This window comes from Xanthobacter oligotrophicus (genome assembly GCF_008364685.1).
Taxonomy (GTDB): Bacteria; Pseudomonadota; Alphaproteobacteria; order Rhizobiales; family Xanthobacteraceae; genus Xanthobacter; species Xanthobacter oligotrophicus.
This window is the reverse complement of record NZ_VTTL01000015.1, coordinates 1-93,861: the sequence shown is the minus strand read 5'-3', so window position 1 is coordinate 93,861 and position 93,861 is coordinate 1. Positions and strand designations below refer to the sequence as shown.

Sequence of the window (93,861 nt, the reverse complement as noted above, 5' to 3'; positions counted from 1 at the left end):
GCAGAGAGCACGCGCCGACCAGTTTGCTCCAATCTGACGGGACCGCGCCCTGAGCCAGCGCCACCACCGACCCAAAACGCAAGGCCCCCCCGCCCCGACCTTGGTCCGGGCGGCGGCGCTGTTTTCGGGGTCAGGCCGCGTTATACCAACGGCCCCGGTCTTTGACCGGTGCCGAGAGGGTTGCGCTCAGGCGCCGCGCCGGCTTGACCAAAGGCCCGTGAGTCACGCTCACGGGCCTTTGGTATTACTGCTGGGCGAGCGCACCGGCACGGCCGACGTTGTAGATCTGCACCCGGCGGTTGATGGCGGCGTCGGGATGCTTGGGATCCTGAAGCGCCTCCTCGCCGAGGCCCACGGACTGGAGCCGGCGCGGGTCCACCCGGAAGGTGGTGGAGAGCGCCTCGACCACCGCGTCGGAGCGCTCCTGGCTGAGCTTCATGTTGTGCTCGCGGGTGCCGGTGGCATCGGTGTTGCCGACCACCAGGAACTTGTAGCCGAGCAGTACCGGATTATGCATGGCATCCGCGATGGAACCGAGGGTGCGGTAGGATTCTGGCTTGATCATCGCGGAGTTGAGGTCGAACACGATCTCCACGTTGATCTGGGCCAGCTGGTCGAGCTGGACCGCGAGCGGCGGGCGGCTTTCCGGCGGGCCGGTGTACTTCATGTGCGCCTGGGCGAGGCCGCGCAGCGCCTCGGCCGACACCTGCGGCACGTCATCCACGGAGGTTTGCAGACCCTGGACGATCTGGGCGTTGGGGGTGAACACCTGGGCCGCAGCGGGCTGCACGCCCACGAGCGCGGGGACCACAGCGGTGCCGGCGAGGAGCAGGGCCGCGCCAAGGCGGGTGGTGGCGAAACGGAACAAGGTCATGCTCAGCCCTCCCTTCACTGGCCGTAGCCGGCATTGACGAGCGAGGCCGTGCAGGTGGCGCTCACCACCTTGGACGCCTCCAGCAGGCACGAGACGATGTTGCCATCGCCGGGCACGAGGCCGGGGCAGAACTGCGCGGCATCGCGGTCACAGGCCTTGTAGACCTGCTTCTGGGCCGCGGCCCGCGCCTCGGTCATCTCGCGGATTCCGGCGTGGTTGGCAGCGCAGGCCGGCGTCAGCTGCGCGACGTTCTGGGCAAGGCAGTTGTGGATGGCATTGTTGCCGAGGTTGATGCCACGGCAGTGCTTCATGATGTCCCCGCCGCAATGCTGCGCGAGGAGGCCGGCCGCCTGCGCGTAGCTGACGGTCTGGGCCTTGGCCGGTCCCACGGTAAGCTGCCCCCCGGCAAGCGCCAGCACGGCGGCCAGAGCTAGTCCCGCAAATCTCATACGATGTCCCCCCAGCGGCCCGATGCTTCGGGCGCGCGGGAGTTGACCACCGCCGATTGGCCGGGGTCAACCTGTGACATCACTTCGGTGGCGCGAACAGTATCGCGCGGGAGCAACCTCGTGCCTCAGGAGGCCTTGTCGTAGGTTCCGGCCTCAATCTCGTCGCCGGCGGCGCCCACCACGCCGAGCGGATCGGCGGCCAGCTCCAGATCGGTGGACTCAATGGGAGCGGCCCCGGTGGAGACGACCGGCTCGCGGCGCGGCGCCAGCAGCAGGTGCGCGCTGGCCGCCGCGGCGGCAAAGGCCGGCAGCAGCGTCATCATCGCTGCCAGCGGCGAGGGAAACAGCACCGCGAGCGAGGTGCCAAGGAAGCCGTTGCCGATCTGAAGGAAGCCCATCAGCGCCGAGGCGGCCCCAGCGATGGGCGCGAACCCGGCGAGGCCGGCGGTGGTGCAGCCCGGCAGCAGCAAAGCGATGCCGCAGGCCCACAGAGAGATGGGCAGCATGACGGTCGCGGTGGTCAACGGCAGCACGAACGGGCCGAGCGCCAGCCCCACCGCGCCGACAAGCACCAGCAGCAGGCCGGGCAGGATCAGGGCGTGGGCGCTGTGTCGCTTCAGCAGCGGCCGGGCGATGAGGGTGCCGGACATGAAGGCGCCGGTCTGCAGCAGCATGGCAAGGCCGAAGCCGGTGGGCGAGAGCCCCACCCGCTCGATGAGGATGAAGGGCAGCAGCGCCGACAACGTATAGATGCCGCCGAGGCTGAGGCCGGCGGTGAGCGCCGCGCGCATGAACACGCGGTCGGTCAGGAGCCGGCGGTAGCTCGTCGCCACCCCGCGGGGGGAGGCCAGCGCACGGTCCGGCGTCCGGTTGGTCTCCGGCACCCGAAGGGCGAGGACCGCCACCAGCACGAGGCCGTAGGCCGCCATGGCGATGAAGATCACATGCCAGCCCGCCGTGCCGAGAATGAGCCCACCCAGGGTGGGCGAAACCGCCGGGCCGATGGCCAGCATGGTGCCGATGAGGTTCATCACCCGCGCCGACGCCTGGCCGGTATATTGATCGCGCACCAGCGCGCGGGACAGGGCGATGCCGGCGGCGCAGCCGATGCCCTGCAACGCGCGGCCGGCAATGAGCCAGCCGATGGTGGGCGCCAGCATGGCGACGACACTGCCGGCGAGATAGATGCCGAAGAAGCCCAGCGCCACCGGGCGCCGCCCGTAGCCATCCGAGAGCGGCCCGCAGACCAGCTGGGAAAAGGCGAAGCCCATGAAGAACACGGTGAGGGTGAGCTTCACCGTGGCGATGCTGGTGCCGAAGGCCACGACCAGCGTCGGCAGGGCCGGCGTGTACATGGCAAGGCTGATGGGCCCGAGCATCACCATGAGCCCGCCGATGACGGACACTTCCCGTTCGCTCATGAACGGCGCGGCCGAAACGCCGGCGCCCGGCGCGGGAGACGTTGAGTGCTCGACGGCGGTCATTTCTCGTCCCTCGACCGATGCTCCCGCGCGAGGTTGTCGCGCAGCCGCAGGAGAAGGTCCCGCAGCAGCGCCTGCTCGGCCTCCGAGAAGCCGCAGGTGGCCTCCCGGCGCGCGGTGGCCGCCGCCGAGAGCACCCCGGCGAGGTAAGGCGTCGCCTCGGGCGTGAGCGTCACGATCTTGGCGCGGCGGTCCCTGGGGTCGGTTTCGCGCGTGACCAGGCCGGCGGCCTCGAGCCGGTCGAGGAAGCCCACCAGGGTCATGGGCTCCACGTTCATCTTCTCGGCCAGCGCCGATTGCCTGAGGCCCGGATGGAAATCCACATAGGCCAGCGTGCGCGCCTCCCCGGCCGTGAGGCCGAGCCCGGCGCCCTCGAAGGCCCGGTCGATGCGCGCGCGATAGAGCCGCGCCGCATCCACCAGGACGAAGCCGAGGGGCGGCTCGCTCGGCGCAGGACGAGGGGAGGCGATGGGACTGGGGGCTGGAACGGTCATAATAAGGGGACAATATAGTAAGCTAACCTTATTATCAAGTGGGTGACGCCCCGATGAAGCCCTGAATTCCGGCCGCCAGGCCGGTGCACCTCGCCTCAGAGGCGTCCCTAAGAGGCATCCTTGCCGACAAAAGGCGGACGCCGCCGCTTTCCGATCCGCAGCTTTTGACGTGTCCCCGCGCCATTCCCGGTCTAGACCGAAGCGGACCGTTTCCATCCGCCCGCGACGCGGGCACTGTGCGTCGTCACGCCCAAGGAGATCCCATGCCCTGGTCCCTCACCATCGGCCGGCTCGGCGAGACTGCGATCCGCATCCACGTCACGTTCCTGTTGTTCCTGGTGTGGATCTGGGCGGCCTATTACCGCTCCGGCGGGTCTTCGGCGGCGTGGGAAGGCGTGCTGTTCGTGGCGCTGCTCTTCGCCTGCGTGCTGCTGCATGAATTGGGGCACGTCTTCGCCGCCCGCCGCTACGGGGTGAAGACCCCGGACATCACCCTGTGGCCGTTCGGCGGCATCGCCAATCTGGAGCGGATTCCGGAGAAGCCGTCGCAGGAGCTGGTGGTGGCCATCGCCGGGCCGCTGGTGAACGTGGTGATTGCGCTGGTGCTGCTGGTCATCCTGAGCGCCACCCTCGGCGGCACCGACCTGACGGCGGACAGCCTCGCCAAGATCGAGGACCCGCGCACCTCGATCCTGGTGAAGCTGGCCGGCGCCAACATCTTCCTGGTGGTGTTCAACCTCATCCCGGCCTTCCCCATGGATGGTGGGCGGGTGCTGCGGGCGCTGCTGGCCATGAAGATGGGCCACGCCAAGGCCACCGCCACCGCCGCCTCCATCGGCCAGGGCCTTGCCATCGGCATGGGCCTTCTGGGCATCTTCACCAATCCCATGCTGATGATCATCGGCGTGTTCGTGTTCCTCGCCGCGTCCGGGGAGGCCGGTCAGGTGCAGCTGAAGGAAGCCTCGCGCGGGCTCCTGGTCTCGGACGCCATGATCACCCATTTCGAGACGCTCGGGCCGCAATCCACCGTGGACGACGCGGCCGACGCCCTCATCCGCTCCACCCAGAAGGAATTCCCGGTGGTGGACGGCGCCGGTCACCTGCGCGGGGTGCTCACCCGCGACGCCATGATCCGCGCCATGAAGGACCAGGGGCCGCAGACCGCCGTGATCGAGGTGATGCAGGCCGACATTCCGGTGGTGGAGGCCCGCTCGAAGCTCGATGCGGCGCTCAAGCTCATCACCTCCGCCCAGGTCCCAGCCGTGGGCGTGGTGGATGTGTCCGGAAAGCTGGTCGGCCTGCTGACGCCGGAGAATGTGGGCGAGCTGATGATGCTGCACGCCGCCCGCCCCGAGCGCGGGGCACACCCCTTCGGCCGCGGCCGGGCGGGGTGAGGGGCGGAGGCGGCTTCAGCCTCCTCCCGCCCGGCAAAGTCTCACGCCCCCACCGCCTCCGCCGTGGGGGCCTCGACCTGGCGGACCTTGTCCATGACCGCCTTCTGCACCTTCTCGAAGGCGCGCACCTCGATCTGGCGCACCCGCTCGCGGGAGACGCCGAACTCGGAGGCGAGGTCCTCCAGGGTCATGGGGTCCTCGGAGAGGCGGCGGGCCTCGAAAATACGGCGCTCGCGGTCGTTCAGCACGGAGAGCGCGCCGGACAGCGCCGCGCGGCGGTTGTCCAGCTCCTCGCTCTCGGCGAGCTGCTCCTCCTGGTCGAGGCGCTCGTCCACCAGCCAGTCCTGCCACTCCCCGCCCTCGGAATCCTCGCGGATGGGGGAGTTCAGGGAGGCGTCGCCGGAGAGGCGGCGGTTCATGTCCACCACGTCCTGCTCGGTGACGCCGAGCTTGGTGGCGATCTGCTTCACATGCTCGGGACGCAGGTCGCCCTCTTCCAGCGCGGAAATCTGGCTCTTGGCCTTGCGCAGGTTGAAGAACAGCTTCTTCTGCGCCGCCGTGGTGCCCATCTTCACGAGGCTCCACGAGCGCAGGATATATTCCTGGATGGAGGCGCGGATCCACCACATGGCATAGGTGGCGAGGCGGAAGCCCTTCTCGGGCTCGAACCTTTTCACCGCCTGCATGAGGCCCACGTTGCCCTCGGAAATCACTTCGGAGATGGGCAGCCCATAGCCGCGGTAGCCCATGGCGATCTTCGCCACGAGGCGCAGGTGGCTCGTCACCAGCCTGTGCGCGGCATCGCGGTCCCCGTGCTCGCGCCAGCTCTTGGCGAGCATATATTCCTCCTGCGGCTCCAGCATGGGAAACCGCCGGATCTCTTCGAGATACCGGGAGAGTCCGCCTTCGGCGGACGGAATGGACATGGACTTCGGCTGGGCCATGACGAGGCCTCCTTCTCCCGCGGCCCCCGTCCGGGCGACCGCCTCAGCGGCCGCATGACGCCGACCGCGACGCATCATGATATAGATACGAGCGGAATGCGGATAGGTTTCATCCTCTCACGTCGATGCGAGAGAAATTTACGCGGATGCACGCCCGCCCAGCACCTCGGCGAGGGCGGCAAGGTCTTCCGGTAGAGGGCTTTCGAACGACAGCGTCTCCCCCGTCACCGGATGGGCGAAGCCGAGCCGGGCCGCATGCAGCGCCTGCCGGCCGAGGCGCGCGAGGTGTTCGCGGGCGGCCTCCGGCAACAGCGTCTCCTTGGTGCGGAAACCCTGGCCATAGACCTCGTCCCCCAGCAGCGGATGGCCCACATGGGCCATGTGGACGCGGATCTGGTGGGTGCGGCCGGTCTCCAGCTGGCATTCGATGAGGCTGGCCACCCCCTCCTCCATCTTCACCTCGCCCTTCACCTGCCCCTTGTTGCGCAGGCTGGTGCGGCCATGGCCGAGATAGGCGTCCTGCACCTCCCAATGGGTGATGGCATGACGACCGGAGAGGCGCACCGCCATCTTCTGGCGGTGGCTGGGATGCCGGTCGATGGGCGCATCCACGCTGCCGTGGGCCTCCGGCACGCCCCAGACGAAGGCGAGATAGGCCCGCTCCAGCGGCCCGGTGCGGCCATGGTCGGCGAACTGGGCGGCGAGGCCCTTGTGGGCCACGTCGGACTTGGCCACCACCAGCAGGCCGGAGGTATCCTTGTCGATGCGATGGACGATGCCCGGCCGGCGCACCCCGCCGATGCCGGAGAGGCTGTCGCCGCAATGGTACAGGAGTGCGTTCACCAGCGTGCCGGAGGCATGGCCCGGCGCCGGATGCACCACCAGCCCGGCCGGCTTGTCGACGACCACGAGATGGGCATCCTCGAACACGATGGTGAGCGGCAGGTTCTCCGCCACCGGCTCGGCCGCCTCCGGGGGCGGCAGGAACAGGGTATAGACATCTGCGGCATTGACCCGGCCCGCCGCGTCCCCTACCACACGCCCGCTGACGGAGACCCGGCCTTCCGTTACGAGACGCTGGATGCGGGTGCGGCTGAGTTCCGGTGCCTCAAGCGCCAGCCGGCGCGCCAGGACACGGTCCAGCCGCTCGCCGGCGTCTTCCGCCGCGATCTGGACCGTGAGGGTGAAGCCCTCGTCCAGGTCCTCTAGGCCGGTCTCGGCCTGGTTCATCTCGGCCTGGTTCACCTGGGCCTGGGTCATGGTCGCGTCCATTCTCGATCCGTCAGGAGCCACGGCCCCTTCATGTTTCATCGCCCGTCCCCCACCGAAACCCCGGAAGAGGCGCTGACCCCGGAGCAGGAGCGCATCATCCAGCGGTTTCGCCGCTTCTCCAGCCTGTCCATGCTGGTCATGGTGCTGGGGGTGGCCGCGGTCTTCGGCGTCATCGGCTATCGCATGATACGGGCAAAGCCCATGGCGACCGGCGAAATGACCGCGCTTCTGCCCAAGGGCGCGAAGATCACCGCCACCGCCGTGTCCGGCGACGTGGTGGTGCTGACCCTCGACGTGGGCGGCGCGGTCGAAATCCGCACCTTCGACGCCCGCACCCTCGCCCCCGCCGGCCGCCTGAGGTTCGCCGAGGAGCCGTGAGCGGACGCCGGGGCGCTCAGGCGCACCAGTTCATCACGTTTGTGGCGGCAACAGGTCCGCGCACGCCTTCGACATCCATGAGCGATGAGCGAAAGCGGCTTTCAGTCGGCGCCGACGCGCGGCGCCCTTCGCCCAGCCCCGCCCCTATTGCAGCGAGCCTTCGCCGTCGCCTGGCATGCGGGCCAGCATCATCTGGGTGATGGCCACCAGCATGTCGGCGCGGGCCTTCAGATTTTCCGCCTCCAGCAGCGCCTGCTTCTCCAGCGCGCCATAGGGCGACATCACCGACAGGGCGTTCACCAGCGTCTCGGTGCCGGCCTCGCGGATGCCGTCCCAGTCCGCCTCGAGCTTGTTGGCGTCGAGAAACGCGGCCAGCGCGGACAGCAGCGCGTCACGGTCCACTTCCGCCTCGCCGGCCTCAGCCTCGAAATCATGGGCGAAGGCCGTGGCGTCCACCTTGAACTGGCGGTAGGGCGTGGTGGTATCAAGCTCTTCCACGATGCGGAAGCGGCAGATGCCGGTGAGCGTGATCAGGTAGCGCCCGTCCCCGGTCTCGCTGAACTGGGTGAGACGGCCAAGGCATCCCACCTTGTACACGCCGGGACCATGCGCCGAGACCGGTGCCTGCTCGTCAGGCTGGACCATGCCGATGAGGCGCGCGCCACCGAGCGCGTCGTCCACCATGGCGAGATAGCGCGGCTCGAAGATGTTGAGCGGCAGGTCGGCCCGCGGCAGCAGCAGCGCGCCGGTGAGCGGAAAAACCGGTATCACCGGCGGAATTTCCGTCGGCGACAGATAGGTGCGATTGGCAGCCAAGACGAACAATCCTTAAAAACAACGCCCTTCAGGCGAACATGATCGCCGACAATTTCTTACGGCCTGAAATGGTGAGCGGATCGGTGGGGCCCCACGCCTCGAACAGCTGCACCAGCTGCTTGCGGGCCGCATCCTCGTTCCACACGCGGTCGCGCTTCACGATATCGAGGAGATGGATCAGCGCCTGCTCGCGCCGGCCCTTGCCGTTGAGCGCCAAGGCGAGGTCGAAGCGGGCCTGGTGATCGGCGGGGTCGAGGTCCAGCCGGGCTTCGAGCGTCGCGAGGTCGCCGAGGGCGGCGGCCTGCTCGGCCACATCCAGCGCCGCGCGGGCGGCGTTCACCAGCGGGTCGTTCTGCTTGTCGGCCGGTACCAGGGCAAGGGTGGCCCTGGCCTGCTCCAGCGCGCCGGCGGCCACCTGGGTGCGCACGAGGCCGGTGAGGGCCTTGAGATTGTCCGGCTCCTCGCCCAGCACGCCGACGAAGATCTCGGCGGCGGCGGTGAGGTCGCCCTGGGCCAGCGCCGCGTCGGCGGCGGCCAGCGCTTCCTCCAGGCCATCGTCGGCGGGGCCGATGAGGCGATCGATGAAGGCCTTCACCTGACCTTCCGGCAGCGCGCCCTGGAAGCCGTCCACCGGCTGGCCGTTCACGAAGGCATAGACCGTGGGCACGGACTGGATGCCGAGCTTGCCGGGGATGACCGGGTGGTCGTCGATGTTGAGCTTGGCGAGGCGCACCTTGCCCTTGGCGGCCTTCACCACCTTCTCGATCACCGGGGTGAGGGTCTTGCACGGCCCGCACCACGGCGCCCAGAAATCCACCAGCACCGGGCGCCGCTTGGATTCCTCCATCACCTCGGCCATGAAGGTCTGGGTGGTGGTATCGATGATGTCGCCGCCGGCCGCCCCGTTGCCAGCGCCAGCGCTCGTTCCTGCGCCCGTTCCCGCCGCGCCCTTGGCGCCCGCCTGGTTCAACAGCATGTGTCGCAATCCCCGAAAACGTCAGCCCGCCCGGCGCCTCGGCCGGGGCGGACAGCCCATAGATGGGCGTTCGCCGCGCGCTTGCAATCGGCATTTTACCAAACAGCGATGAGCCTCACTCACCGCTGTTTGGTTCAGCCCGCGCGGCGCTTGAGCGAGGCCCTCTCGGCTCCGGTTACAGACCGGAGCCGTTGGCATGAGTCCCGCCTTCTAGCGCTTTCGGCTGCCCAAGTTAAGGTGAGTCGCCAGCACAACTCTGAATCGCATAACGACCCATCCACAAGCCGCCCCGCCCGCGCCCCTCTGTGGATCGTTGCCCCACCGAGGCTTGCGCGGTTCCCCAAGGGGGGGCAGGCTGATTTGACCAAACCCTCCAAAGGCTGGCACACCCCGCGCTGATGACCCTTTCCCCCCTTTCGCCCCCCAAAATGCCCCTGAGGACGCGCGCGATCGCATGAAGTTCGACCGCCTGCGGCTCGTGGGCTTCAAGACCTTCGTCGAGCCGACCGACCTCATGATCGAGCCCGGCCTCACCGGCGTCGTGGGGCCGAACGGGTGCGGCAAGTCCAACCTCGTCGAGGCGCTGCGCTGGGTGATGGGCGAAAGCTCCTACAAGGCCATGCGCGCCAACGACATGGAGGACGTCATCTTCTCCGGCACCACGGGCCGGCCGGCGCGCAATTCCGCCGAGGTGGTGCTCAGCCTCGACAATTCCGACCGCACCGCCCCCGCCGCCTTCAACGAATGGGACCATCTGGAGATCGTCCGCCGCATCGAGCGCGGCTCCGGATCCAGCTACCGCATCAACGGCAAGGATGTGCGCGCCCGCGACGTGCAGCTCATCTTCGCCGACGCCTCCACCGGCGCGCGCTCCCCGGCTTTGGTGCGGCAGGGGCAGATCGGCGAGATCGTCGGCGCCAAGCCCAATGCGCGGCGCCGCATCCTGGAGGAAGCCGCCGGCGTCGCCGGCCTCCACGCCCGCCGCCACGAGGCCGAGACCCGCCTGAAGGCCGCCGAGCAGAACCTGCTGCGGCTGGAAGATGTCATCACCCAGCTCGGCGGGCAGGTGGAGAGCCTGCGCCGCCAATCGCGCCAGACCGTGCGCTACAAGGCGCTGGCCGCCGAGATCCGCCAGTGCGAGGCCACCCTGCTGTGGCTGCGCTGGGGCGAGGTCACCCGCGCGCTGGCCGAAGCCGAGCAGGCGGTGGAAGCTGCCCACCGCGACGGCGCCGAGCACACCCGCATGCAGGCCGAGGCGGCGCGCCTCCAGGCGCTGGCCGCCCACGCCCTCCCCGCCCTTCGGCAGAAGGAGGCGGAGGCCGCCGCCGCGCTCCAGCGCCTCACCCATGCCCGCTCGGAGCTGGATGCCGAGGAGGCCCGGCTCTCCGCCCGCAAGGACGAGCTAGAGCGCCGCCTGATCCAGCTCGCCCAGGATACCGAGCGCGAGCGGGCCCTGTCCGCCGACGCCGAAGGGGTGCTGGAGCGCCTCGCCACCGAGGCCGAGACCCTGCGCTTCGAGCAGGAGGAGGCGGCGGAGCTGGAAGCCATCGCCGCCGACCGGCTGGAAGAGGCCGCCGCCCATCTGGAAGAGGCCGAACGGGCGCTGGAGGAGAAGACCGCGCATTTTGCCGACCTTGGCGCGCGGCGCGCCAGCCTTGAACAGGCCGTGCGCGAGATCCGCGACCGGCTGGTGCGCAACGCCGCCGAGCGCGCCTCGGTGGAGGCGGAAGAGTCCCGCCTCAAGCAGCAGGCCGGCACCGAGGCGCTGGAAGGCATCCGCATGGAGGCGGAAGCCGCCCGCGACGCCCTCGCCGAGGCCGAGGAATCGAGCATCGAGGCCGAGGCCGCCCATCAGGCCGCCCGCCGCGCCATGGAGGAGTTGCGCCCGGCCCTGTCGGAGGCGCAATCGCGCTTCGGCCGCCTCGACACCGAGGCGCGCACCCTCGCCAAGCTGCTGCAATCCACTGACCATCGCTTCCCGCCGGTGGCCGACCTCGTCTCCGTCGCCAAGGGCTATGAGACCGCGTTGGGCGCGGCGCTGGGCGACGACCTCGACCTGCCGGTGGACGCCGCCGCCCCGGCCCGCTGGGCGGGCGCCCCGTCCGATCCCGCCGACCCGGCCCTGCCCGAGGGTGCCGAGCCTTTGTCCCGCTTCGTTTCCGGCGCCCCGGCGCTCAATCGCCGGCTGGCGCAGGTGGGCATCGTGCCGCGTGCCCTGGGGGCGGGGCTTGTCGCGCGGCTCAAGGCCGGGCAGCGGCTGGTCTCGGTGGAAGGCGATCTCTGGCGCTGGGACGGCGTGGTCGCGGCGGCCGATGCCCCCACCGCCGCCGCCCGCCGCCTCGCCGAGCGCAACCGCCTCGCCGACATCGAGGCGGAAGCGGCGGTGGCCGAGGCCCATCTGGACGAGATCCGCGCCGCCCTTGCCGATCGCGACAGCGCGCTGCGCCACGCCGCGGAAGCCGAAAACACATCCCGCGAGGCCCGCCGCGCCGCCCAGCGCGCCGCCGAGGCGAGCCGCAGCGCGCTGGAGGCGGCCGAACGCCGCGCCGCCCAGCACCTTGCCCGCCTCTCGGCGCTGGCCGAGGCGCGCACCCGCCTTGCCGCCGTGCGCGAGGACGGGGAGGCGCGCATGGAAGAGGCCCAGGGCCAGCTCCTCGCCCTCGACACCCCGCAGATCCTGGAAGCGGAGATGGCCCGCGCCCGCGCCGAGACCGCCGAGCGCCGCGCCGCGGTGTCCGAAGCCCGCACCCGGCTCGACGCGGTGCGCCGAGACAACAGCCAGCGCCAGCGCCGGCTGGAGGCCATCATCGGCGAAGAGCGCTCGTGGCGGCAGCGCGCCGGCGGGGCCGGCGACCGCCTCGCCGCCGTCGCCGCCCGCGAGGCCGAGGCCAGGACCGAGCTGGACGCGCTGGAGGACGCCCCTTCCGAATTCATCCGCCGCCGCCGGGCGCTCATGAATGCGCTGGAAGCGGCTGAGGGGGCCCGCCGCGACGCCGCCGACCGTCTGGCGGAAGGCGAGGCGGCCCTTGCCGCCGCCGACCGCGCCGCCCGCGATGCGCTGGAAGCCATGTCCGGCTCGCGAGCCGAGGCGGCGCGCTCCGACGCACGGCTGGAAGCCGCCCGGCAGCGCCGCGACGACCTGCTGCGCGAAATCTCGGACATTCTGGAAGGTCCGCCGGAGCTGGCCCGCGAACAGGCCGGCCTCGACCCCGACGCGCCGGCACCGAATGTCGCCGCCATCGAGGCGACGCTGGAGCGGGCCAAGCGCGACCGCGAGCGCCTCGGCGCCGTAAATCTGCGTGCTGACGTGGAGCTGGAGGAGACCGAGGGCCAGCACGTCAAGCTGGTGGGCGAGCGCGACGACCTGGTCGAGGCCATCAAGCGCCTGCGCGGCGCCATCCTCAGCCTCAACCGCGAGGCCCGCGAACGGCTTCAGGCCTCCTTCGTGGTGGTGGACGGCCATTTCAAGAAGCTGTTCGACACCCTGTTCGGCGGCGGCGAGGCCCAACTGGTGCTCACCGAGGCCGACGACCCGCTGGAAGCCGGCCTCGATATCATCGCCAAGCCGCCGGGCAAAAAGCCGCAGACCCTGTCGCTGCTGTCGGGCGGCGAGCAGGCGTTGACCGCCATGGCGCTGATCTTCGCGGTGTTCCTGACCAATCCCGCGCCCATCTGCGTGCTGGACGAGGTGGACGCGCCCCTCGACGACGCCAACGTGGAGCGCTTCTGCACCCTGCTGGAGGAGATGACGAAGCTCACCGACACGCGCTTCCTCACCATCACCCACAACCCCATCACCATGGCCCACCAGAACCGGTTGTTCGGCGTGACCATGGCGGAACGGGGCATCTCGCGCCTCGTCTCGGTGGACCTGCAACGCGCCGAGCGCCTGCTGGAAGCGGTCTGACCCTGCCCCATCCGGGCACCGGCGCGACCGGCGCAGGAGCGAACGCGGGGGCACCCAAACGGAATGCGGCGGGCGATCATGGCGAAGCACGATGTCGCAGCCACAATTTTTTCTTTTTGTTTCAATTGTTTAATATGAGCGCCGCGCGCCTTGACACTCAATTTTGACGCAACTATGGTGCGCCGCGGTTTCAAGGGGGAGGGCAGCACGCCTTTCACCGAAGCCGGGGTTTTGCGCCATGTCCGGACCTGACGATGCCTCCCGCGGGGGGAACAAAGGACCCGGCGGGGCGGACGGCTCCCGGCCCAGCGACACCGAGCTTTCCGCAAGGCTCGAGCAGCTCAACACCTCGTTGGGCCAGGTTCGCTCGAAGACCGAGGTCCCCGCACCGAAAGGCCGGGACACCTCGTCATCCTCGGGCGCCGCGCTTGCCTTCCGGTTGGGTGCGGAATTCGTGTCTGGCGTTCTGGTGGGCTCGCTCATCGGCTACGGCATCGACCGTTTCTTCTCGATCGCGCCCTGGGGCATGATCGTTTTCACGCTGTTCGGCTTCGCCGCCGGTGTGACCAATATGCTGCGGGCCTCCGGCGAAGGCCGGAACCGTGGCAAGACCGGAACCTGACGGGCGCCAGATCCTTCAAGGATTTCAAGGCGCGGCGGTTCCGGACGAGATATTCGCGGCGAAATGCCGCCTTTTGTTTGCGGCCGGATCCGTTCATGCGGCCCGTGCCGGTTGGACACTTTGGCGACCGTTCCGGTCGTCTCGTCGATTTGGCCGTCGCGGCTTCTGGCCGTGATCTTTGGTTCCAGCGGCTTGGCCGCATTGGCAGGGGGCGCGTTCGGATGACCGTCGATCCGATCCACCAGTTCGAGATCAAGCGCTACGTGGACCTGCTGAATTTCGGCGGCGTGCAGTTCTCCTTCACGAACGCCGCGCTGTTCATGTTCGGCATCGTAGCCATCATCTTCTTCTTCCTCACCTTCGCCACGCGCGGCCGCACCCTGGTGCCGGGCCGGGCCCAGTCGGCGGCGGAGATGAGCTACGAATTCATCGCCAAGATGGTGCGTGATTCGGCCGGCTCGGAAGGCATGGTGTTCTTCCCGCTGGTGTTCTCGCTCTTCACCTTCGTGCTGGTGTCGAACGTGGTGGGGCTCATTCCCTACACCTTCACCGTCACCGCCCATCTCATCGTCACCGCCGCCATGGCGCTGCTGGTGATCGGCACGGTCATCGTCTACGGCTTCGTGCGCCACGGCACCCACTTCCTGCACCTGTTCGTGCCGTCGGGCGTGCCGGCCTTCCTGCTGCCGTTCCTGGTGGTGATCGAGGTGGTGTCCTTCCTCTCGCGTCCTATCAGCCTGTCGCTGCGTCTGTTCGCCAACATGCTGGCGGGCCATATCGCCCTGAAGGTGTTCGCCTTCTTCGTGGTCGGCTTGGCCTCGGCCGGCGTGGTCGGCTGGTTCGGCGCCACCCTGCCCTTCTTCATGATCGTGGCGCTCTACGCCCTCGAACTGCTGGTCGCGATGCTGCAGGCCTACGTGTTCGCGGTGCTCACCTCGATCTACCTCAACGACGCGATCCATCCCGGTCACTGACCGGGAGGCGCATCTCAAATCCCCAAATCCAAAGCGTTCTCAAGGAGCAGTCCCATGGATCCCGCAGCTGGAAAGTTCATCGGTGCCGGTCTCGCCTGCCTCGGTATGGGTCTCGCCGCCGTCGGCGTCGGTAACATCTTCGGCAACTTCCTCTCCGGCGCCCTGCGCAACCCGTCGGCGGCCGACGGCCAGTTCGCCCGCGCCTTCATCGGCGCGGCGCTCGCGGAAGGTCTCGGCATCTTCGCGCTCGTCGTCGCCCTCGTCCTCCTGTTCGTGGCCTGATCGCCCGGACGAACGAGGTTCCCGGGCGATCAGCGCCCGGGTGCTGTGATTGCAAGGTCAGGTGCGAAGGCGGGCAAGCCATGATGAAGTCGTGGAAAATGACTGTCGCGCTGGCGATGACGGGTGCGGCCCTCTGGGGCGCCCCCCTCTCCGCAGCGAGCGACCACCCTACCGCTCCGGCGGCCGTGGTCGCGCAGGCGGCCCCGCCGGCCGGAACCGCAGGCCAGGGCACCCATGAGGCGGCCCCGGCAGCTCACGGCGCTGCCGCGGGTGCTGCGGAAGAAGGGCATGGCAAGAAGAGCCATTTCCCGCCCTTCGACGCCACCACCTTCGCCTCCCAGCTGCTCTGGCTCGTCCTGAGCTTCGGCCTCCTCTACCTCCTGATGAGCCGCGTGGCCCTGCCGCGCATCGGCCGCATCCTGGAGGAGCGCCACGACCGCATCGCCGACGACCTCGAGGAAGCGGCGAAGCACAAGGCCGAGAGCGAGGCCGCCCAGGCCTCCTATGAGAAGGCCCTCGCCGAGGCTCGCGCCAAGGCCAATGCCATCGCCGGCGAAACCCGCAACCGGCTCGCCGCCGATGCCGAAGCCAACCGCAAGTCGCTCGAAGCCGGCCTCGCCGCCAAGCTGGCGACCGCCGAGCAGAGCATCGCCTCCACCAAGACCGAGGCCCTCACCCATGTGCGGGGCATCGCGGTGGACGCCACCCACGCCATCGTCTCGACCCTCATCGGCACCAGCCCTGCGCAGGCCGACGTGGAACAGGCCGTGGACGGCGCGCTTGTCAAGAAGGACGCGGCCTGATCGGGCCGCTCCCCGGCCGCGCTCCCATCGCGCGGCCGTTCGAATTTTCCGCCGGCCTTCGCGGCTCCGGTGGACCAGCACGTAAGGGGCGTTGCCCCGCAGATGCGGCCGTGTGGCCGCCGACGGATCTGAGGACCCTGCGATGAACGAGATGAGTCTGGCCGAGCTTTGGGTCGCCGTCGCCTTTCTGCTCTTCGTCGGCATCCTGATCTATGCGGGCGCCCACCGCGCCATCGGGTCCGCCCTCGACAGCCGCGGCCAGCGCATCGCCGCCGAGCTCGAGGAAGCCCGCCGCCTCAAGGAAGAGGCCCAGAAGCTGGTGGCCGAGTTCAAGCGCAAGCAGCGCGAGGCCGAGGCCGAGGCCGAATCCATCGTCACCGCCGCCAAGGCGGAAGCCGAGCGCCTCGCCTCCGAGGCCAAGGCCAAGCTTGAGGATTTCGTCACCCGCCGCACCAAGATGGCGGAAGACAAGATCGCCCAGGCCGAGCTTCAGGCCGTGGCCGACGTGAAGGCCATCGCCGCCGAAGCCGCCGCCAAGGCCGCCGAGGCCCTGCTGGGCTCCGCCGCCCGTGGCGATGTGGGCGACCGCCTCATCTCCAACGCCATCGGCGAAGTGAAGACCAAGCTGAACTGAGCGCCTGCTGCCATCCCAGCCGACATGCGGGCCGCCTTCGGGCGGCCCTTTTCGTTTGGGGTGGGGGATCCGCAGCCGTGGTCGTCCGGCGCCTCCCGCTGGCGGCCGGAATTTCCGGCCGCCAGCGATCCCGCACATTCGCGATGGCTGAGACGCGATGGCTGAGACATGCCGCGCAATCGCCCACCTGCTGCACCGCGCCTTGAAACCGACGCCCGGCTGGTCCATTGCTAGGCCATGTGCCGTCAGGTTCAGATCGCATCCATTGACCGCCCGGCGTTGCGTCCGGCGCCCAAGTCCTGCCGCCGAGAGGCGCTGACGGCGACCCGTGCGCCCGCGCGATCGGGGGCGCTGCGCGCAGGCCTCGGCGTTCTGCTCGCGCTCCTCACCCTGGGCCTTGCCCTCGCCACCGACGCCAGACGGCCAGCCCTGGCGCAGGCCGATTTCTTTTCCTTCCTGCGCCCCCCCGCCACGGTCCCGCGCGCCGCCCCCAAGCCGCAGCGGCCGGCCCAGAATTCCGGCTGGTGGCCGTTCCAGCCCCAGCCCCAGTACGAACAGCCCCAACAGCTGCCGCAGCAGCAGCCCAAGAAGCCAGCCGCCCCGGCCGAGCCGGAGGGCGTCGTCTACGGTTCCGCCGATGCCGCCGTGCAGGGCAAGCGCGCCGCGCCCAACCAGTTCATCCTGGTAATCGGCGACCGGCTCGCCGCCCAGCTCGCCCAGGGCCTCGCCGATTCCTACGCGCCCGACCGCGCCCGCATCGCGGTGATCGACAACACCGCCGACGACAGCGGCTATCTGCCCGCGCCGGTGGACTGGATCACCCGCGCGCCCGATGCCATCGCCGCCGCGCGCCCCTCGGTGACGGTGGTCGCCCTCGGCTCCGAGGATCTCCAGCCCATCAAGGACGGAGAGGCCTTCGTCCAGCCCCTCACCGAGCGCTGGCTGGAGCTTTACGGCAAGCGCGTGGACGAGGTGCTGACCGCGCTGCGCGACAAGGCCGGGCGGGTGATCGTCACCGGCCTCGCGCCGGTGGCAAACACGGCGCTCTCCGACGATTACGCCAAGCTCAACGAATTCCTGCGCGCCCGCGCCGCGCGGGCGGGCCTCGCCTTCGCCAATGTGTGGGACGGCTTCGTGGACGAGGACGGCAAGTATCTCGCCAACGGCCCGGCGGTGGACGGCCAGCGCCGCCGCCTGCGCTTCAATGACGGTGTCCGCTTCACCCGTGCCGGCGGGCGCAAGCTTGCCTTCTTCGTGCAGAAGGACATCAACCGCATGCTGGAGGAGCCGGGCAAGGCCCAGCCCGGGCCCGACCTCGCCACCCCCTCAAGCTCCCGGCCGGCCGCGCTCGCCGGCCCCCCGGTGCCGGCCAAGACGGCGGACCCCATGGCGGTATCGGCCAGTGCCAAGGCCGCCTCCCGGGTGTTGAAGGACGGCATCGCCCCCGCCCCCGTGCGTGGCCGGGCCGACGATTTCTCCTGGCCCCCGCCCGGCAGCGAGCCCGCCGCCGCCCCCGCACCGCGCTAGAATCGCCTGCGGGCGGGGAGGCCGGCCCGCCCCGTTGCCGTCCAAGGTCGCATGCGGCAGTGCAGCGGCACCCCTTTTCAAAGCACGGGCGTCGCTTTACCGATTCGGTGCGATAAGATCCGCATCGACGTGCGAAGGGAGTCCCCATGGGTGCCGAAGCTGGAGCCGCCATTGCCATCCGCCCGCGCCGCAGCGTGCTGTACATGCCGGGCTCCAATGCCCGCGCGCTGGAAAAGTCCCGCACCCTGCCCGCGGATGCGGTGATCCTGGATCTCGAGGACGCCGTGGCGCCCGACGCCAAGGCGGAAGCCCGCGCCCGCATCGTGGATACGGTGAAGGCTGGCGGCTTCGGCCCGCGCGAGGTGGTGATCCGCATCAACGGCCTCGACACGCCCTGGGGCTCGGACGACCTGGAGGCCGCCGCCGGCGCCGCGCCCGACGCCATCCTGGTGCCCAAGGTGCAGACCGTGGAGCAACTGGTCACGGTGGGCCGCCGGCTGGAGGCGCTGAAGGTGCCGCAGACCACGCGGGTCTGGGCCATGATCGAGACGCCGCTCGCCATCCTCGACATCAAGGCCATCGCCCAGGCGGCGCAGGACCCGCTGACCCGGCTCACGGTGTTCGTGCTCGGCACCAACGACCTCGCCAAGGAGACGCGGGCGGCCCTGGTGCCCGGCCGCGCGCCCATGGTGGGCTGGCTGAGCCTGGTGGTGGCGGCCGCGCGGGTCTATGGCGTGGACGTGCTCGACGGGGTGTGGAACCAGTTCCAGGACCTCGAAGGCTTCAAGGCCGAATCCGCGCAGGCCGTGGAATTCGGCATGGACGGCAAGACCTTGATCCATCCGAGCCAGATCGAGCCCTGCAACATCGCCTTCTCGCCCCCCGAGGCGGAAGTGGCCCGCGCCCGCGCCATCATCGCCGCGTTCGCGCTGCCGGAGAATGCGGGCAAGGGCGTCATCACCCTCGACGGGCGCATGGTGGAACTGCTCCACGCCGAGATGGCCAAGCGCACGGTGGCCCTCGCCGACGCCATCGCCGCCCGCGCCTGAGGTCGTAGCCAGCATGTCCCAGCCCGTCACGGCCCCGTTCCGCATTGTCATGTTCGCCTATCCGCGCATGACCCAGCTCGATCTCACCGGCCCGTTCGAGGTGTTCGCGCGCCTGCCCGGAGCGCGGCTGGAGATCGTGGCCGAGAGCTGCAAGCGGCCGGTGGTGGATGTGGCGGGCCTCGCCATCATGGCCAATTCCAGCTTCAACGAGGTCGCCGGCTGCGAACTGCTGTTCGTGCCCGGCGGCCCCGGCCAGCTGGAGCTGATGGATGACGGGCCGGCGCTGGATTTCTTGCGCCGCATGGCGGTCCAGGCGCGCTACGTCACCTCGGTGTGCACCGGCTCGCTGATTCTTGGCGCGGCCGGCCTGCTCACCGGCTATCGCGCCACCAGCCACTGGCTGTCGCTGGACCAGTTGGCCCTGCTCGGCGCCATTCCGGTGGAGGAGCGGGTGGTGGTGGATCGCAACCGCTTCACCGGCGCCGGGGTCTCCTCCGGCATCGACCTCGCGCTGGCGCTGGCCGCCGAGATCGCCGGGGAGGACGAGGCGCGGCGCATCGCCCTCGCCATCGAATACCAGCCGGCGCCCGCCTTTCCGCCCCGCGACCGGGAGGACCCCCGCCTCGTCGCCGAGGTGCGGGAGAAGACCCGCGCCTTCCAGGAAAAGCGCGTGGCGGCTGCCCGCCGCGCCGCCGCGCGGCTCTGACGCGACCGCTCCAAAGCGACCCGCCAGAGCGTTTTCCGCTCGCCCAGGCTCACGGAAAGCGCTCTGGATTATTGAGTTTTCGCGTTTTCTTCACGCGAACCGGTATCCACTTCGCTCGAAAACGCTCGATCGTCCCAGGACAAGACCCATGAAGCTCTACCGCTACCTCACCGGCCCCGACGATGCGGCCTTCTGCAAGCGCGTGTCCGCCGCCCTCAACAAGGGCTGGCAGTTGCACGGCGCCCCCACCCTCACCTTCGATACGGTGCAGGGCCGCGTCATCTGCGGCCAGGCCATCGTCAAGGAGGTGGAGGGCGAGTGGTCCGACGACGTGGTGCTGTCCGAGCACTGATCCCGGCGCCGGGCGCGGGCCTTCTCTATCTCTGATTGAGAGGGCGCCTCAGGCGGCCCCTCCTGCCCTGGCCTTCGACGTCAGGCAGCCTCGGCTCCATGGGCGGGAATGAGCACCACGGCCACGTCCACCTCGTCGCCCGCCTGCTTGAATTCCTGCCGCACCGCATCGGTCAGCCGGGCGACGACGGCGCGCGTCTTCGTAACCGTCCAGTCGCCCTCGAAGCCGAGGTGCAACTCCACGAACATCTTGCCGCCGAACTGCCGGGTGCGGATGTCGCCCAGTTCGTCGAAATCGTCGAAGTGACTGGTGAGCACCTTGAGGATGCGCAGCTGGCCGGCCTCGTCGATGGCCTGGTCAAGGAGCGAGGCGACCGAGCTCGAGAGCATGGCAAAGATGTTGTAGATCATGAAGCCGATGACGACGAACGACGCCACCGGATCGAGATAATACATCCAGGTCACGTTGTTGAAGATCGACAGCACCACCGTGACGATGAACACCGAGCCCGAGGAGATGGCCGACACCAGGTGCACCCGCGCCTGCGCCGCCAGCACCGGCGAGCGCGTCTCATGGGCGAGGCGCGTGGCCTTGCGGTTCAAGATCCAATTGCCGATCACCGCGGCGGCGGTGACGAACAGGCCCAGCTCCGCCCCGCTCACCCCTTCCGGATGGAAGATGCGCATGATGGCGTTGGAGCCGGCGATGAAGACCAGCACCGTCTGCAGCAGCGCAATCATCAGCTCGGCGAGGTTTTCCAGCTTGCCGAGGCCGTAGGCATATTTGCCCGAATGGGAATTGTGGGCGAGCCGCAGCACCAGCCAGCAGGCGGTGAGCGCGGTGAGGTCGAAGGAGGTCGCCAACAGGTCGGTGAGGATCGCCGCCGAATTGGTGAGCGTCGCAGCGAGAATGTAGAAGGGAAACAGGCAGGCCGTGAAGATCATGGCCTGAAACGACAATTTCTGGCTCGCCGAACCCGACACCCCTGCCCCCTTTGTCGAATGGCGGCGCCGCCCGCAGCGCCTTACCCCCATGAGGACCATCAGGCACGCCGCGTCAAGCAGCGCGGCGCCGGATCCGCACGGCTGTTGCGTCGCACCGCGCCGCTCTGCAACATGGCGGGACACGGGGGGATGAAGATGAGCAAGACCAACCGGGGCAATTTCTTCGAGGACTTCAGCGTCGGCCAGGTGATCCGCCACGCGACGCCGCGCACCGTCACGGTCGGCGACGTGAGCCTCTACAGCGCGCTCTACGGCACCCGCTTCGCCGTGCAGTCGGCCGACAGCTTCGCGCAGGCCATCGGCTATCCGCGCGCGCCCGTCGACGACCTGCTGGTCTTCCACGTGGTGTTCGGCAAGACGGTGCCGGACATCTCCCTCAATGCGGTGGCCAATCTGGGCTATGCCGGCGGGCGCTTCCTCGCCCCGGTCTATCCCGGCGACACGCTGACCGCCGTGTCGGAAGTGATCGGCCTGCGGGAAAATTCCAACGGCCAGAGCGGCGTCGTCTATGTGCGCTCGGTGGGCTTCAACCAGGACGGCACCGAGGTCCTGGACTATGTGCGCTGGGTAATGGTGCGCAAGGCCGACACCTCCCGCCCCGCCCCCGAGCCGGTGGTGCCCAAGCTGCCGGCGGCGCTGGCCCCCGACGCGCTGGGCGGCGCCGTGCCGCTGCTCGACATCGAGGGCTGGCGCAACGACCTTTCCGGCTCGCAGGCCCGCTTCGCCGATTATCAGGTGGGTGAGCGCATCGACCATGTGGACGGCATGACGGTGGAGGAGGCGGAGCACATGATCGCCACCCGCCTCTACCAAAACACCGCCAAGGTGCATTTCAACCAGTTCACCGAGGGCCAGGGCCGGTTCGGCCGGCGACTGATCTATGGCGGGCACGTCATCTCGATCGCCCGCGCGCTGTCCTTCAACGGCCTCGCCAACGTGTTCCACGTGGCCGCCATCAATGGCGGGCGCCATGTGGCGCCTTTGTTCGCGGGCCTCACCGTGCACGCCTGGACCGAGGTGCTCGACGCCCAGCCCCTGCCCGGCCGCGAGGACGTGGGCGCGCTGCGCCTGCGCACCATCGCCACCAAGGACCGCCTCACCGGCGACTTCCCCGCCAAGGTCGCCACCGAGACCGGCGAGGACTATGACCCGAGCGTGATCCTCGACCTCGACTACTGGGCGCTGATCCCGCGCTGATCGGCGGCCGCCGCCGGGCGCACCACGGCGCCCGTGCGGCTGCCCCGCAGCGGGGACGGCGGCGGCAACGGTACCGCGACCGGCCGCGACGAGGGGGTGGCTCCACCGCCGAAGGCGGACATGAAGCGCCAGATTTCCTCGCCTGAATCCACGTCGCGGCTGCGCAGGCCGAGGAAGGGGGTGGCGAGGTCCGGCTTGGTGTCCACCCGCGCCGGCGACTGGTGGCCACCGCGCTCGATGCTGATGAGTTCCACCGCCGATCCATCCCGGCAACCGTCCCAGCGGCGCAGCACCGCCGTGGTGCCGTCGGCCTGGTCGAGATCGGGCAGCTCGCGCTGGGTCGAGGCGCCGCACCCGTTGATGCGGGCGAACAGGCGCGCGCTCTCGGGCGCCGACAGGGTCGCCCCCACCGGGGTCCAGAAGCCGGCATAGGCGATGACGGAATCCGCCGTGCCGTGGATGAACTGGATGGGGACCGGCCGGTCGGGCTTACACTCTTCACGATAATTGGCCGGCGCGGTAGCCATGATCGACGAATACGCGGCGAACAGCTCCGCATGCTCGCAGGCCATGCGCTGCACCATGAAGCCGCCGTTGGAAATGCCGGTGAGATAGATGCGCGCCGGATCGGCGATGCCGTCCTGCGCCAGCCGCTGGGCGAGCGCCACCAGGAAGGCCACGTCGTCGCCGGGCCGCAGCATCATCTTGAGGCGCATGGCGGCGGGCCGCCCGTCGTTCCACACCCGCCCCTCGCCTTCCGGATAGACCGCCACGAAGCCGTGGGCCGCAGCCGCCGCATCGAGCCCGAAATAGGCGCGGAAGCTTTCGGGGGTCTGCGCCGCGCCGTGGAGCGCGATCACCACCGGCGCCGGCCCGCTCACCCCCTCGGGCGTGACCACCACGAAGCGCCGGTCCTCGCCGTTCACCGAGAGCCGCAGATCGCGCACGGTGTCCGCCCGCGCGGGGAGAATCGTGAACATCGCTTCGAACAACACGAGAACACCGGCAAGCACGAAGATCGCCTGCCATACGCGACCTGGTTGCGATTGACGCAGGCCGAAAGTCGAGCGGACGCCCGCCAAACGGGGCGGCAGAGCCGCGGCAGAACAGGACATGAGAGAGGAAGCCATTCACGAACAAGAGGAATCGGCACCCGGAGCCGGCACGGCGTACCAGCCTGAGCCATGCCCGGCAAATGCGGCGGGCGGGCGGCCGTCCTGTGGCTTCAGCGCCACAGTTTCGCCGCGACAGACCCGAAATTGACATAAATCAAACTTTCGGATGATCGGCAGCGCGATGTGTTGACCTATGGTTTTGTTGATCAAGTTCGCGGGAGCGGGGCAATGAAGAAGTTCGGTCTGGGTGCCATTGTTGCGGCGGGCTTCGCCGCCTTTTCGATGGGCGGCGCGGTGGCGGCGGACCTGTCGACGCCGGTCTACAAGGCGGCCCCGGTTGTCGAGGAGGCCCTGAGCCCCTGGCAGATCCGCGTTCGCGCGCTGTACGTGATGCCGGAGAACGGCGGGTCCGTGAACGGCGTCCTCGGCTCCAGCCTCACCTATTCCGACTCGGTGGTGCCGGAACTCGACATCACCTACTACTTCACCAAGAACATCGCGGCCGAACTCATCCTCGGCGTCACCCCCCACGACATCAACGGCTCGGGCACCATCAGCAGCCTCGGCCAGGTGGGCAAGGTGTGGCTGCTGCCCCCGACCCTCACCCTGCAGTACCACTTCACCGATTTCGGGCCGTTCAAGCCCTATATCGGGGCGGGCGTGAACTACACCGTGTTCTTCAATCAGGACGCCAAGAACCCCGCGTTCGCCAGCGTCGACGTGCACGACACCTGGGGCCTCGCCCTGCAGGCCGGCTTCGACTGGATGATCGACCGTCACTGGGGCATCAACGTGGACGTGAAGAAGCTCTTCCTGGAGCCCTCCTTCACCCTGCAGACCGTCGGCGGCAGCTACCTCACCGGCGGCGCCGACCTGAACCCCTGGATCTTCGGTACGGGCGTCACCTACCGCTTCTGATCGGTCCTTCCAGACCTGACCTCCAGAACAGCGCCGGTCTTCCGGCGCTGTTTTTTTTCGCGCGTGCAGCGCACCCACGCGCGCGCCCGAAACGTTGGCAGCGCAGCAATCCGCCGCGACGCAAAAGCGGCATGCAACGATCATCCAATTGCGGTACGCCTCGTATCCGGTTTTAAAGCCCCGCCAAGGTGCTTTGGAATCGTTGCGAAGTGTCGACGATTGAGATACCTGATCGGTCGATTTTTTGGAGGAGGCCCCATGGCCGACAGCCCTCAGCGCATTGATCGCCCCCTTTCGCCCCACCTACAGATCTACCGCCCGCTGTTTACGATGATGATGTCCATTGTGCATCGCATCACCGGCGTCGGGCTCTATTTCGGGACGGCGATCCTGGTCTGGTGGCTGCTCGCCGCCGCCACCTCCCCCTCGGCCTTCGAGAGCTTCCGCTCGGTGGCGGGCTCGCCCATCGGCCTCCTCGTGCTGTTCGGCTACACCTGGGCCCTGCTGCACCACGCCTTCGGCGGCGTGCGCCACTTCATCTGGGATTTCATCCACGGCTTCGGCCCGCAGGAGCGCGTGCTCCTCGCCAAGGCCAGCCTGGCCGCCTCCGTGGCGCTGACCGTGATCCTGTGGGTCGTCGGCCTGGCCGTGAAGGGCTGAGGAGGATCACATGAGCAACACCCCGTCCTCCGGACACGCCCCCATGCGCACGGCCCTCGGCCGCGTGCGCGGCCTCGGCTCCGCCCGCTCCGGCACCGACCACTTCTTCAAGCAGCGCGTCACCGGCCTCGCCAACCTGATCCTGATGATTGCCTTCATCGCGATCGTCATCAGCCTCGCCGGCTCCAGCTACGCGGCGACGCGCGCCACCCTCGGCCATCCGTTCGTGGCGGTGGTCATCCTGCTGACGCTGCTGTCGGTCACCACGCACATGCGCATCGGCATGCAGGTGGTGATCGAGGACTACATCCACGGCGAGGCGCTCAAGGTGCTGCTCATCGTGGCCAACACCTTCTTCAGCATCGCCATTGCCCTCGCCGGCGCCTTCGCCGTGCTCAAGATCAGCCTGGGAGGCTGACATGGCCGACACCGCAACCAACGGGGCCGCCGCGCCCGGCATCAACGGCGCTGCCTACCCCATCGAGGACCACACCTACGACGTGCTCGTGGTGGGCGCCGGCGGCGCCGGCCTGCGCGCCGTGGTGGGCTGCTCGGAAGCCGGCCTGCGCACCGCCTGCATCACCAAGGTGTTCCCCACCCGCTCCCACACCGTGGCGGCCCAGGGCGGCGTCGCCGCCTCCCTCGCCAACATGGGCGAGGACAAGTGGGAATGGCACATGTACGACACCGTGAAGGGGTCGGACTGGCTGGGCGACCAGGACGCCATCGAATACATGGTGCGCAACGCGCCGGCCGCGGTCTACGAGCTGGAGCACTGGGGCGTGCCCTTCTCCCGCACCGAGGACGGCAAGATCTACCAGCGCCCGTTCGGCGGCATGACCACCCATTACGGCAAGGGCACCGCCCAGCGCACCTGCGCCGCGGCGGACCGCACCGGCCACGCCATGCTGCACACGCTCTATGGGGCGGCGCTGAAGCACCACGCGGAATTCTTCGTCGAATACTTCGCCATCGACCTCATCATGGATGAGGATGGCCGCTGCCGCGGCGTCATCGCCATCAAGCTCGACGACGGCACCATCCACCGCTTCCGCGCCCATCTCGTGGTGCTCGCCACCGGCGGCTACGGCCGCGCCTATTTCTCCGCCACCTCCGCCCACACCTGCACCGGTGACGGCGGCGGCATGGTGCTGCGCGCCGGCCTGCCGCTGCAGGACATGGAATTCGTGCAGTTCCATCCCACCGGCATCTACGGCTCGGGCTGCCTCATCACCGAGGGCGCCCGCGGCGAGGGCGGCTACCTCACCAATTCCGCGGGCGAGCGCTTCATGGAGCGCTATGCCCCCTCGGCCAAGGACCTTGCCTCCCGCGACGTGGTCTCCCGCTCCATGACCATGGAGATCCGCGAGGGCCGCGGCGTCGGCAAGAACAAGGACCACATCTTCCTGCACCTCGACCATCTCGACCCCGCCATCCTCCACGAGCGCCTGCCCGGCATCTCGGAGAGCGCGAAGATCTTCGCCGGCGTGGACCTGACCCGCGAGCCGATCCCGGTGATCCCGACCGTGCACTACAACATGGGCGGCATCCCCACGAACTATTACGGCGAGGTGCTGGACAAGCGCTCGGGCGATCCCGACACGGTGGTGCCCGGCCTCATGGCCATCGGCGAGGCCGCCTGCGTCTCGGTGCACGGCGCCAACCGCCTTGGCTCCAACTCGCTCATCGACCTCGTGGTGTTCGGCCGCGCGGCCGGCCTGCGCGCCGCCGAGCTGGTGAAGCCCGGCGAGAAGCACCGCGAGCTGCCGGCCGGCAGCGCCGACCTCGCCCTGTCCCGCCTGGACGCGGCCCGCTACGCCTCCGGCGGCACCCCCACCGCCGAGCTGCGGCTGGCCATGCAGAAGGTGATGCAGAGCAACTGCGCCGTCTTCCGCACCGGCGAGGTGCTGGAGGAAGGCTGCAAGCTGATCCACGACGTCTACAAGGGCGCGAGCGACATCGGCGTCACCGACCGTTCGCTGGTGTGGAACTCGGACCTCATCGAGACGCTCGAGTTCGAGAACCTCATCGCCCAGGCCATCGTCACCATGGAGGGCGCCAACGCCCGCCAGGAAAGCCGCGGCGGCCACGCCCGCGAGGACTTCCCGGATCGCGACGACGTGAACTGGATGAAGCACACCCTCGCTTACTTCGATACCGCATCCGGCAACGTGCGGCTCGATGACCGGCCGGTGCACACCTACACGCTGTCCAACGACATCCAGTACATCGAGCCCAAGAAGCGCGTGTACTGATCGTGTCATCGCGACCGCGCGCGGCACGGGCGGAAACGCCCACCGCGCGCGGCCATGGCCAGAAATCCTGCGGGCGGTTACCGCTCCAGCGTTCCAGGACGTCCCATGGTTGAGCTCACCCTCCCGAAGAACTCCCAGATCACGCCCGGCAAGGTGTGGCCGAAGCCGCAGGGCGCCAAGACGCTGACCGAGTTCCGCATCTATCGCTGGAACCCGGACGATGGCCGCAACCCGCGCGTCGACACCTATTATGTCGACCGCGAGGATTGCGGCCCCATGGTCCTCGACGGCCTGATCTGGATCAAGAACACCGTCGACCCCACCCTCACCTTCCGCCGCTCCTGCCGCGAAGGCGTGTGCGGCTCGTGCGCCATGAACATCGGCGGCACCAACACGCTGGCCTGCACCAAGGGCATGGACGAGGTGCTGGTGAAGGGCGTGGTCAACGTCTACCCGCTGCCGCACATGCCGGTGGTGAAGGACCTGGTGCCGGACCTCACCCATTTCTACGCCCAGCACGCCTCCATCGAGCCGTGGCTGCAGACCGACAGCCCGCCCCCCGAGAAGGAGTGGCGCCAGGCCAAGGATGATCGCGAGAAGCTGGACGGCCTCTACGAGTGCATCCTGTGCGCCTGCTGCTCCACCTCCTGCCCGAGCTACTGGTGGAACGGCGACCGCTACCTCGGCCCGGCGGCCCTGCTCCAGGCCACCCGCTGGCTGAAGGACAGCCGCGACGAGCGCACCGGCTCCCGGCTCGATTATCTGGAAGATCCCTTCCGGCTGTATCGCTGCCACACCATCATGAACTGCGCCCAGGCGTGCCCGAAGAGCCTCAACCCGGCCAAGGCCATCGCCGAAATCAAGAAGATGATGGTCGAGCGCCAGATCTGACGGCACGCGATCGCGATCACGCCTTTTCGAAAGGCCGCCCGCCTCTGGCGTGGCGGCCTTTTGCTTGGCTGGCGCCTCGCAAGGTGGGACCGGCGGCACACCGCATCCGGCGCCAAACGGACACCGCTTCTCAACCCCGCGCATTCCGTGTTAAAAATTCCCCGTCAACCTTGAGATTGCCGGAGGAGGCGAGATGTCGGTCATTCGCGTTCTTGTGCTGGCGATCCTCGGCCTCGCGCTCCTCGCAGCTCTGATCGCCCGCCCGTCGGAGACGGTCGTGGTCCTCGGCAGCGCCGTGCTTACCCTCACCACCGCCAGCAGCATCGTCTTCTTCGGCTTCGTGGCCATCGCCGCCCTGATCGGGCTGGAGCGTCACTCCGGCCGCCATCTGGCGCCGGCCGCGCCGGTCCACATCCACCGCTCCCTGCGCGACGAAGTCTGAAGCGGCCGGGTTCTTCAGCGCCGGCAGGTGGCCGCTGGCCACGGGCTCTGGCGATAGAAGGGCCGCAGCTCCACCACCTGGATGCGCTCCCACAGGGTGCTGGACGGTTCCGGGCACAGGCGCAGCATGGCCGAGGTGGGGTTGCCCCGCCAGCTTTCGGGAATATGCACCACCACCGCGAAGACACCGGCCTCATAGGACGGGTCGCGGGCCCACCAGCCCGCCAGCAGGCGCTGCCTGAGATAGCTGCGCAGCGACAGGAACGGGTCGAACGGATAGGGGTCCACGTCCGGATCAACCGGCGGTCGCGCCGGCAGGCCCTCAAGGCTCTGCATGGGGGCCTGCTGGGCGATGGCCCCACCAGCCCCGACCAGCGCGGTCACAAGCGTCAGCATCATCAGCGCCCACGTCACGATGGCCCGCCCCACGCGCCGGCGCACCGGGCCGCGCGGACCTGCCGCGCTTCCGCTCTTGTGCCCTGTGCCGATCCCGATCCCCACGACCATTCCAGGCCCCGCTCCCCTGCTGCACCACGATCAACAATCCCGGCCCGGCCGCTTTCCTCCGCCGCCCGCGGGCATTATGGCTCCCATGAGAGAGCCGGACCCGGCGCGGGGAAATCACCGCCTGCGCCAAGCCCTGTCCGGCGCGAAGGCGTAGGCCGCAGTGTAGAGCGCCGCGCGCGCATTTTCCGTTCACGCCGGTTCGTGGGACATGCTCTATCTCTGCCTTCATCGCACGTTCGTCACCCGAGCCGGCGTGCATTTCGCGCCAACATGCTCCAGATCAAGGCCACGGACGGGGAACAGGGGTGAGCAAGGCCGGTATGATCACGAAACCATCCCAAGCCGAGCTCACCCGGAACTGCCCGCCCGACGCGCGGCGAACCATCGCCGCTGGCCGGACACAGCCGTGACCGCGACGCCGTCCCCCTCCTTCGTCACCCTTCTCCGGACCTACGGCACCTATGCCGGAGCCATGATGGCCCGCGGCCTCGAACTCGTGGGCAAGCTCGGGCTCTACATGCTCGGGGCACGGGCGCTGGGGGTGCACGATTCGGGCTATTTCTTCCTCTGCCTCACGGTGGTGGGGGTGCTGGCCACGGTGTCGCGGGGCGGGTTCGAGCGGGCGGTGGTGCGCCATCTCGCCGCCGAGCTGGCCGTGGGCAAGGGCCGGGCGGCGGGGCATGCCTTCCTCGTCGGCCTTGGCGCGGTGCTAGGGCTCGGCCTTGCCGTGACGGCGCTCACCGCCGCCTTCGCCCAGCCGCTGGCGGACTATGTGTTCCGCGATCCCGATGCCGCCCGTCCGCTGCTGCTCTCCACCCTGGTCATCCTGCCCCAGGCCGCCTGCTATTTCATCGGCAACGCGCTGCTCGGCCTCCACAAGGGCGCAGCGGGCCAATTGGTGCAGAACGGCCTGTGGCCGGTGCTGACACTGGCGGCGGTGGTCGCGGGCGTCACCTCCCTCGACGGGCTGCTGTATGCCCTGGCCGGGGCCAATGTGGCGGCCACGGTGGTGGGCGCAGTGCTGCTCTTCCGCGAGCGCCACCGCTTCGTGGACACCCACACGGATACGCCGCCGGGCACGCCCCTGCCGGCACTGTGGCGCACGGCGGCGCCGCTTTCGGTGGTGGAGATCGTGCAGATCCTGCTGCCGTCCCTGCCGGTGCTGCTGCTTGCCACCTTCGGCCTGCCGTCCCAGGTGGGCGCCTTCAGCGTGGCGAACCGCATCTCCATGCTGGTGTGGGTGGTGAGCACCTCCATCGGCAGCGTCGCCGCCCCCTCGTTTGCCGCCCGGCACCGGCAGGGGCAATGGACCGAGCTGCGCCAGCTCAACCGCCGGGTGCGGCTGGCGGTGGCGGTCTTCGGCACGCCCGTGGTGGCGGTGATGGTGTTGGCGCCGGCGCAGGTGCTGCATCTGGTGGGACCGGGATTCGAGATCGCGGCCACGGCGCTGGTCATCCTCGGCGTCGGCCAGCTGGTCTATTGCCTGCTGCCGTGCCAGGAGATCGTGCTGGCCATGGCCGGCCACGGCAGCGTGCTGCGCTGGCTCACGCTGGGGCAGACCGTGGTCTGCGGCGCGCTGTGCGTGCTGCTCATCCCGCCCTTCGGCATGATCGGGGCGGCCATTGCCACGGCGGTGTTCGCGGCTCAGCTCGCCATCGGCGCCAGCCTCATGGTGCGCAGGCTGATGCCGCAGGCGTTCTGATCCACCACGAGAGCGGTCGCGCCTCACGCCGGACGCAACCCTCTCTTAACGGTAAAGTAAGCGCGGCGTTGCACGGTGGGGAAAGCCTCCCGTCCGCGCCGCAGCAAGGGTCGGACACGGGAGCCGGGCGTGAAGCAGGGGGACGCATGTTGATGCCGCAGGCGGCCCAGACCGGCGCCACGGAACCGGCCACGGGATCCACGCCGCCCGCCTTCACCCTGCGCGATTTCCTGATCGCCGCCTTCTACCACATCCGCATCGTGCTGCTGGCGGGGCTGATCCCGCTCGTGGTGGCGCTGGCGGTGGCCGCGACCAGCCGCACCGAATACACCGCCTCCAGCCTGCTCATGGTGATCGTGAGCCGCGAGGTGTCCAACGCCCAGAACGTGACCGACACCGGCCCCGCCGTGCTCAGCATCGAGGGCCTGAAGCAGGTCGAATCGGAAGTGCAGATCATCGAGAGCGCGGACGTCGCCCGCGCCACGGTGGTCGAGATCGGCGTGGACCGGCTGTTCCCACCGGGACGGCTCGCCGCCATCACCCGCCTGTTCAGCTCCGACAAGGACCTGATGGACAAGGCCGTCGAGCGCTTCCAGGCCAGCCTGCGCGCCTCGGTGCAATCCGGCTCCAACGTGATCAAGGTGAGCTTCACCAATCCCGACCGCGACGTGGCCATCGCCGCCGCCGACGCGCTGGTGAAGAATTATCTCGCCGCCCGCCGCCGCCTGTTCGAGAACCCCACCGCCAAGATCCTGATGCTGGAGGTGAACCGCTTCCAGAGCGACCTCACCGCCGTGGACCGGGAGATCGAGCAGCTCAAGGTCAAGGCCGGCATCATCGATTTCGCCCAGGACGCCATTCTCGCCTCCAACCAGGTGGACAGCATCCTCCAGCGCCGCCGGCAGGTGGCCGAGCGCGAGGTGGCCGTCGCCGCCCAGGTGACCGAGGCCGAGAAGCAGTTCGCGGCCCTGCCTGATTCGGTGTTCGACTTCGCCGAGAAGACCGACGCCCTGCCCGGCGACGAGGACAACAACACCCTCTCCAAGCTGCTGCTGGAGCGCGACCGGGTGGCGTCCCAATATGCCCCGGGCAGCCAGCTGCTGCGCGACCTCGATCGCCAGATCGCCACCATCCGGGCGCGCATCAAGACCCGCTCGGAGCGGCGCTATTCCACCGACCGGGCAGTGCGCAACCCGCAGGTCAACTACATCCAGAACATGATCCTGAGCCTCAAGGTGGAGCAGGATTCCCTCGGCCGGCAGAAAGGCGAGCTGGTGCAGCAGCAGCGCCTCGCCGAGGAGCGCCTCGCCGCCCTGCGCGCCGCCGAGACGCCGCTGATCGAGCTGAACCGCAAGCGCGATTCGCTGGGCGAAGGCTTCCGCGAATATCAGCGCCGGGCCGTGGCCGCCGCCATCGAGGAGGCGGCGGCCCAGTCCCGCCAGTCCGCGGTGCGCGTGGTGCAGGAGGCCGGCTCGGCGGTCACCAAGCGGTCGCTGGCACTGCCGCTGGTGGCGGCGGGGCTGTTCGCCGCGATCCTGTTCGGTGGCGCGGCCGGGGCTCTCGCCTCGAGCCTGCGCACCTCATTCGTCACCCCCGCCGAGGCCGAGCGCGCGCTCGGCCTGCCGGTGCTCGCGGTGTTCGATGCCGAGGCGGAACGGCCCGGCAATGCCGGCACGGATGAAGCCATCGGCAGTTGCGCCACCCTGCTGCTCGATACCCGCATCGACGAGGAGCCGCTGCGGGTCCTGCATTTCCTCGCCCCCGATGCCGATGACGCCCTGCCCTGGCTCGCCCGGCGGCTGGCGGAGGAGTTCGCCGCCCGGCGCCAGCTGCGCACGCTGCTGATCGACCTCTCCAGCGCAGCGCCCTACCCGCTCGCCGCCGGCGGCGGCGACGTGCGCGGCGGCATCGCGGTCACCGGCACGCCGGTGCCCCTGCTGTGGGCCGCCGCCGACGCGGAGCGCTCGCCGCTGCTCGACTTCCGCCTGCCCATCGCCGAGGCGGAACTGATGATGGCCGAGCTGCGCCGCGCCTTCGACTGCGTCGTCATCTCGTCGGACCTGCCCGGCGCCTCGCTTGTCACCCAGCGTTTCTGCCAGCTGGTGGATGCCAACATCCTGGCGGTGCAGGCGGAGAAGTCGCGCCAGCCGGCGGTGCTCCGCCTGCGTGACCAGGTGGCCGAGAGCGGGGGCCTCACCATCGGCCTCGTCTTCCTCGGCCGGCGCTATTACCTGCCGAACTGGCTCTATCACCGCGCCTGACCGCACGCCTTCCCGTTGCGACGACCGCAGTGCCCGCTTCCGCCCGCCATGCGCGGATGCGGGCCGCCGTGGCGTGGGCGCATCGTCACCGCCGCATCATCCGCCATCGGTTTCGAGGCACCATCGTTAAGCATTTCGTTAACCACGCCGCTTTAGGGTCGCTTTACCACGTTCGAGGGTTTTCGCCGGAGATTTGCCATTTGCGCGCCGTCCAGAGCGGTCCGCCCATGCCGGAAAATCTCCGCATTAACCTTTTGAATACGATTAGGCGCGGGAGTTGGTCGATGGTCTTGCCAGAATGCGGCGTGGTGAACACCGCTCGCGGCCCGGCCCGGGACGACCGACTTCGGGCGCGGGGGGCAAGGCGCAGGGCAGCGCTCGCCCTGCTGGGATTGGGCCTCGCGCTCAATGGCTGCGCCGCCATCGCCAGTTCCCAGAGCACCGGCACCGAGCCTTTCACCACCGGGCACGAGCTGCGCTTCACCGAGGTGAACGCGGAGCGCTTCAAGCCCTGGAACGACCAGGTGCCGAGCTATCGGCTGGGACCGGGCGACAAGATCAAGATCAAGTATTTCATCACCCGCGAGATGGACGAGGACCTGACCGTGAGCCCTGACGGGTCCATCGCGCCCCGCGCCATCGGCCAGATCCGGGTGGAAGGCTCCACCCTCTCGGGCGTGCAGGATTATGTGCGCCGCGAATCACGCAAGGAGCTGGCCGACCAGAAGGTGGTGGTTGCGCTGGAGGAGGCCTCCTCCGCCCGCGTCTATGTGGGCGGCATGGTGGCCCATCCCGGCGCCTTCAAGCTCGCGGACATGGGCACCAGCGTGCTCCAGGGCATCCTGCTCGCCGGCGGCTTCACGGAAGATTCGCGCACCGGGCAGGTGGCGCTCATCCGCCGCGGCCCCAACAACGAGCCCATGCTGCGCCTCGTCAATGTGCGCGACGTGATCCAGACCGGGTTCGACGCCAACGACGTGCCGCTGGTGAGCGGCGACATCATCTATGTGCCGCGCTCGTCCATCGCCGAGGTCAATCTGTGGATCGACCAGTTCATCAACAAGGTGGTGCCGTTCCAGCGCCAGTTCAGCTATACGATCGGCTCCTATTCCACCACCGGCGGCGGAACCTCGATCCTGCCGTAACCTCTTAAGTTGATGTCTTTTTCACGCGAGCCGGTCGTCCCTTCGCTCGGCTCGCGCTGTAGACTGATCGGGCGCGCCTGCCCCCGCGCCGGGTTTCATGACAGTCCGGCGCCGGGAGGGCGCCGACCAGAGGCGTCGATCACGCATGCGCGCGGCATCTGAAATGGACACGCAGTTCCGCACCGAGACCTTCCTCGGCGCACCGTTCGCCTGCCTCGACGTGCCCGGCGCCGCGCGCGTCATCGGCGCGCGACCCCTGGGCGCAGCCTTCAGCTATGTGATCACCTCCAACGCCTCCCATCTGGTGCGGCTCAACGCCCGCAAGGACGAGCGCTTCGCCGCCGCGCTGGCGGATGCCGGCCTCAACGTGCTCGACGGCGCGGTGCCCCACCTGCTGGCGGAACGCCTGTTCGGCCTCGACATCCCGCTGTGTCCCGGCAGCGACCTCACCGCCGAGCTGTTCGAGCACGTCATCCAGCCCGACGACCCGGTGACGGTGATCGGCGGCAGCGAGGAGATGAAGCGCCGGCTGATGGCGCGCTACGGCATCCGCACGCTCCATCTTCACGTGCCGCCCATGGGCTTCATCGACGATCCGGCCGCGGTGGAAGCGGCCATCCAGTTCGTCATCGACCATCCCGCGCGCTACGTGTTCCTGGTGGTGGGGGCGCCGCGCTCGGAATATCTCGCCCACATGATCGCCCGGCGCGGCGGCGCCGTGGGCACGGGGCTGTGCGTGGGCAGCGCGCTCAATTTCCTCACGGGCCTGGTCCAGCGCGCCAGCCCCGCCTTCCGCCGGCTGGGCCTTGAATGGCTGTACCGGCTGGCGCAGAGCCCCAGCACCCATTTCGAGCGGGTGTTCGTGGATTCCCTGCCTATCTTCCTCATCGCCGCCAAGGCAAAGCGCGATCCCGCCGCCTACGGCATGCGGCGCGGCGGGGACGGAGAACCGTGACCGACCAGCCCGCGAGCCGGGATCCGCCCCGGGATCCACCGAGCCGCCGCGTGGTCATCCCCCTGCGCCGCAGCGCCTCGGGCATGGCGCCGGCTCTCGACACTGGCACGCACGTGCTCGCCAAGCTCGCCTTCGCGGCGACGCTGCCGCTGTTCGCGCAGGTCTTCTACTATCTCAACGAGTATCCGGCGCCCTACCTGCTGTCGAAGGCCTGGCCGTTCCTGACCCTGCCGCTGGCGCTCTACGGCATGGTCCGGCTGAAGCTCCCGGTGGGACGCATGTTCCTGGTGGTGCTGGCCTATGGGCTCGGCTTCACGCCCATGGTTTCGGTGATCCAGCTCGGCAACGGCTTCCTCGACGCGCTGACCACCACCATCAAGGCGTGGCCCTTCACCTATTATTTCAGCCTGTCGGCCGTGCTGGCGCTGCTCGCCGTGCCGCCGGAGAGCATCCGCAAGGCAGTGCTGGGTCTCGGGGCGGCGACCTTCTTCCTGATGGTGATCATCTATCTGGTCGCGCCCACATCCTGGTATGCGGACAATCCCGCCGACAGCAAGCTGCTGTTGTTCGACCTGGAGCGCGGCTACCGGGTCTACATGCCCATGTTCTTCGGCATGATCCTGGTGTTCTTCCTGTCCCGCGCCTTCGTGCTCCGGCGCAACATCCTCTACGGGCTCGGCGTCGCGTTGGCCTTCGCACCCATGCTGCTCATCTACAAGCAACGCGCCGCCATCGCCGCCGCGCTGGTGGTGGTGGCGTTCGGCATGGCCATGTCGCTGCCGCAGCGGGCGCGCCGGATCGTCATCGGGCTCGCTCTGGCGGCGACGGCGGTGGGGCTGTTCCTGGTGGGGCGCAAGCTCGGCCTGTTGCCCGGCGGCGGCTCCGGCGATGCGCAGGACGCGTTCGGCGCCTCGCTCTCGGTGCGGCAGAATTCCTCGGCGCTGGCCTTCGCCTTTCTGGGCGATGATCCGCTGCGCTGGATCTTCGGGGTCGGCGCCACCACGCGCTTCAGCACGGTGACGCTCAACGACATCTTCGGCAACGACCAGTTCTTCATCGCGGACCTGGGATGGATCGGCGTCGTCTTCGAATACGGCATCATCGGCGCCGTCCTGCTCGCGGTGCTGCACTTCTGGTGCTTCGCCACGGCGTTCCGGCTGACGCGGGGCCTCGACGACCCCTTCGCCCTCGCCCTCAGCGACTACGTGCTGTATCTGATCATAAGCTCCGCCGTGTATTCGGTGGTGTTCACGCCCGGAGAGCTTGGCGTCGTCATGGCGCTCACCATCTATCTCGACCGGCGCCGGCGCGCGCTGCCGCCCGGTCCGCCGCCGGGCGAACCCCGCCATTTCGGCCTCGGCCGACCCGTGGGAATCCGCCGCGTGACCCTCGGACGCTCGGGAGCAACCGCACGTGCCGGCTGACCGCGCCCAGCACACCGCAGGGATGCGGCATGCTTGAATCCCTGCAATATCTGCGGGCGGTGGCCAGCCTCATGGTGGTGGTGTTCCACCTCGGGGCGCCGCTGTCGCGCCTCGGGCTCACAGCGCCATGGCCGCAATCTGGCGCGGCGGGCGTCGACATCTTCTTCGTTCTCAGCGGCTTCCTGATGCTGGTCACGACCCGCGGCCGGGACAGCTACACTTTGAGCTTCTACGTCAAGCGCATCATCCGCATCGTCCCGCTCTACTGGATCGTGACCACGGCGAGCCTCGCGCTGCTGCTGGTGGCGCCGCAACTGGTGAAGAGCGGCAAGGCGGACGCCTGGCACATCCTCGCCTCCTACCTGTTCCTCCCGGCGCGCCATCCGGTGCTCGGCACCCTGGAGCCGCTGGTGGTTCCGGGATGGACGCTGAACTACGAGATGTTCTTCTATCTGCTGTGGGGCGTGGCGCTGCTGCTGCCCGGGCGCGCGCGCCTGCCGGCCATCGCCCTCTTCCTCTCGGGGCTCGCCGTCCTCGGCCGGGCAGTGCCCAGCGAGAATGCCTTCCTCGCCTTCTACACCGCGCCCATCATGCTGGAGTTCGTCTTCGGCCTCGCTTTGGGCCTCTGGTATCTGGAAGGGCCGGCGCTGGCGCGGGGGTGGGGCTTTGTCTTCATTGCCGCCGGCTTCGTGTCGCTGCTGGCGCAGGGCGATGTGGCGCTTGAAACGCGCGTGATCCAGTGGGGCATCCCCGCCGCCATGGTGGTGGCCGGCGCCCTCGTGCTGGAGCGGGCGCGGCCGGTGAAGCGCATCGGCGCGTTCGTGCTGCTGGGCGATGCCTCCTATGCGCTCTATCTGGTGCACGGCATGGTGCTTTCGGCCGTGGGACAGGTCTTCGTGCACCTTCCGCAGCCGTCGCCGCTCGCCTTCGTCGCCTGCGCCATCGCCGGCGTGGGCGCGGCCATTGTCGTCGCCATCGCGGTGCATCTGGTGGTCGAGAAGCCGCTGCTGCGGCTCATGAGCGCGCGGCCCCGGGCCAGCCGGGCCGCGACATGATGCCAACCGCCCCGGCCTTCGACCGGAGCCGAGAGGGTTTCGCTCAAGCGCTGCGCGGGCTGAACCAAAGTCCGACGGCGACAGGTACGCAAAAAAGCGGTTGCACGCGCTTGCCGAAGCGTTGCCGGGGCTGTCTATTCCCGGCGTCCGGCCGGAGCACGCGCCATGCGGGCCGTGCGATGATGAAGCCAAGGGGGCAGTGACATGTGGAGACGCGTGAAAAAGCTCGTGAACGAGCCGGCCTTCCGCGAGGCACCGCTCACTGTCACGGGCCGGGCCATCTCGCTCGCGGCCCACGTGGCCCTCGGCCGCAGCCCGGTGGCGCAGATCACCCCCGGCGGCGCCCGCTTGAAGCTGCCGGCGGACCTGCGCTTCACCACCACCAGCGTGTTCCTGCTGCGCGACAAGGTGGAGCCGGAGGTGCGCTACCTTGAGAAGTTCCTGCGCCCCGGCGACGTGTTCGTGGACGTGGGCGCCAATATCGGCCTGTTCACCCTGAAGGCGGCCAGTTTCGCCAGCCGGGTGGTGGCGGCCGAGCCGGGCGCCGTCGCCGGCCGGCAGCTCGCCGACAACCTCGCCCTCAACGGCTTCAGGAACGTCACCATCGTGCCCAAGGCCATCTCGGACACGGAGGGCAAGGCGGTGCTGTTCCACAATCCCCTCGGCGATGACCCGCAGGCCTTCTCCCTCATCAATGACGGCACCAGCAGCGAGAGCGAGGAAGTGGTGATCACCACCCTCGACCGCCTCGCCGCCGACCTCGGCCTGTCCCGCGTGGATTGCCTCAAGATCGACGTGGAGGGCGCGGAGGACCGGGTGATCAAGGGCGCCGCCGGGACGCTGGGCCGGTTCCACCCTGCCGTCATCTTCGAGATGAACTGCCCCACCCTGCTCAAGGACGGCGGCGATCCGGCGGCGGCCTGGGTGGCGCTCGGCGCGCTCGGCTACGGCTTCTTCCAGCTCCAGGACGACGGCACGCTGACCCCGCTGGCAACCCGCCCCACCCGTTTCGGGAACTATGTGGCGCTCCACCCCCAGGGCCGGCCTCTCGCTTAATACCATCGGCCTCGGTCCTTGACCGATGCCAAGTGGGTTCGCTCAAGCGCCGCGCGGGCTTGGCCAACGGCCCGTGAGTCAAGCTCACGGGCCGTTGGTATAAGCTGGAGAGCGGGGGGCTCAGCCCTGCCAGCGCTCCAGGCGTGCGATGATGTCGGGCCGCGCCGCGAAATAGAAATCGTTCACGTAAAGCGCGCCCTTGCGGGGGCGCGTGCCGTCCGGCTCCAGCGCCGCGACCGACTGGTGAACGGCCGGATCGAACTCGGCGATGGGCCGCATCTTCTGCCCCAGCCGGAAGAAGCCGCGATAGCCGAAGGGGTCCAGCACCTGCCGGACCGCCGCCACGGCGCCGGGCCGGTGGCGCTCCTCCGCCTCGATCAGGAATGTGGGGCGGCTCGCCGCGACGAGCCCCCGCGCGCCTTGGAGCACCTTCACCTCGTGGCCCTCCACGTCGAGCTTGATGAAGCTCACATCCGCCGTCACGCAGGCATCGAGCCGCGCCATGGGGACATGCACGTCCTCGGTCGGACCCGCCGCGAGGTCGCCGTCGAGGGTGGCGAGCGGCGACAGGTCGCGCGGAATGTGCAGCACCGCCGCGCCCGCGTCGGCGCTCAACGCGGTCTCGAACAGGGTCAGCGCACCGGAGCGGATCTCGCCGGGAAACCGCAGCTTCAGGATGCGCACGAGGGAGGGGTTGGGCTCGAAGGCCAGCACCCGCGCGCCGTGCCTGAGCAGCCAGTAGGTGAAGAGCCCGCGGTTGGCGCCGATGTCGCAGACGGTGTCGCCGGGCGCCACCAGCAGCGGCAGAAGCCGGACTTCGCTGTCGGGGTCATGGGCGGCGCGCGCATCCACCAGCGGGCACAGCAGTGCGAAGACCCGTGGCATGCGGCGTTCGAGGATGGCCTTCAAGGATTTCAGCATGCGCTCCCTGCGGATGCCGCCCCGCCGCGCCGGAAGGCGTTCTCGCCACTCTATCGACCTCTCATAGCAGAGGCGGGAGGGAAGACAATGGAGGCACAGGCAAGGGGCCGGCCTTGATTTCGGCCGGCGCGCGACGGCAGGCAGGCCCGGCTTCGGCGACGCTTTAACGCACGGTTTTGATCCGGGCGGGTCGGGCTTCGGCGCCCGTCATCGCCTGGCGGGAGGAAGCCTCCCCTGATGGGCTGGCGGGAGAGGACAGCTTTTTCTATGGTCGCGCCCGACAGCGCAGGAGAAGTTGCATTGAACGCCCCACGCGCGCCCCGCCCGGCGGTGTTTTTCGACCGGGACGGCGTCCTCAACGTGGATACCGGCTATGTCCACGCCCCTAAGGACTTCCGCTGGGTGGACGGGGCCCGCGAGGCGGTGCGGCACTTCAATACGCTCGGCCACCTCGTCTTCGTGGTGACCAACCAGTCGGGCGTCGCCCGGGGCTATTATGGGGAAGCGGAGGTCGCGGCCCTGCATGGCTGGATGGCGGGCGAGCTTGCGGCCGTCGGCGCCCATGTGGACGACTGGCGCTATTGCCCGTTCCATCCGGACGCGGCGGTGCCGGCCTATCGCGCGGTCCATCCCTGGCGCAAGCCGGCGCCGGGCATGATCCTCGACCTCATGGACCACTGGCCGGTGGCGCGCGACCGCAGCCTGCTCATCGGCGACCAGCCCTCCGACATGGCAGCGGCGGCGGCGGCGGGCATCGCCGGCCATCTGTTTCCCGGCGGCGATCTCCTCGCCTTCGCCCGCGGCCTGCGCTCCGCGCGGGTTTAATACCATCGGCCTTTTGTCTCCGACCGATGCCAAGTGGGTAACGCTCAGATGCCGCGCGGGCTCGGCCAATGGCCCGTGAGCCATTGGCACAAAGTGCCCCGCTCAGGGCACCGGCGCGTCGCACCCGGCAAGGCCGAGGCTGACGCAGATGGCGCGCGTGAGGCTGCGATAGTCGGGATTGTCCGGCCCCGTTGGGCCGGGCGGCACCAGGCCGAGGCCGTAGAGCATGGCGCCCGCCTTCGGATCGGACAGGACGTCCTGAAGCAGGTTCACCGTCCGCGCCACGGTGAAGCGCGGCCCGCCGGCATCCGAGGGCATGACCTGGATCCCCAGCGCCAGCGGCCCCGGCCACAGGCTGCGATAGGCGCGGAAAGCTTCAAGCGGCTGGTAGGCGGGCCCGGCGTCGTAGGACATGACCGAGACCAGATCGAGCCCCCGCGCCGCCTCCGACTTCAGCAGCGCCCGCATCATGCCCACATAGGGGCCGTAGCGCGGCTGCGAGGCAGCGAAAGCGCCCTCGCCATAGGCGCCGACGCTCCAGCCGGCGAGGCTCACCACATGGGGCCGGGGCAGCACCGCCCGAAGATCGGCCAGCACCGCGATGGCGCGGGCATCGTCGGCGCAGGCGATGCGACCGTCCGGCGTGCGGGCGCAGCCCGAATCCGCCGTCTCATAGTCGAGATCGACGCCATCGGCGCCGAGATCCGTCACCAATTGCGCCAGCGCGCGGAAATCCCGCGCATCCCAGCCGAAATAGCCCCAGCCGCCCACCGCCAGCAGCACCTTGGTGTCCGGGTGATCAGCTTTCAGCGCGGCGATGGCCGCTTTCAGGACGGCGCCGGAAAAGGGAAAGGCGAGGCCGGTGCCCGACAGGTCGAGGTCCCCGGCATAGGCGAGGTCCGGCTTCACGAAGCCCAGCGCCACGTGGGAGATGGCGCCGGGCAGCCGGGCCAGCAGGGTCTTGGCCGGGTCCTGCGTCGCGACTTCGGCCCAGGAGGCGAGATAGGCGAGGAACGGGCGTTGCTCTCCCTCCGCCGCGCCGGCACGGCCGGGCGACAGTCCCAGGACCAAAACCACCAGGACGATCAGAAGACCGCCGGCCCGGCCATGCCCTTGGTGATGGTGAGCAGCATGATTCTGATGTCGAACCATATGGACCAGTGCTCGATGTAGAAAAGGTCGAGCTCCACGCCCCGCTCGGCCTTTTCGAGGGTGTTGATGCCGCCGCGCATTCCGTTGATCTGGGCCCAGCCGGTGATGCCGGGCTTCATCCGGTAGCGCGCCACATATTGGCGGATCGCCTCGTAGCGCACGTTGGTGGCGACCTGCATGTTGGGCACATGGGGCCGCGGCCCCACCACCGACATCTCGCCCCGGAGTACATTGATCAGCTGGGGCAGCTCGTCGATGGAGGTGGAGCGCAGGAAGGCGCCGATGCGGGTGATGCGCGGATCGTCCTTGGAGGTGCCCCTGGAGCCGTCGTCCGACAGATCGACCCGCATGGTCCGCAGCTTGAAGCAGGAGAAGACGCGGTTGTTGAGGCCCACGCGCGGCTGGCGGAACAGGATGGGCCCGGGGGAATCCAGCTTGATGGCGGCGGCGGCGACCAGCAGGATGGGGGCGGTGAGGATGAGGCCGATGGTGGCCACCACGTAGTCCTCGACGCCCTTCAACAGCCCGAGCGAGCCCTTGAGCGGCTGCTGCTGCACCTGGAGCGCGGGCTCGCCGGCGATGCGCGTGAGCCGGGCGTCGTTGAGCATGAAGCGCTCGGGATCCAGCTCGACGATGACGTCGGCGGCGATCTGGTACATCTGGTTGGCAATGGTGCTGATGGATGCGGGATCGTCCCAGCTCTTGGTGACGACCACGATGTCCACCGGATTGTGCTTCACATATTCCAGCAGCTCGGCCAGCCCGCCCATCAGGGGAACGCCCTCGGGCGCGGGCGGCGGCGGGGCCATCTCGCCCGGAAGGTGCCCCTCGTCGAACATGCCTACAAAGGTGATGAGGCCGTTCGCGCCCTCCTCCTCGCGGTAGCGGCGCACGAGGTCGCGGGCCCGGGCCGGATCCCCGATGATCACCGCATTGCGCCGCAGCACCCCGCGGGTCTTCACCAGCGCCACGCCCGTACGCACCAGCACGAAGCGGCCGAAGATCAGCGTCACCGCGGTGAGGATGCCCCAGCCGAGCAGCGCAACGAGGTTGGTCGAGCCGATGGGGATGATGGCGTAGTAGCAGATCGCCAGCAGCGCGCCGGCCGGCACCCCGGCCACCGCGAGGTGACCGAGCTGGCGCAGCGGGCGCGTATAATGCTCGACCCGATAGGCGCGGCCGGTCTGCAGGATCTGGACGAAGGCGAAGACGCCGATGGCCCAGAGGATGGCCATCTGGCTCCAGGACAGGAAATCCCAGCGCCCGTGCGCGATGATGGCGGCCAACGCCGCCATGGCGACATCACACAACAGGACGAGGCGGTTGACGAGCCCGTGGGTCCAACGTGTCATCGCGCCAATCCCTGCCGGCAGAACGCGCTCGATCTCGTGGAGCCGAGCCGCGACCGGGATTCGTTCTGCTGAAGAAGCCGTTGGCAGTCAAGCTGGGGAAGGCACCACATGTGTACAAATGAAAAGAGCCGCCCGGCTCACGCCGCGCGGCTCGTTCGAGGATTACGGCCCGCAAGGCCTCAGGTCAGTGGCCGAAGGCCTTGACCACCTCTTCGGTCACCTTCTTGGCGTCGCCGAAGAGCATCATGGTATTGTCCTTGAAGAACAGCTCGTTCTCCACGCCGGCATAGCCCGCCGCCATGCCGCGCTTGATGAAGAGGACGGTCTTCGCCTTCTCCACGTCCAGGATCGGCATGCCGAAGATGGGCGACTGCGGATCGGTCTTGGCCGCCGGGTTGGTCACGTCGTTGGCGCCGATGACGAAGGCCACGTCGGCCTGGGCGAACTCGGAGTTGATGTCCTCCAGCTCGAACACCTCGTCGTAGGGCACCTGGGCCTCGGCCAGCAGCACGTTCATGTGGCCCGGCATGCGGCCCGCCACCGGATGGATGGCGTACTTCACCTCGACGCCTTCCTCCTTCAGCATGTCCGCCATTTCGCGCAGGGCGTGCTGGGCCTGGGCCACCGCCATGCCGTAGCCCGGCACGATGATGACCTTCTCGGCGTTCTTCATGATGTAGGCCGCATCGTCCGCCGAGCCCTTCTTCACCGGGCGGGCTTCCACCTGGGCGCCGCCGCCGGCCGCCGCGGCGTCACCGCCGAAGCCGCCGAGGATGACGGAGATGAAGGAGCGGTTCATGCCCTTGCACATGATGTAGGACAGGATGGCGCCCGAGGAGCCCACCAGCGCGCCGGTGATGATCAGCGCGGTGTTGCCCAGGGTGAAGCCGATGCCCGCCGCCGCCCAGCCCGAGTAGGAGTTCAGCATCGACACCACGACGGGCATGTCCGCTCCGCCGATGGGGATGATGAGCAGCCCGCCGAGGATGAGCGAGACCACAGTGATGATCCAGAACAGCGTGATCGAGCCGGTGAGCACGAAGGCGATGATCAGGACCAGCAGCAGGATGCCGAGGCCGGCGTTGATGAAGTGGCGCGACGGCAGCATGATCGGCTTGCCGCTCATGTTGCCGTTGAGCTTGGCGAAGGCGATGATGGAGCCAGTGAAGGTGATGGCGCCGATGGCGACGCCCAGCGACATCTCCACCAGGCTGGCGCCGTGGAGGTGCCCCGGATCGCCGATGCCGAAGGCGCGCGGCGCGTAGAGGGCGGCAGCCGCCACCAGCACCGCGGCCATGCCCACCAGCGAGTGGAAGGCGGCGACCAGCTGCGGCATCTGGGTCATGGCGATGCGCTTGGCCACCACCGCGCCGACACCGCCGCCGATGCCGATGCCGGCCAGCACCAGCACCCAGCCGATGAGGTCCGACGGCGGCGAGAGCGCCAGCGTGGTGAGGACGGCGATGCCCATGCCCACCATGCCGTACAGGTTGCCCTGCCGCGAGGTGGTGGGATGGCTGAGGCCACGCAGGGCCAGGACGAAGAGAATGCCTGCGACCAGGTAGAGCAGGGCAGCGAAATTCGCGTTCATGTGCTCCGCCTCACTTCTTCTTGGAGTACATGGCGAGCATGCGGCTGGTCACGAGGAACCCGCCGAAGATGTTCACCGAGGCGAAGACGAGCGCGACGAAGCCGAAGATGCGCGCGCCCCAGGCATGGCTTGAATCGCCAACCGTGGTGACGCCCACCGCCAGCAGCGCGCCCACCACGATCACCGAGGAGATGGCGTTGGTGACGCTCATGAGCGGGGTGTGCAGCGCCGGGGTCACCGACCACACCACGTAATAGCCCACGAACACCGCGAGCACGAAGATGGAGAGGCGGAACACGAAGGGGTCGATGGCCCCTCCGGTCGCGCCGTGGGCCACCGCGCCGAGGGCGGCGCCGGCCTGGTCGGCGTAGAGCTGGGCAGCTTCCGCCGCCTGGCGCGCGATCTCTGCAGCGGCGCGGGCCTGGGAGGCGGCGTCCGTCGCGGTCTGGGCTGAGGCGGGATTCATCAGGCCGCTCCCTCGATCTTGGGTGCGAAGTTAGGATGCACGACGGCGCCGTCGCGGGTGAGGAGGGTGGCCTTGACCAACTCGTCGTCCCACTTCACGGCGAGGGACTTGGTCGCCTTGTCCACCATCGTCTCGAAGAAGTTGAAGAGGTTCTTGGCGTAGAGCGGCGAGGACGACGCCGCGATGCGTCCGGGCACGTTGAGGTGGCCGACGATCTTGACGTTGCCGACCCACGCCACCTGGCCGGGCACGGCGCCTTCCACGTTGCCGCCGCGCTCCACCGCCAGGTCGACGATGACCGAGCCGGGCTTCATGGAGGCCACCATCTGGGCCGTGATCAGGCGCGGCGCGGGCCGGCCGGGGATCAGGGCGGTGGTGATGACGATGTCCTGCTTCTTGACGTGCTCGGCGACGAGGGCCGCCTGCTTGGCCTGGTACTCGGCCGACATGGGCTTGGCGTAGCCGGCGGCGGTTTCCGCCTGCTTGAACTCATCGTCCTCCACCGCGACGAACTTGGCGCCCAGCGAGGCGACCTGTTCCTTGGCGGCGGGGCGCACGTCGGTGGCGGTCACGATGGCGCCGAGGCGGCGCGCGGTGGCGATGGCCTGGAGGCCCGCCACGCCGGCGCCCATGACGAAGACGCGCGCGGCGGGCACGGTGCCGGCGGCGGTCATCATCTGCGGCAGGGCGCGGTTGAACTCGGCCGCGGCGTCGATGACGGCGCGATAGCCGGCGAGATTCGCCTGGGAGGACAGAACGTCCATCACCTGCGCGCGGGTGATGCGGGGCATCAGCTCCATGGCGAAGGCGTTGACGTTGTAGCGCGCCAGCGTGGCCAGGGCCTCGTCGTTGCCATAGGGATCGACGATGGCCAGCAGCAGCGCGCCGGGCTTGTACGACGAAAGTTCGGCTTCCGTCGGACGGCGGACTTTCAGTACCACTTCAGCGCCGTACAGGGCATCGGCGGCGGTGGGCGCGATGGTGGCGCCGGCGGCTTCGAAGTCGGCATCCAGAATGCCCGACTTGAGGCCCGCGCCCGTCTCGACCGCCACGCTGGCGCCGAGCGCGACCAGACGCTTCACCGTATCCGGGGTCGCAGCGACCCGCGGCTCGCCGAGATCAACCTCGGCGGGGACAGCGATTTTCATCAGAAATGTCTCCGGTGCTCCAACCCGTCAGGGGGTCAGAGGAGGAAGATCCACATGAGGGTGAGGAGGACGGCGACAGCGATCGCGCCCCATTTGGTCAGGGCGGTGAAGAGCACATAGGTGCTCTCGTGCTCAGCGTAGTCGTTACCGTCCGCAATGGCGTATTCGGTCGTGGCGTGTTCAGCCATCTTTTCCCCCTTTTCAGGCCTCAATTAGGGCTTTAGCGGAGATGCGAATGTCTGGCAACCGGGTTGTGGTGTACAATATGCCAAATCCAAGCCGTTGAGTCATCTGCCTCATCCGGCAACCACCTGAAGGCAATGGGAAAGGCTTCAGCGGCAACCCGAAGTTCTTGTTTTGTTCCGTTTCGGGTGCTACCTTTTTTCCCATGAGCCTCGAGCGCGATTCCCTCTTCGATCCTGCGGGCCCCACCACCCGCGCTGCCGGGCGTGCCGTACGTGGCACGCGCTCGGACGGCACCAAGGCTGCTGGACCCAAGGCCAAGGCGGCGGCCCTCGCGGTGAGCGAGCCGCGCGCCAATCGCATCCTCGGGCGCCTTGCCGAAGAAAAGGCGGCTCCGCCCCCCGTGGTGCCGCCCGCCCTCGACGGGGAGGTCGGGAGCGCCGTGGACGGGGAGCGCCGGCGCGGGAGGGGGGCGGTCTCCAACGCCGCCGGGCGCTTCGAGCCGGCCGCCCGCATCCTGTTCGACGACGGATGGCAGAGCCTGGAGGACCTGCCGCCCCTGCGCACGCAGGTGACGGAAGAGCGCGCGCGCACGGTCATCACCCGCAACCAGTCGCCGGATATCGCCTTCGATCGCTCCATCAATGCCTATCGGGGCTGCGAGCACGGCTGCGTCTATTGCTTCGCCCGGCCGACCCACGCCTATCACGGCCTTTCAGCGGGCCTCGACTTCGAGACCAAGCTGTTCGTGAAGCCGGACGCGCCTGAGCTGCTGGCGCGGGAACTGTCCCAATCCTCCTACCAGCCCCGCGTCATCGCCATGGGCACCAACACCGACCCCTACCAGCCCATCGAAAAGCGCTACGAGGTCACCCGCCGCCTGCTGGAGGTACTCTCCGAATTCGGCCATCCGGTGGGCATCGTCACCAAGTCAGGGCTGGTGGCGCGCGACATCGACATCCTCGCTCCCATGGCCGAGCGCGGCCTCGTCAAGGTGGCCATCTCCATCACCACCCTCGATCCGCACCTGGCCCGCACCATGGAGCCGCGGGCGGCGAGCCCCCACGTGCGGCTCGGCACCATCCGCCGCCTCGCCGATGCGGGCATTCCCACGGCGGTGCTCACCGCCCCGCTCATCCCGGCGCTCAACGACATGGAGGTGGAGCGCATCCTCGATGCCGCCAAAGCCGCCGGCGCCAGCGAGGCGGGCTATGTCATGCTGCGCCTGCCGCTGGAGATCGCCGACCTGTTCCGCGAATGGCTGGTGACCCACTTCCCCGACAAGGCGCGGCACGTGCTCGGCCTGATCCGCCAGATGCACGGCGGCAAGGACTACGATGCCGCGTTCGGCAAGCGGATGCGGGGGGACGGCCCCTATGCCTGGACCGTGGGCCGCCGCTTCGAGATCGCGGCGCGACGGCTCGGCCTTGCCGGGCGCGGGCTGAAGTTGACCACCGCCCATTTCCGCCGCCCCAAGCCGGCGGGCGTGCAGCTCAGCCTGTTCGATTGAAGATCCCCATGGAGACGCCCACGCCGCCGGCACCCGCGCTTCGCCTGCATCTTGTCACCTTGGGGGTCGGCGACCTTGGCCGCGCCATCGCCTTCTACACTGCGATGGGACTGGAGCGGCGCGACCTGGACACGCAGGGCGTCGCCTTCTTCCTCGCCGGGCACGTGGTGCTGAGCCTGTATCCGCGCGACCGCCTGGCCGACGACGCCATGCTGGCGGATACGCCGCCGCAACCCTTCTGCGGCCAGACCCTCGCCTGCAACGTGGCGCAGGAAGACGAAGTCGCGCTCGTGATCGCCCGCGCCGTGGCGGCCGGTGGCACACGGGTGAAGCCGGCGCAGAAGGTGTTCTGGGGCGGCACCAGCGGCTATTTCGCCGATCCCGACGGGCATCTGTGGGAAGTGGCGCACAACCCCTTCTTCCCGTTCGATGCCGAAGGCCGGCTCACGGTGCCGCAGCGGGCCGCCTCGTGACGGCACATGTTCGAACGCGGCAGCGCCTTGCTACGAGCCCTCGCGCTACGCGCCTTGCGGCCGAGGGCAACTGGCGCCATAGGCCCGCATGAAGACGCGAACCGCCCCCTTCACCGATTTCTCCACCGCCTCGGGATCGGGCGCACCGGGCGCGCCCACCAGGGCGGGAATGGTCACCCCGTCCTTGCAGAGGGTGAGGAACTGGCTCGCCGCCTGCTCCACGTCGTCGATGTCGAGCACGCCCTGCTCCACCTTGGCGGCGAGATAGACCGACAGGCGCGAGATCCCCTCGCAGGGGCCCGCCTCGAAGAAGCGGCGGCCGATGTCGGGAAACTTGGCGGAGATGGCGATCACCGTGCGCAGCAGTGCGATGCTGCTCGGCCGCAGGATGGCGTGGACGAAGGAATAGCCGAGCTTGGTGAGGACGGTTTCCACGTCCTCCTCCTCGCCATCGAGCACGAACATGCGCTCGGCGGTCTCCTCGCACTCGCTCCCCACGAGGGCGGCGAAGAGGTCCTCCTTATTCTCGAAATAGACGTAGAGCGTGCCCTTGGAGACCCCTGCCGCGCGCGCGATGTCGCCCATGCTGGCCGCATCGAAGCCGCGCTCGAAGAACACCCGGCGCGCGCCGGACAGGATCTGGCTGCGCTTTTCCGGGTCCTGGCCCGCGCCATGTGCCGTGTCCCGCACGCCCGCGTCCCGCAGCTCCGGGCTGCGCGGCTTGAGGTCGGCGCCACCGATGTCGGTCATACTCCCACGTCTCTTTCTTTCCAGCCCTACGTTCTTGCGGGATCGCAGCACCGGCGCGCAAGCACCGATCAGGCGTCGCCGCGATACGCGCGAACGAGGTGACATCGCCGCAACAGGCCGGCACCACCGAAAACCGACCGAACCGTTCAGTTCTCTCTTGCAATGCCATTCATGCTGCGCTAAACCATAAGCACCGAACCGAACCGTTCGGTCAATGCCGCGGTACCGCAACCCGCGTCTTGATCGAACCAGGGGGAGGAGAGCAACGCCCCCGCTCTCCTCCCCCAAATTTTTCGGCTTCTCCTCAGATCCCTTCGCGCCCCGTGCCGCTCCGGAATTCCGCCCGGACCGGACCGAGCGCAGCGTATTGCGACATTCCGCCACATTACCTTGGCTGTCGCGCGCTACACCTTACCTTACCGAAACCGATCCGGGCCCCTCTGGCGCAGTTCCGCTGCGCGATGTCGGATCACCGCGTGCTCAGCACTCACCGGAAACCTGGCCCATGATCGCACCCCACTGGACATGACAGTCCCGCGCCCTCCCCACCGGCGCCGCGCGCTGTTCCTGGTCAATCCCGGCGCGCGCCAGGGCACTGCATCCCTCGGCGCGGTGCGTGACCTTCTGGCGCGCGAGCTCGACCTCACCGATGTCGGCTGGCCCGGCGCCGCCGCCATCTCCGACACCATCCGCGCCCGTGCCGGCGACGCCGATCTCATCGTCCTCGGCGGCGGCGACGGCACGCTGAATGCGGCCGCCTCCGGCCTGTTCGACACCCAGCTGCCGCTCGGCGTGCTGCCGCTGGGCACCGCCAACGATTTCGCGCGCACCCTCGCCATCCCCACCGACCTTGCGGCCGCCGCCGACGTGGTCCTGGCCGGCGCGCCGCGGCCCATCGACCTCGGCGAGGTGAACGGCCATCCCTTCCTCAACGTGGCCAGCATCGGCTTTTCCGCCGATCTCGCCCGCGCTCTGACGCAGGAGGCCAAGCGCCGCTTCGGCGTGCTCGGCTACGGCATCATCGCTGCGCGCCTGCTGATGCAGTCGCGCCTGTTCACCGCCTTCATCGAACATGACGGCACGGTGGAGCAGGTGCGCACCCTGCAAGTCTCAGTGGGCAACGGCCGACACTATGGTGGCGGCATGACGGTGGAGGCCACCGCCACCGCCGACGACGGCCGGCTCGATTTCTACAGCCTCGAAGTGGACCATTGGTGGCGCCTGCTCGCGCTGCTGCCGGCACTGCGACGCGGCACCCAGGGCGCGTGGGACGACGTGCGCGCCTTCCGCACCACAGAGGTGGTGGTGCGCACCAGCCGGCCGCGCCCGGTGAACACCGACGGCGAGCTCGTCACCTTTACCCCGGCCCATTTCCGGATCCGGCCGGGCGCGATCCACGTTTATGCGCCGGCCCCTGCCCTTTCCTCTGTCCCCTCCCCCATCCCCCTAGCCGAAGGTTCTGCCTAGATGGACTACCTCCTTCAACTCGCCGCCGACCCCGCCGCGTGGGTGGCCCTGGTGACGCTGGTGGCCATGGAAGTGGTGCTCGGCATCGACAACCTCATCTTCATCTCCATCCTCACCAACAAGCTGCCGCCCCAGTACCGCACCAAGGCCCGGCGCATCGGCATCGGCCTTGCGCTGGTCATGCGGCTGGCGCTGCTCGGCACCATCGCCATCATCGTGAAGCTGACCGCCCCCATCTTCGAGGTGTTCGGGCACGGCTTCTCCTGGCGCGACCTCATCCTCATCGCCGGCGGCCTGTTCCTGGTGTGGAAGGCGACCACGGAGATCCACCACAATGTGGACCCGCGCACCCATGCCGAGGACGTGCAGGACGCAAAGGTCACCATCGGCTTTGCCGCCGCCATCGCCCAGATCCTGATGCTGGACCTCGTGTTCTCCATCGACAGCATCATCACCGCCGTGGGCATGACCGAGCACATCCCCATCATGATCATCGCGGTGATCGCGGCCGTGACCTGCATGCTGCTCGCCGCCGACCCGCTGGCGAAGTTCATCGAGGCCAACCCCACCGTGGTGATGCTGGCGCTGGGCTTCCTCATCATGATCGGCATGACGCTGATCGCGGAAGGCTTCGGCGCCCATGTGCCCAAGGGCTACATCTATGCGGCCATGGCCTTTTCTGCCGCTATCGAGGCGCTCAACATGCTGTCCCGCCGGCGCCGCCCGGCCTCCGGCGGGCATTGAGCGGGGACGCCCGCCCGTGCTTTGCGGACAGATGGCAGCCGTCTTCCGCTGCCATTTGCGCAAGGCCAATGGCAAGGCGGCGCGCGCCTCTCTATGCTCGCTTCGGGCCGGCCCGGCCGGCCCGATTTAAGTCTTCGAGGTCGAGAATGATCGCCCTGTTTGCATCCCGCCCCGCTTGCGCTCGTCCCGCGGTGCTCCGCACCGCCTGCGCACTCACCGCGGCGCTAGCCCTCGCCGCCTGGTCGGCACCCGCCCGTGCCCAGGCCTGCCTGGAGCAGATCGTCACCGTGCAAGCCCAGCTCAAGGCGCGCGAGCCCGCGCCCAAGAAGCCGCCGCCGCAGGAGCAGACCATCGGCGCGCAGACCGACCAGCAGCCGACCCCCGGCTCGCTGGCCGCCGCCGGCCTCACGCCACCCGACAGCGGCGCCTATGGCGCGCTCAACCAGGCCATCAACCTCCAGGCCGGCGGCGACGAGGCGGGCTGCCTCAAGGCTCTCGCAGAGGCGCGGCGGCTCGGCGGGCTGAACTGAGCCCGACCGGAACTTTTCAGGCGCAGGGTGGACCGGTTCGCGTCAGAGCCGGTCGCGCATGGCGTAATAGCTGAGGCCCGCCACCAAGAGCGGGTATCGCATGAGCCTGCCGCCGGGAAACGGTGGCACCGGCAGGCGCTGGAGCAGGTCGAAATGCTCCAGCTGTCCCTTGACCGCCTCGGCCAGGATCTTGCCGAACAGGGGCGCCAGCGCCACCCCCTGCCCGCTGTAGCCGGCCGAGACCAGCACCTTGTCCGACAGCCGGCGCACGAACGGCATGCGGTTGAGGGTGATGGCGAGCACCCCGCCCCACGCATAGTCGATGTGCACGTCCTGAAGCTGCGGGAAGATCCGCAGCATGTAGGGCCGCACGAAGCCGGCCACGTCGGTCCTCAGACCCCGACGGTAGCTCTCGCCGCCGCCGAACAGCAGCCGGCCGTCACCGCTCAGGCGGAAATAATTGATGACGAAGCGGCTGTCCGCCACCGCCGCGTCATTGGCGATGATCTCCCGCGCCCGCGCCCCCAGAGGCTCGGTGGCGATGATGTAGTTGCAGATGGGCATGACATGGCTGTCCACCCGCCGGTCGAAGCCGTCCATGAGGCCGTTGCCGCATTCCAGCAGGAAGCCGGCACGCACGATGGCGCCCCCTTCTGTGGTGACGGTGACCCCCGCGCCCTCCTCCTTCACGCCGACGGCACGGGTGCCCTCGAAGATCCGCGCGCCGGCCCCGGCCGCCGCTTTGGCGAGACTGAGGGCGAAGTTGAGCGGGTGGAGGTGGCCGGCCTTCCGGTCGATCACCCCGCCATGATAGGCATCGCTGCCCACCAGGGCGCGGATCTCCTCGCGGGTCAGCGGGTCGACCGCGTCGTAGCCGTAGCGGTCCCGCAGCAGGCGGGCGTAAGCGTGGCTCTCCTTCACGAAGTGGGGCTTGTGGTCGGCATGGATCAGGCCGCTCTTCAGGTCGCATTCCATGCCGTGGCGCGCGATGAGGCCATGGACCAGCGCCTTGCCCTCCTCGGCGAGGTGCCACAGCTTCTTCGCATCGTCGAGGCCCACCGCCTTTTCGAGCACGTCCTGGCCGTGGCGCTGGCCGGAATGGAGCTGCCCGCCATTGCGGCCCGACGCCCCCGAGCCGACGCGCGCCGCCTCCAGCACCACCACGTCGAAGCCCCAATCCGCCAGATGCAACGCGGCGGACAGGCCGGTGTAGCCGCTGCCGAGGATGCACACGTCCGCCTTCACCTCGCCCGCAAGCGGGGGAAAGGCGGGACAGGCGATGGCCGTCGCCGCGTACCAGGATGCGGCATGCCCGGCGGGATCGAGCCCCGCCGGTGGCCTGGATTGAGCCTCGCCCACCATGCGCGCCTTCAGACGTTCAGCAGCAGATATTCCCGCTCCCACGGCGAGATGACCCGCATGAAGGTCTCGAACTCCGCCTGCTTCACCGCGGCATAGGCAGCAACGAAGCGATGGCCGAGCACCTCGGCGAGGGGCTCGCTGTCCGAGAAGGCCGCCACCGCCTCCAAGAGGCCGCGCGGCAGGTCGAAATCGAGATTCTTGGCATCGCCTTCCAGCGGATCGGTGGCGCGCAGGTTCTCGGTGAGGCCGAGATAGCCGCAGGCCAGCGAGGCGGCGATGACGAGATAAGGATTGGCGTCGGAGGACGGAACCCGGTTCTCCAGCCGCCGCGCCTCGGGGGTGGAGGGGGGCACGCGCAGGCCCGCGGTGCGGTTGTCGTAGCCCCATTGCAGGTTGATGGGCGCCATGGAATCGCGCGTCAGCCGCCGGTAGGAATTCACATAGGGCGCCATGATGCACATGACGGACGGCAGGTATTTCTGGTGCCCGGCGATGAAGGAGAAGAATTCCGGCGTCGGGTCGCCGTCGTCGTCCGAGAAGATGTTCTTGCCGGTCTGCGCCGAGATCACCGACTGGTGGATGTGCATGGCGCTGCCCGGCTCGTTGGCGATGGGCTTGGCCATGAAGGTGGCGTAGATCTTGTGCGCCAGCGCCGCCTCGCGGATGGTGCGCTTGAACAGGAACACCTGGTCGGCCAGCGTGAGCGGATCGCCGTGGCGCAGGTTGATTTCCATCTGCGCGGCGCCGTCCTCGTGGATCAGCGTGTCGATCTCCAGCCCCTGGGCTTCGGAATAATCGTAGATGTCCTCGAACAGGGCATCGAACTCGTTCACCGCCTGGATGGAATAGGATTGGCGGCCGATCTCGGGGCGCCCCGAGCGGCCCACCGGCGGCTTCAGCGGATAGTCGGGATCGGTGTTGGTCTCCACCAGGTAGAATTCGATCTCCGGCGCCACCACCGGCTTCCAGCCCTTCTTCTCGTAGAGCGAGATGACGTGGCGCAGCACCTGGCGCGGCGCCAGCTCCACCGGGCGTCCGTCGCGATGGTAGGCGTCGTGGATCACCTGGGCAGTGGGGTCCTGCGCCCACGGCACCGAGCACAGGGTGGCAAGGTCCGGCTCCATCACCAGGTCGCTGTCGGCGACAACCGAATCCACCAGCCCCTCATAGTCCGGATACTCGCCCGAAATGGTCTGGAAGAAGACCGACAGGGGCAGGTTCATCACCGGGGAGGAGAAGAATTTCGAGGCCGGCATGATCTTGCCGCGGGCAACGCCCGCAAGATCGGGAACGGTGCACTCGATCTCGGTGATGCCCCGGCTGGCCATCCAGGCCTTGGCCTCGGCGAGGGAGTTGACACCCCGCGGCGCCGTCACCGGAATCTTCTGCGCGCCCTTGCTGCGTTTCGCCATGATGCCCTCACGCGTGAACCGCTCACGCCCGATGAGGGAACACCTGCGCCATGGCGGGTGTCAACGCGACTGCGTAACAGCTGCGCTCCCGTTGCACCCCGAGGCATGTCCCGTTCCGGGACTGGGAGAGAACAGGCATCGAACGAATCGCGACCGAATCGAACCAACCACCAAGTTCCCGCTTCTCCCCCTACGACCTGTGGGGGTGCGACAGGCCGCAAGGCGGATTCAAGCCATGGCGATTCAGGGGCGGGGGGCGCTCACCGGGACGGTGCCGGACTTCTCCTGCGTCTCGAACGAGGAGGCCGCCAGCACGGCGGTGCCGATCATGGTGGCCACCGAGACCTTGAACGGCGCCAAAAGGCGGGTGCCGGCGACGGGCACCAGCCACACCTGCATGTCCTTGTTCTCTTCCATGTATTTGACGGTGGACCGGGTCGGCCGATGGCCGGCGATGGGGCTGTAGCGCACGCCACACACCACGGCGGGGCCGGCATAGCCCTCGGTCTTCACCTTTTCCGTGCGCAGGTACGAGAGCTTCAGATCGTAGCGCTGGCGGCCGTCGAACACCGGGATCGAGCGGTCGCAGGCGGCGGCGGAGAGGAGGTCGGCGGTGCCGGGCAGGTAGATGAAGGCCCCGCTCATGGGATCGATGATGTTCTGGAGCGTATCGGGCGTCAGCGGCACCCGGTCGGGCACCGGCTTCAGCGGCGGCTCCACGTCCATCTCCTTGACCGCGCCGCCGGCGATGGCGATGCGGGCGGTCTCGGCCTTGCCGTCGGCCTCGGCATTCATGGCATAGATGCGCGGCACCATCTTGCCGCCCGACAGCGCACCGCGCGAGGCGGCGACGCCCTTGCCCGACGACACCGCGCGCAGCACGCCGGTGACGCGGGCGGCGCCGGTGATTTCGTAGGCCGCATCCCCCGCCTCCACCACGATGGAGCCGCGCCCCAGTTCCACACTGCCCACCGTGAGCGTGTATTTGGCTTCGAGGCGCCCATCGGCGCGGGCCGCGTCGGACCCGGCCAGAAGAGTGCCGGCAAGCAGGGCACCGACCGCCGCGAAGGAGCGCGCGGACAGGAAGGCGGAACGGGCGTTGGTCATCAGGTGCGTCCGTGGCCGGGAAGGCCGGTTGCCCACGGGAAAGGCCCGCGGATCGGCGGCATCGTTACTGATGCGCAGGGAAGGCGGCTGAACTGTGGCTCGCCTCCCGCTCAGGAAAACCGCGCCCCAGTGCCGCAAGAACGCCCTGCGAATCCTCATGGGTCATTGACTTTACGACCGTTTGTCACGATCTTTCCAGCCTACCCTGAGACGCGGGTCACGCAGACGACGGCAGGAGCCGGCGCCGTGGCCCATTCGCCTCGGGTATTTCGTCAATGTCTGAGGAGTGAAAAGCCATTCGTCGCCCCATGAGACCCGTAGCGCCGGAGAAGGATGGTCCGCGCGTCAACGAGGAAATCCGCATCCGCGAAGTCCAGCTGATCGACCAGGATGGGCAAAACCGCGGCGTGGTGGCCATTCGCGATGCTCTCACCCTTGCGCAGGAAGCCGGCCTCGACCTTGTCGAGATCTCGCCGAACTCCGCGCCCCCCGTCTGCAAGATCCTCGACTACGGCCGGTTCAAATACCAGAACCAGAAGAAGGCGAGCGAGGCCCGCAAGAAGCAGAAGGTGGTGGAGGTCAAGGAAATCAAGCTCCGCCCCGGCATCGACACCCACGATTACGAGGTGAAGATGCGCTCCATGGAGCGCTTCTTCGAGGAAGGCGACAAGGTGAAGGTCACCCTGCGCTTCCGCGGCCGCGAGATGGCGCACCAGGACATCGGCTTCAAGCTGCTTCAAAAGCTGAAGGAGGATGTCGCCGCCATCGCCAAGGTGGAGGCCGAGCCCATGCTGGAAGGCCGGCAGATGATCATGATCCTGTCGCCCAGGTGATCGTGTCGCCCAGGTGATCCTTCCCACGAAGTGATCCTCGCCGAAGCGCGAGGGCATTTCGACCGGGCTGGACCTGTTGCGGACGCTGTCCCACTTCAAGCACCCAAGAGCCGTTCGGATCAGATTGCACCGCGATCTGATCCGAACGGCTCTTTTTTATTCATCCGTCATGGGCTCGCAATCGAGCGGAAGCATCGCTTTTCGCGGCGCCGGCTTGGGATGGGTTGTGCGACATCTTTCGCACACGACGCGGACAGAATGACCGCAACCTGCATTTTGATACCGCCCCGGCCGATGTGCCATTTGAAATAGAGTTGCGACGCAAGGGCAGTTTGCTAGACACGACCTATTCCAATTCGTGCTTACGGCCTGAATGCTGGTTCTGCTCATCAACCTTGCCCGGCGCCCGGATCACCTCGCCTTCGTGCGCAACCAGCTGGATGCGCTGGGAATTGCATTCGAGCGCATCGATGCCATCGACGGCAGGGCCGTGGATGTGGGGCCGGGCACGGACCTGATCTCCCCGGTCGAGCGGGCCTGCGCCCTCAGCCACCGCAAGGCGTGGATGCGCTTCCTCGACAGCGACGCAAGCCATTGCCTCATCCTTGAGGACGACGTGCTCATCGCGCCGCAGATGAAGCGCTTTGTCGAAGATCCGCGCGCCTTCCCCGCGGGAACCGAAATCCTTCGGCTGGAGACGCGATTGCAGGAGTGCGTTCTGGGACGCGGCCGGCGCTGCGGACCGCCCGGCTTCAGGGCGCACCCGCTGCTGTCGCGGCACCATGGCTGCGCCGGCTATATCATCACCCGCGCTTTCGCCGAGCGCGCGGTGCGCGACCTCACCGCGTTCGTCGAGCCGGTGGACGAAGTGCTGTTCGAGCCCAAGAGCCCGAACTATTATCCCAACGTCTCCTTCCAGCTGCGCCCGGGCGTCTGCCTTCAGGCGGAGCTGTATGAACCGGCGCAAAGCACCGCCATCGCCAGGTCCGATCTGGAGATGGACCGCCGCGTCCGCTTTCCCCGGCACGAGCCGGCCCCCCGGATCAGGGTGCAGCGTTCGTTACCGGAAAAATGTCTGCGCGAGGCTGCCCGCTGGTGGCGCCGAACCAAAGCCAAGGCGGAGTTTCTCCATGCACGGTTCATTGTCGGACGCGTCCTGCGCGACGTCCCCTTCGCCGGCGGGACCCTCCCGGCTGCTGCCGCCGCGCTTTCTGTTTCTGGAAGTGAACAAGCGCTGCAACCTGAAGTGCAAGCATTGCGATTTCTGGCAACGGACCGATGACGACCGGGCGAACTATCTCTCGGTCGCCGGCCGCTCCCAGCTGATCGCGGAATTCTCCCAGCTCAATCCCAAGGGCAACGTGGTGATCTGCGGCGGCGAGCCCATGCTCGACCTGGAAGATTACTTCACCCTGGCCAAGGCCTGCCGCAGCAACGGCGTCAACGCCCTGTCGGTGGTCAATGGCACGCGCATCCGCGAGGACAAGCTGGCCGAGCGCATGATCCTCGAAGGGCCGCACGAGATTTCCATCTCGCTCAACAGCCCCTTCCCCGGCCAGCATGACGAGACCCGCGGCGTGCCCGGCGCCTTCGCCAAGGCGGTGCGCGCCCTGCGGCTGCTGGTGGCGGCGCGCCAGCGCCTGAACGCGCAGGACAAGACCCGCATCTATGTCATGGGGCTCATCTTCGGCGACAATTACCAGTCCATCGACGCCTTCTACGATCTGGTGCTAAACGACATCGGCGCCGACAAGCTGAAGCTGAACTTCCTCCAGCCCAGCTTCGGCCAGGCCGGCGAGCACGACCCCTTCTTCGCCGCCCAGACAAAGGTGGACCCGGACGAGCTCGTCGCCATCCTGAACCAGTGCAACGCCAAGTACGGCCTCGGCTACAACCCGCTGTGGGTGGAGCAGGTGGGCATGTACTTCCGCTCGCTCTATGGCGCGCCGGACCTCGACCGCGGCTGGCATTCCAAGACCGCGACGCAGGACCACATCTGCAATTCCTACGACCGCAACATCATGGTGAACCATTACGGCGTGGCCCGCCTGTGCTTCTCCGGCCAGTTTCCGGGCAAGACGCTGGAACGCTCCGGCGACCTGAAGCGCTTCTGGCTCGGCGCCGACAACATTCGCAAGCTGATGCGCTCCTGCAACCAGTTCTGCGGCATCAGCCATTCGGTGAAGCGCGAGAGCAGCACCATCGCAGGCCGGCAGAAGATGCTCGACCACCAGGCCAATGCCGATCCCGTGCGACCCGATCTCGGGATCGCCAGCGACCTCACCTGGAAGATCATGTCGGGCATCCAGGCGGTCGCCCGCTTCACCGAACGACCTTTGCCCTGAATGGCGAGGCGCGGCAGGGGGGCTTCTGCGGTCCGAGGCCGGCGCATGCGGAAACGCCAGCCTCGCCCAAGGAAACGGCTTTCAAGCCGAACCGCCGGCATCTTTACGTAGCCTGAGAAAAACGTTGAACCGCAGCATATCCGTATTAAAAGGTTGCAGAAAATCGAAAGACACCCCTCCGCAGGCTCATGCTGATTCTCGTCGTCAACCTTGCCCGTCGAACTGATCGCCTCGCCTTCATGCGCAGCCAGCTCGATGCTCTCGGGCTGGAATTCGAGCGTGTCGAGGCCGTCGATGGCCGCCAGGAGGACGTCGGGCCGGGCAGGCACCTGATCACCCCCCTCGAGATCGCGTGCGCCCTGAGCCACCGCAAGGCGTGGAAGCGGTTTCTGGCAAGTGACGAGCGCCTCTGTCTCGTCCTTGAGGACGATGCGCTGATCGCTCCGGAAGCGAAGCTCTTCATCGAGAACCCTCGCAAATTTCCGGCGGATGCGGACATCCTGCGGCTGGAGGCGACCCCGCAGCACTCGACCCTCGGCCGTGGCCGGCGCTGCGGGCCACGGGGCGTCAGGGCGCATCGCCTCCATTCCAAGCAGCACGGCACCGCCGCCTACGTGATCACCCGCGCCTACGCGGAACGCGCCCTGCGGGATATCACCGACTTCGCTGAGCCCATCGACGTTATGATGTTCGAGCCGGCGAGCAAGAACTACTATCCAGCGGTCACCTACCAACTGCGTCCCGGCTTGTGCCTCCAGGCCGAATTTTACGAACCGGCGCGGGGCGTCGGCCTCGCCATGTCGGACCTCGAGACAGAACGTGGCGCCCAGCCGCGAACGCCGAGGCCGGAACGCCCCGCGAAGGTCAAGCGCTCGCTCCCGGAAAAGTGCCTTCGCGAAATCTTCCGCTGGGGGCGTCGATTGAAGGCCCTGAGCGTATTCCACTACGAGCGCGACATCGTCGGCCGCGTGTGGCTGGATGTGCCCTTCATCGGGACGGTGCTACCGGTCGCCGCTGCCGCGCTGGCCGCTTCGCCCGAACCAGCGCAGCCGAAGGGCCCCGAAAGGCCGACCGCAACACCAAACCTCCGGACCTGACCATCGGCCCCGATCACGCCGACGGAACCATACCGCCACTTCGGGCACCGTCGATCGACTCTCAAGTCGGTCCAAAGGCTTGCCCCGGCAAATAAAAGCCCGGCGCAGGACGCCGGGCCTCTTGTCCTCAAGCCCTTCCCCGCTCAGGGGCAGGGATGCTGGTACCCGTCATAGCCGGTGTAGGTGCCGGTGGCCGGGTTGTAGGAGCGGAAGCGCTGGGCGCAATAGGCCGACGCATCGTCGCCGTAGACCGGTTCCGCAGTTGCGGCGACCGCACCCAGGGCAAGGCCGCTGGCAACGCCGAGCGCGATCCACCCGCCGTTATTGTTATAGTAGCCCCAGCCCCAACCGGGCCGGTACCAGCCCCAGCCCGGACGCCACGCCCCCGGACCCCAGGCGCCCGGCGGCGGACGCCAGCCCGGATGCCCCCAGCCCGGGCCGCCGCCGGGCCCCCAGCCGGGACGCCCCGGACCCCAGCCGGGGCGCACGGGTCCCGGACCATAGCCGGGTCGATAGCCACCCACGTAGCGGGGAGCGACGGCGCGCGGCCCCACATAACGCGCGCCACCATAGCGCGGGCCGCCCATGTACCGGGCGCCGCCGCCATAGCGCGGTCCCACCATGCGAGGCCCGCCGCCATAGCGGGGACCGCCCATGCGCACGCCACCGCCGCGATAGCCACCGCCTCCGCGGTAGGCGACGGTATCCGCCGTGGCCGCGGCGCGCTGCATGTCTGCGTTCACGAGACCGAGGCGCAGCGCCTGCGCGCCGGCGGGGCTTCCAGAAAACGAGAGCATGCTACCAGCGACCATGGCGGCCGCGAGCAGTGCCACTCTTTTCGTTCCGAACATGATGCTCACTCCCTCAACGCGATACAGGCTCGGCTGAATTTGTGTCGTTTGTTTCGCCGGACCGTTGACAACCTACGGCGACAACGCGGCGAAGTTGTTGCTGATGCTCAAATTCGGCCGGTGCGCGTTCAAGCCTGCGTGACAGTGCGGCACACAAATTCGTTCGCACCGCAGCGCCCGGCCACGGCGGGTCCGGTCGCAGGCGCTTGCCTTTCCCGCCATCCTCCTGTAACGACTTCCGCCTTCGAGCCGGCCGGCGAACAAGGGCTGCCGCGCTGGCTCATATCGCTCAACAGCAACAAGAGGCTGAGCGTTCCCCGCCGCAAGGCGTGGCGAACCCATGCCACGGAGAGCCAAATGCCCAAGATGAAGACCAAGTCGGGAGCCAAGAAACGCTTCCGTCTGACGGGTACGGGAAAAGTGATCGCGGCCCAGGCCGGCAAGCGCCACGGCATGATCAAGCGGACCAACAGCCAGATCCGCAACCAGCGCGGCACCACGATCCTGAGCGAGAGCGACGGCCGCGTGATCCGCAAGTCGTTCCTGCCGAACGGCTGACGCCGCACCGCGATCTGAAGGAGTTTTTCCATGGCCCGCGTCAAACGTGGCGTTACCTCACACGCCAAGCACAAGAAGGTCTTCGAAGCCGCCAAGGGCTTTTACGGCCGTCGCAAGAATACCATCCGCGCTGCCAAGTCGGCCGTCGAACGGTCGATGCAGTATGCTTACCGCGATCGCAAGGTTAAGAAGCGCAACTTCCGTGCGCTCTGGATCCAGCGCATCAACGCCGGTGTGCGCGCGCTCGATCTCGACCTGACCTATTCGCGATTTATCGATGGTCTCAGCAAGGCTGGGATCGAGGTCGACCGCAAGGTGCTCTCGGATATCGCCATCCACGAGCCCGACGCGTTCAAGGCCTTGGTGGAAAAGGCCAAGGCCGCTCTGGCCTGAGCTTCCATCCCGTCTTTGCGAGACCTTCAAGAGCCCCGTGCGGTCATCCGTCCGGGGCTTTTGCGTTTGGTCGGCCCCCGTCTATAAGCGGCGCAACCGTCCAGGACCCGCGCCCGCCCGACCCCGCGGGTGTTCCAGAACTTCATGAGCATCGACATGTCCGACATCGACGTGACCGACCAGAGCGCCATCGCGGACCTGGAGCAAGACATCGCGGGCGCCATCCTGCGCGCCGAGGATGAAGCCGGCCTCGAGGAGGTGCGCATCGCCGCCCTCGGCAAGAAGGGCTCGGTCTCGGAGCTGCTCAAGTCGCTGGGCGCCATGAGCCCGGACGAGCGCAAGGTGATGGGCCCGGCCATCAACGGCCTGCGCGACCGGGTGACCGGCCTTCTCACCCATCGCCGCTCGGCGCTGAAGACCAGGGCGCTGGAAGCCCGCCTCGCCACCGAGACGGTGGACGTCACCCTGCCCGTCCGCGAGGCCGCCGCCGAGACCGGGCGCGTCCACCCCATCGCCCAGGTGATGGAGGAGCTGACCGCCATCTTCGCCGACATGGGCTTCTCGGTGGCGGAAGGCCCGGACATCGAGGACGATTTCCACAATTTCACCGCGTTGAACTTCCCCCCCGGCCATCCGGCGCGGGAGATGCACGACACCTTCTTCCTGCCCCCCGGCGCGGACGGGCAGCGCAAGGTGCTGCGCACTCACACCTCCCCGGTGCAGGTGCGCACCATGCAGACCAAGACGCCGCCCATCCGCGTCATCTGCCCCGGCCGCACCTATCGCTGCGACAGTGACCAGACCCACACCCCCATGTTCCACCAGGTCGAGGGGCTGGTGATCGACAAGGGCGCGCACCTCGGCCACCTGAAGTGGATCCTGGAGGAATTCTGCAAGTCCTTCTTCGAGGTGGAGGGCGTGAAGATGCGCTTCCGCCCGTCCTTCTTCCCCTTCACCGAGCCGTCCATGGAAGTGGACATCCAGTGCGACCGCTCCCGCCCCGGCGAGATCCGCTTCGGCGAGGGCACCGACTGGCTGGAAATCCTCGGCTGCGGCATGGTGCACCCCAACGTGCTGCGCAATTGCGGGCTCGACCCGGATGAATACCAGGGCTTTGCCTGGGGCATGGGCATCGACCGCATCGCCATGCTGAAATACGGCATGAGCGACCTGCGCGCCTTCTTCGAGGCCGACGTGCGCTGGCTCTCCCACTACGGCTTCCGCCCGCTGGATTTCCCGACCCTCGCCGGCGGCCTGAGCGCGTAAGGAGCAGGACCCATGAAATTCACCTTCTCCTGGCTCCAGGACCACCTCGAGCCCACCGCCTCCTTCGACGAGATCGTCGAGCGCCTGTCCCTCATCGGCCTCGAGGTCGAGGGAGTGGAGGACAAGGCGAAGCAGCTCGCGCCCTTCGTGGTGGGCGAGGTGCTGACCGCCGAGAAGCACCCCAACGCCGACAAGCTGAAGGTCTGCACCGTCTCCATCGGGAAAGGCGACCCCATCCAGGTGGTGTGCGGCGCGCCCAATGCGCGGGCGGGGCTGAAGACCGTGTTCGCGGCGCCGGGCACGGTCATTCCAACCTCCGGGCTCGAGCTGAAGATCGGCAAGATCCGCGACGTGGAAAGCCGCGGCATGCTGTGCTCGGCCCGCGAGCTGGGCCTGTCGGAAGAGCATGACGGCATCCTGGAGCTGCCGGAGGACGCCACCGTCGGCGCGCCCTTCGCGCAGGTGTTGGGCCTCAACGATCCGGTGGTGGAAATCGCCGTGACCCCCAATCGCGCCGACTGCCTCGGCGTCGCGGGCGTCGCGCGGGATCTTGCCGCCGCCGGCCTCGGCGAGCTGATGGCGCCGAAGGTGAAGCCCGTGGACGGCACCTTCCCCGCGCCCCTTGGCGTGACGCTGGAATTCGGCGAGAGCGGCTCGCTCTGCCCGGCCTTCGCCCTGCGGGTGGTGAAGGGCGTGAAGAACGGCCCCTCGCCGCAATGGATGCAGGACCGCCTGCGCGCCATCGGCCTGCGCCCCATCAACGCGCTGGTGGACGTCACCAATTTCATGACGTTCGACCGCAACCGGCCGCTCCACGTCTTCGACCTCGCCAAGGTGAAGGGCAATCTGGTGGTGCGCCGGGGCCGGCCGGGGGAGACCCTGCTGGCGCTGGACGGCAAGACCTACGCGCTGGATGAGACCATGTGCGTCATCGCCGACGAGAACGGCGTGGAGAGCCTTGCCGGCATCATGGGCGGGGAGGCCTCCGGCTGCGACGAGAGCACCACCGACGTGGTGATCGAATCCGCCTTGTGGGACGCCATCACCATCGCCCAGACCGGGCGCAAGCTCGGTATCAATTCCGATGCCCGCTTCCGTTTCGAGCGCGGCGTGGATCCGGACTTCACCGTGCCGGGGCTGGAGCTGGCCACCCATCTCATCCAGGAGATCTGCGGCGGCGAGGCCTCCGAGGTGGTGCTCGCTGGCGCCATCCCGGACACCACCCGCACCATCGCCTTCCCCCTCTCCGAGGTGAAGCGCCTCGCCGGGCTGGAAGCCTCCGAGCAGGAGATCCGCGACGTGCTCGAAGCGCTGGGCTTCGCCGTTTCCGGCGCGGCGCCGGTGCTCGACGTGGTGCCGCCCTCCTGGCGCGGCGACATCGAGGGCAAGGCGGACCTGGTGGAAGAGGTGGTGCGCATCCTCGGCCTCGACCGCGTGCCCGCCACCGAGCTGCCGCGTGGGGAGGATGCCCGCAAGGCGGTGCTGACCCCGCTCCAGCTGCGCAGCCGCAAGGCGCGCCGGGCGCTGGCCGCGCGCGGCATGGTGGAGGCCATCACCTGGTCCTTCGTCTCGCAGGAGGCCGCCAAGATGTTTGGCGGCGGCGCGCCGCCGCTGGCGCTGTCCAACCCCATCGCCGCCGAGCTGTCGGACATGCGGCCGAGCCTGTTGCCCGGCCTCATCAAGTCGGCCGGCACCAATGCGGCGCGCGGCTTTGCCGACGTGGCCCTGTTCGAGGTGGGCCAGATCTTCCTTGACGACACCCCTACCGGCCAGCGTCAGGCGGCCACGGGCCTGCGGCGCGGCACGGCCAAGCCCTCGGGTGCCGGCCGCCACTGGTCCGGAACCGCCGGGGCGGTGGACGTGTTCGATGCCAAGGCCGATGCCTTCGCGGCGCTCGCCGCCTGCGGGGCGCCGGTGGCGAACCTCCAGGTCACCACCGATGCGCCGGGCTGGTACCATCCCGGCCGCTCGGGCACCCTGCGGCTCGGCTCCAACGCCACGGCCCATTTCGGCGAGATCCATCCCGCCGTGCTGGAAGCGCTGGACGTGAGCGGCCCGCTGGTGGCGTTCGAGATCATCCTCGACAAGATCCCCGAGCCCAAGGCCAAGGCGACGCGGGTGAAGCCCAATCTCGACCTCTCCACCTTCCAGGCGGTGAAGCGCGACTTCGCCTTCGTGGTGGGCCGCGAGGTGGCGGCGGCGGACATCCTCAAGGCCGCGCAGGGCGCGGACAAGAAGCTGGTCGCCGCCGTGGGCCTGTTCGACCTCTATGAGGGCAAGGGCATCGACCCCGACAAGAAGTCGGTGGCGGTGGAGGTCACCCTCCAGCCGCGCGAGCGCACCCTCACCGACAAGGACATCGAGGAGGTGGCGGGCCGCATCGTGGCGGAGGTCACCAAGAAGACCGGCGCGACGCTCCGGGCCTGACCTGCACTCCGATCCCATTCGCGGCGGCGCTTATGCTGCACCGCCGCGAATGCAATTTGCGAAAGGGCGGGAAAGGGCCTTCGGGCCCGCCCCAAAAATCGCACCGCGGTCCGTAGAAGGACCGATTTAGTTATTATAATACCACTTATATGCTACTTTTTGCCGTCTCGGGAGCTATTCTCAAGCTTCCGGCGTTCGTTCAGTCACGAAACCGTGCTATCTCGCAGTTGCGAAATTCAGGCCCGCAGGAGCTGTCTGCATGTTCCCCACACCCAAGCCGGTCTTGACCCCCAACACCTATGCCTACGAGTCCGAGCCCATGGTGAAGCCGACCGGCTTCCGGGAGTATGACGCCCGCTGGTTGTTCCAGAAGGAAATCAACCTGATGGGCGTGCAGGCGCTGGGCATGGGCCTCGGCACCCTGATGCACGAGATGGGCGTGAAGCCGGAGATCGTGACCGGCCACGATTTCCGCAGCTATTCGTCCTCCATCAAGCTGGCGCTGGTCTCCGGCCTCATGGCAGCGGGCATCAAGGTGCACGACATCGGCCTCGCCATGTCGCCCATGGCCTATTTCGCCCAGTTCGCCCTCGACGTGCCGGCGGTGGCCATGGTGACCGCTTCCCACAACGACAACGGCTGGACCGGCGTGAAGATGGGCGTCAACCGCCCCCTCACCTTCGGCCCCGACGAGATGACGAAGCTCAAGGAGATCGTCCTCGGCGCCAAGTTCGACCTGAAGGGTGGCGGCTCCTACGTGTTCGTGGAGAACTTCCCGGACGTCTACATCAAGGACCTCACCGACCGTCCCAAGCTGAAGACCCCCATCAAGGCGGTGGTGGCCTGCGGCAACGGCACGGCGGGCGCCTTCGCCCCGAAGATCCTCGAGGCGCTGGGCGTGGAGGTCATCCCGCTCGATACCGAGCTCGACCACACCTTTCCCAAGTACAACCCGAACCCCGAGGACATGGAGATGCTCCATGCCATGCGGGACGCGGTGCTGGAGCACAAGGCGGACGTGGCGCTGGGCTTCGACGGCGACGGCGACCGCTGCGGCGTGGTGGACAACACCGGCGAGGAGATCTTCGCCGACAAGGTGGGCGTGCTGCTCGCCCGCGACCTCGCCAAGATCTACCCCAACCCCACCTTCGTGGTGGACGTGAAGTCCACCGGCCTGTTCGCCACCGACCCCGAGCTGATCAAGCTCGGCGTGAAGGCGGACTACTGGAAGACCGGCCACTCCTACATGAAGCGCCGGGTGAACGAGACCGGCGCCCTGGTCGGCTTCGAGAAGAGCGGCCACTATTTCTTCAACAAGCCCATCGGCCGCGGCTATGACGACGGCCTCGTCTCCGCCATCGCCGTGCTCGACATGCTGGACCGCAACCCCGGCCGGAAGCTCTCCGACCTGCGCGAGGCCCTGCCCAAGACCTGGTCCTCGCCCACCATGTCGCCCCACTGCACCGACGAGGCCAAGTACGGCATCGTCGCCAAGGTGGTGGAGCATTACGAGAAGCTGGCCAAGGACGGCGCCCTCGTGACCGGCCAGAAGATCCGCGACCTCGTGACGGTGAACGGCGTGCGCGTCACCTGCGAGGACGGCTCCTGGGGCCTGGTGCGCGCCTCCTCCAACAAGCCTGAGCTTGTGGTGGTGGTGGAGAGCCCGGTCTCCGACGCCCGCATGCGCGAGATGTTCAAGGAAATCGACGGCGTGCTGCGCACCTTCCCGGAAGTGGGCGAGTACAACCAGACCATCTGAGCGGGGCGGCCCGCCGCCTCTTTTTCGGCGCGCGGGCCGTTTAGCTTTGCGAATCTTCGACCCTCCGCCGTCGTCCGGCGGAGGGTTTCTCGTTTCAGGGCCCGGCCCATCCCCGCCCGGCCCCTGGCATAAGGCAACAGATTGACCCTCGACGCGCCCTTCATCGCCATCGTCGGCGCCGGCCCGGCAGGCCTCGCCGCCGCGGAAATGCTCTCCGCGTCCGGCGCGCGCGTCGCGGTCTATGACCGCATGCCGTCCGTCGCCCGCAAATTCCTCATGGCCGGGCGCGGCGGGCTCAACCTCACCCATTCCGAACCGCTGCCGCGCTTCCTGAACCGCTACGGCGCGGCCGAGGGCCGCCTTGCCCCGGCGCTGGAGGCGTTTCCGCCGGAGGCCCTGCGCCAATGGGCCCTGGATCTGGGCGAGGAGACCTTCGTCGGCTCCAGCGGGCGGGTATTTCCCTTGAGCTTCAAGGCCTCGCCCTTGCTGCGCGCCTGGCTGGCACGGCTCACGGCGCAGGGCGTCGCCTTCCACCCGCGCCACGCCTTCCGGGGCTGGAACGCGTCGGGCGCCGTGCTGTTCGACACGCCGCAGGGTCCGGCGGAAGTGACGGCGGATGCCGTCCTGCTGGCGCTGGGCGGCGCCTCCTGGCCGCGCCTCGGCTCGGACGGGGGATGGGTGGAGGGGCTGCGGGCCTTAGGCGTCCCGGTGAATGCGCTGGCGCCCTCCAACATGGGCGTGACCATCGCCTGGTCGGAGTTGTTCCGCACCCGCTTCGCCGGCACGCCGCTGAAGCGCATCGCCCTGCGCTTCGGCAAGACCGTGGTGCGCGGGGAAGCGGTGGTGACGGCCTCGGGGCTGGAGGGCGGCGCCATCTATGCCCTCTCCACCGACCTGCGCCGGGCGCTGGGCCACCGCTCCATCACCCTCCATCTCGACCTGCGGCCGGACGTGGACGAAAAAGCCCTCGCCGCCCGGCTCACCGCCGCCCCGCAGAAGGCCTCCTTCTCCACCGTTCTGGGCAAGAATGGCGGCCTTGCCCCGGTGGCGGCGAACCTCGTGCGCGAGGTCACCGGCCCGGTCCGGCCCGATGCGCAGGCCCTCGCCCGTCTCATCAAGGCGCTGCCGCTGGAAGTGACCGGCCATGCCGGGCTGGAGCGCGCCATCTCCACCGCCGGCGGCATCGCCTGGAGCCATGTGGGCGACGACTACGCCCTCGCCGGCCTGCCGGCCCACCTGCCCCCGGTGTTCGCGGCCGGCGAGATGCTGGATTGGGAAGCCCCCACGGGCGGCTATTTGCTGCAGGCCTGCTTCTCCACCGGCCGCGCGGCGGCGGCGGGCATCAAGGCGCGGCTGAATTTTTGACGAGAGGCGCCGTCGCTCCCTCTCCCGTTTGCGGGGAGGGCTGGGGAGGGGGCAAGGCGGGTACCACCGAAACCGCCCCATCATCGGCCCCAGCCTGCCCTCACCCGCTGAAGCCGCCACCATCCAGATAGGCCTGCTCTTCCGCTGACATCTGGCGGCCGAGGATGGGGTTGCGGTGGGGGAAGCGGCCGAAGCGGTCGATGATCTCCTTGTGGACCAGGGCGAAGGCCATCCCCTCCTCCTGTCCCAGCGCGCGATAGAGCTCCACGCCGCGCGCCTGCGCGGCCTTGTCCTCCGCATGCGTGAAGGGCAGGTAGAAGAAGGTGTGCAGCCCCGGCGCGATCTGCGGCGCCCCGTCAAAGCCCCGCGCAATCGCCTGCTCGGCGGCAGCCAACGCGCGGGCGTCGGTGGCGAAGGCCCGCGGGGTGCCGCGGAACACGTTGCGCGGCACCTGATCCATCAGGATGATCCACGCCAGCGCCCCCTCGGGCGTCTCCCGCCAAGTGTCGAGCGCACCGGCCACGGCGGCCTCATGGGCCGGCAGCAAGGCGGCGCGCACCGCGTCGTCGAAGGCCGCGCCGCCGCCGAACCACTTTTCCCGGCCCGCCGCCAGCCAGAAGACGAGCACATCCGCCGGTGTCATGTCCTTGAGCATCACCGCAGCCCCGGCGGGGCGAGGGGATTGTCCGTGAGCGCGGCGCGGTCCGGCGTATCCACCTGCGGCACGCCGAGGAAGGCGTTGAACAGGCGGGCGATGACCTTCGGGTCGAGGTCGCGCACGATCATCACCAGCCGGGTGCGATGGTCGTCATCCGGCCACGCGGGCAGGCGCGCGGGCGGGTGCATCACATGCTGCACAGCGTGGATCACGACGGGCGTCTCCGGCTCCTCGGCCACCTTCACGATGCCCTTCATGCGCAGCACGTTGCCCCCATGGGTGGCGCGCAGCAGCTCCAGGAACAGGTCCAGCGTCCCGGCCGGAATAGCGGCGTCGGTGGCCAGGGTGAAGGCGCGGATGCGGGCATCGTGGCGGTTGGGATCAAGATTTGCCCCATCCGGCTCCGCCGCCGCCACATCTTCCGCCGCGAGCCAGCGCGCCACGTCCGGCGCCTTGCCGGCGGCGACATAGAGCCCGGCGCCGAGGATGGCGGCGGCCTCCGCCTCCCCTGCCGCCGCGTCCAGCAGCCGGGCGCCGGGAGCGAGGCTTTTCAGCCGTGCCTTCAGCGCCTCGAGCTGCGGGCGGTCCGCTTCCGCCACCAGGTCGGTCTTGGTAAGCACAATACGGTCGGCCATGGCCGCCTGCTTCACCGCCTCCTCGTGGGCATCCAGCGTGGCGTCGGCATTCACCGCATCCACCACGCAGACCAGCCCGTCGAGCCGGTAGCGCAGGCCGAGATAGGGGTGGGTCATCAGGGTGTGGATCACCGGCGCCGGATCGGCGAGGCCCGTGGTCTCGATGATGACGCGGGCAAACGGCGGCAGGCGGTCGTTGTCGCGCCCGCGCAGCAGGTCCTCCAGCGCCGCCACGAGGTCGCCCCGCACCGTGCAGCACAGGCAGCCCGAGGCGAGCATGACGATGCCCTCCTCCACCGGCCGCACGAACAGGTGGTCGAGCCCCACCTCGCCGAACTCGTTGATGAGCACGGCGGTGTCGGCAAGGCCCGGATCGGCGAGCAGCGCATTGAGCAGCGTGGTCTTGCCGGCGCCGAGGAAGCCGGTCAGCACGGTGACGGGAATGGGCTCCGGCGGTCCGCGACGGGGGGCGGGCGCGGTGTCGGCCGGCGCGTTTTGGGCGGGCGCCTCTGGGGCGGGCACGTTGCCCGGCATGGCGATGTCTCCACAGGACGAAGGGGAAGTCTCTTCTCCCTGCCTCCATCACCCCGCGTGCCGGGTCAAGGGCGATGGATCTTCGTCACGCACGGAGCGTCGCGGATGCACCGCCCGCCGGTGCGCCTGTGGCACGGGCTGGATGCGGCTTTCTTTCGGCTGGAGACGGTTTGAACACCGCCGTCCACCGAGGCGCCCGCCTCAGGTGGCGGGCTTGGGAGCGGGAGCGGCGGTCTCGGCCGGGGTATCGGCGGGCTTCGGCTTGGGCTTGGGCTTCGGCGCGGGAACCGAGCCGGCGGTGACCGGCGCCTGGGGCTGCACCTGCTTCTTCTGGGCGGTGCCGCTCGCCGGCTTGTCGCCGGAGGTGCTGGCGGTCGCGCTCTTGGGCTTGGCCGCAGCCTTGGGCTCGTCGCCAGCACTGGCAGTTGCGGTCGTCGGCTTGCTGCCGGCGGTCTTGGGCTTCGGTTTCGAGGCGTCCTTGGCAGCCGGCTTCGTCCCATCGCCGCTTTCGGCGGACGCGCTCTCAGAGCCGGCGGACGCCTTGGCCTGCTTGGTGTCCTTGGCGCCCGGCTTCTTCTTCGGCTTCTCCTCCTCGGGATAGGCCGTGGCGAGATCCTGCGGCGCGCCGCGGGTGCCCACATAGACCACCACCGGCGGCATGGAGGGCGGCAGGGTCTGGAGCAGCTCGGCGCCGGACTTGGGCAGCACCGGCGCGGCAAAGGCGAAACCGCCGCTGCCGCCTTCGGACTCGTCGTCGGCCTCGGAGGCGGTCACGGCACGCTTGCCGCCGCAGACCTCGGGCTTCATGTCGTAGGCCGGGCCGCCGGTGTTGGAAATGTTGGACAGAAGCGGCTGCGCCGCCCCGAACACGCCCCAGGACGACTGGAAGCCCTTCTCGAACATCAGCGCCGCCTGCTCGGTGCGGGCGGTGCCCGAGCGGGCGCCCAGGATCACGGCGATGAGGCGCTTGTTGCCGCGGGTGGCGGTGGCGACGAGATTGTAGCCGGAGCCGCAGACGAAGCCGGTCTTCATGCCGTCGGCGCCGGGATAGCGGTCGATCAGGCGGTTGTAGTTGCGCAGCACCGCCTTGCCGATCTTGATGGCCGGGATGCGGAACAGGGCCTCGTGCTCGGGGAAATGATAGATGATGGCCCGCGCCAGGATGGCGAGGTCACGGGCGGTGGTGATCTGGTCCGGGTCCGGCAGGCCGTTGGGATTTTCGAAATGGGTGCCGCTCATGCCGAGATGAGCGGCCGTGGTGTTCATCTCCGAAACGAAGGCGGGCATGGAGCCGGCGACGCCTTCGCCCACCACCCAGGCCATGTCGTTGGCGGACTTCACCAGCACCATCTTCATGGCGTTGTCGAGGGTGACCACGGTGCCCGGCTTGAAGCCCATCTTGGAGGGCTGCTGGGAGGCGGCGGCGGCCGAGACGGTAAGCGGCGTGTCGAGGGTGAGACGCCCGTTCTTCACCGCGTTGAGCGCCACATAGATGGTCATCAGCTTGGTGACGGAGGCGGGATGCCAGGGCCGGCCGGCTTCCTTCTGCTCGATCACCCGGCCGGTGTCGGCTTCCACCAGGAGCACCGGATTGGCCTGCGCGGGATGGACGAGGAGCGAGCCGGCGAGCGCGAGGCCGAGCACCGCAGCGGCAAGACCACGACCAAGACCGAGACAAAGTCCACGGCCGGCATCGCCCATGGAAGTCGCCCGGGCGCCGGGACTGGATTTCGTGCGCGCCAACCGCTCAGCTCCCGTGTCAGCCAGAATAGCTCATCACCCTATAGTTCCTTCATTACCCGCTTTCGCCCCGCCGCGAAAGCCGCAATAGGGCGGCGCAAGGCGAGCAATGGCGCCAAAGGACAGGTTCTGTTTGCCACATTCTTGCCCCAGTCCGGGGAATGCCGGAATTGGGCTCCAGAAAACCTTTCCGCCGCGTTACGTTTCCACGATGGGGTGCGCCACGACCGGATGGGCCGCATCCGCCGCGCCGGTCATGAACTGGGCGCGGGCTAGGGCGGCGAACCGGCCGCCGAGGTTCACCAGCTCGTCGAAGGTACCGGCCTCCACCACGCAGCCGCGCTCGAACACCAGGATACGGTCGGCATTGCGCACGGTGGCGAGGCGATGGGCGATGACCAGGGTGGTGCGGTCCTTCATCACCTCGTCGAGGGCGGCCTGCACCTTTACTTCCGTGGCGGCATCCAGCGCGCTCGTGGCCTCGTCGAGGATGAGGATGGGCGGGTTCTTCAGCAACGCGCGGGCGATGGACAGGCGCTGGCGCTCGCCGCCGGACAGCGCCCGCCCGCGCTCGCCCACCACCGCCTTGAGGCCAAGGGGATTGCGCTCCACCAGCTCCAGCGCCTGGGCGCGGGACAGCGCCTCGCGCATCTCCGCCTCGGTGGCGTCGGGCTTGCCGACCCTGAGGTTGTCCTCAATGGAGCGGTTGAACAAAAGCGGCTCCTGGAACACCACGCCGATGGCATGGCGCAGGGACGACAGCGTCACGTCGCGGATGTCCACGCCGTCGATACGGATCGAGCCCGACTGGGGGTCGAACACCCGGTGCAGCAACGCCAGCGCGGTGGACTTGCCCGCCCCGGTGGTGCCCACGAAGGCAAACGTCTGGCCCGGCGCCGCATGGAAGGTGACATCCTCCACCGCCGTGCGCTTGCCGTCGTAGGAGAAGGAGACGTCGTCGAACACCACGTCGCCCACCACCTGCGGCAAGGGCTTCGCGCCCGGCCGGTCGCGCACCGAGCCCACCGTGTCCAGCACCTCGAAGAACTGGGCGAGCTGCGGGGCGGACATGAGCAGCTGGTTGAAGAAGCTCACCGTATGGTCGAGCCGGCCGATGAGCATGTTGGCGAAGGCCACGTAGGTGACGATGTCGCCGATGGCGGCCATGTTGTGCAGATAGAGCCAGGTGCCGATGAGCAGGATGGCGAGGATGGTGAGCGTGGTCGCCGCCTTGGTGGCCATGGACACCATGGCCCACCACGACAGCACCGGGATCTGCACCGCCAGCACCCGGTTCACCGTGGCCTTGAGGCCGGACACCTCGGCCTCGGTGCGGGTGTAGCTCTGGATCACCGCCACATTGCCCAGCGCGTCGGAGGTCTGCTCGGCGAGGTCGGAATTATATTCCTCCACCTCCCGCTGCATGGCCTCGGTGCGGCGGATGACATAGCCGGTGACGATGCCGAACACCGCCATCAGCACGATCAGCACCAGGCCCAGCCGCCAGTTGATCCAGATACCCACCGGCACCAGCACCACCAGCGAGATGATGGCGGCGCAATCCTCCCGGAAGAAGGAGAGCCACAGGCCCCACAGGGAGTCCACGCCCTCCAGCATCACCTTCAGCAGGCGGCCGGAATGGGTCTCGCCGTGGAAGCTGAGGGGCAGTTGCAGCACGTGCTCGAAATATTGCGTCAGGATGCCGAGGCGGCGGCGGTGGGAGAGCCGGTCCGCATGCAGCGAGATCAGCACCCCGGCGCCGATGTTGAACAGCCCGAAGCCCACCCAGGCGGCGAGCAGGGGGGTGAGATCGTCGAAGGTGGGCAGGCGGGAGGCGGCCTTCGTGGCGGCCAGCGTATCCACGATGCGGCCGAACAGGATGGGCTCGGCGAACTGGGCGATGGCCAGCATCAGGTTGGACACCACCAGCAGCGCCCCAAGCCTGGCTTCAGGTCCCAACAGGCCGATGGTGCGGGCATAGACGCGAAAAAGGCTCATGGTCGCGGGCTTCCCGTGCCAGTGTCCCGCCACAAGAGCGAAGCGCAGGCGCGGGCGCAAGGGGGTGGATCAAAGCGGGGGGCTTGCGGAAGAGAGCAGCGATGGTCGTGTGCCAAGCCCCAGGTACCGGACGCGGTCACCTTCCGATACCAACCCGCACGCTCCGGATTGACGCGCGGGCTTCCCGCCCCTATAAGCCGACCCCGAACTCAGGCGGCTGCGGCGGCCGGAGCCCAGACCTCATTGCGTGCGTCGAACTCGGTATCAAACCTGGTTTCGAGCCGCGAACGGGGGCCGGCCACAAGCGCCGGCGCAGCTTCGCTGCCGGGGTCCGATGCCTCAAGCCACGCAAGATACCCGGAGATTTGACCGTGAAGCGCACCTATCAACCCAGCAAGCTCGTGCGCAAGCGCCGCCACGGCTTCCGTGCGCGCATGGCGACCCGCAACGGCCGCAAGATCATCGCCGCCCGCCGCAACCACGGCCGCCAGCGCCTGTCCGCCTGAGGGGTGGACATTCGCGGAGCTGCCCAGCTTGGATCATCTCCGCAAACGCCGTGACTTCCTCGCAGCCGCCAAGGCCGAACGGGCCGGGGCGACCTCGTTCCTGATGCAGGGCCGCGATCGCGGCGATGCCGGAACGGTGCGCGTGGGCTTCACGGTCACCAAGAAGACCGGCAACTCGGTGGTGCGCAATCGCATCCGCCGCCGTCTGCGCGAGGCCGTGCGCCGCGTGCTGCCCGAAACGGGCCGGCCCGGCTTCGACTACGTGCTGGTGGCGCGCGAAGCCGCGCTGCGCACCCCCTTCGAGACCCTGGTACGGGAGATCGAGCGCAGCGTGCGCAAGGTCCACACGCCCAAGGTTCCGGGGGCCAAGACGCACATCCGAAAGACCGGTGCGCCGAAGACCAGCGCATCCGAGCCCAACGCGGCTGACCCCAATGCTCCGCACGGCGCCCGCAAGGCGGAAGGCCGGCCGGAGCACCCCGCGTCCACCGGAGGGGCCGGCGCCGCGGCCGGCACACCTATCCCCCCATCCGACGACATGAAGCCGACGCCCGCCGACGGAGCCTTCCGGCATGACTGACAACCGCAACATGTTCATCGCCATCGGCCTGTCGCTGGCGATCCTCATTGGCTGGCAATTCTTCTTCGGCATTCCACAGGCCGAGCGCCAGCGCCAGGCGGCCGAGCAGCAGCGCATCGCCCAGCAGGCGCAGCAGCAGACGCCGGGTGCGACACCCGGCACGACAGCTGGGGCCACCCCCGGCTCCGCCGGCGTACCGCAGGCGGGCAGCCCCGTCCCGGCGCGGCCCCTGACCCGCGAGGAAGCCCTCGCCCTGACCCCCCGCACCGCCATCGAGACCCCGCGCCTCAAGGGCTCCATCGCGCTCAAGGGCGGTCGCGTGGACGACCTGCTGCTCACCGAGTATCACGAGACGGTGGACCCCAAGAGCCCGAACATCGTGCTCCTGTCCCCCTCCGGCGCGCCCAATCCGTTCTATGCGGAATTCGGCTGGACCGCGGCCGCCGGCACCGGCGTGAAGGTGCCCGGCCCCGACACCGTGTGGACCACCAGCGGCACCCTGACCGAGAAGACCCCGCTGACCCTCAGCTGGGACAACGGCGCGGGCCTGATCTTCCACCGCACCTACACCATCGACGACCATTACATGTTCGCGGTGAAGGACGAGGTGGAGAACAAGACCGGCGCGGCGGTGACGCTCTATCCCTACGCCCTCGTCTCCCGCCACGGCATCCCGCACGTGGCCGGCTTCTACATCCTGCACGAAGGCCTCATCGGCGTGCTGGGCGAAAGCGGCCTGCAGGAGATCACCTACGCCAAGATGGACAAGGAGAAGCCCCACACCTTCTCCGCCACCGGCGGCTGGCTGGGCATCACCGACAAATATTGGGCGGCCACCGTCATCCCCGACCAGAGCGTGAAGGTGGATGCCAAGTTCTCCACCTCCACCTTCGCCGGCACCCAGACCTTCCAGGCCGACTATCTCGCCGCCCCGCTCACCGTGGAGCCCGGCGCGACCGTCGCGGCTAAGGGCCAGCTCTTCGCCGGCGCCAAGGTGGTGCAGGTGGTGGACGGCTACAAGACGCGCTACGGCATCGACCGCTTCGACCTGCTCATCGACTGGGGCTGGTTCTACTTCATCACCAAGCCGCTGTTCCTCGCCATCGACTGGCTGTATCGCCTGGTGGGCAATTTCGGCGTCGCCATCCTGATCATCACGGTGGCGCTGAAGGGCCTGTTCTTCCCGCTCGCCAACAAATCCTACGCCTCCATGGCGAAGATGAAGGCGGTGCAGCCGGAGGTGACCACCATCCGCGAGCGCTACGCCGACGACAAGGTGAAGCAGCAGCAGGCGCTGATGGAGCTGTACAAGAAGGAGAAGATCAATCCGGTGGCGGGCTGCCTGCCCATCCTGATCCAGATTCCGGTCTTCTTCGCCCTGTACAAGGTGCTGTTCGTGACCATCGAGATGCGGCACGCGCCGTTCTTCGGCTGGATCCGCGACCTCTCGGCGCCCGACCCCACCACCATCTTCAACCTGTTCGGGCTCATCCCGTGGGATCCGTCCTCGGTCCCGGTCATCGGTGGCTACCTGATGCTGGGCGCGTGGCCCATCATCATGGGCATCACCATGTGGGTGCAGATGAAGCTGAACCCGGCCCCGCCGGACCCCACCCAGCAGATGATCTTCAACTGGATGCCCATCATCTTCACCTTCATGCTGGCCCATTTCGCCGCCGGCCTGGTGATCTACTGGGCGTGGAACAACACGCTCTCGGTCAGCCAGCAGGCCATGATCATGAAGCGCAACGGCGTGAAGATCGAGCTGTGGGACAACATCAAGTCGGCCTTCAAGAAGAAGCAGCCGGCCAAGGGCTGAGGCGGAAGGCCGAGGGTCTCGGCCTTCCAGACCCGACACAAGGCGCCGCGCTCCCCTCGAGCGCGGCGCTTTTCTTTTGTGACCAGCCCCGAGCGGGCGTCGCTCAGGCGCCGCGCGGGCTTTAGGGGCCTTCGCTCAGGCGCCGCGCGGGCTTGGGCCCCTTACGCCGCCGGCTTCTTCTGCGGCAGGAAGCAGCGGCCGCCCTCGCCTTCCGGCATCTGCGGCAGGAAGCTGCCGCCCTCCCGGGCAAGGAAATCCAGCAGCGCCCGCCCCGCCGGCAGCAGGCGCTTTTCCTTCGCCCGCACCACCAGCCACTGGCGCACCACCGGCAGGCCCTGCACCTCCAGCACCTTGAGGCGCCCGTCCGCCACCTCCGCCGCCACCGTGTGGGCGGAGATGAAGGAGAGGCCCAGCCCCGCCATCACCGCCTGCTTGATGGTCTCGTTGGAGCCGATCTCCATGGCGATGGCCGGCTGGGCCACGCCCGCCTCCTCGAACACCCGCTCCATGAGGATGCGGGTGCCCGATCCCGGCTCGCGCACCAGCAAGGGCTCCTTCGCAAGCTCCGTGGGCGAGATGCGCCGGCCGATGAGGCGGTGTGCGGGCGGCGCGATGACCACGTGGGGGTGGTCGCCGAGGATCTGGGTCTCCGCCTCAAGCTCCGCCGGTGGACGGCCCATGACCGCCACGTCGAGGTCGAGACTCATGAGGCCGGAGATGATCTCCTCCCGGTTGCCGATCATCAGCTTCAGCTCGATCGCAGGCCGGCGCTTACGGAACGCCGCCAGCGCCATGGGCGCGAAATATTTCGCGGTGGAGACCACCCCCACCACCACCGAGCCGCGGTCGGGGCTTTTGAGCGCCGAAATCGCCCGCTCCGCCTCCTGGAGGGCATGGGCGATGCGCTGCTGGGCGGCCAGAAGCTCCGCGCCAGCGGCGGTCGGTCGCAGCCGGCCGTCGACGCGCTCGAACACGGGAACGCCGAGGTCCTCCTCCAGCGCCTTCATCTGCGCGGTCACCGCCGGCGGGCTCAAACCCATGTCCTGCGCCGCTTTGGCGTAGGAGCCGGAGGCCGCGGCAAGGGCCACCAGGCGCAGCTGCTTCAGGGTCCAGTGGGAGGCCATTTCAGATTTCCTGAATGCTTAGTTCATATCATTCAAATTTACCTAAATCGGGTCATGGGGCAAGGTCCCTCCAACAAGCAAGGAGGGCCGCCATCATGGGTGCCGACGCCGCCATCGGGCAGATCAAGGACGCCAAGAAGAGGTACGCCGCCGGCGTGCTCAAGTACGCCCAGATGGGCTACTGGGACGGCGACTACCAGCCGAAGGACACCGATGTCCTGGCCCTGTTCCGCATCACGCCGCAGGACGGCGTGGACGCGGTGGAAGCCGCTGCGGCGGTCGCGGGCGAAAGCTCCACCGCCACCTGGACCGTGGTGTGGACCGACCGCCTCACCGCCGCCGACATGTACCGCGCCAAGGCCTACAAGGTGGAGCCGGTGCCGAACCAGCCGGGGCAGTATTTCTGCTGGGTCGCCTACGACCTCGACCTGTTCGAGGAAGGCTCCATCGCCAACCTGACCGCGTCGATCATCGGCAACGTCTTCTCGTTCAAGCCGCTCAAGGCCTGCCGCCTGGAAGACATGCGCCTGCCGGTGGCCTATGTGAAGACCTTCCGCGGCCCGCCCACCGGCATCGTGGTGGAGCGCGAGCGCCTCGACAAGTTCGGCCGGCCCCTTCTGGGCGCCACCACCAAGCCCAAGCTCGGCCTTTCCGGCAAGAATTACGGCCGCGTGGTCTATGAGGGGCTCAAGGGCGGCCTCGACTTCGTGAAGGACGACGAGAACATCAACTCGCAGCCCTTCATGCACTGGCGCGACCGCTTCCTCTATTGCATGGAAGCCGTCAACAAGGCCCAGGCCGAGACCGGCGAGGTGAAGGGGCACTACCTCAACATCACCGCCGGCACCATGGAAGAGATGTACCGCCGCGCGCAGTTCGCCAAGGATCTCGGCTCAGTGGTGGTGATGGTGGACCTCATCGTGGGCTGGACCGCGATCCAGTCCATCTCCAACTGGTGCCGCGAAAACGACGTGCTGCTGCACATGCACCGCGCCGGCCATGGCACCTACACGCGCCAGAAGGGCCACGGCATCTCGTTCCGCGTCATCGCGAAATGGCTGCGCCTCGCCGGCGTCGACCATCTCCACACCGGCACCGCGGTGGGCAAGCTGGAAGGCGATCCCATGACCGTGCAGGGCTACTACAACGTCTGCCGCGAGACCGTGACCAAGACCGACTACACCCGCGGCCTCTTCTTCGACCAGGACTGGGCCGGCCTGCGCAAGGTGATGCCGGTGGCCTCCGGCGGCATCCATGCCGGCCAGATGCACCAGCTCATCGACCTGTTCGGCGAGGATGTGGTGCTTCAGTTCGGCGGCGGCACCATCGGCCATCCCGACGGCATCCAGGCCGGCGCCATCGCCAACCGCGTCGCGCTGGAAACCATGATCCTGGCCCGCAACGAAGGCCGGGACATCAAGAACGAGGGTCCCGAAATCCTCATCGAGGCCGCCAAGTGGTGCCGTCCGCTGCGCGCCGCCCTCGATACCTGGGGCGAGGTGACCTTCAACTACGCCTCCACCGACACGTCCGACTTCGTTCCCACCGCGTCCGTGGCCTGAGGAGAGGAAACATGCGCATCACCCAAGGCACCTTCTCCTTCCTGCCGGATCTCACGCCGGCCCAGGTCCGCGCCCAGGTGCAATACTGCCTGGACCAGGGCTGGGCGGTCTCGGTCGAACACACGGACGACCCGCACCCGCGCAACACCTATTGGGAAATGTGGGGCCCGCCCATGTTCGACCTGCGCGACGCCGCCGGCGTCGTCGGCGAGATCGACGGCTGCCGCTCCGCCTTCCCCACGCGCTATGTGCGGGTCAATGCCTTCGACTCCACCCGCGGGTGGGAGACCGTGCGCCTGTCCTTCATCGTCCAGCGCCCGCCGGTGGAAGACGGCTTCCGCCTGGAGCGCACCGAAGGCCCCGGCCGCAGCCAGCACTACTCCATGCAGCACCGGCAGTATTCCGCCGGCTGATCGAACCGATTAGAGCGATTTCCTCTCGCCCTTGCTCACGGAAATCGCTCTAAAATATTGTCTTTACGCATTTTCTTCACGCGAACCGGTTCCCACTTCGCTTGAAAATGCTTCAACGTCTTGCCACTTCACCAGCGCGGCCGTTCCCACCGCGCAACTTAAGCCGAGGTTCGAGCGATGCTCAACACAGCCTTTTCCGCACCGACCGCCGCGTTGCCGGCCGAGGCCGCCGAGGGCAGGCTCGACCTCGGCGCTCTCTTTACCGAGAGCGAAGTGCCTGAATTCCTGGCCGAACTGGAGGCCGATCTCATCGGTCTCAAGCCGGTCAAGCGTCGCATCCGCGAGATCGCGGCCCACCTCGTCATCGGCCGCGCCCGGGAAACGCTGGGCCTGACCTCCGGCGCGCCGACCCTGCACATGGCCTTCACCGGCAACCCCGGCACCGGCAAGACCACCGTCGCCCTCAAGATGGCGCAGATCCTCCATCGCCTGGGATATGTGCGACGTGGTCATCTTGTCTCGGTGACGCGGGACGATCTCGTGGGTCAATATATCGGCCACACGGCACCGAAAACAAAAGAGATTCTTAAGAAAGCCATGGGCGGGGTCCTCTTCATAGACGAGGCTTATTATCTGTACCGGCCCGAAAACGAGCGGGATTACGGGCAGGAAGCCATCGAGATCCTGCTCCAGGTCATGGAAAACCAGCGGGACGATCTGGTCGTGATCCTCGCCGGCTACAAGGACCGCATGGATCGCTTCTTCGAGAGCAATCCCGGCTTTCGCTCGCGCATCGCCCACCACATCGACTTCCCCGACTACGAGGACGCCGAGCTGGTCTCCATCGCCAGGACCATGGCGGAGGCGGCCGACTACACCTTCAGCCCCGAGGCCGAGGTGGCGCTGGAGGAGTATGTCACCAAGCGCCGGGCACAGCCCAATTTCGCCAATGCGCGGTCCATCCGCAACGCCCTCGACCGCATGCGCCTGCGCCTGTCGCTGCGCCTGTTCGAGGACGGGGGCCTCGCCGACCGCGCCGCGCTCTCGACCATCACCGAAGGCGACGTGCGCGCCAGCCGTGTGTTCTCGGGGGGCATCGATGCCCCCGACTACAAGCCCCGCAACGCCTGAAACAGGCTGCGGGACCAAAAACACCGATGACGGCCCGCCGAACGGGCCGCGCGGAGAGGACCCTTGGAGCCGGATCCGGTCATGCTGTCACGGCCTGATCGGTGAATCCCCTCCAGAACCAAGGACAGAGACCGCCTGGCGACCCGGTTGCGCAGCAATCGCGTTCCAAAGCGGGCTCGAGGGAGACGACCGCCATGCCAACCGCCGATCATCGCGCCGCCGCACCCGGAATCACGCTTGCCTGCGCCCTCGAGGAATGGGCGGGCGAGGACGCCCGCCGCCGCGATGTCGCCGCGACCCTCGACGCGCTCGCCGCAGGCACCATCCAGCTCGCCCGCGCCATCGCCGAGGGGCCGCTCGCCGGCGACCTCGCGCGCACCCTCTCGTCCGGCGAAGCCGGCGAGGGCCAGAAGGCGCTCGACATCATCTCCAACGACATGGTCATCAACGCCCTGCGCAAGGCGCCCGTCGCCGCCGTCGCCTCCGAGGAGAACGACGCGCCGGTGCTGCTCGATCCCGCAGCCCCGCTGCTGGTGGCCATCGACCCGCTGGACGGCTCGTCCAACATCGACACTTGCATCTCGGTGGGCACCATCTTCGCCGTGTTCCCGCACCAGGACGGCACCGACGCCGCCAGCGTCGCCGCCTTCCTGCAGAACGGGCGCGCCATGCTCGCCGGCGGCTATGTGATCTACGGGCCGCACACCGCGCTGATGCTCACGGTGGGCGCCGGCACCTGGCACTTCGCCCTTGATCAGGAAGGCACCTTCCGTCTCGTGAACGCGGCGGTGCGGGTGAAGGAAGGCGCGGCCGAGTTCGCCATCAACATGTCGAACTACCACCACTGGGACGATCCGATCCGCGCCTATGTGGACGATTGCCTGGCCGGCAAGAAGGGCCCGCGCGAGCGCGAGTTCAACATGCGGTGGGTGGCGTCCATGGTGGCGGATGCGCACCGCATCTTCCAGCGCGGCGGCATCTATCTGTATCCCGGCGACGGCCGCAAGGGCTACACCCACGGCCGCCTGCGCCTGCTCTACGAAGCCTTCCCGGTGGCCTTCCTGATGGAACAGGCCCAGGGCTCGGCCATCGACGGGCGCGGCTCGATCCTCGACCTGTCGGCCACCGGCGTGCACCAGCGCGTGCCCTTCATCTTCGGCTCGCGCGACGAGGTGGCCCGCGCCGCCCGCTATCACCTGGAGCCCTCGGGCCACGGCGAGCGCTCGCCGCTGTTCGCGCGGCGCGGCCTGTTCATCTGATCCCGGCAGCCAAGACACAGAAGAGCCGAGCACTCCATGTCCATCAAGCATCCCATCATCGTCGTCACCGGTTCGTCGGGCGCCGGGACGACTTCCGTGAAGCGCACCTTCGAGCAGATCTTCTACCGTGAGAAGGTCAAGGCCGCCTTCGTGGAGGGCGACGCCTTCCACCGCTACAACCGCCTGGAAATGCGTGAGCTGATGGCCGCCGAGGCGACCAAGGGCAACCGCCACTTCAGCCATTTCTCGCCCGACACCAACCTGCTCGACGAGCTGGGCACCCTGTTCAAGGACTATGGCGCCACCGGCGCCGGCCGCACCCGCCACTATGTCCACGACGCCCAGGAGGCCAAGCTCTACGGCGCCGAGCCCGGCAACTTCACCGACTGGGAGGACGTGGGCGCCGGTACCGACCTGTTGTTCTACGAAGGCCTGCACGGCGCGGTGGTGACCGACGACATCAACCTTGCCCAGCATGCCGACCTGAAGATCGGCGTGGTGCCGGTGATCAATCTCGAGTGGATCCAGAAGATCCATCGCGACAAGTCCACCCGCGGCTATTCCACGGAAGATGTCACCGACACCATCCTGCGGCGCATGCCCGATTACGTGCGCTACATCTGCCCGCAATTCACCGAGACCGACATCAACTTCCAGCGCGTGCCGACGGTGGACACCTCCAACCCGTTCGCCGCGCGCTGGATCCCGACGCCGGACGAATCGATGGTCGTCATCCGCTTCCGCGACCCCCACGGCATCGATTTTCCGTACCTGCTGTCGATGATCCACGACAGCTTCATGTCGCGGGCGAACTCCATCGTCATCCCCGGCAACAAGCAGGATCTCGCCATGCAGCTGCTGCTGACGCCGCTGATCATGAAGCTGATCGACAGGAAACGCCGCGCCGGCTGAGGCGCGCACGCTTCCCCTTCCCCGCGCCGGGGGAAGGGTGAGGGGGAGGGCGGCACGTCCGGGAGCCCAGCCTTAGGGGTGTTTCGGACGCGTGGCTGCCGCCCTCCCCGCCTCCCTTTTGCGGCGACATGATTTTCCTCCCCGCGCAGGGGAGACACGCGAGGGGGTCTGGTGCCGCCACCTTCGCGATCCCGGACCTATGGCCATGGCACCCCCCTTTCCCACCCCTCCCCCGCGCCGGGGAAGGCGGGACGACCGCGAAGGGGCAATGAAGGTTGAAGGGAGACGAGCCATGACTGCTCACGCCAGGACCACGCAGGCCACCGCCACACAGGCCACCACGGCAGACGCCGTCCCGACGCTGGACCGCAGCCCCGGCTCCCTCGCCTGGCCGGTGACGGCGGCCCTGCGCGCGCTCGCCATGGATGGCGTGGAGCAGGCGAAATCCGGCCATCCCGGCGCGCCGCTGGGCATGGCGGACATCTCCGCCGTGCTGTGGCGCGAGCACCTGCGCCACAATCCCGCCGACCCCGCGTGGCCCGACCGCGACCGCTTCGTGCTGTCCAACGGGCACGGCTCCATGCTGATCTACGCGCTGCTCCATCTCACCGGCTACGACCTGCCGGTGGCGGAGCTGAAGCGCTTTCGGCAGGTCCATTCGCGCACCCCCGGCCATCCCGAATACGGCATGACCCCCGGCGTGGAGACCACCACCGGCCCCCTGGGCCAGGGCCTCGCCAATGCGGTGGGCATGGCGCTCGCCGAGAAGACGCTGGCCGCCCAGTTCAACCGGCCGGGCCTTGCGATCGTCGATCACCGCACCTTCGTCTTCCTCGGCGACGGCTGCCTGATGGAGGGCGTGAGCCACGAGGCCTGTTCGCTCGCCGGCCGGCTCGGCCTCGGCAAGCTCGTCGCCTATTATGACGACAACGGCATCTCCATCGACGGCAAGGTGGAGGAGTGGTTCGCGGACGACACCCCTGCCCGCTTCGAGGCCTATGGCTGGCATGTGGTGCGCAACGTGGACGGCCACGATCCCGCCGCCGTGCGCGCCGCCACCGAGGCGGCGCTGGCGCAGGGCAAGCCTTCCCTCATCTGCTGCAAGACCGTCATCGGCCGCGGCGCGCCCACGAAGCAGGGCCACCAGGACACCCACGGCGCCCCGCTCGGACCGGACGAGATCGCCCGCACCCGCACCGCCATGGGCTGGGATCATGCCCCCTTCGAGATCCCGGAAGACATCTATGCCCAGTGGGACGCCCGCAAGGTGGGTGCCGCGCGCCAGCAGGCGTGGGAGGCCCGCATGGTGGCCTACGAGCGCGCCTATCCCAAGGAGGCGGCCGAGTTCCGCCGCCGCCTCAAGGGTGACCTCTCCCCCGTGTTCGCCGACACCTATGCGACGGTGCTGAAGACCACCCTTGAGAAGGCCGAGACGGTGGCGACCCGCAAGGCGAGCCAGCAGGCCCTGGCCGCGCTCGCCCCGGCGGTGCCGGAATTTCTCGGCGGCTCGGCGGACCTTGCCCATTCCAACCTCACCACCTTTCCCGGCGCGGTGCCGGTGACGCGCGATCCGGCCGGCAACCAGATCTATTACGGCGTGCGCGAGTTCGGCATGTCGGCCATGGCCAACGGCATCGCTCTGCACGGCGGCTTCATCCCGTTCGTGGCCACCTTCCTGGTGTTCTCGGACTATGCCCGCAACGCCATGCGCATGAGCGCGCTCATGGGCCAAAGAGTGATCTACATCCTCACCCACGATTCCATCGGCCTCGGCGAGGATGGCCCGACCCACCAGCCGGTGGAGCACGTGGAGAGTCTGCGCCTCATCCCCAACCTCGACGTGTGGCGCCCCTGCGACACGGTGGAAACGCTCGCCGCCTGGCATGCGGCGCTGACCCGCACCGACGGCCCTTCCGCCCTCATCCTGTCGCGCCAGAACCTGCCGGTGTGGCCGCGCTCGGACGCGCAGGTGGAGGCCATTGCCGGCGGCGGCTATGTGCTGCGCGAGAGCGAGGGGGTGCCCCGCGCCATCCTGGTGGCCACCGGCTCCGAGGTGAAGCTGGCGGTGGCGGCAGCCGAGGCGCTGGACACGGCGGGCATTGCGACCCGCATCGTCTCCATGCCCTGCCGTGAGCGCTTCGAGGCGCTGACCGAGACCGAGCGCGCGGCGCTGTTCCCGAAGGGTGTGCCGGTGGTGGCGGTGGAAGCGGGCGTCACCCGCGGCTGGCGCGGCCTGACCGGCACCCGAGAGGAGGGCGTGACCGTCATCGGCATCGACCGCTTCGGCGAATCCGCCCCGGAGAAGGATCTGTGGCCCCTGTTCGGCTTCACCGTCGAGAAGGTGGCCGAGGCGGTGCGCCGCGCGGTGGGGTGAAGGTCAGCCCCCCTCCCGAGAGAGGGGCGGCCCATGAACGAACGATTTTGCGAACCCGAGAGGAGAGGACAATGGCCCTCGTTTCCATGCGCCAGCTGCTCGACCATGCGGCGGAGCTTTCCTACGGCCTGCCGGCCTTCAACGTGAACAACATGGAGCAGGTGAAGGCGATCATGGACGCGGCCCGCGCCACGTCCTCCCCCGTCATCCTCCAGGGCTCGGCCGGCGCCCGCAAATATGCCGGCGAGGCCTTCCTGCGCCACCTCATCGCCGCCGCCGTGGAGGCCTATCCCGAGATCCCGGTGGTGATGCACCAGGACCACGGCGCCTCCCCCGCCGTGTGCATGGGCGCCATCAAATCCGGCTTCTCCTCGGTGATGATGGACGGCTCCCTGAAGGAGGACGGCAAGACCCCCGCCGACTATGACTACAACGCCGCCGTCACCGCCAAGGTGGTGGAGCTGGCCCATGCGGTGGGCGTCTCGGTGGAAGGGGAGCTGGGCTGTCTCGGCTCGCTGGAGACCGGCAAGGGCGAGGCCGAGGACGGCCACGGCGCCGAAGGGGCCCTCGACCACGACAAGCTGCTGACCGATCCGGAAGAGGCGGCCCAGTTCGTGAAGGCGACCCAGTGCGACGCACTGGCCATCGCCATCGGCACCTCCCACGGCGCCTACAAGTTCACCCGCAAGCCTACCGGCGACATCCTTGCCATCGACCGCGTCAAGGCCATCCACCAGCGCATTCCCACCACCCATCTGGTGATGCACGGCTCGTCCTCGGTGCCGCAGGAGCTGCTGGAGGAGATCCGCACCTATGGCGGCGACATCCCGGAGACCTATGGCGTGCCGGTGGAGGAGATCCAGGAGGGCATCCGCTACGGCGTGCGCAAGGTGAACATCGACACCGACATCCGCCTCGCCATGACCGCCGGCATGCGCCGCGTGGGCGCGAAGAACAAGTCGGAGTTCGACCCGCGCAAGTTCCTCGCCGCCGCCATGGAAGAGGCCAGGAAGGTGTGCATCAATCGCTTCGAGGCGTTCGGGGCCGCCGGCAAGGCGGACAAGATCCGCCCCATCGAGCTGGACGACATGGCCAAGCGCTACGCCTCCGGCGAGCTCAAGCAGGTGGTGCACTGAGTGCCGCTGGCGCCAACGCGGCGCCGTGACGTATAGGAGTTCGAAGAGAAAGCCGTCATGCCCGGCCTCGTGCCGGGCATCCACGCCGAGCCGCCCGCGCGCCGTTCCGGAATGTGCGCGAGGCTGCGGGGCGTGGATGACCGGGACAAGCCCGGCCATGACAGCCCTGTGCGAAGACGCGCGCGGCTCGCTGCGACCCGTCCACCAAGATATTGCAGGAGACCCCCATGGCCCGCGCTTATCCCATCATCGCCCCGTCCATCCTCTCGGCCGATTTCACCCGCCTCGGTGCCGAGGTGGACGCGGTGCTTGAGGGCGGCGCGGAATGGATTCACTTCGACGTGATGGACAATCATTACGTCCCCAACCTCACCATCGGCCCGCTGGTGCTGCAATCCCTGCGCAAGGTCACGAAGGCCTTCGTGGACGTGCACCTGATGGTGAAGCCGGTGGACGGCATGATCGAGGCGTTCGCGGCCGCCGGCGCCGACCTCATCTCCTTCCATCCGGAGGCGAGCGAGCATGTGGACCGCTCGCTCCAGCTCATCCGCTCCAAGGGGGTAAAGTCCGGGCTGGTGCTCAATCCGGCGACGCCGCTCAGCGTGCTCGACTACACGCTGGAGCATCTCGACCTGGTGCTGGTGATGTCGGTGAACCCCGGCTTCGGCGGGCAGGCCTTCATTCCCGGCGCGCTGGACAAGCTGAAGGCCATCCGCGAACGCATCGATGCCTCCGGCCGCGACATTCGCCTGGAAGTAGATGGCGGCGTGAAGGTGGACAATATCGGCGCCATCGCGGCGGCCGGGGCCGACACCTTCGTGGCCGGCAGCGCCATCTACGGCGCCAAGGATTATGGCGCCACCATCGCCGCCATGAAGCGCGAGATCGCCAGCGCGACGGGAACCGCCGCCGCGGCGTGAGGATTGCCGGCAGCGCAGGCCCTCGCCTGTTCTGATTGAAAACGCACCGTCATGGCCGGGCTCGTCCCGGCCATCCACGCCGAGGGGCCGGAACAAACTTCAGATGTTGCGGTAAGCGGTAAGGCGTGGATGCCCGGGACGAGCCCGGGCATGACGCAGTGAGAAAACGACGAAGAATCGGCGCAGGTATGGCACGCTTATGCCCTCGCCTCCGCGCGAAATAGCAGCCCCCCCCCTCAGCCCTTCCGCGTCAGCAGGAACACCGCCTGCTCGCCGAGCAGGTTCCACACCCACCACGGCATGTTTACCCGCACCCGGTGGCCGGAAGAATCCAGCGCCACCGCCCGCTCGATGCGCGCGTCCAGCAGCTCCGCCAGCGCCACGAAATCGCGGATGGTGCAGAAGTGGATGTTGGGGGTCTCGTACCAGGACATGGGCATGTTGTCGGTCACCGGCATGCGGCCATTGACCATGAGGTCGAGCCGCGAGCGCCAGTGGCCGAAATTGGGGAAGGACACCACGGCGCGGCGGCCGATGCGCAGCATCTGCTCCAGCACCCAGCGCGGGCGGCGGGTGGCCTGCAGGGTCTGGCTGAGAATCACATAATCGAAGGCGTCGTCGGGATAATGGGCAAGGTCGACATCCGCGTCGCCCTGCACCACGGCAAGGCCACGCGCCACCCCCGCATTCACCCCCTCGCGAGACAATTCGATGCCGCGCGCATCGCAGCCCCGCGTGGTGGCGAGCAGCTCCAGCAGCTCGCCGTCGCCCGCGCCCACGTCGAGCACGCGCGAGCCCGGCGCCACCATCTCCGCCACGACCACGAGATCGACGCGCCCACCCTGCAGGCGCACCACGCCCTCGTCCAGCACCGGTTCGCCGAAGACTGCTTCCCTTGGCGCCATCTCAGGCCTGCCGTGTGGCCGGCAGGCCGAAGGCCCGCGCCGCGCTGTCGAGGAAGCCGCGGGTGATGGCGGTCAGCTCCGGCTCGTGCAGCAGGAAGGCGTCGTGGCCCTTGTCGCTGTCGATCTCGGTGAAGGACACGTTCGCCCCCGAGGCGTTGAGCGCATGGACGATGGCGCGCGAATCCTCCGTGGGAAACAGCCAGTCCGAGGTGAAGGAGACCACGCAGAAGCGCGTCTTCGAGCCCCGGAAGGCGTTGGCCAGCACGCCGCCATGGTCGGCGGCGAGGTCGAAATAATCCATGGCGCGGGTCACGTAGAGATAGGAATTGGGATCGAAGCGCTGCACGAAGCTTTCGCCCTGGTGCCGCAGATAGCTTTCCACCTGGAAGTCGGCGTCGAAGCCGAAGGTGGGCATCTCGCGGTTCTGCAGGCGCCGGCCGAACTTGTTGTGCAGGGACTGGTCCGACATGTAGGTGATGTGGGCCGCCATGCGCGCCACGGCGAGCCCGCGATGGGGCGTCACCCCATCCGCGAGATAGTGCCCGCCGCGCCAGTCGGGATCGGCCATCACCGCCTGCCGGCCGACCTCGTGGAAGGCGATGTTCTGCGCCGAATGACGCGCGCCGGTGGCGATGGGCAGGGCCGAGAACACCCGCTCGGGATAGCTCGCCGCCCATTGCAGCACCTGCATGCCGCCCATGGAGCCGCCGGCCACGCACAGCAGCTTGTCGATGCCCAGATGGTCGAGCAGCATGGCCTGGGCGTTGACCATATCGCGGATGGTCACCACCGGCATGTCGAGCCCATAGGGCTGGCCGGTCAGGGGATTGGTGGAGGCCGGCCCGGTCGAGCCCATGCAGCCGCCGAGCACGTTGGCGCAGATGACGTAGAAGCGCTCCGTATCGATGGGCTTGCCGGGACCCACCAGCGTTTCCCACCAACCCGGCTTGCCGGTGACGGGATTGAGGCTTGCCGCGTGCTGGTCGCCGGTCAGCGCATGGCACACCAGGATGGCGTTGGAGCGCGCCGCGTTGGGCTCGCCATAGGTCTGGTAGGCGATCTGCAGGTGCGACAGCTCCACCCCCGCGTCGAGCTTCAGCGGGTTGCGGGCGCCGAAGCGCGCCACCGGGGAGCGAGGATCGTCCGCCTCGCGCCGGGCCTGGAGGGCGGATGCTCCGGTGGCATCTTGGAGGGTGGCGTCCTGTTGGACGAAAGAAGTCATGGGCGAACCAAGCGACGCGGGCGCGCACCTGTCAAGCGCAGGCACGCACGCCGCGGGAGCGGAGCGGAACAGGCCGCGCGCGGCAGAAAGCCGTGCAGCGCTCCAGATAGATGGGCAACCTTCGCAAAATTGTAAGCCGGCGTGTGGATAAGTAGTCCGCCGCAGAGACGGCTGGAGCATCCTGTCGCCTCAAGCCAAGGGCGGTGGCGGACGCGCTCCTGGCTGGAGTTCGGGGTCGGCGGGTGGGGGACGATATGAAGGATCCGGTTCAGAAGACCATCGGCTACCGGCTGACCCATACCGCGCGGTTGCAGAAGGCGCTGTCCGCGCGGCTGCTGGCGACGCTGGGCCTGTTTCCGGGCCAGGAAGCGGTACTCAAGCTTTTGTGCGAACAGGACGGCCGCACCATGGGTGACCTCGCCGGAGCCCTGCGCGTGCGTCCGCCCACGGCGTCGAAGACCATCGCCCGCCTCACCACCCAGGGCCTGGTGGAACGCCGCACCACCGACGGCGACGGCCGGCTGGTGCGGGTGTTCCTCAGCGAAGCCGGCCGCGAGCGCGGCGCCTCCATCGACAGCGTGTGGGAGCAGCTCGAGGGCGAGATGGTGGCTGGGCTCGACAACAAGGAAAAGAAGCGCCTGCGCAAGCTGCTGCGCAAGGTGGAGAAGAACCTCGCCCACCGCCTCGGCGCCGACGGCGGCATCGACGACGAGCCCGACCTCGGCGAGGACGACGACGACAATTGAGGGCCCGGCCCCGCAGGCATTTTCAGGGGAACTGGCGGACCGGGAGGGATGCCGTGGGTTTTCCACCCGGAAGCGTCCGCCCCCGGCCCTTTGAAGGCTGACAGCCCCGGTGTTTCGCCGGTGTTGCTTTGCGGCGTTCCGCCATCGCTGTCAGGCGGTTCCGCTCCGGACATCGGATGGGGTCTTTCCTGAAACCGGCACAGACGGTCTGGCTATTTCAATCGATTAGAGACAAACTGCGCGCCGAGGCATCCAACGCTCGCAGGGGCGTTCAGGATGGACTGCGACGCACCTGACCTTCGCCCTTTCCGCAACAGGACAGGCGACCGGCTGCGTCGTGTTCGAGTTGGGAGGCTGATCTTCGCGGGGGTGAAATCCCGGCGGATCCCGCCTTCCATCACCAACAACGGCCGGCACGGCCGCTCAAGACGGGGGAAACATGCCCAACGCCATCGACCTCAAGGACCGCATCGCCATCGTCACCGGCGGCGCGCAGGGCATCGGCCGCGCCGTGGTGGAGCGCTTCATCGCCTCCGGCGCCCGCGTTGCCATCTTCGACCGCGACACGGAGCTTGCCGTGAAGACCGCCGACGAACTCGGCCGCGCCCGCGTCATGCCCGTGACCGTCGACGTGACCAGCCGCGAAAACGTGGAGCAGGGCGTCGCCGAGGTGATCGCCGCGTTCGGCAAGATCGACATCCTCGTCAACAACGCCGGCATCGCCGGACCCAACCTGAAGCTGTGGGACTACCCCGAGGACGCCTGGCACCAGGTGATGGCCATCAATGTGGACGGCCCCTTCTTCTGCTGCCGCGCCGTGGCGCCGCACATGATCGCGAAGGGCTACGGCCGCATCGTCAACGTGGCCTCCATCGCCGGCAAGGAAGGCAATCCCAACGCCTCCGCCTATTCGGCCTCCAAGGCCGCCGTCATCGCCCTCACCAAGTCGCTGGGCAAGGAACTGGCGGAATACGACATCGCGGTGAACTGCGTGACGCCGGCTGCGGCAAAGACCGCCATTTTCGACCAGCTCAGCCAGCAGCACATCGACTATATGCTGTCGAAGATTCCGCGCGGGCGATTCCTGGCCGTGGAGGAGGCGGCGGCCACCATCGCCTTTGCCGCCTCGGCCGATTGCTCCTTCACCACCGGCGCCGTGTTCGACCTGTCGGGCGGCCGCGCCACGTATTGAGACCGAATTTGCCATGCGTGCGCCGGAAGACCACCCAGCCGCTCCGGCGCACGCCCCCTCCCCCGCCGCGACTCCGGCCCCTTATGCCGGCATCGCGCTCATGTGCGTCGCGGTGGCGAGCTTCGCGGTCACCGACACCACGGCCAAGTGGCTGAGCGGACACATCAATGTGTTCGTCGTGGTGTGGGCCCGCTACGTCATCCACTTCGCCTGCTCGCTGGTGGTGTTCAATCCCTGGACCGTGCCGGGCCTTCTGAAGACGCGCCGGCCGCTGCTGCAGATCGGCCGCTCGGCCATGCTGTTCCTGACCACGGCGCTCAACTTCACGGCGCTGCAGGTGCTGCAGCTGGACCAGACCGTGTCCATCATGTTCTCGGTGCCGTTCTTCGTCGCCCTGTTCGCCGGACCCATGCTGGGCGAGCGGGTGGACGTGCGGCGCTGGTGCGCCATCCTGGTGGGCTTCGCCGGCATCCTGCTGGTGGTGCGGCCGGGGGCCGGCGGCATCCATCCGGCCGCCATCCTGTCCCTGGGCGCGGCGGCCACCTATGCGCTCTACGCCATCACCACCCGCATGCTGGCCAAGAGCGATTCAAGCGCCACGACGCTGTTCTATTCCTCCCTCGTCGGCTCGGTGGCGGCGAGCCTGCCGTTGCCGTTCGTATGGGAGACGCCGCGCGATCCCCTGGTCATCGGCGCCATGCTGGAGCTGGGCATGGTCGCCGGCGTCGGCCATTTCCTGCTGATTCTCGCCCACGCCCGGGCGCCCGCGGCAACGCTTGCGCCATATATCTACACGCAGATCATCGCCATGATCGCGCTCGGCTGGCTGGTGTTCGGCCAGGTGCCGAGCGCCTGGACCTTGGCCGGCGCCGGCGTCGTCATCGCCTCGGGCGCCTATCTTCTGGTGATGGAATCCCGCAGCCGCCGCGTCTGAGTGGCGCGACCGAGACCTTCGAGCAAGCGCCGTCCAGGTCCGTGGAGGCTTGGCCAAGGTCCGCGGAAACGGGCGGTGTTTCTCGGCTTGGTAAAAATGCCGCTTATCCTTGGGTGCTCCCGCCCCGATGCCCCAGGGATGCCCATGCCTGTCGCCCGCCTTCTCGTCGTCGAAGGAAACACCGCCAAAGCTCGCGCCCGTCAGATTGCATTCGGCGGACAGGCCGCGAGCGAGGGCTATGCGCAGGTGCTGCGGGAGCTTTTTCCCCACCAAGTGACCGTGGACATCTGCTATCCGGCCGATCCCGGCGCCAACCAGCCCGACGCCGGCGGCATCGACGGCTATGACGGCATCGCCATCACAGGCTCATCGCTGATCATTTATCACGGCGGCATCGAGATCGCGCAGCAGATCGGGCTTCTGCGCACGGCCTTCACCACGGATGTCCCGATCTTCGGCAGCTGCTGGGGGCTGCAACTGCTTACGGTGGCGGCGGGCGGCGTGGTACGGCGCAATCCCAGGCGCCGCGAGGTGGGCTTCGGCCGGCGCATCCGCGCCACACCGGAGGGCGCACGGCATCCCATGTACGCCGGCAAACCCGCCGTATTCGAGGCCATGACGGTGCACCTCGACGAGGCGGAAACCCTGCCGGAAGGTGCGCAACTCCTTGCCACCAATGACCATTCAAACGTGCAGGCAGTGGCGCTCCAGGCCGGTCGCGCGTCCTGGCGGGGAGTGCAATATCACCCCGAATATCCGTTCCGGGAGATGGCAGCGATCTTCAGGCGCCTGCGCCCGTCGCTGGTGGCGGAGGCTTCTTCACGGACGAGGACGAGGAAGAAGCCTTCATCGCCGACCTCGAGCATTTCGAGCGCGAACCCGGCAACGCTTCTTTTGCGTGGCGGCATGGGATCGACGGCGCGGTGATCGCGCGGGAGTTTCGGACGCTGGAGATTGCCAACTGGCTCGTTGGCGAGGTGGCGCCTGGCCGGGCGCGGCGTCTTCGGGCGTTCGGGTTTTCGGATTTTCGGGCTTTGGACGCACAAAACCCCCGTCGCATGGAAGCGACGGGGGTTTTGTTGGATGTGGATATGGGCATTGCGCGATATGTGCTTTGCAGGCCTGGCAGCGACCTACTCTCCCGCGTCTTGAGA

General features: G+C 68.3%; 87 protein-coding genes. 57 read left to right on the top strand and 30 right to left on the bottom strand.

Annotated features, from left to right (window positions below; all coding sequences use genetic code 11):
• Positions 1–244: 244 nt before the first annotated feature.
• From FZ033_RS22415 to FZ033_RS22400, 4 genes are all read right to left on the bottom strand, one after another.
• Positions 245–874 carry an OmpA family protein gene (locus FZ033_RS22415; protein ID WP_149578283.1) on the bottom strand — a complete coding sequence of 210 codons (630 nt, stop codon included), beginning with the start codon at positions 872–874 and terminating at the stop codon, positions 245–247.
• A 14-nt stretch (positions 875–888) separates the two neighbouring features.
• Positions 889–1,323, bottom strand: a complete 435-nt coding sequence (locus FZ033_RS22410) for a cysteine rich repeat-containing protein (protein WP_149578282.1) — start codon at positions 1,321–1,323, stop codon at positions 889–891.
• A 125-nt stretch (positions 1,324–1,448) separates the two neighbouring features.
• Positions 1,449–2,807, bottom strand: coding sequence for a multidrug effflux MFS transporter (locus FZ033_RS22405; RefSeq protein WP_149578281.1), 1,359 nt, complete (start codon positions 2,805–2,807; stop codon positions 1,449–1,451).
• Positions 2,804–3,298: a MarR family winged helix-turn-helix transcriptional regulator gene (locus tag FZ033_RS22400; RefSeq protein ID WP_149578280.1), complete on the bottom strand. Its 495-nt coding sequence runs from the start codon at positions 3,296–3,298 to the stop codon at positions 2,804–2,806. Before FZ033_RS22400 ends, FZ033_RS22405 begins: the two co-directional genes overlap by 4 nt.
• A 263-nt stretch (positions 3,299–3,561) precedes the next feature.
• Here FZ033_RS22400 and FZ033_RS22395 point away from each other — a divergent pair, with 263 nt between their 5' ends.
• Positions 3,562–4,692, top strand: a complete 1,131-nt coding sequence (locus tag FZ033_RS22395; protein WP_149578279.1) for a site-2 protease family protein — start codon at positions 3,562–3,564, stop codon at positions 4,690–4,692.
• 41 nt (positions 4,693–4,733) lie between these two features.
• Here FZ033_RS22395 and rpoH read toward each other — a convergent pair whose 3' ends face one another.
• Entirely contained in the window at positions 4,734–5,636 is a 903-nt protein-coding gene (gene rpoH, locus FZ033_RS22390) for an RNA polymerase sigma factor RpoH (protein WP_149578278.1), read from the bottom strand.
• A 138-nt stretch (positions 5,637–5,774) separates the two neighbouring features.
• Entirely contained in the window at positions 5,775–6,908 is a 1,134-nt protein-coding gene (locus FZ033_RS22385; RefSeq protein ID WP_149578277.1) for an RluA family pseudouridine synthase, read from the bottom strand.
• A gap of 30 nt (positions 6,909–6,938) precedes the next feature.
• On the opposite strand from FZ033_RS22385, the gene FZ033_RS22380 reads away from it, so the two are divergent.
• Complete coding sequence (locus FZ033_RS22380; RefSeq protein WP_149578276.1) at positions 6,939–7,286, top strand: hypothetical protein; 348 nt, start codon at positions 6,939–6,941, stop codon at positions 7,284–7,286.
• Between the two features lie 144 nt (positions 7,287–7,430).
• Here the strand turns inward: FZ033_RS22380 and FZ033_RS22375 are convergent, their stop codons facing one another.
• Both FZ033_RS22375 and trxA read right to left on the bottom strand, forming a co-directional pair.
• Positions 7,431–8,102 (bottom strand): LON peptidase substrate-binding domain-containing protein, encoded by a 672-nt coding sequence (locus FZ033_RS22375; protein WP_149578275.1) that lies wholly within the window; start codon positions 8,100–8,102, stop codon positions 7,431–7,433.
• Between the two features lie 28 nt (positions 8,103–8,130).
• Positions 8,131–9,078, bottom strand: a complete 948-nt coding sequence (trxA, locus tag FZ033_RS22370) for a thioredoxin (protein ID WP_149578274.1) — start codon at positions 9,076–9,078, stop codon at positions 8,131–8,133.
• A 454-nt stretch (positions 9,079–9,532) separates the two neighbouring features.
• Between trxA and FZ033_RS22365 the strand changes: the two genes are divergently transcribed.
• The 10 genes from FZ033_RS22365 (at position 9,533) to FZ033_RS22320 (ending at position 19,934) form a co-directional block, all read left to right on the top strand.
• A complete protein-coding gene (locus FZ033_RS22365) occupies positions 9,533–12,985 on the top strand; it encodes a chromosome segregation SMC family protein (protein ID WP_149578273.1) in 3,453 nt (1,150 codons plus the stop codon).
• Between the two features lie 238 nt (positions 12,986–13,223).
• Positions 13,224–13,607 carry an AtpZ/AtpI family protein gene (locus tag FZ033_RS22360; RefSeq protein WP_149578272.1) on the top strand — a complete coding sequence of 128 codons (384 nt, stop codon included), beginning with the start codon at positions 13,224–13,226 and terminating at the stop codon, positions 13,605–13,607.
• 221 nt (positions 13,608–13,828) lie between these two features.
• Positions 13,829–14,581, top strand: a complete 753-nt coding sequence (locus tag FZ033_RS22355; RefSeq protein WP_012114002.1) for a F0F1 ATP synthase subunit A — start codon at positions 13,829–13,831, stop codon at positions 14,579–14,581.
• A 54-nt stretch (positions 14,582–14,635) separates the two neighbouring features.
• Positions 14,636–14,863: a F0F1 ATP synthase subunit C gene (locus FZ033_RS22350; protein ID WP_012114001.1), complete on the top strand. Its 228-nt coding sequence runs from the start codon at positions 14,636–14,638 to the stop codon at positions 14,861–14,863.
• A gap of 185 nt (positions 14,864–15,048) precedes the next feature.
• Positions 15,049–15,666 (top strand): F0F1 ATP synthase subunit B, encoded by a 618-nt coding sequence (locus FZ033_RS22345; protein WP_149578290.1) that lies wholly within the window; start codon positions 15,049–15,051, stop codon positions 15,664–15,666.
• Between the two features lie 142 nt (positions 15,667–15,808).
• Positions 15,809–16,300 (top strand): F0F1 ATP synthase subunit B family protein, encoded by a 492-nt coding sequence (locus tag FZ033_RS22340; RefSeq protein WP_188079637.1) that lies wholly within the window; start codon positions 15,809–15,811, stop codon positions 16,298–16,300.
• Between the two features lie 237 nt (positions 16,301–16,537).
• Positions 16,538–17,827, top strand: coding sequence for an SGNH/GDSL hydrolase family protein (locus FZ033_RS22335; RefSeq protein WP_149578271.1), 1,290 nt, complete (start codon positions 16,538–16,540; stop codon positions 17,825–17,827).
• Positions 17,828–17,973: 146 nt separating this feature from the next.
• The gene (locus FZ033_RS22330) at positions 17,974–18,876 is read left to right on the top strand and encodes an HpcH/HpaI aldolase/citrate lyase family protein (protein ID WP_149578270.1); all 903 of its coding nucleotides are present in this window, start codon (positions 17,974–17,976) and stop codon (positions 18,874–18,876) included.
• 13 nt (positions 18,877–18,889) lie between these two features.
• The gene (locus tag FZ033_RS22325; RefSeq protein ID WP_149578269.1) at positions 18,890–19,582 is read left to right on the top strand and encodes a DJ-1/PfpI family protein; all 693 of its coding nucleotides are present in this window, start codon (positions 18,890–18,892) and stop codon (positions 19,580–19,582) included.
• A 148-nt stretch (positions 19,583–19,730) separates the two neighbouring features.
• Positions 19,731–19,934, top strand: a complete 204-nt coding sequence (locus tag FZ033_RS22320) for a DUF1737 domain-containing protein (protein WP_012113995.1) — start codon at positions 19,731–19,733, stop codon at positions 19,932–19,934.
• An 80-nt stretch (positions 19,935–20,014) separates the two neighbouring features.
• Here FZ033_RS22320 and FZ033_RS22315 read toward each other — a convergent pair whose 3' ends face one another.
• The gene (locus FZ033_RS22315) at positions 20,015–20,917 is read right to left on the bottom strand and encodes a cation diffusion facilitator family transporter (RefSeq protein WP_188079636.1); all 903 of its coding nucleotides are present in this window, start codon (positions 20,915–20,917) and stop codon (positions 20,015–20,017) included.
• A 156-nt stretch (positions 20,918–21,073) separates the two neighbouring features.
• Here FZ033_RS22315 and FZ033_RS22310 point away from each other — a divergent pair, with 156 nt between their 5' ends.
• Positions 21,074–22,135, top strand: a complete 1,062-nt coding sequence (locus FZ033_RS22310; protein WP_149578267.1) for a MaoC family dehydratase — start codon at positions 21,074–21,076, stop codon at positions 22,133–22,135.
• Here FZ033_RS22310 and FZ033_RS22305 read toward each other — a convergent pair.
• Entirely contained in the window at positions 22,111–23,115 is a 1,005-nt protein-coding gene (locus FZ033_RS22305) for an extracellular catalytic domain type 1 short-chain-length polyhydroxyalkanoate depolymerase (protein ID WP_188079635.1), read from the bottom strand. The genes FZ033_RS22310 and FZ033_RS22305 overlap by 25 nt on opposite strands.
• 363 nt (positions 23,116–23,478) lie before the next feature.
• Between FZ033_RS22305 and FZ033_RS22300 the strand changes: the two genes are divergently transcribed.
• The 6 genes from FZ033_RS22300 (at position 23,479) to FZ033_RS22275 (ending at position 28,416) form a co-directional block, all read left to right on the top strand.
• Positions 23,479–24,168 carry an OmpW/AlkL family protein gene (locus tag FZ033_RS22300; protein ID WP_188079634.1) on the top strand — a complete coding sequence of 230 codons (690 nt, stop codon included), beginning with the start codon at positions 23,479–23,481 and terminating at the stop codon, positions 24,166–24,168.
• Between the two features lie 258 nt (positions 24,169–24,426).
• Positions 24,427–24,828, top strand: a complete 402-nt coding sequence (gene sdhC / locus FZ033_RS22295; protein ID WP_149578265.1) for a succinate dehydrogenase, cytochrome b556 subunit — start codon at positions 24,427–24,429, stop codon at positions 24,826–24,828.
• Between the two features lie 10 nt (positions 24,829–24,838).
• A complete protein-coding gene (sdhD, locus tag FZ033_RS22290; protein ID WP_149578264.1) occupies positions 24,839–25,246 on the top strand; it encodes a succinate dehydrogenase, hydrophobic membrane anchor protein in 408 nt (135 codons plus the stop codon).
• A 1-nt stretch (position 25,247) separates the two neighbouring features.
• On the top strand, positions 25,248–27,083 hold the full coding sequence (gene sdhA / locus FZ033_RS22285) for a succinate dehydrogenase flavoprotein subunit (RefSeq protein ID WP_149578263.1): 1,836 nt from the start codon (positions 25,248–25,250) through the stop codon (positions 27,081–27,083).
• A 105-nt stretch (positions 27,084–27,188) separates the two neighbouring features.
• Complete coding sequence (locus FZ033_RS22280) at positions 27,189–27,974, top strand: succinate dehydrogenase iron-sulfur subunit (protein ID WP_149578262.1); 786 nt, start codon at positions 27,189–27,191, stop codon at positions 27,972–27,974.
• Between the two features lie 193 nt (positions 27,975–28,167).
• Positions 28,168–28,416 (top strand): hypothetical protein, encoded by a 249-nt coding sequence (locus FZ033_RS22275; protein ID WP_149578261.1) that lies wholly within the window; start codon positions 28,168–28,170, stop codon positions 28,414–28,416.
• Between the two features lie 14 nt (positions 28,417–28,430).
• Here FZ033_RS22275 and FZ033_RS22270 read toward each other — a convergent pair whose 3' ends face one another.
• Positions 28,431–28,922 (bottom strand): hypothetical protein, encoded by a 492-nt coding sequence (locus tag FZ033_RS22270; protein ID WP_149578260.1) that lies wholly within the window; start codon positions 28,920–28,922, stop codon positions 28,431–28,433.
• 406 nt (positions 28,923–29,328) lie between these two features.
• Here FZ033_RS22270 and FZ033_RS22265 point away from each other — a divergent pair, with 406 nt between their 5' ends.
• The 7 genes from FZ033_RS22265 to FZ033_RS22235 all read left to right on the top strand — a co-directional run bounded on the left by FZ033_RS22265 (position 29,329) and on the right by FZ033_RS22235 (position 38,520).
• Positions 29,329–30,624: a lipopolysaccharide biosynthesis protein gene (locus FZ033_RS22265; RefSeq protein WP_149578259.1), complete on the top strand. Its 1,296-nt coding sequence runs from the start codon at positions 29,329–29,331 to the stop codon at positions 30,622–30,624.
• A gap of 146 nt (positions 30,625–30,770) precedes the next feature.
• On the top strand, positions 30,771–32,885 hold the full coding sequence (locus FZ033_RS22260; protein ID WP_149578258.1) for a GumC family protein: 2,115 nt from the start codon (positions 30,771–30,773) through the stop codon (positions 32,883–32,885).
• Between the two features lie 284 nt (positions 32,886–33,169).
• Positions 33,170–34,030 carry a polysaccharide biosynthesis/export family protein gene (locus FZ033_RS22255; RefSeq protein WP_149578257.1) on the top strand — a complete coding sequence of 287 codons (861 nt, stop codon included), beginning with the start codon at positions 33,170–33,172 and terminating at the stop codon, positions 34,028–34,030.
• 163 nt (positions 34,031–34,193) lie between these two features.
• Positions 34,194–34,985, top strand: a complete 792-nt coding sequence (locus FZ033_RS22250; RefSeq protein WP_232847617.1) for a WecB/TagA/CpsF family glycosyltransferase — start codon at positions 34,194–34,196, stop codon at positions 34,983–34,985.
• Positions 34,982–36,409, top strand: a complete 1,428-nt coding sequence (locus FZ033_RS22245) for a hypothetical protein (protein ID WP_149578255.1) — start codon at positions 34,982–34,984, stop codon at positions 36,407–36,409. The genes FZ033_RS22250 and FZ033_RS22245 overlap by 4 nt, the downstream gene beginning before the upstream one ends.
• A gap of 29 nt (positions 36,410–36,438) precedes the next feature.
• The gene (locus tag FZ033_RS22240; protein ID WP_149578254.1) at positions 36,439–37,464 is read left to right on the top strand and encodes an acyltransferase family protein; all 1,026 of its coding nucleotides are present in this window, start codon (positions 36,439–36,441) and stop codon (positions 37,462–37,464) included.
• Between the two features lie 216 nt (positions 37,465–37,680).
• The gene (locus tag FZ033_RS22235; protein ID WP_232847616.1) at positions 37,681–38,520 is read left to right on the top strand and encodes an FkbM family methyltransferase; all 840 of its coding nucleotides are present in this window, start codon (positions 37,681–37,683) and stop codon (positions 38,518–38,520) included.
• A gap of 120 nt (positions 38,521–38,640) precedes the next feature.
• Here the strand turns inward: FZ033_RS22235 and FZ033_RS22230 are convergent, their stop codons facing one another.
• The gene (locus FZ033_RS22230) at positions 38,641–39,441 is read right to left on the bottom strand and encodes an FkbM family methyltransferase (protein WP_149578252.1); all 801 of its coding nucleotides are present in this window, start codon (positions 39,439–39,441) and stop codon (positions 38,641–38,643) included.
• A 300-nt stretch (positions 39,442–39,741) separates the two neighbouring features.
• On the opposite strand from FZ033_RS22230, the gene FZ033_RS22225 reads away from it, so the two are divergent.
• Positions 39,742–40,266, top strand: a complete 525-nt coding sequence (locus FZ033_RS22225) for an HAD family hydrolase (protein ID WP_149578251.1) — start codon at positions 39,742–39,744, stop codon at positions 40,264–40,266.
• Between the two features lie 102 nt (positions 40,267–40,368).
• Here the strand turns inward: FZ033_RS22225 and FZ033_RS22220 are convergent, their stop codons facing one another.
• The 6 genes from FZ033_RS22220 to FZ033_RS22195 form a co-directional block, all read right to left on the bottom strand.
• Positions 40,369–41,343 carry a glycosyl hydrolase family 18 protein gene (locus tag FZ033_RS22220; RefSeq protein WP_232847615.1) on the bottom strand — a complete coding sequence of 325 codons (975 nt, stop codon included), beginning with the start codon at positions 41,341–41,343 and terminating at the stop codon, positions 40,369–40,371.
• 8 nt (positions 41,344–41,351) lie between these two features.
• Complete coding sequence (locus tag FZ033_RS22215; protein ID WP_149578250.1) at positions 41,352–42,770, bottom strand: exopolysaccharide biosynthesis polyprenyl glycosylphosphotransferase; 1,419 nt, start codon at positions 42,768–42,770, stop codon at positions 41,352–41,354.
• A gap of 184 nt (positions 42,771–42,954) precedes the next feature.
• Positions 42,955–44,361 carry an NAD(P)(+) transhydrogenase (Re/Si-specific) subunit beta gene (locus tag FZ033_RS22210; RefSeq protein WP_149578249.1) on the bottom strand — a complete coding sequence of 469 codons (1,407 nt, stop codon included), beginning with the start codon at positions 44,359–44,361 and terminating at the stop codon, positions 42,955–42,957.
• A gap of 10 nt (positions 44,362–44,371) precedes the next feature.
• On the bottom strand, positions 44,372–44,827 hold the full coding sequence (locus tag FZ033_RS22205) for a proton-translocating transhydrogenase family protein (RefSeq protein ID WP_149578248.1): 456 nt from the start codon (positions 44,825–44,827) through the stop codon (positions 44,372–44,374).
• Positions 44,827–45,975 carry a Re/Si-specific NAD(P)(+) transhydrogenase subunit alpha gene (locus FZ033_RS22200; protein WP_149578247.1) on the bottom strand — a complete coding sequence of 383 codons (1,149 nt, stop codon included), beginning with the start codon at positions 45,973–45,975 and terminating at the stop codon, positions 44,827–44,829. The genes FZ033_RS22205 and FZ033_RS22200 overlap by 1 nt, the downstream gene beginning before the upstream one ends.
• A 35-nt stretch (positions 45,976–46,010) precedes the next feature.
• Positions 46,011–46,163 carry an aa3-type cytochrome c oxidase subunit IV gene (locus tag FZ033_RS22195; protein WP_138398306.1) on the bottom strand — a complete coding sequence of 51 codons (153 nt, stop codon included), beginning with the start codon at positions 46,161–46,163 and terminating at the stop codon, positions 46,011–46,013.
• Positions 46,164–46,363: 200 nt separating this feature from the next.
• Between FZ033_RS22195 and FZ033_RS22190 the strand changes: the two genes are divergently transcribed.
• Together FZ033_RS22190 and FZ033_RS22185 are read left to right on the top strand one after the other, a co-directional pair.
• Positions 46,364–47,668: a PA0069 family radical SAM protein gene (locus FZ033_RS22190; protein ID WP_149578246.1), complete on the top strand. Its 1,305-nt coding sequence runs from the start codon at positions 46,364–46,366 to the stop codon at positions 47,666–47,668.
• An 8-nt stretch (positions 47,669–47,676) separates the two neighbouring features.
• A complete protein-coding gene (locus FZ033_RS22185) occupies positions 47,677–48,141 on the top strand; it encodes a VOC family protein (RefSeq protein WP_149578245.1) in 465 nt (154 codons plus the stop codon).
• A gap of 45 nt (positions 48,142–48,186) precedes the next feature.
• Here the strand turns inward: FZ033_RS22185 and FZ033_RS22180 are convergent, their stop codons facing one another.
• Positions 48,187–48,891: a TetR/AcrR family transcriptional regulator gene (locus tag FZ033_RS22180; protein ID WP_149578244.1), complete on the bottom strand. Its 705-nt coding sequence runs from the start codon at positions 48,889–48,891 to the stop codon at positions 48,187–48,189.
• 525 nt (positions 48,892–49,416) lie between these two features.
• On the opposite strand from FZ033_RS22180, the gene FZ033_RS22175 reads away from it, so the two are divergent.
• The 3 genes from FZ033_RS22175 (at position 49,417) to FZ033_RS22165 (ending at position 51,632) form a co-directional block, all read left to right on the top strand.
• The gene (locus tag FZ033_RS22175; protein ID WP_149578243.1) at positions 49,417–50,358 is read left to right on the top strand and encodes a lipid kinase; all 942 of its coding nucleotides are present in this window, start codon (positions 49,417–49,419) and stop codon (positions 50,356–50,358) included.
• On the top strand, positions 50,359–51,102 hold the full coding sequence (locus FZ033_RS22170; protein WP_149578242.1) for a TerC family protein: 744 nt from the start codon (positions 50,359–50,361) through the stop codon (positions 51,100–51,102).
• A gap of 146 nt (positions 51,103–51,248) precedes the next feature.
• Positions 51,249–51,632: a hypothetical protein gene (locus FZ033_RS22165; RefSeq protein WP_149578241.1), complete on the top strand. Its 384-nt coding sequence runs from the start codon at positions 51,249–51,251 to the stop codon at positions 51,630–51,632.
• A gap of 42 nt (positions 51,633–51,674) precedes the next feature.
• Here FZ033_RS22165 and FZ033_RS22160 read toward each other — a convergent pair whose 3' ends face one another.
• The 3 genes from FZ033_RS22160 to FZ033_RS22150 form a co-directional block, all read right to left on the bottom strand.
• Entirely contained in the window at positions 51,675–52,994 is a 1,320-nt protein-coding gene (locus FZ033_RS22160) for an NAD(P)/FAD-dependent oxidoreductase (protein WP_149578240.1), read from the bottom strand.
• A gap of 8 nt (positions 52,995–53,002) precedes the next feature.
• A complete protein-coding gene (locus FZ033_RS22155; protein ID WP_149578239.1) occupies positions 53,003–54,406 on the bottom strand; it encodes a glutamine synthetase family protein in 1,404 nt (467 codons plus the stop codon).
• Between the two features lie 243 nt (positions 54,407–54,649).
• On the bottom strand, positions 54,650–55,513 hold the full coding sequence (locus tag FZ033_RS22150) for a DUF3108 domain-containing protein (protein ID WP_149578238.1): 864 nt from the start codon (positions 55,511–55,513) through the stop codon (positions 54,650–54,652).
• A gap of 308 nt (positions 55,514–55,821) precedes the next feature.
• On the opposite strand from FZ033_RS22150, the gene infC reads away from it, so the two are divergent.
• The 4 genes from infC to FZ033_RS22130 all read left to right on the top strand — a co-directional run bounded on the left by infC (position 55,822) and on the right by FZ033_RS22130 (position 59,788).
• Positions 55,822–56,346, top strand: a complete 525-nt coding sequence (gene infC, locus FZ033_RS22145) for a translation initiation factor IF-3 (RefSeq protein ID WP_012113959.1) — start codon at positions 55,822–55,824, stop codon at positions 56,344–56,346.
• A gap of 373 nt (positions 56,347–56,719) precedes the next feature.
• Positions 56,720–57,628: a glycosyltransferase family 25 protein gene (locus FZ033_RS24425; protein WP_149578237.1), complete on the top strand. Its 909-nt coding sequence runs from the start codon at positions 56,720–56,722 to the stop codon at positions 57,626–57,628.
• Positions 57,570–58,691, top strand: coding sequence for a radical SAM protein (locus FZ033_RS22135; RefSeq protein ID WP_232847614.1), 1,122 nt, complete (start codon positions 57,570–57,572; stop codon positions 58,689–58,691). The genes FZ033_RS24425 and FZ033_RS22135 overlap by 59 nt, the downstream gene beginning before the upstream one ends.
• Positions 58,692–58,879: 188 nt before the next feature.
• A complete protein-coding gene (locus FZ033_RS22130) occupies positions 58,880–59,788 on the top strand; it encodes a glycosyltransferase family 25 protein (protein ID WP_149578235.1) in 909 nt (302 codons plus the stop codon).
• Positions 59,789–59,931: 143 nt separating this feature from the next.
• On the opposite strand, the gene FZ033_RS24125 is transcribed toward FZ033_RS22130, so the two are convergent.
• Entirely contained in the window at positions 59,932–60,639 is a 708-nt protein-coding gene (locus FZ033_RS24125) for a BA14K family protein (protein ID WP_232847613.1), read from the bottom strand.
• Positions 60,640–60,996: 357 nt separating this feature from the next.
• Between FZ033_RS24125 and rpmI the strand changes: the two genes are divergently transcribed.
• The 6 genes from rpmI (at position 60,997) to FZ033_RS22095 (ending at position 68,407) form a co-directional block, all read left to right on the top strand.
• The gene (gene rpmI / locus FZ033_RS22120) at positions 60,997–61,197 is read left to right on the top strand and encodes a 50S ribosomal protein L35 (RefSeq protein WP_149578234.1); all 201 of its coding nucleotides are present in this window, start codon (positions 60,997–60,999) and stop codon (positions 61,195–61,197) included.
• A gap of 30 nt (positions 61,198–61,227) precedes the next feature.
• Positions 61,228–61,590, top strand: coding sequence for a 50S ribosomal protein L20 (gene rplT, locus FZ033_RS22115; protein WP_149578233.1), 363 nt, complete (start codon positions 61,228–61,230; stop codon positions 61,588–61,590).
• 156 nt (positions 61,591–61,746) lie between these two features.
• On the top strand, positions 61,747–62,856 hold the full coding sequence (gene pheS / locus FZ033_RS22110; RefSeq protein ID WP_149578232.1) for a phenylalanine--tRNA ligase subunit alpha: 1,110 nt from the start codon (positions 61,747–61,749) through the stop codon (positions 62,854–62,856).
• 12 nt (positions 62,857–62,868) lie between these two features.
• Positions 62,869–65,283, top strand: a complete 2,415-nt coding sequence (pheT, locus tag FZ033_RS22105; protein ID WP_149578231.1) for a phenylalanine--tRNA ligase subunit beta — start codon at positions 62,869–62,871, stop codon at positions 65,281–65,283.
• 259 nt (positions 65,284–65,542) lie between these two features.
• Positions 65,543–67,042: a phosphomannomutase/phosphoglucomutase gene (locus FZ033_RS22100; protein WP_149578230.1), complete on the top strand. Its 1,500-nt coding sequence runs from the start codon at positions 65,543–65,545 to the stop codon at positions 67,040–67,042.
• Positions 67,043–67,183: 141 nt separating this feature from the next.
• On the top strand, positions 67,184–68,407 hold the full coding sequence (locus FZ033_RS22095; protein WP_149578229.1) for a TIGR03862 family flavoprotein: 1,224 nt from the start codon (positions 67,184–67,186) through the stop codon (positions 68,405–68,407).
• A gap of 100 nt (positions 68,408–68,507) precedes the next feature.
• Here FZ033_RS22095 and FZ033_RS22090 read toward each other — a convergent pair whose 3' ends face one another.
• The 4 genes from FZ033_RS22090 to FZ033_RS22075 all read right to left on the bottom strand — a co-directional run bounded on the left by FZ033_RS22090 (position 68,508) and on the right by FZ033_RS22075 (position 73,972).
• Positions 68,508–69,062: a DUF924 family protein gene (locus FZ033_RS22090; protein ID WP_149578228.1), complete on the bottom strand. Its 555-nt coding sequence runs from the start codon at positions 69,060–69,062 to the stop codon at positions 68,508–68,510.
• Positions 69,062–70,234, bottom strand: a complete 1,173-nt coding sequence (locus tag FZ033_RS22085; protein WP_232847612.1) for a CobW family GTP-binding protein — start codon at positions 70,232–70,234, stop codon at positions 69,062–69,064. Before FZ033_RS22085 ends, FZ033_RS22090 begins: the two co-directional genes overlap by 1 nt.
• A 201-nt stretch (positions 70,235–70,435) precedes the next feature.
• On the bottom strand, positions 70,436–71,935 hold the full coding sequence (locus FZ033_RS22080) for a D-alanyl-D-alanine carboxypeptidase family protein (protein ID WP_232847611.1): 1,500 nt from the start codon (positions 71,933–71,935) through the stop codon (positions 70,436–70,438).
• Between the two features lie 237 nt (positions 71,936–72,172).
• Positions 72,173–73,972: a glucan ABC transporter ATP-binding protein/ permease gene (locus FZ033_RS22075; protein WP_149578226.1), complete on the bottom strand. Its 1,800-nt coding sequence runs from the start codon at positions 73,970–73,972 to the stop codon at positions 72,173–72,175.
• Positions 73,973–74,343: 371 nt separating this feature from the next.
• On the opposite strand from FZ033_RS22075, the gene rpmH reads away from it, so the two are divergent.
• Genes rpmH through yidC form a run of 3 tightly spaced genes read left to right on the top strand, consistent with a single transcriptional unit; the run spans position 74,344 to position 76,877 of the window.
• Complete coding sequence (gene rpmH / locus FZ033_RS22070) at positions 74,344–74,478, top strand: 50S ribosomal protein L34 (protein ID WP_012113946.1); 135 nt, start codon at positions 74,344–74,346, stop codon at positions 74,476–74,478.
• Positions 74,479–74,506: 28 nt separating this feature from the next.
• A complete protein-coding gene (gene rnpA / locus FZ033_RS22065; protein WP_149578225.1) occupies positions 74,507–75,058 on the top strand; it encodes a ribonuclease P protein component in 552 nt (183 codons plus the stop codon).
• A complete protein-coding gene (yidC, locus tag FZ033_RS22060; protein ID WP_149578224.1) occupies positions 75,051–76,877 on the top strand; it encodes a membrane protein insertase YidC in 1,827 nt (608 codons plus the stop codon). The genes rnpA and yidC overlap by 8 nt, the downstream gene beginning before the upstream one ends.
• Before the next feature lie 161 nt (positions 76,878–77,038).
• On the opposite strand, the gene FZ033_RS22055 is transcribed toward yidC, so the two are convergent.
• Positions 77,039–78,001 carry a LysR family transcriptional regulator gene (locus FZ033_RS22055; protein WP_149578223.1) on the bottom strand — a complete coding sequence of 321 codons (963 nt, stop codon included), beginning with the start codon at positions 77,999–78,001 and terminating at the stop codon, positions 77,039–77,041.
• Positions 78,002–78,096: 95 nt separating this feature from the next.
• On the opposite strand from FZ033_RS22055, the gene FZ033_RS22050 reads away from it, so the two are divergent.
• The 8 genes from FZ033_RS22050 (at position 78,097) to rpe (ending at position 87,708) form a co-directional block, all read left to right on the top strand.
• Entirely contained in the window at positions 78,097–79,563 is a 1,467-nt protein-coding gene (locus FZ033_RS22050; protein ID WP_149578222.1) for a form I ribulose bisphosphate carboxylase large subunit, read from the top strand.
• Positions 79,564–79,574: 11 nt separating this feature from the next.
• On the top strand, positions 79,575–79,976 hold the full coding sequence (locus FZ033_RS22045; protein ID WP_149578221.1) for a ribulose bisphosphate carboxylase small subunit: 402 nt from the start codon (positions 79,575–79,577) through the stop codon (positions 79,974–79,976).
• A 177-nt stretch (positions 79,977–80,153) separates the two neighbouring features.
• Positions 80,154–81,107, top strand: coding sequence for a CbbX protein (cbbX, locus tag FZ033_RS22040; protein ID WP_149578220.1), 954 nt, complete (start codon positions 80,154–80,156; stop codon positions 81,105–81,107).
• Positions 81,108–81,301: 194 nt separating this feature from the next.
• Entirely contained in the window at positions 81,302–82,366 is a 1,065-nt protein-coding gene (locus FZ033_RS22035; protein WP_149578219.1) for a class 1 fructose-bisphosphatase, read from the top strand.
• 36 nt (positions 82,367–82,402) lie between these two features.
• Positions 82,403–83,278: a phosphoribulokinase gene (locus FZ033_RS22030; protein ID WP_012113937.1), complete on the top strand. Its 876-nt coding sequence runs from the start codon at positions 82,403–82,405 to the stop codon at positions 83,276–83,278.
• A gap of 292 nt (positions 83,279–83,570) precedes the next feature.
• Positions 83,571–85,652, top strand: a complete 2,082-nt coding sequence (tkt, locus tag FZ033_RS22025; RefSeq protein ID WP_210247936.1) for a transketolase — start codon at positions 83,571–83,573, stop codon at positions 85,650–85,652.
• A gap of 71 nt (positions 85,653–85,723) precedes the next feature.
• Positions 85,724–86,788, top strand: a complete 1,065-nt coding sequence (gene fba / locus FZ033_RS22020; RefSeq protein ID WP_149578218.1) for a class II fructose-bisphosphate aldolase — start codon at positions 85,724–85,726, stop codon at positions 86,786–86,788.
• Between the two features lie 227 nt (positions 86,789–87,015).
• On the top strand, positions 87,016–87,708 hold the full coding sequence (gene rpe / locus FZ033_RS22015; RefSeq protein ID WP_149578217.1) for a ribulose-phosphate 3-epimerase: 693 nt from the start codon (positions 87,016–87,018) through the stop codon (positions 87,706–87,708).
• Between the two features lie 236 nt (positions 87,709–87,944).
• Here the strand turns inward: rpe and metW are convergent, their stop codons facing one another.
• Both metW and metX read right to left on the bottom strand, forming a co-directional pair.
• Positions 87,945–88,613 (bottom strand): methionine biosynthesis protein MetW, encoded by a 669-nt coding sequence (gene metW, locus FZ033_RS22010; protein WP_149578216.1) that lies wholly within the window; start codon positions 88,611–88,613, stop codon positions 87,945–87,947.
• Position 88,614: 1 nt separating this feature from the next.
• The gene (metX, locus tag FZ033_RS22005) at positions 88,615–89,835 is read right to left on the bottom strand and encodes a homoserine O-acetyltransferase MetX (protein ID WP_149578215.1); all 1,221 of its coding nucleotides are present in this window, start codon (positions 89,833–89,835) and stop codon (positions 88,615–88,617) included.
• Positions 89,836–90,089: 254 nt separating this feature from the next.
• Between metX and FZ033_RS22000 the strand changes: the two genes are divergently transcribed.
• From FZ033_RS22000 to FZ033_RS21985, 4 genes are all read left to right on the top strand, one after another.
• Positions 90,090–90,581 carry a MarR family winged helix-turn-helix transcriptional regulator gene (locus FZ033_RS22000; protein ID WP_149578214.1) on the top strand — a complete coding sequence of 164 codons (492 nt, stop codon included), beginning with the start codon at positions 90,090–90,092 and terminating at the stop codon, positions 90,579–90,581.
• A gap of 439 nt (positions 90,582–91,020) precedes the next feature.
• Complete coding sequence (locus FZ033_RS21995; RefSeq protein ID WP_149578213.1) at positions 91,021–91,773, top strand: SDR family NAD(P)-dependent oxidoreductase; 753 nt, start codon at positions 91,021–91,023, stop codon at positions 91,771–91,773.
• A 13-nt stretch (positions 91,774–91,786) separates the two neighbouring features.
• Positions 91,787–92,707: a DMT family transporter gene (locus tag FZ033_RS21990; RefSeq protein WP_149578212.1), complete on the top strand. Its 921-nt coding sequence runs from the start codon at positions 91,787–91,789 to the stop codon at positions 92,705–92,707.
• Positions 92,708–92,851: 144 nt separating this feature from the next.
• Positions 92,852–93,634, top strand: coding sequence for a type 1 glutamine amidotransferase (locus tag FZ033_RS21985; RefSeq protein ID WP_188079632.1), 783 nt, complete (start codon positions 92,852–92,854; stop codon positions 93,632–93,634).
• Positions 93,635–93,861 lie beyond the last annotated feature (227 nt).

Coding starts and splice junctions, on each gene's coding strand:
- FZ033_RS22415 (WP_149578283.1), bottom strand. CDS start 874: ATGACCTTGTTCCGTTTCGCCACCACCCGCCTTGGCGCGGCCCTGCTC.
- FZ033_RS22410 (WP_149578282.1), bottom strand. CDS start 1,323: ATGAGATTTGCGGGACTAGCTCTGGCCGCCGTGCTGGCGCTTGCCGGG.
- FZ033_RS22405 (WP_149578281.1), bottom strand. CDS start 2,807: ATGACCGCCGTCGAGCACTCAACGTCTCCCGCGCCGGGCGCCGGCGTT.
- FZ033_RS22400 (WP_149578280.1), bottom strand. CDS start 3,298: ATGACCGTTCCAGCCCCCAGTCCCATCGCCTCCCCTCGTCCTGCGCCG.
- FZ033_RS22395 (WP_149578279.1), top strand. CDS start 3,562: ATGCCCTGGTCCCTCACCATCGGCCGGCTCGGCGAGACTGCGATCCGC.
- rpoH (WP_149578278.1), bottom strand. CDS start 5,636: ATGGCCCAGCCGAAGTCCATGTCCATTCCGTCCGCCGAAGGCGGACTC.
- FZ033_RS22385 (WP_149578277.1), bottom strand. CDS start 6,908: ATGGACGCGACCATGACCCAGGCCCAGGTGAACCAGGCCGAGATGAAC.
- FZ033_RS22380 (WP_149578276.1), top strand. CDS start 6,939: ATGTTTCATCGCCCGTCCCCCACCGAAACCCCGGAAGAGGCGCTGACC.
- trxA (WP_149578274.1), bottom strand. CDS start 9,078: ATGCTGTTGAACCAGGCGGGCGCCAAGGGCGCGGCGGGAACGGGCGCA.
- FZ033_RS22365 (WP_149578273.1), top strand. CDS start 9,533: ATGAAGTTCGACCGCCTGCGGCTCGTGGGCTTCAAGACCTTCGTCGAG.
- FZ033_RS22360 (WP_149578272.1), top strand. CDS start 13,224: ATGTCCGGACCTGACGATGCCTCCCGCGGGGGGAACAAAGGACCCGGC.
- FZ033_RS22355 (WP_012114002.1), top strand. CDS start 13,829: ATGACCGTCGATCCGATCCACCAGTTCGAGATCAAGCGCTACGTGGAC.
- FZ033_RS22350 (WP_012114001.1), top strand. CDS start 14,636: ATGGATCCCGCAGCTGGAAAGTTCATCGGTGCCGGTCTCGCCTGCCTC.
- FZ033_RS22340 (WP_188079637.1), top strand. CDS start 15,809: ATGAACGAGATGAGTCTGGCCGAGCTTTGGGTCGCCGTCGCCTTTCTG.
- FZ033_RS22335 (WP_149578271.1), top strand. CDS start 16,538: ATGTGCCGTCAGGTTCAGATCGCATCCATTGACCGCCCGGCGTTGCGT.
- FZ033_RS22330 (WP_149578270.1), top strand. CDS start 17,974: ATGGGTGCCGAAGCTGGAGCCGCCATTGCCATCCGCCCGCGCCGCAGC.
- FZ033_RS22325 (WP_149578269.1), top strand. CDS start 18,890: ATGTCCCAGCCCGTCACGGCCCCGTTCCGCATTGTCATGTTCGCCTAT.
- FZ033_RS22320 (WP_012113995.1), top strand. CDS start 19,731: ATGAAGCTCTACCGCTACCTCACCGGCCCCGACGATGCGGCCTTCTGC.
- FZ033_RS22310 (WP_149578267.1), top strand. CDS start 21,074: ATGAGCAAGACCAACCGGGGCAATTTCTTCGAGGACTTCAGCGTCGGC.
- FZ033_RS22305 (WP_188079635.1), bottom strand. CDS start 23,115: ATGTTCACGATTCTCCCCGCGCGGGCGGACACCGTGCGCGATCTGCGG.
- FZ033_RS22300 (WP_188079634.1), top strand. CDS start 23,479: ATGAAGAAGTTCGGTCTGGGTGCCATTGTTGCGGCGGGCTTCGCCGCC.
- sdhC (WP_149578265.1), top strand. CDS start 24,427: ATGGCCGACAGCCCTCAGCGCATTGATCGCCCCCTTTCGCCCCACCTA.
- sdhD (WP_149578264.1), top strand. CDS start 24,839: ATGAGCAACACCCCGTCCTCCGGACACGCCCCCATGCGCACGGCCCTC.
- sdhA (WP_149578263.1), top strand. CDS start 25,248: ATGGCCGACACCGCAACCAACGGGGCCGCCGCGCCCGGCATCAACGGC.
- FZ033_RS22280 (WP_149578262.1), top strand. CDS start 27,189: ATGGTTGAGCTCACCCTCCCGAAGAACTCCCAGATCACGCCCGGCAAG.
- FZ033_RS22275 (WP_149578261.1), top strand. CDS start 28,168: ATGTCGGTCATTCGCGTTCTTGTGCTGGCGATCCTCGGCCTCGCGCTC.
- FZ033_RS22270 (WP_149578260.1), bottom strand. CDS start 28,922: ATGGTCGTGGGGATCGGGATCGGCACAGGGCACAAGAGCGGAAGCGCG.
- FZ033_RS22260 (WP_149578258.1), top strand. CDS start 30,771: ATGTTGATGCCGCAGGCGGCCCAGACCGGCGCCACGGAACCGGCCACG.
- FZ033_RS22255 (WP_149578257.1), top strand. CDS start 33,170: ATGGTCTTGCCAGAATGCGGCGTGGTGAACACCGCTCGCGGCCCGGCC.
- FZ033_RS22250 (WP_232847617.1), top strand. CDS start 34,194: ATGGACACGCAGTTCCGCACCGAGACCTTCCTCGGCGCACCGTTCGCC.
- FZ033_RS22240 (WP_149578254.1), top strand. CDS start 36,439: ATGCTTGAATCCCTGCAATATCTGCGGGCGGTGGCCAGCCTCATGGTG.
- FZ033_RS22230 (WP_149578252.1), bottom strand. CDS start 39,441: ATGCTGAAATCCTTGAAGGCCATCCTCGAACGCCGCATGCCACGGGTC.
- FZ033_RS22215 (WP_149578250.1), bottom strand. CDS start 42,770: ATGACACGTTGGACCCACGGGCTCGTCAACCGCCTCGTCCTGTTGTGT.
- FZ033_RS22210 (WP_149578249.1), bottom strand. CDS start 44,361: ATGAACGCGAATTTCGCTGCCCTGCTCTACCTGGTCGCAGGCATTCTC.
- FZ033_RS22205 (WP_149578248.1), bottom strand. CDS start 44,827: ATGAATCCCGCCTCAGCCCAGACCGCGACGGACGCCGCCTCCCAGGCC.
- FZ033_RS22200 (WP_149578247.1), bottom strand. CDS start 45,975: ATGAAAATCGCTGTCCCCGCCGAGGTTGATCTCGGCGAGCCGCGGGTC.
- FZ033_RS22195 (WP_138398306.1), bottom strand. CDS start 46,163: ATGGCTGAACACGCCACGACCGAATACGCCATTGCGGACGGTAACGAC.
- FZ033_RS22190 (WP_149578246.1), top strand. CDS start 46,364: ATGAGCCTCGAGCGCGATTCCCTCTTCGATCCTGCGGGCCCCACCACC.
- FZ033_RS22185 (WP_149578245.1), top strand. CDS start 47,677: ATGGAGACGCCCACGCCGCCGGCACCCGCGCTTCGCCTGCATCTTGTC.
- FZ033_RS22180 (WP_149578244.1), bottom strand. CDS start 48,891: ATGACCGACATCGGTGGCGCCGACCTCAAGCCGCGCAGCCCGGAGCTG.
- FZ033_RS22175 (WP_149578243.1), top strand. CDS start 49,417: ATGACAGTCCCGCGCCCTCCCCACCGGCGCCGCGCGCTGTTCCTGGTC.
- FZ033_RS22170 (WP_149578242.1), top strand. CDS start 50,359: ATGGACTACCTCCTTCAACTCGCCGCCGACCCCGCCGCGTGGGTGGCC.
- FZ033_RS22165 (WP_149578241.1), top strand. CDS start 51,249: ATGATCGCCCTGTTTGCATCCCGCCCCGCTTGCGCTCGTCCCGCGGTG.
- FZ033_RS22160 (WP_149578240.1), bottom strand. CDS start 52,994: ATGGTGGGCGAGGCTCAATCCAGGCCACCGGCGGGGCTCGATCCCGCC.
- FZ033_RS22155 (WP_149578239.1), bottom strand. CDS start 54,406: ATGGCGAAACGCAGCAAGGGCGCGCAGAAGATTCCGGTGACGGCGCCG.
- FZ033_RS22150 (WP_149578238.1), bottom strand. CDS start 55,513: ATGACCAACGCCCGTTCCGCCTTCCTGTCCGCGCGCTCCTTCGCGGCG.
- infC (WP_012113959.1), top strand. CDS start 55,822: ATGAGACCCGTAGCGCCGGAGAAGGATGGTCCGCGCGTCAACGAGGAA.
- FZ033_RS24425 (WP_149578237.1), top strand. CDS start 56,720: ATGCTGGTTCTGCTCATCAACCTTGCCCGGCGCCCGGATCACCTCGCC.
- FZ033_RS22130 (WP_149578235.1), top strand. CDS start 58,880: ATGCTGATTCTCGTCGTCAACCTTGCCCGTCGAACTGATCGCCTCGCC.
- FZ033_RS24125 (WP_232847613.1), bottom strand. CDS start 60,639: ATGTTCGGAACGAAAAGAGTGGCACTGCTCGCGGCCGCCATGGTCGCT.
- rpmI (WP_149578234.1), top strand. CDS start 60,997: ATGCCCAAGATGAAGACCAAGTCGGGAGCCAAGAAACGCTTCCGTCTG.
- rplT (WP_149578233.1), top strand. CDS start 61,228: ATGGCCCGCGTCAAACGTGGCGTTACCTCACACGCCAAGCACAAGAAG.
- pheS (WP_149578232.1), top strand. CDS start 61,747: ATGTCCGACATCGACGTGACCGACCAGAGCGCCATCGCGGACCTGGAG.
- pheT (WP_149578231.1), top strand. CDS start 62,869: ATGAAATTCACCTTCTCCTGGCTCCAGGACCACCTCGAGCCCACCGCC.
- FZ033_RS22100 (WP_149578230.1), top strand. CDS start 65,543: ATGTTCCCCACACCCAAGCCGGTCTTGACCCCCAACACCTATGCCTAC.
- FZ033_RS22090 (WP_149578228.1), bottom strand. CDS start 69,062: ATGCTCAAGGACATGACACCGGCGGATGTGCTCGTCTTCTGGCTGGCG.
- FZ033_RS22085 (WP_232847612.1), bottom strand. CDS start 70,234: ATGCCGGGCAACGTGCCCGCCCCAGAGGCGCCCGCCCAAAACGCGCCG.
- FZ033_RS22080 (WP_232847611.1), bottom strand. CDS start 71,935: ATGGGCGATGCCGGCCGTGGACTTTGTCTCGGTCTTGGTCGTGGTCTT.
- FZ033_RS22075 (WP_149578226.1), bottom strand. CDS start 73,972: ATGAGCCTTTTTCGCGTCTATGCCCGCACCATCGGCCTGTTGGGACCT.
- yidC (WP_149578224.1), top strand. CDS start 75,051: ATGACTGACAACCGCAACATGTTCATCGCCATCGGCCTGTCGCTGGCG.
- FZ033_RS22055 (WP_149578223.1), bottom strand. CDS start 78,001: ATGGCCTCCCACTGGACCCTGAAGCAGCTGCGCCTGGTGGCCCTTGCC.
- FZ033_RS22050 (WP_149578222.1), top strand. CDS start 78,097: ATGGGTGCCGACGCCGCCATCGGGCAGATCAAGGACGCCAAGAAGAGG.
- FZ033_RS22045 (WP_149578221.1), top strand. CDS start 79,575: ATGCGCATCACCCAAGGCACCTTCTCCTTCCTGCCGGATCTCACGCCG.
- cbbX (WP_149578220.1), top strand. CDS start 80,154: ATGCTCAACACAGCCTTTTCCGCACCGACCGCCGCGTTGCCGGCCGAG.
- FZ033_RS22035 (WP_149578219.1), top strand. CDS start 81,302: ATGCCAACCGCCGATCATCGCGCCGCCGCACCCGGAATCACGCTTGCC.
- FZ033_RS22030 (WP_012113937.1), top strand. CDS start 82,403: ATGTCCATCAAGCATCCCATCATCGTCGTCACCGGTTCGTCGGGCGCC.
- tkt (WP_210247936.1), top strand. CDS start 83,571: ATGACTGCTCACGCCAGGACCACGCAGGCCACCGCCACACAGGCCACC.
- fba (WP_149578218.1), top strand. CDS start 85,724: ATGGCCCTCGTTTCCATGCGCCAGCTGCTCGACCATGCGGCGGAGCTT.
- rpe (WP_149578217.1), top strand. CDS start 87,016: ATGGCCCGCGCTTATCCCATCATCGCCCCGTCCATCCTCTCGGCCGAT.
- metW (WP_149578216.1), bottom strand. CDS start 88,613: ATGGCGCCAAGGGAAGCAGTCTTCGGCGAACCGGTGCTGGACGAGGGC.
- metX (WP_149578215.1), bottom strand. CDS start 89,835: ATGACTTCTTTCGTCCAACAGGACGCCACCCTCCAAGATGCCACCGGA.
- FZ033_RS22000 (WP_149578214.1), top strand. CDS start 90,090: ATGAAGGATCCGGTTCAGAAGACCATCGGCTACCGGCTGACCCATACC.
- FZ033_RS21995 (WP_149578213.1), top strand. CDS start 91,021: ATGCCCAACGCCATCGACCTCAAGGACCGCATCGCCATCGTCACCGGC.
- FZ033_RS21990 (WP_149578212.1), top strand. CDS start 91,787: ATGCGTGCGCCGGAAGACCACCCAGCCGCTCCGGCGCACGCCCCCTCC.
- FZ033_RS21985 (WP_188079632.1), top strand. CDS start 92,852: ATGCCTGTCGCCCGCCTTCTCGTCGTCGAAGGAAACACCGCCAAAGCT.